Origin of the sequence: Candidatus Sulfotelmatobacter sp. (assembly GCA_035504415.1) — a bacterium.
Classification (GTDB): domain Bacteria; phylum Vulcanimicrobiota; class Vulcanimicrobiia; order Vulcanimicrobiales; family Vulcanimicrobiaceae; genus Vulcanimicrobium.
This window is the reverse complement of sequence record DATJRY010000011.1, coordinates 1-114,013: the sequence shown is the minus strand read 5'-3', so window position 1 is coordinate 114,013 and position 114,013 is coordinate 1. Positions and strand designations below refer to the sequence as shown.

Sequence of the window (114,013 nt, the reverse complement as noted above, 5' to 3'; positions counted from 1 at the left end):
GGGACGGCGGTGACCGTCTCGGTGCACTCGATGATCTGCGCGTCGATCGGCGCGCTCGGTACCGAGGAGCAGAAGCGGCGCTGGCTCGAACCGCTCGCCAGCGGCGATATGATCGCCGGCTTCGCGCTGACCGAGCCCGACGCCGGCTCCGACGCCGCCGGCATCCGCGGTACCGCTCGCCGCGAGGGCACCTCGTACGTCCTGCGCGGCCGCAAGCAGTGGTGCACCAACGGCGGTCATGCCGGCGTCGTGATGGCGATGTTCCGCGACGAGGCGGAGAGCCCGCGCGGGATCAGCGCGTTCTTGGTCGACATGGAGACGCCGGGTGTCGTCGTCGAGCGCACGACCGAGAAACTCGGCATCCACACCTCGAACACCGTCGACGTGCTGTTCGACGACGCGCGCGTGCCGGCGTCGTCGATGTTGGGCGCGCCCGGTTCGGGTCTGTCCTCGGCGCTGCGCACGCTGACCGGCGGCCGCATCGGGATCGCCGCGCAGGCGACCGGGATCCTGGCCGCGTGCCTGGAGGCGTCGACGAAGTTCGCGCGCGAGCGGGTCGCCTTCGGCCGCCCGATCGGCGCCTTCGAAGGAATCTCGTTCAAGCTCGCGCGCATGGCGACCGACCTCGACGCGGCGCGCATGCTGGTGTATCGCGCGGCCGCACTGGCCGACGCCGGTGCGCCGTTCGCCGTCGCCGCCTCGAAGGCGAAGCTGTTCGCGTCGACCAAGGCGCGCGAGCACGCCGCCGAAGCGATCCAAGTCCACGGCGGCTACGGCTATACGACCGAGTTCCCGGTCGAACGATACTACCGCGACGCCAAGATCACCGAGATCTACGAGGGGACCTCGGAGATCCAGCAGATCGTGATCGCGCGCGACCTGTTAGGCCGGCTGGAGTAGCGCGGCCGCTCGCGCCTCCGTCAGCCGCCGACGTCCAGGAAGCGCCGGCGGACTCCCGGCGGCGGCAGCAGGCAGCTCTCGGTGCGGCCGAACCAGGCGTAGCGGTTGCGCGCGACCCAGCGGTAGACGGCGTCGCGCAGCGCGCGCGGGAGCAGAACGGCGGCGAACCCGGCCGGCCAGGGCGGCCGCAGCTCGAGCAGCAGGTGCAGGATCGCATCGCTGCGCTCGTAGCGCCGACCGCCGGCGAGCAGGACGACCGTCGCCGAGTCGTCGACCGGCCCGCCGACCAGCGCGACGGCCTGCGGCGATTGGAGCGGAACGAAGCGCACGCGCCCGATCGGATCGTTGGCGACGACGAAGCGCACCAGGCCGTTGCACAGCGTGCAGACGCCGTCGAAGGCGAGAATCGCGCCGTCAGCGGTTTGCAAACGTGTCGCTCACCAGCGTCGCGGTGAGATGCGCTTTGGTCATGACGTATTGCGATTGCGTCGCGACCACGTGATGCGAGGTCGTAGTCAGGTCGACCGCGACCGGACAGAGCTTGGTCGTGTCGTAGCGCGTCGTCTCGCTGTCGGTCTCGTCGAAGCCGCGCGGTCCGGCCACGCTGCGCGTGGCGTCGACTTCGAGGGTGGCGACGTCGCCGTCGATCCCGGTCACCTTGTAGTTCCAGTCGCCCTTGACGCCGGGCTGCGCGGGCTCGGTCCAGGTCACGCCGGTGTCGAGGTTGCGGCCGGCGACCAACCCGCGCGCCAGCAGCGGGGCGAGGTAGAGCGTGGCGACCGACGGCAGCGCCGCCGGGTCCATCCCCAACCGGCCGTCGGAGAAGATCGCGACGCGCAGCTTGGGCTGCATCGAGTTCTGTCCGCTGTAGGTCGTGTCGACGACCAGTCCCCCGTCCTGCGTCGCGGCGATGACGTCGATCGTCAGCGTGCCGTGATCGTCGATGTCCGAGGTGCGCTCGACGTCGCCGCCGCCGGTCCCCGCTCCCCCGCCGCCGCCGGTGAAGCCGGACGTCTGCTCGTTGCTGCGGTTGAAGGCGGTGTAGTGCAGGTCGTAGACGAGGGTACGCAGCGGTTTGGTCGCGCCCGCCGCTGCACAGGGGGCGGCGGTGAGCACGCACGCCAGCGCGGCGGCGGGGGCGGCGAGCGAGCGTAGATTCATCACGACCTCCTTGCGTCTGGGGTTCGGATTCGCCGCCGGCGGCGAGCGCCGCCTCTCTGCGACTTGTGTCGTCCAGGGCTCCCGTGACGAGGCGCGGAACGCCACGCCCGCCATGAAACTGATGGAATATCAGGGGAAGGACCTGTTCCGGCGCGTCGGCATCCCGACGCCCAGCGGCGTCTTCGCGACCGAGCCCGGCGAGGTCAAGACCTTCATCGAAGGTCACCCCGGCTCGTGGGTCCTCAAGAGTCAGGTGCTGATGGGCGGCCGCGGCAAGGCGGGCGGCATCAAGTTCGCCGACGACGCGGCGCAAGGCGAGACCTTGGCGCGCGAATTGATCGGCAAGGTGCTCAAGTCGATCCAGAATCCCGAGGGCGAGGAAGTCAAGTCGCTGCTCGTCGAGGAGAAGGTCGACATCGCCAGCGAGGCCTACGTCTCGATCGCGATCGATCGCACCGCCAAGAAGCCGGTCGTGCTCGTCACCGCGCAAGGCGGGATGGACGTCGAGGAAGTGGCCGAGAAGGATCCCGAGGCGATCCAGAAGTTCTGGATCGATCCGGCCGCCGGCTACTCGCCCTACATCGGCCGTCAGCTGGCGTTCCGTTCGAAGCTGCCCGAAGGTTTCCGCAAGGCGTTTCCGTCTATCCTCGCCGGGCTCTACACGCTGTTTATGGACTACGGCGCGAATCTGGTCGAGATCAACCCGTTGGTGTTGACCAAGGACGGCCGCGTGATCGCCAGCGACGCCAAGGTCGACCTCGACGACAACGGGCTCTACAAGCACCCGGACATCGCGCAGTGGAACAAGGCGCAGCCGACCGATGAGGATCAGGCCGCGGCGGTCGCGATCGGGCTGGGCATGTCGAACTACGCGAAGTTCGCCGACGAGCCCGGCCAACCGGCGAAGACGATCGGCACGATCGCCAACGGCGCCGGTCTGGGCATGGGCACGATGGACGCGGTGCGCATCGCCGGCGGCGGTGCGGCGAACTTCCTGGACATCGGCGGCGGCGCGCAAGCGGAGCTGGTGAAGAACAGCTACAAGCTGGTCACCTCCGACCCGCGCGTCAAGGCGATGTTCATCAACATCTTCGGCGGGATCACGCGCGGCGATCAAGTCGCGCTGGGCATCGTCGAGGCGCTCAAAGGCAACGACGTGCGCAAGGTCCCGCTGGTGATCCGGCTGACCGGCACCAACGCGGAAGAGGGCCGCAAGATCCTCGCCGACGCGGGGTTCTTCCCGGTCGAGACGATGGACGAAGGCGCGGCCAAAGCCGTCGCGCTCGCGAACGGGAGCAACTAGACCGTGTCTATATTCCTGGATAAGAACTCGAAGGTCATCGTTCAGGGGATCACCGGCCGCGAGGGCGCGTTCCACACCGGGCGCATGAGAACGTACGGGACGAACATCGTCGGCGGCGTCACGCCCGGCAAGGGCGGACAGACGGTCGAAGGCGGCATTCCGGTGTTCGACACCGTCAAGGAAGCCGTCGCGCAGACCGGCGCGACCCACTCGATCATCTTCGTGCCGCCGTTCGCCGGCGCCGACGCGCTGTGGGAAGCGCACGAAGCCGGGATCCAGCTCGCGGTCTGCATCACCGAAGGGATCCCGGCCACCGACATGCTGCGCGTCGTCAACACGACGCCCGGCATGCGCATCATCGGCGGCAACTGCCCCGGCCTCATCTCGCCCGGCAAGTCGCTGGTCGGCATCATGCCCGCGCAGGTCTTCAAAGAAGGCAACGTCGGGATGATCTCGCGCTCGGGAACGCTGACCTACGAGATCGTCGACGGGCTGACGCGGGCCGGCTTCGGCCAGTCGACGTGCGTGGGCATCGGCGGCGATCCGATCATCGGCACCACGTTCGTCGACTGCTTGCGCGAGTTCGCCCGCGATCCGCAGACGCACGCCGTCGTCGTCTCCGGCGAGATCGGCGGCTCGGACGAAGAGGACGCCGCCGCGTTCATCGCCGAGCATCTGCCCGACAAGCCCGTCGTCGCGTTCATCGGCGGCCGCTCGGCCCCCAAGGGAAAGCGCCTGGGTCATGCCGGCGCGATCATCTCCGGCAACACCGGCACTCCCGAGTCGAAGGTCAAGGCGTTCGCCGCGGCCGGCGTCCCGGTCGCCGACCGCCCGTCGGACATCCCGCGCCTGCTGGGAGAGCGGCTCGCGACGGCTGCGCGCTAGAGCGCATGCGCGTCGGCCTGCGCTGCGAGGAATGTGAGATAGCCGTGTGGCTCGCCACGACGCGGGCCGAGCTGCACTGGCTGTTGTCGCGCGTCCACGTCGTGCGCGAAGTCCGCGGTCATCTGAGCGCCGGGCTCGACACCTGGATGGATGAGGGCCTGACCTTCATCGACGCGCACGACGGGCACAGCGTCATCGTCGTCACCGGCGGCCGCTAGGCAGGCTGCTACTCCGGTATCATTAGGAGGATCGCTTGGTCTTCCTAAGGAATTAGGAGCGCACGCTTAGCCGAGCACGCGAGCGTGCCTCCGGCAGCGTTGAAACCATGACCTCGAACCTCGAAAGGATGGGTGGATGTGAGCATCCGGAACCCGTTGTTGCGAGGCATTCTGGCGGTCATCGTGGGCCTCGGGCTCGTGCTCCAGGGAACGATCGGCGTTCTGGCAGGCACGACCGGGGCCATCACCGGGACCGTCGTCGACGTCTCGAACAACAGTCACCCCATCGCGGGTGCCCGCGTCACGGCTGCGAGTCCCTCGCAGACCGTGAGCACGACGACCGATGCGGGCGGTCACTACACCTTCGCCTCGCTCGCGCCCGACACGTACACGCTGACGGTCGCGGCCACGAGCCAGTACGACACCTTCAGCCTGAGCGGCGTGACCGTCCAGGCGGACCAGAGCCTCACCGTGGCGCTCCAACAGTCGGAGCACCTCAAACAGATCGGCGCGGTCACCTCGCGCAGCGCCGCGTCGCTGGTGAAACCGGGGACCACGGCCGACGTCTATGCGATCAACTCGACGCAGCAGAGCAAAGCCGCGGTCCTCGGCGGCGGTGGTACGCTCAACAGCGCCTGGTCCGCGATCTCGTCCGTTCCCGGCGTGTACGTCGCGCCGGGACAAGCCGGCTACATCGGTGCCGGCGACGGCGTCTCGATTCGCGGCGGCGACTACGACCAGATCGGCTACGAGCTCGACGGCGTGCCGGTCAACCGTTCCTTCGACAACTATCCGTCGAGCCAGCTGTCCTCGCTCGGACAACAGGAAGTCCAGGTCTACACCGGCGCGGAGCCGGCCAGTGGCGAGTCGGAGGGACTCTCCGGCTACATCAATCAGGTCATCCGCACCGGGACGCTGCCGGCGAGCAAGGATCTCGACCTCTCGATCGGCTCGCCGTCGGGCTACGGGCGGCTGGCCTTCGAGGCGGGCGGCGCCAACCCGTCGCGCACGTTCAGCTACTACCTCGGCTTGGGCGCGTACAACCAAGACTATCGCTACGCCGACCAGTTCAACGGCGCCAGCCTCTCGTATTTCTACGGGACGCCGCTCGCGCCGTGTCCGATTCCGGTACCGGCGGGCGTTCCCAGCTGCTCTTCGCCGCAAGGGCTGCCGTACTCGAACGGCACGAACGCCGTCACCGGAGGGCCGAACACGCCCTCGTTCGCGCTCGGACCGTACAACTACGGCGATCTGAACCAGGTGCAGGACCGCGACACGATCGTCAACCTGCACTTCGGCATTCCGCGCGCGGACGGCAACAAAGATGACGTGCAGGTGCTCTACGACAACTCGCACCTGAACAACATCTACTACAACTCGGAGAACGACGCGGGCGGCGCGGCGCTGCTGAGCTCGCTGGGGCTCGCGACGACGTACGACGACTCGTACATGTTCACCGGGTATCCGCTCGGAACGGTGCTGCCGCAGACGTACACCGGCGGCGGAACGACGCCGTATCTGGCGCCGGGGACGCCGTCGGGACGCGCGTTCAACGCCGAGATTCCGCCGAACGTCGACGACGCGTTCGTCAACGATCAGAGCATCTTCAAGCTGCAGTACCAGCACAACTTCGGCACCAGCGCTTTCCTGCGCATCTACGGATACACGGACTACAGCGACTGGCTTAACCAAGGGCCGCTGGACGACAACACCGACTATATCGGCCCGGTCTCGCCCGACTACGAGCTCAACTCGCACGGGCGCGGCGTCAGCTTGATGTTCTCCGATCAGCTCAGCTCGCAGCACTTGCTGACGTTCGACACCAACTACACGACGGCGTCCTCGCTGCGCAACAACAACTTCTACTACATCAACGGCGTGAACGCGCTGGGCACGCTTCCCGACGACGTCGTTGCCGGGCTGCCGCCGAACCTTTCACAGCTGCCGGTGGTGGGAGTCTTGGTCAACGGCAGCGCGCCGTACAGCGGCGTCTGCTACTCGCCCAAAGGCGTGGCGACGCCGTGCTACGTGCCCAACCCGAGCGGGGCGTACGGGGTCGGGCTCAACCTCTACAGCACGACCAATCCGACCGGCGTCGGGTTCTTCACGCTTAACGACGCCGAGAGCGGGACGGTCATGCCGGCCGCCGGCACGTGCGGTACGGGGCCGTGCGAGTACCTCGTCGCGCAGAACGGCGCCTTCAACGAGTACAACACGGTGAAGCCGAACTTCATGGCGGCGTCGCTGACCGACAACTGGCAACCGAACACGAAGGTGACCGTCAACTTCGGCGTGCGCTTCGACTCGTTCCAGTTCGTCGGCGGCAACACGTACAACTCGATCGCGCGCACCTTCTGGTACAACGCGTACAACGCGCAGTTCCCGGACGCGCCGCTCGACAACGTCGTCCAGCAGACGGAGACGTACACCGAGATCCAGCCGCGGCTCGGCGTGACCTACACGCTCGATCCGAACTCGGTGCTGCGCGCCAGCTACGGGCGCTATGCCGAAGCGCCGATCACGGCCTACGAGCAATACGACTTCACCGAGCCCGACGCGCCGATCGGCTTCCCGGCGGGATTGGGCCAGTTCGCCGCCTACGGCGTCGGAAACACGCCCATGCACGACGTGCGCCCGCAGGTCTCGAACAACTACGACCTCTCGTTCGAGCACGAGTTCGGACGCGATCTGGCGATCAAGATCTCGCCGTTCTTGCGGCAGACCGAAGACCAGATCCAGGAGTTCTTCCTGAACCAGCAGACCAGCTTCGTCTCCGGCTTGAACGTGGGGCGGCAGCGCTCGCAAGGCGTCGAGCTCGAGGTCGACAAGGGCGACTTCGCGCGCAACGGCTTCGCCGGCAAGCTGGCGTTCACGTACACGGCCAGCTACATCAACTACGAAGAACAGGAAGGCTCGAGCGGCCCGTTCTCGGTTCTCACCGGGATCAACGCCGCGATCTCGCAGTACAACGGCTTCACCAAGGCCGGTGGTGGTGCGCCCTGCTACAGCGTCGCCACGGCGACGGCGGCGGGCGTTGCGACGCCGTGCGGAGCGGGCACGGTCGCGAACCCGTACTACAACGCGCCCGAGCAGCCGCTGCTCTCGCTGAACACGAACTTCCCGACGTTCAGCCTGTTCCCGGCCGGCGTCGGTTCGTTCACCACCCCGACCTATGGGGCGCCCTTCGTCACCACCCTGCTCGTGCAGTACAAGCACGACAAGCTGGCGGTGGTGCCGGCGCTCCAGTTCTCCGGCGGCCAGCGGTACGGCGGACCGATCGCCGCGGACGGCATCGATCCGACCAGCTGCTTGGCGACCACCGGGCTGGGGCCGGTGACGCGCAGCGGCATTCCGCAAGCGCCGCTCTACCCGTACGGTGCCGCGGGCGGCGACGCGTACGACGCCGCGACCTGCGCGCAAGACGTCGCGATCCCGAATCCGCAAACCGGGATCTTCGACGGGATCGGCGCCTTCGTCAACCCGTCGGCGATGCAGCTGCACATGCAGATCAGCTACGACGTCACGCCCCGGCTGACGTTCGTGGCCAGCCTGGTGAACATCTACTCGACCTGCTTCGGCGGGACGAAGGAGCCCTGGAACGTCGCGGGCGCGTGCGGCTATACCGAACCGATCGTCGGCCTGGCCTCACCGATCGGGAACGCGTACAACGCGGGCGAGGTCGTTCAGCCGACCCTCCAAACCGAGTACATCCCAACGTTCGGGAACTCGGCCAACACGATGTTCCCGTTCCAGATGTACTTCGAGGCCCGTCTCAAGGTCTGAACCCGGCCCCAGGACGCAGGGGGAGGGTCGGCGTTCCGGCGCCGGCCCTTCCTGTCTTGCGACTTTTGTCGGGGAAGCGGCAAGCGGGGGCCGGCCAACGGTAGCGGCCGACCTTTTAACTAAATGCACAGGGGGACACCAGGGGGGACCCTGAGAAATGGCTGGCAAGCCGCGGGCAAAGGCCTGACGGCTCCACTCGCCCTTTCGAAAGGAATGGGTGCCTATGGCTTATCCCAATCGGGTGAAGCGGGCGCTCCTCGCCCTCCTCGTGGGTGTCTCGTTCGTCCTCCAGGGAACAGCAAGCGTTCTGGCAGGTACGACAGGGACGATCTCGGGGACCGTGCAGGACCCGGTCACCAAAAGCGCCATCGCCGGCGCACGCGTCACCGCGGTGAGCCCGTCGCAGAGCTCGACCACGACGACCGACGCGGGGGGACGCTTCGTGTTCCTCTCGCTCGCACCGGACACGTACGCGGTCAGCGTCGAGGCGACGTCCTCGCGCGACCAGGTGGTCCAAAGTGGGATCACGGTCCAAGCGGACCAGACCATCTCGCTCACGCTCGGTCAGCCACTTAAGCTGAAGACGATCGGTTCCGTCACCTCTCGCTCCTCGACCGCGCTGGTCAAGCCCGGTACGACGGCAGACGTGTACTCGATCAACTCGACGCTGCAAGACAAGGCGTCGGGCGTCAACGGCGGCGGCACGCTGAACAGCGCTTGGTCGGCCATCTCGACCGTTCCGGGCGTGTTCGTCGCGCCCAACCAGAACGGTTACATCGGTGCCGGAGCGTCGCTCAGCATCCGCGGCGGCGACTACGACCAGATCGGCTACGAGTTCGACGGCGTTCCGATCAACCGCTCGTTCGACAACTATCCGTCGACCTCGCTGTCCTCGCTCGGCCAGCAAGAAGTCCAGGTCTATACGGGCGCGCCGCCGGCCAACTCGGAAGGCGACTCGCTCTCGGGCTACATCAACCAAGTCATCCGCACCGGTACGGCGCCGCCGTACAAGTCGCTCGACCTGGCGATCGGCACGCCGACCCTGTACAACCGCCTCGCCTTCGAGACGGGCGGCGTCAACCCGTCGCGTACGTTCTCGTACTACGGCGGCATCGGCGGCTACGACCAGACCTTCCGCTACGTCGACCCGTTCAACGGCGCGGGACTCAGCCAAAACTACGGCCCCGAGCTCGCCCCGTGCCAGGCGCCCGGGTCGGCCGGCTACTTCTACGCGGCGACGTGCAACGGGCCCGGGGGCGCCGACTACACGAACGGCGGCACGACCCCGGCGTACGTCCTCGGGCCATTCAACGGCTACGCGCAGAAGGAACAGCTGCAGCGTGACGCGGTCCTGAACTTCCACTTCGGGATCCCGCAGAAGGACGGCAACAAGGACGACGTCCAGGTGCTGTACGACAACAGCCACCTGCTGAGCACGTTCTACGACGCCCCCGACGATCTGGGCGGTACGAACTACCTCACCGACATCGGCATCCCGCCGGTGTTCATCGACGCGCAGCAGATGCTGATCCCGTACGGGACGGTCCTCCCGCAGACGTACACCGGCGGCGGCGCGTCTCAGTACCTCTTCCCGTCCTCGCCGCAGGGTCGCGACGAGTTCTCGAACATTCCGCCGAACGAGTCCGACACGCTGGACAACGATCAGTCGATCGTCAAAGTCCAGTACCAGCACAACTTCGGCACCAGCGCGTTCTTGCGCGTGTACGGCTACACGTACTACTCGCACTGGTTCGAGAACGGGCCGGACACGACGTACGACGACTACCTCGGGGTCGCGTCGCCGGACTACGAGCTGAGCAGCCACACCCGTGGTCTGAGCCTCGAGTTCTCCGATCAGCTCAACTCGCAGCACCTGTTGACGGTACAGGGCAACTACACGACCGCGACGTCGGTCCGCGACAACAACTCGTTCTACGCCAATCAACCCGGCACGTATGCCGGCTATATGGTCAACGGCAGCAACCCGTATAACGGGACCTGCTACGGCGCCGGCGGTGTTGCCTACGTGGGCTGCAACTTCGGTGCCGGCAACGTCGTCGGCGGCGTGCCCGCGTTCAACGCGTTCACCATCGGTGACGCCGAAGGCGGGACCGTGACGCCGGCGACCGGGACGTGCGGCACGGGTCCGTGCCAATACGTCGTCGTGGCCGGTGGGCCGACGGCAACCTACAACACCGTCGTGCCGAAGTTCAGCGCGTTCTCGATCACGGACACCTGGACGCCGACCTCGCGGCTGAACATCAACCTCGGCTTGCGCTACGACGACTTCACGTTCGATCTCCCGTCGACGCTCGGGTCCGGCGCGCGCACGTTGTTCTACAACGCGTTCAACGAGTCGTATTGCGTGACGACGCCGGGTAACCAGCTCGTTCAGCGGGCGGTCGCCGGTGGGGCGTGTCCGGCCGGAAGTGTACCCGCCAACTTCACCGCCTCGGCGGCGTCGACGGCCTCGTACAACGAGCTCCAGCCACGCATCGGGGCGACGTACACGCTCGATCCCCTCACGGTTCTGCGTGTCAGCTATGGGCGGTACGCTCAGGCGCCGAACACGGCGTTCGAGCAGTACAACTTCCTGCAGCCGGACGCGCCGAACTCGCTGTACAACGTCTACGGCTTCAACACGCTCGGTTTCGACACGCCGGATCACCCGGTGCAGCCGGAAGTCTCGAACAACATCGACGGTTCGATCGAGCACCAGTTCGGCAGCACCGGCTGGTCGTTGAAGTTCTCACCGTTCTACCGCAGCACCCAGAACCAGATTCAGGATTTCTTCCTGAACCAGAAGCAGGGCTTCGTCTCCGGTCTGAACGTCGGTCATCAGACGTCGGACGGGATCGAGCTCGAAATCGACAAGGGCGATTTCGCGCGGAACGGTTGGGCCGGGCGGCTGAGCTTCACCTACACCAACAGCTACATCCAGTACGGTGAGCTGCCGAACGGTGCGGGCACGATCCTCTCGCAGCTCAACGCCAACATCAAGAACTACAACATCTACACTTCGTTCTGCCAGGCCAATCCGACGTCGCCGAAGTGCGCCGGCGGTCTGACCGATGGCGGCGCCGGTACCTCCGTGGCGTACCCGTGCTACCTTGCTGGAGTCGGCGTGGCGGCCGGAGCGGGCGGCGCATGTCCAACGGGTTCGGTCGCGAACCCGTACTGGAACAGCCCGGTGCAGTCGCTGATCAACGACAACGCGGACTTCCCGACCTTCGACATCTTCCCGGGTGGTATCGGGTCGTCGTACGACGCGTACGGGGCTCCATACGTGGCGACGTTGATGGTGCAGTACAAGCACAATCGGCTCGCGTTGACCCCGGCGATGCAGTTCGTCGGTGGCGAGCGGTACGGAGCGCCGCTGACGGAGTCAGGCGTCGCGCCTGACACGTGCACGGGCGCGCTCCCCGGAACGACCCGCTACGACGTCACGACGTGTGGCAGCACGTTCACGGTGCCGATCCCGGATACGTACACCGGCGTGTTCGACGGGATCGGGTCGTACGTCAACCCCAACTACGTCAGCCTCAACCTGCAGGCCAGCTACGACGTCTCGCCGCGCGTGACGCTCGTGGGGACGTTCGCGAACATCTACACCCACTGCTTCGGTGGGTCGTCGGTGCCGTGGGCGGTCGCCGGTGCCTGTGGCTATGGCGTCGTCGGTGGCGGCGCGATCCAGCCGATCGGGAACAACTACAACCCCGGCGACGTGATTCAGCCGCTGTTGAAGTACCCGTACGCCCCGTCGTTCGGCGGGTTCCCGTTGACGGGCTTCCCGTTCACCATGTACTTCGAGGCGCGGGTCAAGGTCTGACCCGAGTCGCGTAGCACGACGCGAGAGGCGTCCGGCTTCGGCCGGGCGCCTCTTTTGTTGCCCGCGACACGCGGGGCGCATGTGGACATGAAAAAGCCCCGCGATATCGCGGGGCTCGTCCGGCTTGGCGCCGGGCCAGAGTCTACTGCGGGACCCGCAGGTGCTGGCCGACGCTCAGGTTCGCGGCGCCGAGGTGGTTCGCAGTCAGGATCGCGTCGACGGTGCTCTGCACGTCGCCGCCTGCAGCCGTGCGGCGCTCGGCGAGCGACCAGACCGTGTCGCCGGGGCGGACCGTCACGTTCGTGTACGCGACGGGCGAAGCGGCGTGGACGGAGGTCGAGAGGACCGGGAGCGTCACCGAGAGGCCGAGTGCGGCCAGCGCGACCAGCGGCATCAGGGTCGGCTTCCGTCGAGTGGTCACGCGCATCGTCAGCTTCGCTCCAATCCCTAGATATAGCGGCGAACGTTCGTTCGTCCCCCATATGGTACCAAGACGAGGGACCTTCCGTCAAGAGTATTTCGAACGTATGTTTGCTTCCATGGCCGTACCTATGGTAGGATCGCGGCAATGGCGACGGTCACGGGTGTGGCCGCCGATGGCAGCGTCGCAGAGCGCTATGCCTACTGGGTGGCATTCTGCATGAGGAGGTCGGGATGGCCGAGCGGGCCACGACGGAGAAACAGCAGCGCATCCTCGAGGTGATCCGTTCCTTCACGGCCGAGCGGGGCTACCCACCGTCGGTGCGCGAGATCGGAGAGCGGGTCGGGCTCTCCTCGTCCTCGACGGTGCAATCGCACCTCAAGACGCTCGAGCGGCGCGGGCTGCTCAAGCGCGATCCCACCAAGCCGCGCGCGCTCGTGGCGCCGCGCACGGGCGACGAGCCGCCCATGGTGCCGTCGGTGACGCTGCCGATCGTCGGCCGCGTGGCCGCCGGCGTACCGATCACGGCCGCCGAGAACCTCGAGGACAACTTCGTGCTGCCGGCCGATTGGGCGCCGCGTAAGGGCGGCTTCATGCTGCGGGTCAAGGGCGACTCGATGATCGAGGCCGCGATCCTGGACGGCGACCTGATCGTGGTCGAGCCGCAGCCGACGGCGCACAACGGCGAGATCGTCGTCGCGATGATCGACGGCGAGGCGACCGTCAAGCGCTTCTACCGCGAGGACGGCCGGTTCCGGCTCCAGCCGGAGAACGCGGCGATGGCGCCAATCTACGCCGACGATGTCACCATCGTCGGTCGCGTCGAGGCGGTCATCCGAAGACTCTGACCCGCCGGAACGCAGCCTCGCGTTCCCGGCCGGCGACGGCGTCGTCGCGCGCCTGGAGCGCGCGGTCGCGCCCTACGCCCAGCGCTTCGCGCAAGCGCCGGCCGTGCTGGCGCTGCGCGAGACCCTGCCGGTGGCCTTCGCCGTCGCGGTCGTCGCGTTGCTCGCCCAGCTGGCCCTGGCGCCGCCGCAGGCCTGGAACCTCGTTCCGCGCCGGCTGCTGAGCGGCATCGCACCCGCGTTCGCCATCGCCTCGGTCGCGACGGTGCTGGTGCTCTCGGTGCGGCTCGCGCGGCGGACCGGGTTGCCGCTGATCCCGCTGGTCGCGACGACGCTGATCGCCTTCGCGCTCTCGTTGCCGCGCGCCGCGCTCGGCTCCTTCGACGACTTCGCGCGCACGCTCGGCGCCAGCGGATTGTTCACGGCCATCGTCGTCTGTCTGGCGACGGCCACGGCGCTGCACTACGGGCGTGAGCGCTTCGGTCCGCCGGTCGGCACGTTGGTCGGCGCGCTCGGTGCGCTGACGGGGTTCGGCGTGCTGTTCGCGCTACACGTCTCCGTCGCGGGCGCGCTCGCGCGAGCGTTGGCGCCGCTGGCGACGCTGGGCGACGGCTTTGTCGCGCTGGCCGCGCTCGCGGCGATCGAGTCGGTCTTGTGGCTGGTCGGCATCCACGGCCCGGCGCTGATGGCGGCGCTGGTGCTGCCGGCGTACACCAGTCTGCAGTTCGCGAACACGGCCGCCTACGCGCACCACGAGCCGCTCCCGCACATCGTCGTGGTCTCGACGTTCCTATTCATCTTCCCCGGCGGGGTCGGCGCGACGCTGCCGCTGGTGCTGCTGCTGTTGCGCTCGCGGGTCCCGCGGCTGCGCAAGTTCGCCTACGCGACCGTCGTGCCGTCGCTGCTCAACGTCAACGAACCGGTCATCTTCGGGTTGCCGCTGATCTACAATCCGGTCCTGGCGGTGCCGTTCGTGCTCGCGCCGGTCGTGCTGGCGGCGATCACGTACACGGCCGTTGCGCTGGGCTGGGTCGGGCGGCCGATCTTCTACATCCCATCGACGGTGCCGGTGCTGTTCAACGTCGGGCTGGCGACGCTCGACGGCCGCGCCGTGGCGCTCGCGGTGGCGAACCTGGTGATCGCCGGCGCGATCTGGCAACCGTTCGTGCGCGTCTACGAGCGCGCGCAGGCGGAGCTCGCATGATCGACGCGCTGCTGGACGGCCTGACCGTCGATCCGCGCGTGCGCACCGCCGCGGAGGCCGCCGCACCGTGGCTCGAACGCCGCGAACCGCGCGCGGCGCGCGTGCGCACGCGCGTGATGCGCGCGTTCCTCGACGAGGGGATCGCCGAGAGCGACCTCGCCGGCACGACCGGCTACGGCTACGACGACGCCGCGCGCCAACGGTACGAGTCTCTCCTAGCCCGGTTGTTCGGCGCGGAGCGCGTGTTGGCGCGACTCTCGATCGTGAGCGGAACGCACGCGATCGTGGCCGGCCTCGACGCCCTGGTGCCGTCAGGCGAAACGCTGCTGGCGGCCAACGGCGCGCCGTACGATACGCTGCGCTACGCGATCGCGGACGCACCGTACTCGCTCGCATCGCGCGGTGTGCGCTATGCCGAGGTCGCGCGCACGCCCGAAGGCGACACCGATCTCACGGCCCTCGCCGAGGCCGCGCGCACGCAGCGGCCGGCGGTTGTCTTCGTGCAGCGTTCGCGGGGCTACGCCGCACGTCGTTCGCTGACGATCGACGCGATCGCGCGAATCGTCGAGGTCGTGCGCGCCGCGCATGCACCGGCGATGGTGTTCGTCGACAACTGCTACGGGGAGCTGGTCGAAGAGCGCGAGCCGCTCGAGGTCGGCGCCGACGTCATCGCCGGCTCGCTGATCAAGAACCTCGGTGGCGGCCTCGCACCCGCCGGCGGCTATCTCGCGGGCCGCGCCGACGCGATCGAAAAGATCGCGACGCGCGTCTTCGCCCCCGGCATCGGCGCCGGCCTTGGGCCGACGCTGGGCTTCGGCCGCGCGCTCGTGCAAGGATTGTTCTACGCGCCGCTGGTCGTCGCGGAGACGCTGCGCGGGCTGGACTTCGCCGCCGCCCTGTTCGCGGAGCTAGGAGTCGATGTCGACCCGCTTCCTGGCGAGGCCCGCACCGATATCGTCCAAGCCATCCGCCTCGGCACGCCCGAGCGCCTGATCGCGTTCGCGCGCGGCCTGCAAAAAGCGATGCCGATCAACGCGCGCTTCGCACCCGAACCCGGCCCCGTGCCCGGCTACGTCGACCCCGTCATCATGTCGAGCGGTTCGTTCGTCAGCGGCGCAACGATCGAGCTCTCGTGCGACGCCCCGCTCCGTCCACCATATGAGGTCTACCTCCAAGGCGGCCTGGCCGCCGAGCACACCGCCCTCGGCGCACTCATGGCCGCCCAGGCGGTCTGCCGCTTCGAATGATCGTACGCGTGAACCGTAAGTCCGTTTCCATCGTCTTCATCGTCTTCATCGTCGCGGCTTTCACGGCGATCGCAAGCGAGGCCGAGGCTGTGTTGGAGAGGGGGGATTTCGGTCTATTGTGGTTCGTGGAACAGCTCGGGCCGTCTCTGATTGCGATCGTCCTCGCCTACATCGCCAGCGTCGGCGTCGTCCGCGGCATCATCGCGTACGCTGCGTGCTCGCTCGCGAGTACGGCCGTTATCCTCGGCGTCACCGGCGAAAGCTACGGCGTCCTCGCGATGCTCGAGTGGTCGCTCATCCGCGGGCTCGGCGCTCTTGTCGTTCTGGCGCTGCCGCTCGCCATCGCATACTTCCTGATCCATCCGTTTAAGAAATGAACCCCCCCCGTCTCGCTGCGCCCGACAGTTGCTCGTCGAGAAAGGGCCAAAGATCGTCTCCGATCGAAAAAACAGGCTGTTCGACATTTCCGAGACACAATTGCCGATGTACGTTGCCCAAAAGGGCTCTCAGTGCGATGTCAGCCAACGCTGAATTCATCGTTTTGACAAGGGAGATGTCCGCCGCTCAGATCTCGGAGCTGTTGGGTTTTCCCGCCGACCGGTCGTATAGCGAAGGCGACCCGGGCATGAGTATGACGACCGGGCTCGAGGTTGGCAGGAAGCGGAAGACGCGATGGGCGCTATCCTCAGAGGCACGAGTGACGTCGAGCGAGCTCGAAGATCATCTTCGCGTCTTGCTCGAGATCACGCTGCCTCGAGCGGATATCATTCGTAATCTTGCCAAGACCTCGAACGTATTCTTTTGGGTATTTTGGGACTCTGATTCTCTGGACCGCGGCGATGGCCCCATCCTGTCCAGCGAGATATGCAGCGGTATCGGTGCCTTGGTGCTAACTTGCAATTTGATGTCTATTGCACGCTTGACCACGAAGACGGCGAGTTCGATCGGTGAAAAAATCGTCGAAATAGCTTGCTGCGCTTAGAAAGGATCTATGCCCAAATTGACCTTCGTTGCGAGCCGATTTATTCGAAGCGTTTACTTCGGTGTCTACGCGGCGTTGGGCGGCGCGGTCGGGACGCTCGTCCTGATCGCGCTCGTCAGGTTGCCGTGGCCGTGGCTTCCTCAGGCCGGCGATTCACGTAATGCTGTCGTAGTCGCCGCGGTTTCATTTTTCGTTATTGGAGCCGCGCTGAATTTCTTTTCCCGCCGATAGAACAGCGAACGAGAACGAAGGGACAGACGTCAAGGAAGTAAGCGCGATCCCTAGGGGCACTATTACTGCGGTTAGGTCGGACCAACGCGTACAGGGAGTGATGGGAACGAGTACCCTGTAGCGCGTGAGTGGGCGAAGGGGACACCGGGCCTACGAACGATGTTCACTGGTCCGATCATGGTAGGGGTGATCAGATCAACCCGCACTATCATCCGCGCTCCGGACCGCGTCAATCATCCGCGTGGCCGCGCCATCCCAGAGGTACCTAATCCGTGAGAGCACTGCGAATTTATGACGAGAAGTCCGAAGGCGTGCTCATAGGGTTCGCCGGAATCGCAGAGATCTTGAACGATATTGTTGATCTAGGACGGTGTTGGGCGGTCTTGGCCCTAGAGGGACAGGTTCTACCTGAGTTTGTCGGGCGGGCTGACGAAATATACAAGCAGCAGAGTGAGTCGACGGATTCGCCGATGACGTGGGAAGAACTTGAGAAGCTGATGGCGCAGTTCTTCCAAGTCTATGACTGCGACATCACCGGAAGAGCCATAGTCGGCATTGGACCTCCGCATCCTTTGAGACTGATTTGCTTTGACTCATCGTATTGGGAAATCGCGTCCCATATCGATGTCCTCAGTTGCGTAGTAGAGCGCGCTCACTGTGTGCAAATGACCTAGACTCCTCTTTGAAATGATGTCGCGATTATGTGCAAATTTGCGGCGTGATGACGACCCCTGAAACGAACGTCGTCGTATCACAGCAGCGCGGGATCTTATTACTCAGGCCGCGGTGATGCGAGCCTAAAACGCGCTAGGAAGGCGCATGCCGCAGCGGCGCTTGTAAAGCGTTTGGGGGCTATCCACTCGCCTGCACCGCATGGGACGCAACGCGGCGGTAGCTGAAGGCGAGTTCGTCCCGGCGGCTGATTGATGTTTCCGCGCGGCTCGGAAGCAAGATCGTTGTCGATCTTTGCCTTTAGGACCCGCGCAGGCAACCTGAGGCGAGAAGCCTCGACTTCGGTCAGCTTAGGCTATTACTGCCCTGGCGCTTGCTCGCCCATGAAGCCGTAGAAATAGTAGACGGCTCCGTCGTCGGTCTCGATCTCGATGCGGGTCTCGCCTAGGCGGGCGGCGACGATGCGGCGGCCCTCCATGCCGTGAAGGATGTCCCGGGCCTGCATGAACTCGGCGGCGCGCAAGGCGTCGGGTTCGATGTCGAGGAGGTCCTGTTCGTCCGAATTTACCACCGGTTCGTTCATCCTTCGCAGAGGAGCGGCCGTCCGACCCGCGCGAAGGCGGACCGGCGATGTACGTCCTCGAGGTGATGAGTGGCCCGCTCGACGGGAAGACCTGGACCTTCGAGCGGGAGATCACCATCGGCCGTGATGATGCGGTAGCAACCGCATGCATCACCATCGATCGGTATATTTCCCGGAAACATGCGAGACTCTACGAGGAACCTGACGGAAGGTTACGATTGGCCGATCTCGCCAGCCGGAATGGGACCAGAGTAGGGGGGCGTTCTCTTGGCGACCCCGAGCCAATCGACCTGGGCCAGGCCTTCGTCGTGGGCCGCACCACCCTACGGGTCGTCCAGGCCTAGCGGACCATGTTCGTCCTTCGTACCCCGGCCGAGGTCCGGAAAACCTTGGCCGACTTGCCGCGGCCGGTCGGTCTGGTCGCCACCCTGGGGGCCCTCCACGCCGGGCATCTCGCCCTGGTCGAGCGGGCTCGCGCCGAGTGTGCGACCGTGGTCGCCACGATCTTCGTCAACCCGCTCCAGTTCGGCCCCAACGAAGACTTCGACCGCTACCCCCGGACCTTCGAGAGCGACGCGGCGGCCTTCGAGGCGGCCGGCGTCGACCTGCTCTACGCGCCGGCGGTCGAGACGATGTACCCGCCGGACTTCGGCACCTCGATCGACGCCGGGCCGGTGGCCGCGGGCTACGAGGGCGCGCTGCGGCCCGGGCACTTCCGCGGCGTCGCGACGGTCTGCGTGAAGCTGTTCTCGACCGTCGGCGCCGAGCGCGCCTACTTCGGCCAGAAGGACGCTCAGCAGGTGGCCGTCCTGCGCCGGGTCGTCGCCGACCTGAACCTGCCGGTCGAGTTGGTCGTGCTGCCGACGGTCCGCGAGGCGGACGGCCTGGCGCTCTCGAGCCGCAACGTCTACCTCGACCCCGAGCAGCGGGCGGTGGCGCCCACCCTCCACCGCGCGCTGAGCACGATCGCGGACGCGGTGCGGGCGGGCGAGAGCCGCGAGCAAGCGGTGGCGCTGGGACGGACCCTGCTCGTCCCGCCGGCGCGGGAAGCGTACCTCGACGTGGTCGACCGCGACCGCTTCGTCCCGGCCGAGTCGGCGCGCCACACGCTGGCGGTCGGCAGCGTGTGGCTGGGGACAACCCGCCTGATCGACAACGAGCCGATCGAGGGCGGCGCGTGAACGGCCGCTTGATCCTGCTCGGCGTGACCGGCGGCATCGCGGCCTATAAGGCGGCCGCGCTGGCCAGCCGGCTCGTGCAGCGCGGCGCGCAGCTCGACGTCGTCATGACCGAGGACGCGCTGCGCTTCGTCGGCGCCGCGACCTTCGCCGCGCTCGCGCGCCGGCCGGTCCACACCTCGCTCTGGGAGCGGGTCGACGAGATCCCGCACATTCGCCTCGCGCGCGAGTGCGAGGTGCTCGCGATCGTGCCGGCGACCGCGAACACGATCGCCAAGCTCGCGCTCGGGCTCGCCGACGACCTGCTGACCAACGTCGCGCTCGCGACGCAAGCGCCGCTCGTGATCGCGCCGGCGATGAACAGCTCGATGCTCGCGCACCCGGCGACGCTCGCGCATCTGCAGACGCTGCGCGCGCGCGGCGCGACGATCGTCGAGCCCGGCGTCGGTTTTCTCGCCGAGCGCGAGCACGGCCCCGGCCGGCTCGCGGACGAGGACGCGCTGCTGGCCGCGATCGAGGCCGCGCTCTCGCGCGGCGGCGACTTGCGCGGCGAACGCGTGCTGATCACCGCCGGCCCGACGCGCGAGCCGATCGATCCGGTGCGCTTCCTCTCCAACGCCTCGAGCGGCTCGACCGGCATCGAGCTGGCGCGCGAAGCGCTGGCGCGCGGTGCGCAGGTCGACCTCGTGCTCGGTCCGACCTGGCTCGAGCCGCCGGCCGGCGCGAACACCGTGCGCGTCACGACCGCGCAGCAGATGGACGCCGCGGTGCGCGCGCACGCGGCCGAGGCGACGATCGCGATCGCGACCGCCGCGGTCGCCGACTGGCGGCCCGCCGTCGCGCACGAGCACAAGGTGAAGAAGACCGACGAACCGCAAGCGCTCGCGCTCGAGCGCACCCCCGACGTCTTGGCCGGGCTGGGCGCGAGCAAACCACCGGGGATGTTCCTGGTCGGCTTCGCCGCCGAGACCGAAGACTGGGAGCGCAATGCGCGCGAGAAGTTGGTGCGCAAGCACCTCGACGCGATCGCGGTCAACGACGTGCGCGGCCAGAAGGGCTTCGGTCCGGTCGAGAACGCGCTCACGCTGTTGTGGGGCACCAACGGTCGCCGCGAGTTGGGCCAGGGCTCCAAGCGCGAGCTCGCGGCGCACCTGCTCGACGCGATCGTCGAGCTGCGCAGCGCGAACGGGCGCACCTAGTCGTGCTGCTCTGCATCGACGTCGGCAACACCGAGACCAAGCTGGGCGCGTTCGACGCGAGCGGCGTGCTGGTCGGCACGTGGCGCATCACGACCGCGCACCGGCGCACCGCCGACGAGTTCGGGGTGCTCTTCTCGGCGTTCTTCTCGACGGCGCGCTTCGCGATCGACGACGTCGAGGCGATCGTCGTCTCGTCGGTCGTTCCGGTCGTCGACCGGCCGCTCGGCGAGGGCTGCGAGAAGTACTTCGGCGTGAAGCCCGAGTTCTTCACCGCCGCCAACCAGAAGGCGATCGTGGTGAAAACCGATCGGCCGCGCGAGGCGGGTAGCGATCTGATCGCGGCCGCGATCGGCGCGGTGCAATTCGTCGGCGCGCCCGCGATCGCGATCAACTTCGGCACCGCCACGACCTTCGGCGCGATCGACCGCGAGGGCGCCTATGTCGGCGCCGCGATCGCGACCGGGCTGCAGGTCTCGCTCGACGCGCTGGTCGGGCGCACCGCCAAGCTGCCGCAGGTTCCGCTGGTCGCTCCGGCCTCGCCGATCGGCCGCGAGACGGTCGGCTCGATCCAGGCCGGACTCGTCTTCGGGGCCGTCGGCCAGGCCGAGGAGCTGATCGCCCGCTTCCGGACCGTCCTGGGGCCGCAGGCGCGGGTCATCGCCTCGGGCGGCCTGGCCGCCGTGGTGGCCACCGAGTCGCGCTCGATCGAGATGGTCGAGCCGCACCTGGTGCTGCACGGCCTCCGGCTCGCCTACCTCAAGAACGGGCTGTCGGGGAACGGCGCCTAGTTGGGGTGCCGGATTCGAGTGGGCGTAAAAGCGACTGGTCGGTGATTGCGGAGGCGATCGCAGGGCACGCCTAGGGCTTGAAGATGAAACCCGCATGCTGCCGATGACGCTCTTAAGGATCTTCGCCCAGTCGCGCATTCGCGGGCCGGCGGAGGCCTCTGAATCCCGCCAGGAGAATCCTTCTAACCCGATGGCGCGCCGCCCACGATTTAACGAGCGAAAGGCTACGCAGGTAGCCGCTCGCATCCTCGCCTCTGTCGGCGGTCGTATGCCTTACCTCAGCCTCATGAAGCTGATGTATTTTATTGACCGCGCGGCACTGCTGCGCTGGGGAACGCCTCTTACAAACGACGCGTACTTTTCAATGGACAATGGACCGGTATTGAGCCGCGTCAAAGACCTGATGACCGAAGAGGATCCGGCACCGGGTTTTTGGTCGCATCATATATCGAGCCCGACAAACTACCGAGTCGAACTGATCGATGAGGCAGGGAACGACCAGCTTTCGCCAGCTGAAGAGCGACTGATCGACGAAATCGTTTCAGAAAATCGCGGCCTCGATCGTTGGAAACTCGTCGAAAAGAGCCACAAGTTGCCGGAGTGGAAGCATCCAAACGGAAGTAGTACGTCCATCGAGATAGACGACATTCTAGAAGCCGGAGGCATTGGCGCAAAGCAGCGCGAGGAGATGGTCCGCGAGCTTGAGAGTGTGAGAAGGGTTCAAGCCCTCCTCGTTGACTAAGCCGCGTCTTGTTAGAGCCAGGAGACACATTTCGCGTCGACCCTTCGGTAGATGGCAAGGGCCATTTATGGGTCGTGCTAACAAACCCTGACGAGGCCGAGAAGGTCGTCTGTGTTTGCTTCGTTACGGCGCAAGATTGGACGGATCCGACGACGATTTGCAATCCCGGGGAGCATCCGTTTATCAAAACTCGGAGCGCTGTCGCTTACCAGCACGCTGAGCTTATGTCGTCGAAGCGTATAGCGCGCAATCTCGCCGGTGGATCGTTCGTGAAGCAAGCGCGGTGTAGCGAGAACCTCCTCAAGAAAGTCTACGACGGGGTGCTCGTCTCTGACTTCACCCGCCATGAAATTCGGCGATCGTTGCTCCGGAAGGGCTGAGCAGCCAGAATCGTTGGGTGCCGTTTCTGACGCGGAGAACGCTCGCGAAGGAGCTCGGTTGCTTCGTGGTGCGTCGATCTCAATCGGGCTGGCTTCGGGTTGGATTCTTTCGCGAGAAACGACCCTGTCAGAGGTCAGGTTTTTGGACGACCAATGCGGGCGGTTTCTCTCGGGCCCTCCGGATGTGGTAGACTCTGGGGTCGTGACCCGTCCCGTCCCGCCGCTTCGGATCGGCCCGCACCAGATCTGGCCTCCCATCGTCCTCGCGCCGATGTCGGGGGTGACCAACCGCACCCTGCGGGCCCTCTACAAGCCGTTCGGGTTCGGGCTGACCGTCACCGAGTTCGTCTCCTCGAACGCGCTGCAGTACGGCGCCAAGCGCACGATGGAGATGATCGACCAGCACGGGGTCGAGAAGCCGGTCTCGACGCAGCTGTGGGGCAACGATCCGCAGGTGATGGCGCTGGCGGCCAAGGTCGTGCGCGAGTGCGGTGCCGACATCGTCGACATCAACTTCGGCTGCCCCGCGCCCAAGGTCACCAAGACCGAAGGCGGCAGCGCGTGCCTGCGCGACGTCGACCGCTGCGAGGCGATCATGAAAGCGGTCGTCGAGGCCGTCGACTGTCCGGTCACCATGAAGATGCGGCTGGGGTGGACCGAGCAGGATCTGGTCTTCGTCGAGGTCGCCAAGCGCGCGCAGGCGGTCGGCGTGCAGGCGGTGACGCTGCACGCGCGCACCGCGCGGCAGTTCTACAAGGGCAGCGCCGACTGGTCGCGCATCGCCGAGCTCAAGCGCGCCGTCGACATCCCGGTCATCGGCAACGGCGATCTGGCCGACCCGTACGTCGCCATGGAGCGCATGCGCGAGAGCGGCGTCGACGCGGTGATGCTGGGCCGCGCCACGCTGGGCAACCCGTGGCTGGTCTCGCGGCTGCGCGCGCTGATGGCGGGCGAGGAGCCCGCCGCGACGCCGGAGGCGCCGGACCGCTTGCGCTTCGCGGTGCATCATTACGAGACGATGGTCGCGGAGTGGGGCGAGCCGCGCGCGGTGCCGCAGATGCGCAAGCACCTGGGCTACTATCTCAAAGGCTTCGCCGGCGCGAGCGCGCTGCGCGAGCGGCTGATGCGCACCGAGACCGCGGCCGAAACGCTGGCCATCCTGCACGACACGATCGCGCGGCTCGAGAGCGCGGCCGCCGAGCTGGCCGTCGCGTGACGACCGACACCGATCTCGCGCAGGAAGCCTTCGAGAACTACCGCGCGTATCTGAACCCGCCGCTGGCGCGCGTCATGAAGCTCTCGGGCTCGCCGGTCGAGGTGGCCGCCGACGGCGTCACGATCGTCGACCAGCACGGCAAAGCGTACCTCGACTTCGCCGGCGGCTACGGCGTGTTCACGCTCGGCCACCGCCATCCGCGCGTCGTCGCGGCCGTCAAAGACCAGCTCGACCGCATGGCGCTCTCGGGCCGCACGATGTTCAACCCGCTGCAAGGGCGGCTCGCGAAGCGGCTGGCCGAGCTGACGCCGGGCGATCTGACGATCAGCTTCTTCGCCAACAGCGGGACCGAGGCGGTCGAAGGCGCGCTCAAGCTGGCGCGCGCGGCGACGCGCCGCCCGACCATCGTCGCGACCGACGCCGCCTTCCACGGCAAGACGTTCGGCGCGCTCTCCGTCAGCGGGCGCGAGACGTTTCGCGCGCCGTTCGCGCCGCTGCTGGCCGACGTGCGCCGGATACCGTTCGGCGACGCCTCCGCGCTGCGCGGCGCGCTCGACGACACCGTCGCGGCGGTGATCGTCGAGCCGGTGCAAGGCGAGGGCGGGGTCAACGTCCCGTCGACGGGTTACCTGAGCGCGGTGCGCGCGCTGTGCGACGAGCACGGCGCGCTGATGATCGCCGACGAGGTCCAGACGGGGCTCGGCCGTTGCGGCATGCTGTTCGCCTGCGACCGTGAGGACGTCGTTCCGGACGTCATGACGCTGGCCAAGGGGCTCTCGGGCGGCGTCATCCCGATCGGCGCGTACGTCGCGCGCCCGTCGGTGTGGAACAAGGCCTACGGCAAGGCGCCGCTGCTGCACACCTCGACCTTCGGCGGCAACGAGCTGGCCTGCGCGGCGGCGCTGGCGGCGCTCGAGGTGCTGATCGAGGAGAACCTGGCCGCCAACGCGCGTGCGCGGGGCGAGCAGCTGATGGCGGGCGCGCGCGAGACGCAGCGCCGCTTCCCGCAGGTCGTCGCCGACGTGCGCGGCATCGGACTTTTGGTCGGCGTCGAACTGCGGCGCGAGGGGTACGGAGGAACGATCATCCCGGAGTTGCTCAAGCGCGGCGTGACCGCCGCCTGGACCCTCAACGAGCAGCGTGTGATCCGCCTGGAGCCGCCGCTGATCGTCACCGCCGAGCAGGTCGCGACGGCCCTGCGCGCGTTCGACGAAGCCGTCGGCGCCGCGTTCGAACAGCTGGGAACGCTCGACTGATGCCGTCCGTCGAGTGCACGATCGCGATCGCCGCTCCGGCGGCGGTCGTGTACGAGCTCGCCAAAGAGCAAGAGCGCTTCCCCGACTTCATGCCCGACGTCGAGACCGTCGTCGTGCTCGAGCGCCGTCCTGACGCCGTCGTGACCCGCTGGAAGACGCTGGTCGAGGACGCGCCGATCGAGTGGACCGAGGAGGACCGCTTCGACGACGCCGCGCTGCGGATCGACTACGCGCTGATCGAGGGCGACCTCGACACCTTCCAGGGGAGCTGGACGTTCACCCAAGACGGCGACGTCACGACCGTCGTGCTTGGCGTCGAGTACGACTTCGGCGTACCGACGCTGGCCGAGCTGATCGGCCCGACGCTCGAGAAGAAGGTGCGCGAGAACTCGCAGATGATGCTGGCGGCGCTCAAAACCGAGGCGGAATCACGGACGGTCCCGCAGTCGGCGCACGGTACGCGCTGAAGCTGGACGCGGACGCGCTGCCGCGCTTGGGAATCGCGGCGTCGAGCAGCTCGACGGTGCGCAACAGCTCCTCGGCGTAGGCCGCTTCCTCGAGCCGCGCCGGGTCGAGCGCGAGCGTGCGCACGCGGAACTCGGCGCGTTCGATCGCATCGAGCGACCGGACCGCTTTGGCGGCGCGGTCGGTCAGCGCGCGGATGCGCGAGAGCGCGTCCTCGAGGCGGACGATCTCGGCGTGATAGTCGGTGTAGCGCTTGAGATCGGCGGCCGCCCGGTCGCGCAGCGCCGGCCAATCGGTCTCGCGAAAGCGCGCGATCTCCGCGTTCGCGCGCTCGGCGAAGCGCTTCTGGCGGATCGCGTTGATGCGGCGCTCCTCTTCGGCGGCGACGCGGCCGCCGCGCGCGCGGGCGCGTTGCAGCGCCGTGTGCTCCTGCGGCGTCAGCTCGGTCTCCATCTGCGCGCGCTCGCCGATGCCGGCGATCTGGTCGCGCCAGACGGCGTCGATGCTCGGCGGCTCCTGGAGCGCGCCCAGCTCGGCGCGACGCGCCGCCAACCGGTCGCGCCGGGCCTCGAAGATCGCGCGCAAGCCGCCGACCGCCTCGCGCAAGGGGGCGACCCAGGCGGTGTCCGGCGTGCTGCCGCGATCGTCGAACTCCAGCACCATGCCCAGCCCGAGCGGGTGCACGTCGCTCAGCCGCCACAGCTCGCGCGCGGCGGGCAACACGCGCACGCGGCTGCCGAGCGCCGGGACGCTCCCGCTGATGCGAAAGACGATCAGCGACTCCGTCGTGTCGACGCCGACCAGGCTCTGCTCGTCGTCGAGCGCGCGCGCGAACACCAGCACGCCGCCGTATCCCGAATCGGGCAGCCAGACCGGCTCGTCGACGTCGTCGTGGCGACGGTTCCAAAGCACCGCCCACAACGCGTCGTGGATCGAGGCGGACAGGACGTGATTCGTCACCGCCGCCTCGAGCACGGACCGTACGCTGGACCGGCGATAGCGCGGCGTCGTCATCCCCGTGCGCCTTTCAGCGGAGGGGCGACGACGCGCGCGTCAATCCGGGCGCGCGAACGCGACGATGGTGTTTTCGGAACGAGCGTTCGTCCAGAACTTCGTCCCGTCGAAGCCCAAGCTACGTGCGGCGAACGGAATCGCGGCGAGCTCCACGACTTCAGGCCGTTCGCGCCGCGCGTCCAAGCAGAGCAAACGGTAGTCGTCGATGTCGCGGCTTTCCGTCGTGACCAGATAGAACTTGCCGGCGACGACGACCATCCCCGTGACCTGGCGCGGGACCGGAATCGTGCGCAGCACGCTCCCGTTCTCGTCGAGCTCGAGGATGAGCTTGTTGTCGCGCTGGCTGAGATATAGCCGATCGCCGTCGTAGGCCAGGAACGAACCGGTGTGCTCGGGCGTGGGGATGCGTTCGGACTTGAAGTCCTTGCCCATGATGTACCGCCGGATGTACCGGTCGTCATCGTCTCCCTCGCCCGTCACGACGCGCAACGCGTCGCCCGTCACCGTGATCCCGAATGGCCTACCAGGTGCGATCGCCTCTTCGAAAACCGTTCCTCGTTGGGCCCGGAGGCCGTAAATGCGGTTGGTCTCATTGGAGGCGATCCAGAGGTCCGTCCCGTCGCACGCGAGCCCCAACGGGGCCGGGCACGGGGCGGGGATCCGGAGGCACTCCTCGATCTCGGAGAGGGTGGAGTTCATGCCCGGGAGTGTTTCCCGCCCGGGGCCGCGGGCTCCCGGCTCCGGACCGGCGAAACGGCCCCCGGAATGTCCAAATTCTGTTTCGTCATCCACCCGCTCTCATTCGAGGACGTGGTGCGGTACGAGCCCGGTGCAAAAGGCAAAGGAAAGCCGATCATCGCGAAAATCCTCGAGTGGATGCCCGCGTACGCGGCGGCACATGTGACGGGGATCAAAACGCCCGACGGCCGCGAGACGGAAGGTTGGTTCGTCGCCGCCCCGTTGTTGCCGGAGCAGATGTTGGAGCTGCCGCGCGAGCAGGTATACGAGCGCATCGTCAAGGCGATCGAGGTCGGCGCGTCGCTCGGCGCGCAGGTCGCCGGACTCGGCGCGTTCACCGGGGTGGTGGGCGACGGCGGTGTCACCGTCGCGGAACGCTCGCCGATCCCGGTGACGACCGGCAACTCGCTCACGATCGCCGCCGGCGTGCGCAGCCTGTTCCGCGGCGCGCAAGAGATGGGCATCGAGGCCGCGCGGGCGACGGCCGTCGTCGTCGGGGCGACCGGCTCGATCGGCTCGGCCTGCGTCGCGCTGATCGCACCGCACGTCGCGCACGTCGTGCTGGTCGCGCGCAACGAGACGCGGCTGCGCAAGTTTCACGCCGAGATCGCGCCGACGCTGCCGTGCAGCTCGTCGGCGAGCACCGACTTGGCCGCGGCGGTACGGTCGGCGGACCTGGTCCTCACGGCCACCTCCTCGACCCAGGACGTCATCGAGCCGGAGGACTTGCGGCCGGGCGCCGTCGTCTGCGAGCTCTCGCTGCCGCACGACGTCAGCCGACGGGTCGCGAGCGAGCGTCCCGACGTGCTCGTCCTCGAAGGCGGCAACATGCGCGTCCCCGGTTCGATGTTCGTCGAACGCGTGCGCGAGCCGGGCACCGAGTTCGACCTCAACCTCCCGCGAGGCACCGCGCTGGCGTGCATGTCGGAGACGATGGTCCTCGCGCTCGAGAATCGCAACGAGTCGTACACGCTGGGCCGCGGCATCGACCTGGCCAAAGTCCGCGAGATCGACGCACTGGCCGAGCGCGCCGGCTTCACGCTGGCCGACATGCGCGCTTTCGACGCCGCCATCACCCGCGAGCAGATCGCCCGCATCCGCGCCGCCGCCGCCGACCGCCGCGCGGTGAGCGCGTGATGCGCGGAAATGCGGCGGGCACCGTGTCCAGTGGACACGATGCCCGTAGCGGTTCAACAGAAGAGCCCCGACCCGACTATCCTACAAAACCTACTCCGATACCGCAACACCGGGCTGGAAAGGCCAGCGTGTGAAACGGGTCGTTTCGGTTTCGCTCGGATCGTCGTCGCGCGATCATCGGGCGCAGGTCGAGCTGCTCGGTGAGCAGTTCGACATTGCGCGGGTCGGGACGGACGGCAGTCTCGACAAGGCGATCGCGCGGCTGCACGAGCTGGACGGAACCGTCGACGCGCTGGGACTTGGCGGGATTGACGTCTATCTGTACGCGGGCAAGGATCGCTACGCGCTGCGCGACGGTCTCAAGCTGCTCGACGCGGTGAAAAAGACGCCGGTCGTCGACGGCAGCGGCTTGAAGAACACGCTCGAGCGCAACGCCGTGGCGTATCTGACCGAGAGGCTCGGCGTGCAGCTCGACGGGAAGCGCGTGCTGATGGTCAGCGCGCTCGACCGGTTCGGCATGGCCCAAGCGCTGGTCCAGGCGGGCAGCGACGTGGTGTTCGGCGACTTCATCTTCGCGCTGGACCTCGACCGGCCGGTGCGCGGGCTCGACGAGTTCGAGGAGATGGCGCGCAAGTATCTCCCCGACGCGTGTAAGCTTCCGTTCCAGTTCTTCTATCCAACCGGTAAGAAGCAAGACCGCGCGCCGCAGCCGAAGTACCCCGAGTACTACGACGATGCGGAGATCATCGCGGGCGACTATCACTTCATGCGGCAGTTCATGCCCGACCGGCTCGACGGCAAGACCATCTTGACCAACACCGTCACCGCCGGCGACGTCGACTTCTTGCGCGAGCGCGGGATCGCGCGGCTGATCACGACGACGCCCGACTTCGGCGGACGTTCCTTCGGGACGAACGTGATCGAGGCGGCGCTGGTCGCGCTGCTCGGCAAACGCTGGGCCGACGTGACCGAGGGTGACTACCAAGACCTGCTGCACCGGCTCGACCTGCGCCCGCGGGTCATCGAGTTCCAGGCCGCGTAACGCTTGTCGCTCCTGGGCCGACTCTTCGCGCGGCAGCCGCACGACCGCGAACGCCTGCCCGACGGGGTCCCGCTGCGCCGCGCGCTGGGCGTGCGCGCGCTGATCGCGGTCGGCCTGGGCACGATGCTGGGCGGCATCTTCACCACCGTCGGCAGCGGCGCGCACGCGGCCGGTCCCGGCGTCGTCGCCGCCTTCGCGCTCTCGGGCGTCACCTGTCTGTTCGTCGCGCTCTGCTATGCCGAGCTGGCGTCGATGGTGCCGGTCGCGGGCAGCGCGTACACGTACGCCTACGCCGCGCTCGGCGAGATCGTGGCCTGGGTGATCGGCTGGGACTTGATCCTCGAGTACGGCATCAGCGTCGCGCCGCTGGCGGCGACGCTGTCGGGTTCGCTGCAGCAGCTGCTCGGCGGCATCGGCATCACGTTGCCGGGCTGGGCGCAGACGGCGAACGTCGTCATGGCGCATGGCCGGATCGACCTCGCGCACACGCAGGTCGACGTGCTGGCGTGCTTGTCGGTGCTGGCGATCGCGATCGTGCTGGCCATCGGCATCCGCGAGTCGTCCGGCACGAACACGGTGCTGGTCGTCGTGCAGCTGGTCGCGCTGGTGGCGTTCATCCTCGGTCTGGCGGCGGTCGTCCATCCGGCGAACTTCCATCCGTTCGCGCCGCACGGCGTGCACGGCATCGTCACCGGTGCCGCGGTCGTGTTCTTCGCGTACATCGGGTTCGATACGGTCACCGTCGCGAGTGAAGAAGCGCACGATCCGATCCGCGACGTGCCGCGCGCGATCGTCGGCTCGCTGATCATCGGTGCGATCCTGTTCTCGGCGGTCGCCGCGGTCGCGGTCGGCGTCGTGGCCTGGAACACGATCGACGTCAACTCCGGCATGCTCGACGCGGTCGTGCACGCCGGCAACAACAAGCTCTTGTTCGGGCTGGTGCTGATCGGCACGGTGACGGGGACGACGGCCTCGATGCTGACCTCGCTGCTCGGTCAGGTGCGCATCTTCTACGTCATGTCGCGCGACCGGCTCTTGCCGCGCGCGTTCGGGGCGGTCAGCGCGCGCACGCACACGCCGGTCGTCATGACGCTTGCGACCGGCGCCGTCATCGCCGTGCTGGCGCTCGGGGTTCCGTTGACCGTGCTGCTCGAGTTCGTCAACATCGGCACGCTCTCGGCGTTCGTCATCGTGTGCGCCGGCGTGATGGCGCTGCGCTTCTCGCAGCCCGACGCCGTCCGTCCGTTCCGCGTGCCGTTCGGACCGATCGTCGTACCGGCGGCCGGCATCGTTCTGTGCACCTGGCTGACGGTCGAAGGGCTCGCGCCGCTGACCTGGCTGCGGTTCCTGGTCTGGTTCTTGGTGGGCCTGGGCATCTACGCGGCCTACGGCTATCACCGCTCGCAACTGCGCGCACGGCCGTGACCGGGGCTCCGCGGCTGCGGCGCGTCCTTGCGCTGCGCGATCTGATCGTCGTCGCGGCGGCCGCGATCGGACCGGCCTTCTCGCTGGCGACGACGATGGCGGCGATGATCGCCGCCGCCGGTCGCGGGACGGAACTGGCGCTGGCGCTGGTCGCGCTGGTGATGGCGATGGTCGCCATCGGGTACCGCAAGCTGGGCGAGCGCATGCCGGACGCCGGTTCGTCGTATGCCTGGATCCGCACCGCGCTCGGCGGCACGACGGGTGCGTACGGCGCCTGGGTGCTGTTGGTCGCGAACCTGTTCGCGGTCCAGGCGACGGCGCTGCCGGCGGGCGCGTACACCCTCGATCTGCTGGCGCCGGCGCTGGCCGGGAACGCGCTCGCCGTCGCCCTGGTCGCCTGCGGCTGGACCGCCGCCAGCGCGCTCTTGCTGTGGTACGGGCTGCGCCCGACGGCGCTCTTGGCCGGACTGTTGCTGGTCGCCGAGCTGCTCGTGCTGACGGTCGCGGCGATCGTCGCCGCCGCGCACCCGCATCCGGACGCCGTCGCGTTCGCCGGCCCCCCGCTCTCCTGGACCGGGTTGATCGGCGCGATGGTGGTGGGCATCTGGATGCTCGACGGGTGGGAAGTCTCGGCCTCGACCGCCGAGGAGACCGAGGGGGACGCCTCGCGGCCCGGCTCCGGCGGCCTGGTCGGCCTGCTGCTGACGGCGGCGGTCATGCTGGCCGCGATCGCGGCGTTTCTGCGGGTCGGAACGGCGGCCGGCTACGACGCCCATCAGGCCGACGCGCTCTCGTACGTCGGCGACCTGCTCGGGCGCGGCTGGCGGCCGGTGCTCGCGGTAACGGTGCTGATCTCGCTGGCCGCCTCGCTCCAAACGACGCTCGTCTACCTCAGCCGCAGCCTGTACGCGATGGGCCGCGACGGACTCTTGCCGCACCCGCTCGGCGCGCTCGATCACCGCGACGAGCCCGCCCTCTCGATCGCGCTGGTGACCGGCATCTCGCTGGCGTTCTGCCTGGTCGACGCCCTCTCGCCGACCGCCAACGGAGCCTTCGCGCTGGCGCTGCAGGGGACGTCGTGGTTCTTGGGGCTGCTCTTCGCGCTCAGCGCGTTCGCGGCGGTGCGCACGTTCGTCGCCGACCCGGCCGCCCGTTGGTCGGGCGTGATCCTGCCCGGGCTGGCGGCCCTCGCGTTGGCCGGCATTCTGGCGATCGCGCTGGTCCGCGACGACGGTGCGACCAGGGGATTCATCGCGGGCGCCGCAATCCTGGGGCTTCCCCTCGCGCTCTGGCGCGGCAGGGTCCTCCGCCGCGCAGGGGGAACCGGGGGGGTCGGTCATTCCACCGGGAGTCGCTTTTGAACGACAAAGAAATCGTTTTGACCCGAGACGGCCTCAAGAAGCTCGAAGACGAACTCGACGAGCTCAAGACCGTGCATCGTCGCGAGGTCAACGAACGCATCCGTCAGGCCAAAGAGTTCGGCGACATCTCCGAAAACGCGGAGTACGAAGACGCCAAGCAAGAGCAGGCGTTCGTCGAGGGCCGCATCCTCAAACTCGAAGGGATGATCCGCAACGCGCGCGTCATCGACGCGAGCGATTACGTCGCCGACGAAGTCCATCTGGGCGCGACGGTCAAGGTCAAGGAGACGGGCTCGGGCACCTCGCACGAGTTCACCATCGTCGGTTCGGCCGAGGCCGATCCGAAGAACGCGCGGCTCTCGAACGAGTCGCCGTTGGGCCGTGCGCTCATGGGCCGCAAGAAGGGCGAGACGATCGACGTCACCACGCCGCGCGGCCAGATGAAGTACAAGATCGAAGCGATCAACAAGGACCCGAAGAAAACCAAGAAAGCCTCGTAACGCCATGAGCGATCTCGTCGCAGCCCGGCGGGCTCGACTCGCCGCGTTGCGCGAGCGTGGCGTCGATCCGTTCGCCGCGACGCGGTACGACGTCACGGCGCACGCCGCGGAGCTGGCCACCCGTTACGCGTCGCTGGGCGAACAGGGCCGCGACGACGAACAGCGGTGGTCGCTGGCGGGCCGGCTGATGAGCGTGCGCGCCCAGGGCGGCGTGATCTTCGCCGACCTGCACGACCGCACCGGGCGCTTCCAGCTCTTCGTGCGCCGCAACGACGTCGGGGAGGAGCAGTTCGCGCTGTTCAAGGAGCTCGAGCGGGGCGATTTGGTCGGTGCGAGCGGCACGGTCTTTCGCACCAAGATGGGCGAGCTCTCCCTGCACGTGCGGACGTTCGCCGTGATCGGTAAGTCGTTGCGGCCGCTGCCCGACAAGTGGCACGGGCTCGTCGACGTCGAGAAGCGCTACCGCCGCCGCTACGTCGACCTCATCGTCAATCCGAACGTCCGCGACGTCATGCTGGCGCGCTCGCGCATCGTCGCCGAGATGCGGCGCTTCATCGACGGCGAGGGTTTCTTCGAGGTCGAGACGCCGACGCTGCTCAACATCGCCGGCGGCGCGACCGCGCGCCCGTTCTACACCCACTCCAACGCGCTGGACATCCCGCTGGTGCTGCGCATCGCGACCGAGCTGAACCTCAAGCGGCTGATCGTCGGCGGGATGGAGCGCGTCTACGAGATCGGGCGCATCTGGCGTAACGAAGGGATCGACGCGACCCACAACCCCGAGTTCACCATGCTCGAGCTGTACGCGGCCTACTGGGACGTGCGCGACATGATGGACTTCAACGAGCGGCTGATGGCGCATCTGGCGCGCAGCGTGCACGGCGGCGAGTCGTTCGTGTTCAAGGACGAGACGATCTCGTTCGCGACGCCGTTCCGCCGGATCGACTATCTGGGCGCGTTCGAGCAGTACGCCGGCGTCACGCGCGACCAGCTGCTCGATCCCGGCGCGTGTTTCGCGCTCTTGCGCGCGTACGGCGTCCCCGACTCGCCCACGCACGCGCACGCGCTCGACAAGCTGTTCGAGCGCATCGTCGAGCCGCATCTGGTCCAGCCGACGTTCGTGTACGGCTATCCGGTCGTGCTCTCGCCGCTGGCCAAGCGCATGGCGCACGATCCCGAGCTGACCGAGCGCTACGAGCTGTTCGCGGCACACATGGAGATCTCGAACGCCTTCACCGAGCTGAACGATCCCGACGACCAGCGGCGCCGCTTCGAGCTGCAGGTCGCCGAGAAGGAAGCCGGCGACGAAGAGGTCCCGCCGCCCGACTGGGACTTCGTCGCCGCGCTCGAGTACGGAATGCCGCCCACGGCCGGGATCGGCATCGGGGTCGATCGCCTGGTCATGATGCTGACCGGCAACGCCTCGATCCGCGACGTGCTGCTCTTTCCGCTGCAGCGGCCGCTGCCGCCCGACGTGGCCGACGAGGACGACGACGAGGAGCTCGAACCGGCCCCCTGAGCGACTCTCATCGAACGCTCATTTTTGGTAGTGGGGAACCCGAGGAGCCGGCGATACCCGGTTGGAACGCTTCGCGCATGAGCGTTCCCTCCGGGCTGCGTCCGTGGCTCTTGGCTCTCGCCGTCGCGGTCGTGGCGGTCGGTTGCCACAAGAAGGACTCGGTCGTCCCGCCGGTCAGCCCGACCGCGACGCCCAGCCCGGTCGGAAGCCCGACCGCGACGCCGACCGCCAGCCCGACGCCCACCCCGGCGCCGACGCTCCCGCCGACCAGCGCGCAGGCCGGCATCACGGTGACCGACGCGGGCGGCAGCCAGGGAATCTCCGGCGGACCGGGTTCGCTCGGCGGCATCCTGGCCGAGCCCACCAGCTCGTCGAGCGGGACCGTGACCGGGACGCTGCTGGTGACGACCAACGTGCCGACGCTGCCCAGCCCCGCGCCGACCGGCACGGCGCTCGCAGCGTTCGAGCTCCAACTGAATTCCGGCTGGGTCTTCGGGAGCACGCCGTACGTCTCGGAGATGATGCTGCCCAACGGCTTCAGCACCACCGGCCTGGTGTTCTACGAGTCGATCTACGACATCTCGTCCGGTGTGTCGTACGGACAGCTCGCGACGTCGGCCGTGACCAACGACGATCTCACCTTCGCGGCACCCGCGGCGACGGGGACGTTCACGGTCAACGCGCTCGACACGTACGCCTTCGTGCTCTCCAGTGCCCCAACCGCGACGACCCCGACCGGAAGTCCCGTCAAGTACTGAGCTGCGCACGCCGTTTCTCGAAACGGCGCGGCTGCGGCTGCTGGACCGAACGCCCGACGATCTCGAGTTCCTGATCTCGCTGTACGCCGACCCGCAGGTGATGCGTTGGATCGGCGACGGTTCGATCTACGGGCGGCGGGAGGTCGAGGCACGCTACGAACGCATCGACGCGATGCAGCGCGACCCGGCGCACCCGCGCTGGGACGGGTTCAAGATCGTCACCCGCAGAGCTGACGGCGAGCGTATCGGACAGGCCGGCTTGCTGCGCTGCGAGGTCGACGACTTGCCGCAGGTCGAGATCGGCTGGTGGCTCGCACCGAGCGCCTGGGGACGCGGCTACGCGACCGAGGCGGCGCTTGCCCTGCGCGATTACGCCTTCGCGACCTTGCAGCTGCGGCGGCTCACGGTGATTCTGCACGCCGAGAACCGCGCCTCGATCGCCGTCGCGCGCCGGATCGGCGCCGTGCCGGCCGGCACCGCCTCCTACCGCGGGCAACGCGTCACCCGCTACTTCGTCCACGCCGAGCCGGGCGCAACCGCGCGCGACCGCGCGGCGTCCTAACCGTTGCCATGCTGAAGAAAGATCTGACCACGTCCTACCCGCGCTCCGCGCGCGAAACGCTCGACGGCGTCGTGCAGCTGCCGCGCGCGATCGACAAGGGCATCGCGACCGCCAACGGTACGCAGGGCGAGTACAGCTTCGACTGCCCGATGGACAAAGGCGTCTTCGGATTCCTCGGCGTCGACGGCAACGCGGTGCTGGACGTCATCAAGTCCGCGCAGAGCGAAGCCGACGTCGAGAACTACCTCAAGCCCTTCATCGCCAAGAAGTCGGCCGCCGAGATCGCGCAGTTCAACGCGACGTTCCTGGCCGGCAAGCCCGCCCCGGGCAGCGACGGCGAGAAGTACTTCCTCGAGCTGCGCAACCAGGTGGCGCCCGACCGCACCGACGTCACCGAGTGGGTCGACCTGCTCGACCTCGACGAGAAGCGCCCCGTTCCCCAGCGCGTGCCCGCCTAAGCGTTCCGGCTGACGCCCGAGCCGCCGAACGAGACCGTCCCGAGAGGGGCGGTCTCGTCGTTGTCGGGAACGGGTGGGCGTGCCGACGTATCGGCTCGTCGTCGAGTACGACGGCTCGCGCTTTCACGGCTTGCAGTATCAGCCCACGCTGCGAACGGTCGCGGGCGCGCTCGAAGCCGCGCTCACGCGGATCTTCGACGAGCCGGTGAAGATCACGGCGGCCGGCCGTACCGATGCGGGCGTCCACGCCACCGGCCAGGTCGTCTCGTTCACCGCCGCACGCGAATTCGCTCCCGGGCGGCTGACGCCGGCCATCAACGGCAACACGCCGGCCGATCTGGTCGTGCACGACGCCGCCGTCGTCGCCGACGAGTTCTCCGCTCGTTTCGACGCGCTCGAGCGCGTCTACGATTATCTGATCCTCAACCGGCGCACGCCGACGGCGGTCTGGTCGCATCGGGCGTGGCACGTGCCGCGCCCGATCGACGACGCGCTGTTCGCGCGCGCGGCCGCGCCGTTGCTGGGCGAGCACGACTTCGCGGCGTTCTGCGGCGAGCCGCCCGAGCGCGGCACCACCGTGCGCGAGCTGCGCGCGCTCGACCTCACCCGTCGCGGCGAGCTGGTGCGCGTGACCGTGCGCGGCAACGCGTTCCTGCACCACATGGTGCGCGTCCTCGTCGGTACGCTGGTCGGTTCGGCGACCGGCTATCGCGAGCCCGACCACGCTGAACGCGCGCTGCACGCGCGCGACCGGACCGTCGCCGGCGTCACCGCGCCGGCGCACGGCCTCTATCTCGCCGGCGTGCGCTACGCCGGCTTCGACTCCTACCGCCCGGTCGAGCTGGCGCCGTAGCTGCCGGTCAACCGGCGCTGCTCGCGATCGCCCGTGAGCTGGTTCTCGAAGCCGTTCCGCGCCGGCGTGCCGATCGCGAGCACGCGCTCGCGCAGCGCGTCGGCGACGCCGTCCAGACCGGTCACCGCGTCGCGCGCGGCGCGACTGGTCTTGGCCAGCTGTTTGGAGCTCTCGTAGAGCGTCGTGCAGGCCGTGCGCTGCGCGGAGATCGCGTCCTCGACGCCCGACGCGTTGCGCTGAATCGCCGTGATGATGGTGACGATCTGCTGATTCGAGAGGTTCTGCTCCTCGAGCGAGCGCGCGGCTTGGCGCATCAGCCCGTTCATCTGCTCGACCGAGTTGACGATGGCGGACGCGCCGGTGGCCTGTTCGCGCGCCGCCATCGAGATCTGCTCGATCAAACGGTTCGCCTCGGCGACCGCGGTCGAGATGTCGCCGATCGCGCGCCCGGCCAGGTCGGCCATCTGCAAGCCGCTGGCGGCCTTCTCGCCCGACGTCGTGGTCGAGCGCACGACCTCGCTGGTCTTCGCCTGAATGTCCTTCACCAGCATCCCGATCTCGCGGGTCGACTGCGCCGAGCTCTCCGCCAGCTTGCGCACTTCGTCCGCGACGACCGCGAAGCCGCGGCCGTGCTCGCCGGCGCGCGCCGCTTCGATCGCCGCGTTGAGCGCGAGCAGGTTCGTCTGGTCGGCGATGGCGTCGATGACCTCGACGATCGCGCCGATGCGATCCGATGCGGTGCCGAGCTCCTGCATCTTGCCGACGATCCCTTGGATGTCGTCCGCGATCTCGCGCGTCGAGCGGACCAGCCGTTCGACCGCGACGCCGCCGTCCTTCGCCTTGCGATCCGCTTCGAGCGAGAGCGTCGAGGCGTCGCGCGCGCTGCCGGCGACTTGGTTGACCGAAACCGCCAGCTGGCCGACGGCCGAGCTGACGCTGGTGACGTTGTCGGCGATGCCGGTGATGTTGTCGGAGACGGTGCTGATCGAGCTGACGGTCTCCTCGACCGCCGCGCCGGCTTCAACCACGCCGCGGGTCAGCTCGCCGATCTGCTCGCCGGCGGTGTCCTGCGCCCGCAGCGCCGTCTCGAGGTTGTCCTGGGCGGCCGCTCCGACCGAGTCGCGCGCCACGATCGCCGTGATGGCGCGCTGGTGCCGCTCGGCAATCTCGTCGACGGCCGGCGCCAGCGCCGCGACCGCCTCGGTCCGTCGGCGCGCCTCGCCCAGGGCCAGGACGGCCTCAGCGAGCGAGTCGACCCCGGCCTCGTCGTAGGCCGAGCGGAGCGCCTTCGTTTGCGCCGCCCAGCCGGCTCGCGCGCGCCCGTACGCGATGCCGAACGCCAGGGCGACCACGACGGCGAGGACGGTGACTGCGATCAGTCCGACGGTAGCCGAATCCATGGGCGTCTCCTCGTAGCGAAAATTGTCTTCGTCGGATTGCCCCTGGCCCTCCTAGGAGAGCAACCGGCAGGGCCCGGGGCCGTCGCCGCGGTTGACTTCCGACCCTCGGGGCCGGTATACTCCTCAGGTTGCCGCGGCGCTCGCCGTGGCGTTCTGTACGTTCCGACGGACTCCATGCGCACATATCAGCAGAAGACGGCCGAGACCAAGCACGATTGGTACATCGTCGACGCGACCGGGCAACGGCTCGGCACGCTCGCGGTGCGGATCGCGCGCGCCCTCTCGGGCCGCCACAAGCCGACCTGGACCCCGCACATCGACGACGGTGACCACGTCATCGTCCTCAACGCCGACAAGGTCGAGCTCGCACCGCGGAAGTGGACCCAGAAGGTCTACCACCGCCACTCGGGTTTCCCCGGCGGCCTGCGAACCGAGACGGCCGGTCAAGTGCGCGACAAGTACCCGGAGCGCCTGATCGAGCGCGCCGTGCGCGGCATGCTGGCGACGAACCGCATGCGCGACGTGCTGCTCAATCGCCTCAACGTCTACGCCGGCGCGGAGCACCCGCACACGGCGCAGAAGCCGGAGCCCCTCTTTTAAATGCAGACGTCCGACAACTTCCACGGTACCGGCCGCCGCAAGCGCGGTATCGCCCGCGTCCGGCTCTCGCTCGGTCAGGGCGTTATCACCGTCAACTCGAAGCCGATCGACGACTACTTCCCGCGTCCCTCGCTGCAGCAGATCGTGCGCCAGCCGCTGGACGTGACCCAGTCGCTCACGCGTTTCAACGTCGACGTCAAGTGCACCGGGGGCGGCGTCGCCGGGCAGGCCGGCGCAGTCCGTCACGGCATCGCGCGCGCGCTGCTCGAGATGGACGAGTCGCTGCGTGAGCCGCTGCGTCGCAATGGGTTGCTGACGCGCGATCCGCGTGAGAAAGAGTCGAAGAAGTACGGGCGCAAGCGCGCGCGTAAGCGGTTCCAGTTCTCGAAGCGCTAATCCGATCTGATTTTGTGGCGGTGTCGCGTCGAGCGGCACCACCCTGGCGGACACGCGGCCCCCGGCTTCCTGCCGGGGGCCGCTCTGTCTTCACATCGCTCTCGCGCATCCTGCGCTTCGCTCGTTCAGACGGTCCGCCAGGGTGGTGCCGCTCGACGCGACACGGCGGGATGCGGAGGGGACGCGCCTAAAGGGTGCGCGTGAGTCCGGTTTCGGTTGGGACCGTGGTTTGGATGGTTGGCGTCCTCGTCGTGGCGGCGATCAATGCGCGGCAGGTCGTGTTGCGGTTGCCGTGGGTGTATGCGGTCGGGGCGGTGATGTTTGCCGTCGGCGGGTCGTTGGCGGCGGCGTATCATCGCGGGGCCGTGGCGGACCGGTGGGCGATCGTTGGGTTCGTTGGGTTCGCGCTTACCGCGTTGGGGGTTGTGGGGTTGCCGCCGCGGGCACCGGAGAGGCGGTTGCGGCGATAGCGGTGCGGTTGCGGCCTTCCGCTTTTGCTCGGTAGAGGGCTTCGTCGGCTGCCGCGATGAGGGCGTCCGGAGTGCCGGTGGTGGTGACGGCGACGCCGATGCTGATCGAGACGACGTGGGTGGCGCGGTTCGTCTTGTGGTCGCGGCGAGCGGCGACGACGGCGGTGCGGATGCGCTCGGCGACGGTGAAAGCGCCGGAGGCGCTCGTGCGGGGGAGGAGGACCGCGAACTCTTCGCCGCCGTAGCGGGCGATGGTGTCGCTCGGGCGCGCGAGCGTCGAGCGGATGATCGCGGCCACGCTTTGGAGCGTTTCGTCGCCGGCGAGGTGGCCGTAGGTGTCGTTGTAGCGCTTGAAGTCGTCGACGTCGATGAGCAGCAGTGCCAACGGCTCCTCGTGACGCGTCGCGTTGCGCAACTCGGCTTCGAGGTGCTCGTCGAACGCGCGCCGGTTGTCGACGGCGGTCAGGCCGTCGATCGTCGCCAGGCGCGCGAAGCGGCGGTACATGCGGTTGAACTCGGCGAGCAGCGCGGCCAGGACGAAGCCGGAGCCGAGTGCGGAGTAGACGCGTGAGAGGTACCAGCCGACGTGGAAGCGGCCGCCGAGAGCAGCGTGAGGGTCGCGTCGCCGACGACGGCGACCAGGGAGACGGAGAGCCACAGGCTCAGCGTGCTGCTCGTGCGACCGATGGCGACCACGGTGACGAGGGCGAAAACGTCGATCGCGAGGACCGCTTCCCACGTGCCGTTGGCGAAGCCGGCGGTGAAGTTGCCGTTGACGACGAGCGTCGGGAGCGTCGTGTCGAAGGCCAGCACTCCGCACAGCGCGACCAGACCGTAGCCGACCGCCATCACGGCGATCGCGGCGGGCGCGACCCGGCGGCGCGGAAGCGGCGGGAGATCGCGTGCCAGGAGCGCGAGCGCGACCAAGAGCGGAAAGGCGGCGTGCCAGGCGACCCAGAGCCAGATCGAGGTTTGGCTGTTGCCGGGTGCGCCACCGTGAAAGAGCGCGTCGGGAAACGAGAGTGCGTGCGGGATGACGATCGCCGCGCCGAACGCGTAGGCGAGTGCCAGCGCGGCCAGCATGGGGCGTCGGAACCCGGCCGTCGCTAGGTCACGTCGTGAATCGTTACCGGATCGGCCTTGCCGCGGATCTTCGCCACCAGCGTCTCCGCTTTCGGCTTGTCGCGCAGGCGCTGGTAGGTGCGGTCGTCGAGGTAGGTGTGGTTCGGCGGCGCGGCGCCTTGCAGACGGCTGGCCAGGTTCGCCGCGTTGCCGATGACGGTGTAGTCCATCCGCTTGGGACTTCCGATGTGGCCGGCGACGACCTCGCCGGTCGCGATGCCGATCGCGAGCTGCAGCGGATGACCGTCCGCGTTGATCGTCGCGGCGGCCTTGTGCAGCGCGCCGGCGACGGCCAGCGCACGCGCGGCATCGTCCTCGCGCACGCGCGGCGGTCCGAAGACGACCATCAAGCCGTCGCCGTAGAACTTGTCGAGCAGGCCGTCGTTGTCGAAGACGATCTGGACGGCCGCCGAGAAGAAGCTGTTGAGGATCTCGACGACGCGCTCGGCGTCGAGCCGGCCCGCGAGCTCGGTGAAGCCATCGATGTCCGCGAACAGGATCGTCGCCGCGGCCCGCTCGCCGCCCAGCGCGACGCCGCCCGGCGCGCTCATCAGCTGCTCGACGACGTGCGGCGCGAGATAGCGCGCGAAGGCCTCGCGGATCGCGCGGCGCTGCTCGACGTCGGCAGCGTGCATCCGTTCGAGGTTCCGGCGCTCGGTGAGATCGGTGACCGCGATCGCCCAGCCGTGGCGCGCGTTGTCTTCTTCGGGCAGCTCGATCGGTGCGATGCGCACTTGCAGCGCCAGCGCGCCGCGGGTGGGATGGCGCGCTTCCATCTCTTCGCCCTTGGCGGGGAGGCCGCCGGTGGCGAGTAGACCGGTGATGCCCGGGATCAGCGCGTCGAGGGCGCGCGCCGGGCGGCCGAGCATCATCGCACTCTCGATCCCGAACGTCTGCGCCGCGGCGTCGTTGAAGCTGGCGACGTTGCCGGCGCCGTCGACGGTGATGACGCCGCTGGTGATCGAAGCCAGCACGCGCGCCTGCAGCTGCTCGAGCCGGCTGATCTCGACGACTTGCGCGCGCATCGCGTCGAAGAGTCGTGCGTTCTCGATGGCCAGGGCGGCTTGGTTCGCGAACGCGGTCAGCAGATCGGGGTCGGCCGGCGAGAACAAACCCGGCGCGACGCGCGAGTCGAGGTAGACGACGCCGATGATGCGCGACTTGATCGCCAGCGGCACGCACACGATCGAGCGCAGCCGCAGCGCGCGCACCGAGAGGTTGATGTTGAAGCGCGGGTCTTGCTGCGCGTCGGTGGTGACGATCGGCTCGCCGGTCTCGAACACCCGCCGCACCGTCGTCTGCGAGGGGCGCATGTCGTCGCCTTCGACCGTCGCGCGATCGATGCCGTAGGTCGTCGTGAGCTCGAGCTCGTCGTTGCCGTCGGCGATCATGACGAAGCCGCGCTCGGCCTTCATCACCTCGACCGCGGTGTCGAGCACGCGCCGCAAGACGACGTCCAACTCGAGCGAGGAGTTCACCGTCTCGGCGACGCGCCCGAGCGTGTGCAGCTTGGCCAACTCGCGCTCGGCGTTGGTCGCGGTCGCGGCGAGCTTGGACTGCAGCGAGGCGCGCTCGAGCTTGAGGGTCTCGACGGCCCGGTCCGCGTCGGCGAGCGCGGCCTGCAAGGCCGGGTCTCCCAAGGCGGAGATCCGGGCCCTCAGCAGGTTGAGCGCGTCGACACCCGTTTCGGGAACGTTCACGACGCCACGATTGCCGGAGTGAGGGCGGCACCCCGGGGGGAGGGCAACCGACGTCGCACCGTTCGGCGGAACAGCACATCCGGTTCTTCCCTACGGGCCGATGCCGTCCCGCTCACCGGGCGGCCATCCGGCGTTAACCTGCCGGACATACGATTCGTGCAGACTCGGGACATGCGTACTGACGGTTTCTTCTCGACGGCCGACGCCGCGTCGGCCGCGCGCTCACAGGTCGCACGCCTCGCCCCGGCCGCCGCGCACGATCAGCGTGCCGCGGCTCAGCTCGCGCGCGCGGCGCTGTTCGACGAAGCGTTGCTGGCGGCGCTCAAGGCGCGCCTGACCGAGCTGCGCGGCGTCGCGCGCTGAGCGGGCATCAGCACGTGTCCGGTTCGAGCGAATTCGACCTCCTCTCGGTCGCGGCCGACGGCATGGACGTGCAGCGCGCACTGCTCGACGTGGCGGCGCGCAACGTCGCCGCCGCGCAAGCCTCGACGCCCGCGCATCCGTATCAACGGCTGGTGGCGCAGGTCGTCCCGGCGCAGTCCGACGGCGAGGATCCGACGGTGACGTTGCGTGAGGACGACGGCGACGACGACGGCCCGAGCGCGCCGGGGCCGCTGGTGCGGACGCTCGCCGGCGGCGCCGGCCCCGACGCGCTGACCGAGATGATCGCGGTGCTCGACGCGCAACGCGCGTACGAGGCCGACGCGTCGGTGTTCGACGTCGGCAAACGCCTCGCGGAGCGCACGATCGACCTGGGGCGGCTCTGATGCGCGTCGAGGTGCTCGTCCCCGACCTCGCGCCGGACACGACCACGCCGCGCGCGCAGGCGGACGCCGGTGCGTTCGGCCGCCTCGTCGACGCGGCCGGCACGCTGCTCGAGGGCGCGCAGCGCGCCGAAGACGCGTTCGTCGCGCACCGCGGCGGCCTGCAAGAGATGATCGTCGAACGCGCGCGCGCCGACGTCGCGCTGCAGATCGCGACCGCCGGCGCGCAGCGCGCCGCGCAGGCGCTCGCCGCCGTGCTCGGCATGCAGGTATGAACGTCGCGCCGCCGGTTCGCCGCGACGCGGCCCGGCTTGCGCTCGAGCGCGTGCGCTCGCTCTCGCCGCGCGTGCGGTTGCTGGCGGTCGCGGCCCTGGCCGCGTCGTTGGTCCTCGGCGTGCTCGCCGCGGTGGCGACGCGCGATACGCGGGTCGTCCTGTTCGCGACGCCGCTCCGTCCCGAACAGCTGGCGGAGGTCGAGCAGCGGCTCGCGGCCTGGAGCGTGCCGTACGTTTCGCTCGCCGACAACGTGCGCGTCGAGCGCGCGCGGCGTGGCGATCTGTTGCTGCGCTTGGCGCTGGCCGGCGTGCCGCACCCGCACTTGGCCGGCAGCGACGAAGCGCTGGCGCACGTCGGCGCGCTGACGCCGCCGGCCGTCCTCGAAGCGCAGACCCGCGACGCATTGGCGGCCGACCTCGCGCTGGCGCTGCGCGGCGTCGACGGGATCGACGACGCGCGAGTCGTCATCGCGCCGGCCAGCGGCGGCATGTATGCCGACGAGCCGCGGCGCGACGCCAGCGCCAGCGTGCGCGTGACGCTCGCGCCCGGCGCGCGCCTGGGCGCGCGCACGGTGGCCGGGATCCAGGCGTTCGTGGCCGGCGGCGTGCCCGGGCTGGACGCGCAACGCGTGGTCGTGCTCGACGATCACGGCTTCGCCCTCGCTGCCGACGCCGGCGACGACGCGACCGACGTGCAGGCGGCCCTGCAGAGCGCGCTCGACGCGGCCTTCGGGGCCGGCGCGACGATCGTGCGCGTGCACCGCGAGGCGCAAGGCGAACGGCGTGAGCTCGACGACGTGCGCCGTTCGGCGCTGGGCGGAACGATCGCGCGCACCAGCGACGACGAGCGCTACGCGTCGGCGCAGAAGCGCTACTCACGCAGCGGCGGCAGCGAGGATCGCGGCAGCGAGACGCGCGAAGAGCGGCGCAGCAGCGCGCCGGACGCGACCGCCCGGCTGAGCGTCGCGATCTTCGTCGACGCGGCGCGCGGTCTGGACGTCGGGGCGATCCGCGCGCTGGCCGCCGCCACGGTGGGCCTGCGGCCGGCGCGCGGCGACGCGCTGCAGGTCGAAGCGGTCGCGTTCGGCAGCCCGCCACGCCTGCCGCGGGCGCCGGCCCCGGGCTGGCTGCTCGCGTTCGCGGGCCTGGCGCCGCAACTGCTGACGGCCGTCGCGGTGGTGGCGGTCGTCGCGTTCGCGGCACGGCCGGCGGCGGCGGTCGTCGTGCGTGCGGTCGAGGCGGCGTCGGCGCGGCACGCCGCGCGCGAGGCGATCGGCGTTCCGCCCGCGCGCGTGCGCGGGGCACTCGCCGGCGAGCCGCCGCACGTCGCCGCCGCGATCATCTCCGCGCTGCCGGCGGCGACGGCGGCTGCGGTGCTCGAGCTGTATCCGCCCGAGGAGCGCGCGGCGATCGTGCGGCGTCTCGCGCGCGGCCACGCCGACTTGGTCCCACCCGTCGACGAGCTCATCCGTGCCTGAGTTCGTTTCGATGGCCGATGCGCTGCGCGCATCGGCGGGCGCTCCGGCCTCCCCTGCGCGCCCCCCGCGCGACGCGCAGGCCCCCCGGTCCGACCTCGCAACGGGGTGTGAGACGGGGCTCGATGTTGCCGCGCTCGGTCCGTCACCGTGTTCGGCTTCGTTCGACGAACATCTGCGCGATGTGCGGTTGTTTCGCGCGCGGCTCGCGGACGCGTTCGACGCGGCCGCCACGCGGATGCTGCGCGAGCTGGCGACCGACGTGTTGGCGCGCGAGCTGCGGTTGGCGCCGTGCGATCTGGCCGCGATCGTGGCGCGGCACCGTTCGAGCGCGCCGGTCGTGCGCGTGCGGGTCGCTCCCGACGACGCGCGCATCGACCTCGGGTTGCCGGTCACCGTCGATCCCGCGTTGCGCGCCGGCGATGCGATCGTCGAGCTGGCCGGCGGCACGATCGACGCGCGGCTCGGGGTGCGCCTCGCCGCACTGCTCGCGGCGCGCACGTGACGCGCGCGGTGCTCGGCACGGCGCTGCTCGGGCGCGCGGTCGACGCGTTCGGCGCACCGCTGGACGACGGCCCGGCGCCGCGCGGCGCGGTGCGCGCGTTTCCGCGGCCGTTGCCGGCGCCGTTGGAGCGCCGGCCGTGCACGCAGGTGTGCTGGACGGGCGTGCGCGCGATCGACGGGCCGTTGCCGTTCGGCCGCGGCGCGCGGATCGGCGTCCTCGGCCCGGCCGGCGCCGGCAAGTCGACGCTGGTGGAAGCGATCGAACGCGGCGTCGACGCCGACGCGATCGTGGTCGCGCTGATCGGCGAGCGCGGCCGCGAAGCGGAGCGGCGCGTGCGCGCGGTCGGTGCGCGCACGACGATCGTCTGCGCGACCGCCGACCGCGATCCGTCCGAACGTCTGGCCGCGGCCGAGCTGGCCTTCGCGCAAGCGGAGGCGTTGTGCGAGCGCGAGCTCGACGTCGTGCTGGTGCTCGACTCGCTGGCGCGGGTCTGCCACGCCGCGCGCGATCGCGCGGTCGCCGCCGGCGAGCCGGTCGGACGCGCCGGCTATCCCGCCTCGGCGTTCGCGCACCTGACGGGTTTGGTCGAGCGTGCCGGCGCGCTCGGCCGCGGCAGCATCACGCTGCTCGCGACGGTGCTGGGCGAGGGGCCGGACGAGCACGACCCGGTTGCCGAAGCGGCGCGCGCGGCGCTCGACGGCCATCTCGTCCTCTCCGAGCGGCTGGCGCGCGCCGGCCACTTTCCCGCCCTCGACCTGGCGCGCAGCATCAGCCGCACCGCGGCCGATGCCGCGAGCGCCAAGCACCGCGAGGCAGGGCGGCTGGTGCGCGCCGCGGTCGCCGCGCTGGCCGAATCGCGCGAGGCCCGCGCGCTGGGCTTGGACGTCGCCGGCGGCGACCCGTTCCTTGCCCGCTCGTTGCGCGCCGAGGCGGAACTCGACCGCTTCCTGCGCCAAGACGACGCCCCCGCGCCGCCGGCCGAGACGCTCAGGCGGCTCGAGCTCCTGGCCGATACCCTCAGATGATGGACGTCCTCGCTGACATGTCCGCGGTCCAGAGCCGGATCGCGGAGATCTCCGGTGCCCCGCCGCCCGGCGCGGTTCCGGCCCCGGTCACGACCGCGTCCGTCGGCGCGCCGCGCTTCGCGAACGCCCTGGCCAGCGCGCTGGGCGGCAGCGACGCGCAAACGGTCGACCCGTCCGTCCTGGCCGCGGCGCCGGCACCGGTGCCCCCCGAGCAGATCGACGCGCTGGTCGAGCAGAACGCCTCGACCTGGCAGGTCGACCCGTCCCTGATCAAGGCCGTGATCGCCAACGAGTCCGGCTTCAACGCCGCCGCCACCTCGAAGGTCGGGGCGCAGGGGCTCATGCAGTTGATGCCCGAGACGGCCGCCTCGCTGGGCGTCCGCAACCCGTACGACCCGGTGCAGAACGTGGCCGGCGGGACCCGCTACCTGCGCAGCCTGCTCGACCGCTTCGGCGGCGACTCGCGGCTCGCGGTGGCCGCCTACAATGCGGGACCCGAGGCCGTGGAGAAGTACGGCGGGGTTCCTCCCTATGCCGAGACGCAAAACTACGTCCAGAACGTCTTGGCCTCGGCCGACCGCTACCGTACGCCGTAGCCTCGCCCTGGTCGCATTCCTCGCCGTGTTCGCGCTGCCCGCGAACGCATCGACTCCGCGCGACCCCGACGTGCCGGTGGCGACGATCCTGGCGGCCTACGACAACGCGACGCGCTCCGACGACGTCAAGACGTTCGTCGCCGACGGGACGCTCGCGGGCGAGGGACTGCAGGGCTCGTTCCACGTCGAGCGCGATCAGACCGACGAACGCGAGGACGACGTGCTCGGCCCGCGCCACGAGACGACGCTGCGGCTGGGGGACCGGCTGTTCGTGCGCAACGCGAACGGCAACGTGCGCGAGCTGCGCGGCTATCTGCACCGCCGCGCGCTGACCGAAGAGTTGCTCGACTCGGGCGACTTCGTCAAGCACCCCGAGCTGGCGCGCTTCGTCGGCTGGAGCACGTTCAACGGCAAGCGCGTGTGGCGGTTGGAGGTCGACGCGGTCGGCGGCGAGCCCGAGACGCTGTGGATCGATCCCGACAGCGGGTTGCCGGTGCGGCTCGAGTATCTCGACGGCGACGGTCCCTCGTACGTCGACTACGGCGATTGGCGCATGGTCGGCGCCAGCCGGATCCCGTTCCGGGCGGTGATGACCGACGGCGACCACCGTTTCGACACCGTGCAGCAGACGACGTCGGTGCAGATCGATCAGCCGGTGGATCGCAGCGCGTTCGTGCCGCTCGTCCCGCGCTTGCTCGAGAGCGACGGCGTGCACACCGTCCCGTTGATCCGGAGCAGCGACGGCCACTACGGGGTCACGGTCCGGATCGCGAACCGCGACTGGTTCTTCTTGCTGGACACCGGCGCGCAGTCGATCCTGGTCGACACGGCGGTGCTCAAGGCGGCCGGCGTCACCGGCGAGGGCGCGATGGAAGTGCGCGGCGCCGCGCGCAGCGGCGGTCTGCGCACCGCGACGCTGCCGTCGATCTCGATCGACGGCGCGACCATGAGCGACGTCATCGTCTCCTCGCTCGACATCGGCGCGAACTTGGGCGGGATGAAGATCGACGGCATCCTCGGCTATCCGTTCTTCGCGTCGGCAATCGTCGAGATGGACTTCGCGCACGGGCAGCTGCGCTTCGGCGCGCCGGGTTCGTTCGTGCCGACCGGCGCGCGCGTCGACCTCGACGTCGACCGCGAGCTGGCCGAGGCGAACTTCGTCGTCAACGGCCGGCTCGACGCGCCGTTCATCGTCGACACCGGCAACAGCGAGGACATGCTGCTCTACCGCCCGTTCCTCGACAAACACCCCGGCGTCGTGCCGACGACCGGCGCGGGCTCCTGGAACTACGGCATCGGCGGCTCGAACGCGATCTATCGCACCTCGCTCGACGAGCTGCAGATGGCGAGCTATCAGCTCTACCACCGGCCGGTCGACGTCGTGCTGGCGCAGACCGGCGCCTTCGCCGATCGCGTCGACGCCGGCAACGTCGGCTTGGGCGTGTTGCGCAACTTCGTGGCGACCTTCGACCTGGCCAACGCGTCGATGTACCTGACGCCCGGCGCGAGCTTCGACAGCGGCGTCGCCGGTCCGAGTGGCGCGACCTCGCGCTAGCGCGAATCGCTCACACACCGGCAACATCGTCGACACCGCCCGGCGTCATGCTCGCGGCGGAGGTTCGACCGTATGCCGCAGACCGTTCCGCTCTCGCTCGTCGCGACGCAGCTCGCGCTGACCGATCGCCGCGCGCTCTCCGAAGCCTGGTACAGCGCGTTGCGGCTGGCCGGCGGGGACGGGCGCGCGCCGCAGGCGTCCGTCCGCCGGGGCCGCCCCGACGCGCCGCCGCTGCCGCCGAGTCGGCTCGCCGGTGAGCCGGCGGCCCACGCCGCCGCCGCGCGCGCCGGGATCGTGCCGCCGCGGGCTCGCGTCCCGCAGCCGGAGCGGACCGCGCACCTCGCCGAGCGACGCGTGCCGCAGAGCGAGCTCGCGCGGCGGCTCCAGCGCGCGATCGCGCGGCGCGTGCGCCGCGGCTTGCCGGCCAGCTTCGCGGTGCGCACCGGCGAGGGTCGCGTCCACGTGCTGCTGCGTAGCGACGGAACGTGCACGCGCGTGGTGGCCGTGTGCGCGCCGCCGCTGCGAGCGCGGGTCGAGCGCGCGCTCGCGCAAGCGCGCTTCGCGTTGGCGGCGCGGGGCGTGCGGTGCGAGGTCGAGCCGTGATCGATCCGGCACCGTCCGAAGCGCTGGCGCGCATCGCCGCGCGCGTCCACGACTTGCGCGAGGCGTTCCGCCCCGGCGCGCAGCCGCTCGACGACGTGCGCGGTCCCGAGCGCACGTTGCCGGCCGCCGATCCGCTCAGCGTCGCGCTGCCCGAGCAGGCATGGCTGGTCGTCACCGATGCCGACGGAACGCGCGCCTACAGCCGCGCGGGGGCGTTGCACGTCGAGGACGGCGTGTTGCGCACCGCCGACGGCGCGGCGGTGCTCGGGTATCCGGGCGGCAGCGCCCGTGCCGCCGTTCCCGTTCCGTTGCGTCTGCCCGACACCGATCGTATCCTCGGCCGTACGACCGATGCGCAGGTCGGGCCGGACGGGACCTTCGCCTATACGCGCCTGGCGGTCGATCCGCGCACCGGCGTGCGCCGGCGCGAACGCGTCGTCCTCGGCCGCGTCGCGCTGGCGCGCTTCCCGGCCGGAACGCAGCCGCTGCGCCGCGAGGGCGCGCGCAGCGCCGCGCCGCCGGGCGTCGTCCCGCACCTGGGCACGCCCGGCGACGGCGGCTTCGCGGCGTTGGCACCGTATCGCCGCGGCGCCGGCAGCGTCGACCTGCTCGAAGGGGTCGCGAAGCTCGACGAGGCGTATCGCGCGTTCGAAGCGCTGGGTGCGGTCGTGCGCACGCGCGCCGGGCTGCAGAAGACCACGCTGGATCTGGTCAAGTGATCGCCGAGCTGGCGTTCACCGCGCCGACGCGCGGGGTGCGCCGCGCGCGCTTCGTCCGCCGCTGCTCGATCCCGCTCGAAGCCGCGTGCCTGGTCGCCAACGGCGTGCGCGAGACGTTGCGCGAGCTGTTCGGTGAGCGCTGCGAGCTCGAGCTCGGCGAGCCGGCCGCGCTCGACGCCGCGACCTGGACACAGCTGGCGCGCGAGGCGTGTCTATTTCTCATGCGCGGTCGCCAAACCGACGTCGTGCTGGTGTTGCCGCAGCGTGACGCGCGTCGGCTGGTTCGCCGCGCCTTCGGAGAGATCGAGGCGGCCCCGGACGAGGCCTGTTCGGCGCTCGAGCTGCACGCGCTCGAACGGATCGCCGGGCGCTGCGCGCCGGCCTGCGAGCCGCTCTGTGCGGAGCGGGTCGGCCCCCCGCGCGCGATCGCCGCGCACGAGGTCCCGGCCTGCGTCGCGTACGTCGACGTCCGGGTCGCGGCACCGGTCCCGTTGCTCCTCGGGGTCGGGATCGTCCGCGAGTTGCCCGACCCCGGGCCGAGCGGCGCGTTGACCGCCGACGCGCTCGCCTCGGTGACCGTGGAAGCGCGGATCGAGTTCGCGCGCGGGTCGTTGGACGCGGCGGACTTCGTGAAGATTCGGCCGGGTTCGATCGTGAAGCTGGACACCAAGGTCGGTGCTCCGGCATGCTTGAACATCGAAGGGCGACGTTGCGCCTTCGGGGAGCCAGGTAACCTCGGGGTGCGTGCGGCTTTCCTCGTCAACAGCGTCGTTTCGGGAGTCCCCTCGTGATCATGTCCGAGTCCGCCAAGAATCTCGATCTCCTCATGAACGTGCCGCTGAAGGTGACGGCGGAGCTTGGCACGTGCAAGATGCTGGTCCGGGACATCCTCAAGCTGGGGACGGGCTCGATCGTCGAGCTCGACCGCTTGGCCGGCGGACCCGTCGACCTGCTGGTCAACGACCGGCTCGTCGCCCGCGGCGAGGTCGTGGCGATCGACGACAACTTCGGCGTCCGCGTCACCGAGCTGATCGAAAAACCGTAAGCCCCGAGCCCCTCGGGTACGATGCCCGGCATGCGAGTGAAGCTGGGGCAGGTCGGCCACTTCGGGTTGGCCGTGCGCGATCCGGACGCCAGCGCGGCGTGGTGGACGGAGCATTTCGACCTCGAGGAGATCTTCCGGTTCGACCAGGGCGTGGCGATCAGTAACGACGCCGTCACGATCGCGCTGCACCGCGGCGTCCCCCATCCCGGAACGTTCGGTCACATGTCGTTCCATCTGCCGACCATGACGGCGCTGCACACGGCGCTCGACGCGCTTCGGGCAGGGGGCGTGAAGCTCGAGGATCCCGGCGACGAGATCGGCCCCGAAGGCCCCGGCTCGCCGCACCTGGGTTTGTGGTTCCACGATCCCGACGGGTACCGCTGGGAGCTCTCCGTTCAGAACGGCGCCAAGGAGAAGCATCGGTAACCGCGTCGTAACGCGGCGGACACGTCGCGTTCGCGTCGGCGGCGCACGATCGGCACATGGACGCCGTCTTGCAGATCGCGCACCACGCGCACAGCACGTTGCCGCTCGACGTGCTCGCGGCGCTGACGCTGCTCTCGGTCGCGCCGTTCGTGCTGGTGCTCTCGACCTCGTTCGTGCGAATCGTCGTCGTGCTTGGCATCGTGCGTTCGGCGCTCGGCGCGGCGACGCTGCCGCCCAACACCGTGCTGACCGGCCTGGCGCTGGTGCTGACCTGCGTCATCATGACGCCGACCTTCAGCGCGATCGAACGCGACGCGATCCGCCCGTACGCGGCCGGTCGTCTCACGCAATCGGCGTTCCTCGGGCGTGCCTCCTCGCCGCTGCGCGCGTTCATGCTGCGGCAAACGAAATCGCGCGATCTGGCGGTGTTCGCCGAGCTGGCGCGTCAACCGCACGCGACCCCGGCCGCGAACGTGCCGCTGACGGTGCTCATCCCGGCGTTCGTCGTGGGCGAGCTGCGCTCGGCGTTCGCCATCGGCGTCGCGCTCTATCTGCCGTTCGTCGCGATCGACCTGGCCGTCGCGGCGATTCTCATGGGCCTGGGCATGGTGATGCTCAGCCCGCCGGTGATCGCGCTGCCCTGCAAGCTGCTCCTGTTCGTGATGGTCGACGGCTGGGCGCTGGTCTGCACCGGCGTCGTCCAGAGCTTTCGCTGACAGAGGCGGACTGAGGACGGCGAACTGCGCTTCGTTGAATGTCCACGAAGGGTCGAATGCGACTCGTTGGACTCGGGTGTGCCGGAATCTTGGGCGGAACGGACAACGCCCGCTGGCGTGCGCATAGCCGAGAAGCTGGGGACCCGGCGGCCGTTTTTCTCGTTCGAGTTCTTTCCGCCGCGGGACGACGCGGCCGAAGACGCCCTGGCGGCGACGATCGCGGCCCTGCGGCCGCTCGACCCCGGCTTCGTCTCCATCACGTACGGGGCGGGCGGGTCGACCCGGGCGCGGACCGTCGACCTGGCCAAACGGCTGCGCGCCGAGAGCGGACTGGACGTCTTGGCGCACCTGACCTGCGTCGGGGCCTCGGTCGACGAGCTGCGGGGCGTGCTGGGCGATCTGCGTCGCGGGGGGATCGAGAACGTGCTCGCGCTGCGCGGCGATCCGCCGCGCGGCAGCACGACCTTCGTGCCGGCCGAGAACGGCCTGCGGACCAGCGCGGACCTGGTGACGCTGGTGAAGTCCGAGTTCGCGCTGTGCGTCGGGGGCGCGTGCTATCCGGAGAAGCACCCCGAGGCCGCCAGCCTGGACGCCGATCTGGCGGCGCTCTCGGCCAAGGTGCGCGCCGGGGCCGAGTTCCTGGTCACCCAGCTGTTCTTCGACAACGCGCGCTTTTTCGAGTTCGTCGAGCGCGCGCGGCAGTGGGGCATTCGCGTCCCAATCCTACCGGGAATCATGCCGATCACCAACTACGATCAGATCGACCGCTTCACGCGGCAGTGCGGCGCGACGATCCCGCCCAGCCTGCGCGCCGAGCTGGAAGCGCGCCGCGACGATCCGCAGGCCGTCATCGACCTCGGCGTCGCGTACGCGACGCTGCAAGTCGCCGATCTGCTGGCGCGCGGCGCCCCCGGCGCGCACTTCTACACGCTCAACCGCTCGCCCGCGACGCGCGCCGTCGTCTCGGCGGTCCTCGCCGCTCGGCGCGCCTGGTGACCGTAGCGCCGTAGCACCGCGGACACGCGGCGGTAACATCGCGCGTGTAGTCTGCGTCGCGTGGAGACGTTCGATGCGCTCTTGCGGGACGCGCTGGTGGTGACGGCGCTGCTGGTCTTGCCGGTGCTCGTCACCGCGACCGCCGTCGGCGCGACGGTCGCGGTGCTGCAGGCGGCGACGCAGGTTCAGGAACAGACGCTGACGCTGCTGCCGAAGGTCGTCGCGGTCGGCGTCGTGCTGGCGCTGTTCGGACGCTTCGGGCTCGGGCTGTGCGCGCAGCTGTTCAACGAGGTCGTGGCGCGCATGCCGCTGCTCGCCCGCGGATGACGCAGACCGGGCTGTTGGTGTTCGCACGCGCGGCCGGGATGGTGGCGCGCGCGCCGGCGTTCTCGCATCCGTCGGTGCCGCCGATGGTGCGGGCCGGGATGGCGTTCGCGCTGGCGCTGGTGGTCGCGCCGCACGTCGTGCCGGTCGGCCGGCTCGACTTGGCGGCGTTCACGCTGGCGATCGTCGGTGACTTCGCCCTCGGCGCGGCGATCGGGTTCGGCGCCTCGCTCCTGTACGACGCGGCCTACTTCGCGGGACGGACGATCGACGACTATCTCGGCGTGCACGGCAGCGTCCCCAACGCGAGCGTGACCAGCTCGCAAGCCTTCGGGCGCCTGTGGTCGTACGGCTTCCTGGCCGCGTTCGTCCTGCTCGACGGCTGGGTGCCGGTCGTCGACGCGTTCGCCGGATCGTTCGCGCACGTGCGCGCCGGAGCGATCGTCGCGCCGGATGCGTGGCTGCGCTTCGCGCTCGCGTTACCGGCGACGACGCTGCGTGCCGCCTTTGCCATCGCGGCGCCGGCGATCGCGATCGCCGCGGCGCTGCAGCTGGCGCTGGCGGCGGTGACGCGGGTTGTGCCGCGCCTGGCCAGCTTCACGCTGGCGTTTCCGGTCGTCTTCGGCGCCGCGTTGCTGGTCGCGGTCGTGTTGGTGCCGTTGCTCGCACCGCTCGGCGCGCGGCCGTGGCTCGTCGTCCCCTGGAGCGCGCCGTGAGCGATCGACAGCACGCGGCCACGCCCTCGCGCATCGCGCGCGCCAAGCGCGAGGGCAACGTCGCGCGCTCGTACGAGGTGAGCACGGTCGCCGCCTTCGCCGGCGCGACGCTGGCCGCCGCCGGCGCGGTTCCGCTCGCGGCGTCCGCGGTCGTCGCGGCGTTCGCGCACGCGGCTCGCGCGCCGCTCGGCGGTCCGCCACGGGCCCTGCTGGTCCTCGCGTGCGCCGCGATGACGCCGGCGCTGGCGGCTGCCGTTGCGGGCACCGGCGCCGGCGTTCTGCAGGGCGGCGGGCTGCACGTCACCGCGCCGCACCTCGACGTCAAACGGCTCTCGCCCGCGGCGGGGCTCAAACGGATGCTCGGCGCCGAGGCGGCGGTGGCCGGCGCCCGCGCGCTGGCCGCGCTCGCGCTGGCTTTGATCGCACTGGTGCCGCTGGTGCGCGAGGTGCTGGCGGCCGGAACGACGCTCGGCTCGCCCGCCGCGGGGGCCGCGCTGGTCGCCGGCGCGGCGTTGCGCGCGTGCGGAGCGGCGCTCTGCGTGGGCGCGGCGTTCGCGCTGGCCGACTATGCGCTAGTGCGGCGGCGCTGGCGCGCCGGCTTGCGCATGTCGGCCGACGAAGCGCGGCGCGACGCCAAGGAGAACGAAGGCGATCCGCACGCGCGGGCGCGCCGGAAGAGCGCGCACCGGGCCCTGGTGCGCGGCTCGATCTCGCGGGTCGCCGAGGCGTCGTTCGTGGTCGCCAATCCGACTCACGTGGCGGTCGCGCTGCGCTACGCGCCGCCGGCCGTCCCGGTGCCCGAGATCCTCGTGCGCGCGCTCGACGAGGTCGCGCTGCGCGTGCGTGCGCTCGCGCGGCAGCACGATATCCCGGTGATCGAAGACGTCGCCTTGGCGCGCCTCTTGTACCGTGCGGGCGAGAACGGCCGCCCGATTCCGCCGGACACGTACGTCGCGGTCGCGCAGATCGTCGCCGCACTCGCCCGCGCAGGGCTGCTGGCGTGAGCGCGCGGTTGACGACCGCCTTCGCGCTGGCGGTGCTGTGCGTCGTCGCGATCCTGGTCGTGCCGCTTCCGCCGCCGCTGCTCGACGTGCTGTTGGCGCTCAACGTGTTCGGCTCGGCGCTGGTGCTGCTGCTCGGCCTGCGGGTCGAGGAGCCGCTCGAGTTCTCGGCCTTCGCGCCCTCGCTGTTGCTGGCCACGCTCTTCCGGCTGGCGCTCGACGTCAGCGCGACCCGGCTGATCCTCACCCACGGGCACGAGCCCAACGGCGTCGGCGCGCTGATCCCCGCGTTCGGCGCGTTCGTGGTGAGCGGCAACGTCGTCGTCGGGCTGATCGTGTTCGCGATCCTGGTCACCATCCAGTTCGTCGTCATCGCGAGCGGCGCGCAGCGCGTCGCCGAAGTCTGCGCGCGCTTCACGCTCGACGCGATGCCGGGCAAGCAGATGGCGATCGACGCCGACCTGCACGCGGGCGTGCTCGACGCCGAGGGCGCGCGCCGCAAACGCGCCCGCGTCCAGCGCGAGGCCGATTTCTACGCGGCGATGGACGGCGCGGGGAAGTTCGTCAAGGGCGATGCGATCGCGGCGCTGGTCATCGTCGTGCTCAACCTGCTCGGCGGCGTGCTGGTCGGGGCCGTCTACCACGGGATGGCGCCGCTCGACGCGATCCAGACCTTCGCGATCCTCTCGATCGGCAACGCGCTGCTCACCACCTTGCCGGCCTTCTTGATCTCGACCGCGATGGGGCTGCTGGTGACGCGCGTCGCGGGCGAAGGCGCGCTCGGCGTCGATCTCGCCGCGCAGCTGCTCGCGCGCCCCGACGTGCTGCGCGTCGCGGCGCTGCTCGTGCTGGCGCTGGCCTTCGTGCCGGCCTTTCCGGCCGCGCTGTTCGCGACGCTGGGGCTGGTCGCGCTGGGCGGCGCGTCGCTGGCCGAGCGGGCGAAACGGCGCGCCGCCGGCGAGGAGGCCGCGGCGCGCGAGCGCGCGCGCCGCGAAGCGGTCCGGCGGCCGGAGACGGCTTTCGGGCTGGTCGGCGTCGACGCGCTGGCGATCGAAGTCGGCGCCGAGCTCTACCCGCTGCTCGCCGCTCCCAACGCCGAGGCGCTGCTCGACCGGGTCGGCGACGTGCGCCGCGCGCTGGCGGCGGAGATCGGCATCGTCATCCCCGGCGTGCGGCTGCGCGACGATCCGCTGCGCGATCCGCACACCTATGCGATTCGCGTGCGCGACCGGGTCGCGGGCGAAGGGACGGTTCGCCTCGATCGGCTCATCGCGGTCGGCGCGCCCGAAGCGCTGGCCCGGATCGCCGGTGAGCCGACCACCGAGCCGGTGTACGGATTGTCGGCTCGGTGGATCGCGCCGCCCGCGCGCGCGCAGGCGGAAGCGGCGGGTGCGCTCGCGTTCGACGCGATCTCGATCATCGGCTCGCACCTGGCGGAGCTGGCGCGCGCCTACGCCGCCGAGCTCGTCGGCCGCCAAGAGTTCCAGACGCTGCTCGAGTACCTGCGCGCTGCGGTGCCGACGCTGGTGAAGGACGTCGGCACCGACCTGCTCCCGGTCGGCCTCGCGCACCGCGCCTTTTGCCACCTGCTGCGCGAGCGCGCGTGGCCCCGCGATCCGATCGGCGTGTTCGAAGCGTTCGTCGACGCCGCGCCGGCCGCGCGCGATCCGCGCGAGCTGGCCGAGGCCGCGCGCCGGGTCGTGATCCCGCAGCAGTTGCGCCGCGACGGCGTGCGTGCCATCCGGCCGTTGATCCTGGCCCCCGCCTTCGAGGCGGAGCTGGCCAAGATGTGGTCGCCCGACGGTGGGCTCGCGCCCGATCCCGCGACCGCCCTGCACGTGCGCGAGCGCGTCGCCGCCTACCTGGCCGATCCGGCCGCCGCGCCGCACGCGATCGTCGTCACCGCGCCGCTACGTCCGCTGTTGGCCGAGTTTCTCGCGCGAACCGCGCCAGGCGTCGCCGTCTACGCGTTCGCCGAGTTGCCGACCGACGTGCGCTTGACGCCGGCCGGCGTGCTCGACGCGTCCGCCGTACCCACGACCGGGCCGCGCGCGCTCGCGCCGGTATGACGTGGATCGCACCCGCTGCCGCCGTAAGCGCTTCGTTAGTCCCAGCGGTTACGATCGTGCGGCCGGGTGCGTTGTAGAGAAAGAGCGATGACGCGAGAACTGCCGCAAGAATTGCCCCGCATCTGGCTGTCCGTCGACAGTCCGGACGCCGCCACCGATCTCGAAGCCGCCGTCGGCGCGTTCTTGGCGCGCCGCGATCGCAGCAAAGAGCTGGTGATCGATTTGCACGGCGAGCATCTGCCGACGGCAATCGTCTCCGCGCTGATCGCCAGTCTGCGCCGGCTGCGCGAGGTCGGCGGCGCGATCGCGATCAACGCGACGACGCAGGCCTTGCGCGACGCGCTGGCCCTGTACGGCCTGGACCGCGTCTTCGCTCGCTGATCGCTCTCGCCCAGGCACGCGCGTAAGCGCCGCGTAGGCGGCGTCCCGTACGCTCGAAGGACCGGGGCGATGAAACCACGGCCGCGACGCTAGGACTGCGGCGCCGCGACCGTCGTTTCGTCGAGCCTGGAACGCCGCCGCGGACCGCAAGGCCGCGGCGGCGGCGCCTCAGCTTTGGAGGACGGCACGCAGCGCGGCTGCCGCGCGGCGCGCCGCGTCGAGGTCGTCCTCGTGCTGCCGCGCGGCCGCGGCGACGTCGCCGGCGCAGAACGGACAGGTCGTCGTGCCGGCGAAGACGTGGCGGCGGCACCCGTAGCAGACGATCAGCGTGTCCCGCTCGGCGGCCGGATCGCGCGGCGTGCGGTCGACGGCGTCGGCGTCACACGGTTGCCCCGCGCTGGTCTCGAGCACGAGCGCGAACGCGCCGTGGTCGAACGAGGTGCCGGGTGCGGACCGCGTCTGCTCGATGCGCTCGCGCAACCCTTGCCGGTCGAGCTCGAGCGCACGATGGTGACAGAACGGGTTGTCACCGGGCTGCTCGAACAGGCTGTGCGCCATCCACGTGCAGCCGCCGCGGCAGACGTCGGTGTAGTAGCAGCTGCGGCAGAAGCCCCGCTGCTCGACCCGCCGTTCGCGCGCGAACGAGAGCTCCGGGGTCTCCCACCAGATCGCCGTGAGGTCCAGCTCGCGCACGTTGCCGCCGACGTACGACGCCGTCGGCAGCGAAGGACAGCCCTTGATCGCGCCGTCGGCCTCGATCCCCATCGTGTTGTCGCCGGCCAGGCACCCGCCGTAGTGCTCGGTCTCGACGCCGTAGCCGCGCAGCATCCCTTCGTGCGGACCGAAGTAGCCGATGTTGTTGCCGATCTGCACCAGCACGCCGCGCTCGCGTGCGCGCCGGAACAGCGCGGCGATCTGCGGCATGACCGCCAGCATCTGATAGGGCTGCAGGATCAGCTGCGGGTGGTCGCTGGCGCGCCCCATCGGGACGGTGAGCTGCAGTTGCCAGTGCGTCGCGCCGCTCGCGACGATCACCTCGAGCAGCGCCTCGAGCTGGTCGAGCACCGGCGCGGAGATCTGCGTGTTGACGCTGGTGCGCACGCCGCTCGCGCTCAGCCGCCGTAACGCCCCGACCGCGGCGTCGAACGAGCCGGGGACACCGCGCAGCTGGTCGTGCAGCGGTCGCAGCCCGTCGAGCGAGATGCCGGCCGAGGTCAATCCGGCCGCGACCGCATCGGCGATGCGCTCGTCGGTCAGGTTACGCCCGCCGCTCTGCAGCGTGCACTGCATCCCGGCCGCGGTGACGGCGGCGATGATCGCGGCGAAGTCGCGCCGCAGGTACGCCTCGCCGCCGATCAGCGTCACCTCGCGCGTCCCCAGCGCCGCCAGCGCGTCGACGACCTCGAGGCACTCCTGGGTGGAGAGCTCGTCGGGGCGGCGCGCGCCGGCGCGGGAGCCGCAGTGGCCGCACTTGAGGTCGCAGGCCAGCGTGATCTCCCAGACGACGTGGACGGGATGGTGCGCGGTACGGTCGAGCTCGGTCAGGAACCGGTTCGGCCGCAGCGCGCCCGCGCTCACGAGCTCTGCTGCGCGGCTTCGGCCTTGGCGATCGCGTCTTCGAGCGTCTTGAGGGCGGCCGCGACGTCGGCGACCTGATCGGGGGTGCATGCAACGAACTCGACGCTGCCCGTACCCTGAGCGCCGCCGAAGTTCAGCGTTTCACCGCCGCACCGGGCGATGGCGATGCGCGCCGCGTTGGCGGTCGCCTGCATTTGAGCGAGGTCACCGCTCTGGGCGGCTTGGGTGATGGCGGGGCCGTACGGCGGAATGGGACCCATGCTGCGTCAACTCCCTCGGAACGCGTGCTGGCGAGCGCGCCGAGACAGTCGGCCGCCCGCGCGATGGAATGGTAGCAGGCCGGGACGGCCCGAGCAAGCGGCTTCGGCTGCAACATCGGGAAGGGCCGCTGGTAATGCGCGACGTGGACGGCTTGCCGGCGGAGGCCGAGACCTTGGTGGCGCGGATCGAGGGTCTGCTGGCCCAGGCCGAGCCGCTGCTGGCGCAGGGCGGCGCCGACGAGGCGGCCTACGCGCTGCGCGAGACCGAGCGCCGCTATCTCCCCGACACCCTGCGGGCATACACGGACATCCCGCCGGCGCGGCGCGACGCGACCGCGCAGGCGATGCTGGTCGACCAGCTGCGGCTGCTCGAGCGAGCGACGGCGCAGCGGCTGGCGACGCTCAGCGAGAGCGCGGAAACACAGCTCTCGGCCAACGGCGCGTTCCTCACCGAGCGCTTCGGCGCGCTCGAGACGTTGCCGGACGCGTCGGCCGTCGAGGCGGTCGCCGCCGGCACCGCGCCGCCGGCGATCCTGGTCCGGCGGATGTTCGACCGCTTGCAGGCCGACGCCGGCTCGAGTCCGGTCGCGCTCATCGAGAACGTCGCCGGCGAGGTCGCGCGGCGCTTCCCGGCGATCGTCTCCGTCCACCGGAGCGGCTTCCTCGGGCGCGGTCCGGTCGACGCGGTCGCGCTCGACGTCCCGCGTCGCGACGACATGCTGCGCTACGCGCTCGCCCGGACCGCCTACGGCGGCGTCGAGGCGACCGTCACCCGATTCTTGCGCGGCATCAAGAACAAGACCGTCACCGCCGAGGTCGGCGAGTGGATCGCGGGCCTGATGCAAGATCTCAGCGACTACGCCGAGCGCGATCGCAGCGCGCGCGAAACGCTCACCCGCTTCTTTTAGGGAGACACGATGGGTTTCTTCGGACGCAACCAGCAGCAGCAGTCGACCGTGCGCACCACGCAGGGCGGCGTCCCGCTCGACGCGATCTCGCGCCTGCGGCGCATGCGCGGCGAGGGCGGTCAGCCGCTGTTCACCAGCGACCTGTCCGTCTCGGAGTTCGTGCTGCTCGAGCAGATGGGGTGGAGCGCGCTGGGTCTGGTGCTGGGCAGCTCGATCTATCACGTCGGCATCCAGTACGCGAACTTCTACCAGAACCAGGAGCTCGAGTACCTGACCGCCGCGCTGTACGAGGCGCGCGAGTTGGCGATGACGCGCATGGAAGAAGAGGCGGACGTGCTCGGCGCCGACGGCGTCGTCGGCGTGCGGCTCGAGGTCGGCGGCTATGCCTGGGCCGAGAACGCGCTCGAGTTCACCGCCATCGGCACCGCCGTCAAAGGACCGGCGTCCGAGAAGCCGTGGCGCACGCGCGACAACAAGCCCTTCACCTCGGACTTCAGCGTGCAGGACTTCTACAAGCTGGTCACCTCGACGGGCTATGTCCCGCGCGAGCTGGTGCTGGGCAACTGCGTCTACCACATCGCGCACCAGGGCTTCGCCCAAGCGATGCGCACGCTGGGCAACAACATCGAGCTGCAGAACTACACCGAGGCGATCTACGACGCGCGCGAGCTGGCGATGGGGCGGATGCAGGGCGAGGCGGAGTCGCACGGTGCCGACGGCATCATCGGCATGCAAATCGTCGAGAAGACGCACATCTGGAGCCCGCACGTCATCGAGTTCATGGCCATCGGCACCTCGGTCGAGAAGCGCGGCGAGCCCAAGACCGTCCCGCTGACCTTCCAAGTCGGGTTGAACGACTAGCGCCATGTCGTGGCTGGGGGACTTGTTCGGCGGGCTGATCGGCGACGCGCTGGCGGAGCGCGGAGCCGAGGGCGCGGTCGAGGGGGTCCTCGGGATGTTCGGCATGGGCGGCGAGGGCGAGGGACGCGGCAGCGAAGGATACGACATGACCAGCACGTACGACCGCGTCTTGGGCGGGCAGCGCAAGATCCTGAACGTCAACGACCAGTAGAGGAGCGGTTCTTGTCCGACGACGCGTTGCAGCCCCCGATGCTCACGGCGCCCGAGCCCGTCGCGGCGGTCGCGCCGGCCGACGCCATCGGCAAGGTGCCGGTGCCGACCGACGAGCGCGCCACGCTCGACGCGCAGGCGCAGGAGATCGCGCGCGAGGTCGCGCGGCTCGATCCGCGCAGCGCCGCGTATCGCGCGCAGCTGCAATCGCTCGAGTCGCTGGCGAACGCCGACATCGCGCGCTCCGCCAACGTCTCGAACCGGCTGATCGATCGGCCGACCCGCGCGATGGCGACGCTGGCGGAAGGCTCGCCGGTCGCCAAGACGCTGCTCGACTTGCGCGGCACCGTCGAGAAGCTCGACCCCTCGGCCCGCGGCGACCTGTTCGGCGCCAAGAAGCTGCTCGGCGTCATCCCGTTCGGCAACAAGCTGCGCGACTATTTCCGCGGCTACGAGTCCTCGCAGACGCACCTCAACGCGATCATCGAGAGCCTGCGCCACGGCAAGGACGAGCTGCTGCGCGACAACGCCTCGATCGAGACCGAGAAGGCGACGATGTGGTCGCTGATGGGCGAGCTGGAGAAGGCGGGCTACCTGGCGCGCGCGATCGGCGACGCGGTCGACCAGGAAGTCGCGGCGCTGCAGGCGAGCGATCCCGAACGCGCCCGCGCGCTGCAAGAAGAGATCCTGTTCACCGCGCGCCAGAAGCAGCAGGACATCGCGACGCAGCTGGCCGTCAACGTCCAGGGCTACATGGCGCTCGACCTGATCAAGCGCAACAACGCCGAGCTGGTCAAAGGCGTCGACCGCGCGACGACGACGACCGTCGCGGCGCTGCGCACCGCGGTCATCACCGCCCAAGCCGTCGCCAACCAGAAGCTCGTGCTCGACCAGATCAGCGCCCTCCAGTCGACGACCTCGAACCTGATCGTCTCGACCTCGCAGATGCTCAAGACCAATGCCGGGCGCATTCAAGAGGGCGCGACCAACGCGACCATCGACGTCGAGAAGCTCAAAGAGGCGTTCGCCAACGTGCGGGCGACGATCGACTCGATGAGCGACTACCGCATTCGCGCGCTCTCCTCGATGGAAAAGACGGTCGACGCCTTGGGCGACGAGGTCGGCAAGGCCAAGGAGTACCTGGCGACGCGGCGCGAGCTGACCGAGCTGCCTGCCGCGGAGAGCGGGCCGGGAGCGTTGCCGTCCTAGCCCGCGTGCCGGCGCTCAGGCCATGTCGTTGACGTCGCGCAGCACGTCGTGCCGGACGTCGAACGAGATCCAAGCGCCGCGCATCGAGCGCAGGCGCTCGTACTGACCGTGCGAGATCTCGAAGATGCGCGAACGGCCGTCGGCGAAACGAACGCGCGCCGCGACGGGGGAGACGTTGACGAGCTTGCCGGACGCGTTCGTCAGGTTCACGTGCCAGGCGGGATCGGCGTGCACGGGCGCGTAACCGTAGGCGCCCATGCTCATGCTCTGCGCGAGTGCCGGCGCGGCCAGCAACGGAACGAGCGCGGCGACGGCGGCGGAGCGAAACAGCGTGGTGGGTGTCATGGAACGAGAATACCTCCGTTGCGCGAGTACCCGACGGAGGCGCGCGACGCACGCAGCGGTCGGTGAGCGAACTCGGCAACGTCGCCGTCCCGACACCACCGTCGGGCGACGAGGCGGCCACCCCGCTGGCACTCGTCCCTGCTACGCTCGCCGCGTGGCCCGCCCGGAACACGCCCGTGCTGCTGGCTGATCAGCGGCTCCTCTACGCGGCGACCGACCTCAACGACTTTCTCGCCTGCGAGCATCGCGTGGCCTTGAACCGTCGCGCCCGCGCCGCCGGCGCCGCCCCGCCGGCCGACGACCCGACGCTCGAGATCATCGCGCGCAAAGGGGAGCAGCACGAGCATGCGGTGCTGCGGCGGCTCGAGAACGCCGGGGTCGAGGTCGCGCGCATCGCCGAGGGAGACGGCAGCGGTGACGCGTTGCGGCTGGCGGCCGAAGGGACGCGCGCCGCGATGCGCGCGGGCGCGCCGGTCATTTATCAGGCGACGCTGACCGACGGCCGCTGGCTCGGACGCGCGGATTTCCTGTACCGCACGGACGTTCCGAGCGACCTGGGTTCGTGGTCGTACGACGTCGGCGACGCCAAGCTCGCCGTCCGCGAGAAGGCGGCCTTCGTCGTGCAGCTGTGCGTGTACGCCGACTTGGTGGCGAGCATCCAAGGCACGCTGCCGCGCACGATTCGCGCCTTGTTCGGCGACGGACACGACACGGCGTATCCGACGGCCCGCTTCGTCGCCTACGTGCGCGCGGCCCGGGCGCGCTTCGAAGCGGCGGTCGCGGGTCTCGATCCCGACGTGGTTCCCGATCGTCTCACGGCGTGCGCCACGTGCGCGTGGTCGGCCGTGTGCGATGGCGCACGACGCGCCGAGGACCACCTCTCGCTGGTCGCGCGCATCCGCCGCGCGCAGGTCGAGCGACTGCGCGAGGCCGCGATCCCCACGCTGACGGCGCTGGCGAGCGCGGGCGTCGCGGAGCGCCCGGCGCGGATGGCCGCCGCGACGTTCCTCAAGCTCCAGCGCCAGGCGACGCTGCAGCGCGCGCAGCGGGTCACGGGCCGGCCTTCGTACGAGCTGCTGACACCAACGGAGGGCGGCGGCTTCGCCCTCTTGCCGCCGCCGACCGACGCAGACGTGTACTTCGACATGGAGGGCGACCCGCTCTACGAGCCGGGCGTCGGCCTGGAGTACTTGTTCGGCGCGTACGTCGACGGTCCCGACGGCGGCTACCGCCACTTCTGGGGACATACGCGCGACGACGAGCGGCGGGCGTTCGAGGCGTTCGTCGACTGGCTGACCGCGTATCGCCTCGCTCATCCGGGTGCCCACGTCTACCATTACGCGTCGTACGAGAAGTCGGCGCTGCGCAACCTCGCGATGCGGCACGGTACGCGCGAAGACGAGGTCGACGAGCTGCTCCGCGCGCAAGCGCTGGTCGATCTGTTCGCCGTCGTCGGCGGCGCACTCGCGCAGTCGGGCGAGAGCTACTCGATCAAGACGCTCGAGCCGCTCTACGGGTTCGTGCGCCGTGCCGACGTCCGCAAGGGGGACGACTCGATCGTCGCCTTCGAGCGGTATCTGACCGAGCGCGACGACGCCACGCGCGACGACATCATCGCCTACAATCGTGAAGACTGCGTCTCGACGCACGCGCTTCACCGCTGGCTGCTGCGTCTGCGCCAGGAAGCCGAGGCGCGATTCGGCGTCCCGATCGCCTACCGAGCCGTCGTCGACCCGAGGCAGCCGACCGACGAGGAGCGCCGTGCCGCGGCGGAGCGGACCGCGCTGCAGGCGGCGCTCGAAGCGAACGCACCGGCCGACGATCCGCGCCGCACGCTGGCCCATCTGCTCGGCTACCATCGCCGCGAGGCCAAGCCGGTCCAGTGGGCCGTCTACGAGCGCTCGGAGCGCGACGACGCGTTCGACTTCGTGGCCGACGACACGGAGGCGCTCGGCGGCCTCGAGCTCTGCGCGAAGGTTCCGCCCCGGCGCGATCCCGACAAGCCGAAGGCGAAGAACCTCATCTACACCTACCGCTTTCCGCCGCAGCAGCACAAGCTCGGCCGCAAGCCGGTCGACGTGCGCACGCGCAAGTCGCCCGGCGAGATCGTGCGCATCGACGACGAAGACGGGCTGCTGGAGCTCAAGCGCGCCGAGCAGTCGCCCCACCCGCGCGCGCTCGGACCAGGATGGCCGCTCGAGACCGACGAGCAGCAGGGGGCGCTGCGCCGCTTCGCCGCGGCCGTACTCGACGGGAGTGCCGCGCGCGTCTACGGTGCCGCGTACGATCTGCTGCGTGGCGCGGCGCCGCGCTTGCGCGGGCGGCTTTTCGCCGGCGACGTCCAGCCCGCGGTGCGGCCCGGCGCGCAGGCCATCGACCCGGCCGACGTGACCGCGCTGGTGCGCGAGCTCGACGACTCGGTTCTGGCGGTCCAAGGGCCGCCCGGCAGCGGCAAGACCTATACCGGCGCGCACGTCATCGCCGATCTCCTCGCCGAGGGGAAGCGCGTCGGCGTCACCTCGACCGGACATCACGCGATCCACAACCTCTTGCACGAGGTCGAACGCGTCGTCGCCGCTCGCGACGCCTCGTTCCGCGGCGTGAAGAAGAGCGCCGCCGACAATCCGTTCGTCTCGCGGCTGGTCACGCCGTTCATCGCCTCCAGCACCGACAACGGCGCGTTCGGCGAGTACGACCTGGTTGCGGGAACGGCGTGGCTCTTCTCGCGCGCGGAGCTGGAGCGCGTCGACGTGCTGGTGATCGACGAGGCGGGGCAGGTGTCGCTCGCCGACGCGCTGGCGATGGCGACCGCCGCGCGATCGGTGGTGCTGCTCGGCGATCCGATGCAGCTGGCGCACGTCTCGGTCGCGACCCACCCGGATCGGACCGGAGTCTCGGTGCTCGCGCATCTGCTCGGTGAGGAGGCGACGGTCCCGCCCGATCGCGGGGTGTTCCTCGATCGCAGCTTCCGCATGGCGCCGCCGTTGTGCGGGTTCGTGTCCGACCTCTCGTACGACGGCCGGCTGACGCCGGCTCCAACCTGTGCGGCGCAGCGGATCGACACGCCGCGTTGGCGCGGCGCCGGTCTGCGCTACGTGCCCGTCGCGCACGCCGGGAACAGTCAGGCGTCGACCGAAGAGGCCGACGCGGTCGTCGCGCTGATGGACGAACTGGTGGGAAGCACCTTCACCGATTGCGCCGGACGAGACCGTCCGTTGACGGCCGCCGACGTCCTGGTGGTCTCGCCGTACAACCAGCAGGTCACCCTGCTGCGGCGCACGCTGACCGAGCGGTTCGGCGACGACGTTCGGGTCGGGACCGTCGACAAGTTCCAGGGTCAGGAAGCGCCGGTGGTCGTCTACTCGCTGGCCGCATCGAGTGCCGAGGACGCGCCGCGCGGCGCCGACTTCTTGCTCGAAGAGAATCGTTTCAACGTCGCGGTCTCGCGCGGCCGCGCGCTGGCCGTGCTGGTCTGCTCGCCGCGCATTCTGGCGACGCCGTGCACGTCGGTCGAGCAGCTGCGCGCGGCGGCGGCGTTCTGCACCTTCGTCGAGCGCGCGGGGTGACGCGCGCGGCGCCGCGCTGGTACTACGGCTGGACGATCGTCGCCGCGCTCGGCGTGACGACGATCGTCGCGTACGGGACGACCCAGTACCTCATCGGTTTGCTCGTCGACCCGCTCGTGCGCGAGCTGGGCTGGAGCCGCGCCGCGATCGGGGGTGCCTACTCCGGCACGATCCTGGTGGCCGGGCTGGTCGGAATCGGCATCGGTCGCGTGCTCGACCGGGTCGGTGCCCGGCTCGTGCTGTGCGCGGGCTCGCTGGTGACCGGTGCTTCGCTGCTGGCGCTGGCACAGGTGCGCACGCTGGCGCAATTCCAGCTCGTGTGGGCGCTCGGGCTCGGGGTGGGAACGGCGCTCACCTACTATCCGGTCTCGTTCACCGTCCTGGCCAACTGGTTCGCGGCGCGCCGCGTGCACGCGCTGGCGGTGCTGACGTTCTTCGGCGCGTTCTCCTCGACGATCTTCTATCCGCTCTCCGGTCTGCTGATCGCGGCCTACGGCTGGCGCATCGCGGTGACCGTCCTCGCGGCGATCCATCTGTGCATCGCGTTGCCGTTGCACGCGACGCTCGTACGCCGGCATCCGGAAGACCTCGGCCTCGTCCCCGACGGCCGCGCGCACGCCCGCGATGCCGGCCCGCAGAGCGGGATGGCGCTGCGCGCGGCGCTCACCACGCCGGCGTTCTGGTCCGTGACGGTCGCGCTGACGCTGGCGCTGGGCGCCAGCTCAGCGGTCCTGGTGCAGCATGTCGCGTACCTCATCGACCGCGGGTACGCGCCGGCCGGCGCGGCGTCGCTGGTCGGGTTGTTCGGCGTCGCGTATCTGCCCGGGCGTTCGCTGGTCGCGTACGCGGCCGGCAGGGTGCCGCGCTTGCAGCAGATGGCGATCGCGTTCCTGTTGCAGGCGGCCGGCCTGGCGGTGCTGATCGCGAGCAGCGCGACGATCGCGGTGCTCGCGTACGTGCTGGCGTTCGGTGCCGCGTACGGGGCGCTCTCGCCGCTGCGCGGTGAGGTGATCGCCGACCTGTTCGGGCGACGCGCGTACGGCGCGATCATCGCCGTGCACGGCGTGCCGATCGCGCTGCTCGGCGCGCTCGGGCCGCTGCTCGTCGGTCGCGCCGTCGACCGCTTCGGCTACCCCGTCGCGTTCGGCTGCTGCATCGCGGCCTTCGTGTGCGCGGCCGCGATCGTCGTGCTTCCCGCTCACGGATATCTGAGGAATCGGAAGTAGAACGCCGCGAACACCAAGACGATGCCGATGTTCACGATCAGGCGTTCGGTGAAGCGGTCGCGGAAGAACGCGAAATCGACACCGATGATGATCGCTGCCATCGCGACCACGTAGACGACGACGAGTACCTGTTTGTTCATTGCGCCCCTCGCACGAAGCGTGCCGGTAGCCCAGGATATGCTCGCTAGCAGGCGGATTTCGTCAGCGTGACCGGCGGCGTCGAGGTGAGCCCGAAATACAGCGGGAACGACGAGGTGCCGTCGGTCATGTAGTCGCCGCCGACCGTTTCGTCGGCGCCGGGCGCGAGCGCGAAGCCGCGCACGAGGTACCGCGTATCCGGGTGGCCGATGCACGGCACCTGGATCGGCGCGGGGTCGCCGGTGAACCACATCGTGGTGGTCGTACCGCCGGTGGTATGACCGAGTTGCTCGTAGAGATAGACGTTCTGCGTTTGCTGCGTCGGGTTGACCAGGTGCAGCGCGACGCGGCGGATGATGCCGTAATCGCCGCCCAGCGCGCGACCCCCGGGCACCAGGTTCGGGAGCGTGGGGCGGCCGATGACGAACGGCGCCGGCTCCGCGGCACCGACCGTGTAGCTGAGCGCGAGCGGCGGGACGTCGACCAGCGAGAACTCGCCGCGCCGGCCGTGGCCGTCGCCGGCCAGGGTCGGCTGCCGCAGGTAGTTGGCCGGATCGACGTTGGGATCGACCGCGACGATCATCGCGTCGAGCGTGTTGCCGTCGAGCACCCGCAGGTCGTCGACCGCGGCGACGAGCTGACCCGGCGTGAGGATGCCCAGGTCGAGGAAGAACGGTGCGTCGGGCGTCACCGGCAGCACGACGCTCTGCTGTGCCGCGCGCGCCAGCAGATAGCGCACGGTCGAGAGATGGCCGACGTACGCGAACTCTTGCGAGGGGCCCGCGGCCGCGCCGACCAGTTGCACGTCCGACTCCATGCCGCCGGTGGCGTTCAGCACGAGCACCAGCCGGCGCGGCCGGTCGGCCAGATGGTAGGCGTACAGCCGCACCGGATGCGTCGGATCGATGGTGCCGCGAAACAGCACGCCTTGCATGGCCGCCGTGATGCGCTCGGGATCGTCGCTGTAGAAGAGCGTCGTCGGCACCAGCGGCGAGAGCCGGTCGACCCGCAGGTGAACGGTCGTGGTGCCGCTGACGTCGACCCAGCGGCCGTTGCCGGCGATGGTGACCGGGGCGGGCAGGTCGAGCACGGTCCCGGGCGGCAGCTGCGCGGGCAGGTTCAGCCCCCCGACCGCGAGGGTCGCCCCCGGCCGTAGCTGCGCGACCGCCCCGATCAGCGTCTGCGTCTGTACCTGGGCGAAGTCGGCACCGACCGTCCCGCCGAGCCGCACGTCGGTATCGGCCGGGACGACGCCGGCCGCCGGTGCGACCAGCACCGCCAAGCTCGTGCTGGCGCCGCTCGCGTCGGTCGCGGTGACCGTCCCGGCGCCGGGCGCTCGTCCGCTCAAGACGACCGCGTTCTGCGCCGGATCGTAGGCCGCGCCCACCGCGAACGAGGCCGTGAGGGTGTACGGCGGCGTCCCGCCGGTGAGCCCGACCGCGAGGGTGCCCCCGGGCACGACGCCCACCCGCGGCTGCGCGAACGCGAGCGGGGCCGGACTCGCGCTCGGCCCCGGTGCGGGGTTGGTCACCTGCGAGCCGGCCGCGAGCGGAGCGAGCGTCAGGGCGGCAGCGAGGACGAGGGCGGTGCGGATCGGCCACCGGCCGAACGCGAAGGGTTCGCCCGAAGGCGAACCCACCTAGGAGGGCCCCGCTCCGTTGCGCGCCAGGCCGGCGCAACGGGCACAGCGCCCCGTCACCACCAGCGCGGCGTCGACCCCGGAGTAGCGGTGATCCTGGGCCACCGCCATCGCGATCGCGCCGATCTGCGGCGCCGGGACGTTGACGATCTCGCTGCACGTGGTGCACACGAGGTGATGGTGCTTGTCGAGCGCCGCCTCGTAGCGCGCGGCGCCGCCGTGCGAGAACACCTGCACCAGGCCGATCGCCCGCAGGATGTCGAGCGTGCGGTAGATCGTCCCCAGGCTGACCGCGGGCAGCGCGGCACGGACCCGTTCGTGGATCGCCTCGGCGGTGAGATGCGCACCGTCCTCGAGCGCGCGTAACACGGCGGCACGCTGCTTGGTAAGACGATATCGCGTTTGAAGGAGTCCTGCATCGACGCCCTTGGTGTCGATCATCGATGACCTCCGCCTGCCCCGGGCCTACCCCCACGCGATCCCGGACGACCGCAACGTCGTTTGACGCTGTTCGCCCCCCATGCTACGATCCGGGGGTTCTCCCCTTCCCCGGAATCCGGTATGTGGAATAAGCTCAAGCGGCCGTTACAAGCGGTGCTCCTGCTCGCACTGGTCGGGCTCTGCGTATGGGCCATCACGCCCATCCAGAAAAAAATTCGCCTCGGCCTCGATCTGCAAGGCGGCGCCCGCGTGTTGCTCCAGATGGAGACGACCAAGGACGTGCCGCAGATCACGGACGACGTCCAAAATCAGGTGCAGCTGGTCATCCAGAACCGCATCAACAATGCCGGCGTGTCCGAACCGATCATTTCGAAGGAAGGGTCGAACCGGCTCCTCGTCGAGCTGCCGGCCGTCGCCAACGCCGACGAGCTCGAGAAGCTGCTCAAACAAGCGGCCGTGCTCGACTTCAAGATCTGCCCGCCGCAAATCGTCACGAAGGCCGAATCGAACCCGAAATACGCGCAAGACCCCAACGGCGCGTACAAGGATTGCGGCCCGGTCGTCTATAGCGGCGCGGAGCTGAAGAGCGCGACGCCGGCCTTCAGCCAACAGGGCAACGAGCCGCAGGTCGACTTCCAGACGAAGAACCCGACCAAGTTCGCCAAGCTCACGCGCGACCACATGGGTCAGCAGCTGACGATCTTCCTGGACCGCCAGTTCATGAGCTCGGCCACGATCGAAGGGATCATCTCGACCGACGGTATGATCCACGGTCAGTTCACGGAAGACCAGGTCTCGACGCTGGCCAACGAGCTCAACGCCGGCGCGCTGCCCGTTCCGCTGACGATCATCGAGAAGGAAGACGTCGGCCCGACGCTCGGCAAGGAAGACTTGGTCAAGTCGCTGTGGGCCGGCGGCGCGGGCCTGGTGATCGTGCTGCTGTTCATGGCGTTCGTGTACCGGCTGCCCGGCGTGCTGGCCGACGTCGCGCTGATGGTCTACGTGCTGGCGCTGCTGGCGCTGCTCTCGGTCGCGCACGCGGTGCTGACGCTGCCGGGGATCGCGGGCTTCGTGCTCTCGATCGGTATGGCCGTCGACGCCAACGTCCTGATCTTCGAGCGCCTCAAAGAGGAGCTGTGGGCCGGCAAGAGCTTGCGCGCCGCGGTGCGCATCGGCTTCCAGCGCGCGTTCAGCTCGGTCTTCGACTCACACTTCACCACCATCGTCGGCGCCGGCGTGCTCTACATGCTCGGTACCGGGACGGTCAAGGGCTTCGCGTACACGCTCTTCTGGGGCACCGCGTTCTCGCTCTTCACCGCGGTCGTCGTGACCCGGTTCTTCATGGACGTGGTCGTCGAGAACGACTTGGTGACCAACAAGGCCGCGTACGGCGCCGGTGGCGGCACCGTGCTGCCGCCCGTGAAGACGGCGGAGGCCCACTAGCATGTTCTTCCGTCGTCTCAACTGGAACGTCGTCGGCTGGTTCCGCACCGTCTCGGCGATCTCGTACGTCATCATCGGCCTGGGCATCGCGATGATGGTGTGGAACTGGGTCCACACCGGCGCGCCGCTGCGGCTGGGCCTCTCGTTCACCGGCGGCACCGACGTCACGGTGACCTTCAAGAAGCCGGCGACGCAGGAAGCGATCCAAGCCGCGCTGGCCAAGATCGACGTCGCCGACGCGCAGGTCAACACGCTGACCAAGGCCGGTCAGACGCAAGGGCTCGGCTGGACCGTCGAAACGCAGCACGACTTCGGGAACGACTCGGACCCGCTGTGGGCCGCGCTCAACTCCGTGGCGCCCGTCGACCGCAACGCGTCGTCGATCTCGGCGGTCGGGCCGTCGCTCTCACACGAGTATCTGCTCAACGCGGTCAAGGCGCTGGTCATCGCGATCGCGATCCAGTTCCTCTACATCGCGTTCCGCTTCGGTTGGAACCTGATCTTCGGCTGGGTCTGCGTGGTCGCGTTGGTGCGCGACTCGCTGATGATGATCGGCATCTACGCCATCGCCGGGCGCCGCGTCGACGATGCGTTCTTGGCCGCCGTCCTGACGGTCATCGGCTACTCGGTCATGGACACGATCGTCATCCTCGACCGGATCCGCGAGAACGTCAAGCTGATGGACGGGCAGCCGTTCGACACGATCGTCAACACGTCGATCCTGCAGACGATGAGCCGCTCGGTCAACACCTTGGCGACGGTCGTCATCACGCTGGTCGCACTGCTGGCGTTCGGCGGCGCGTCGCTGCAGAACTTCGCCTTCGCGCTGCTGGTCGGCATCTGCTCGGGCGGTTACCACTCGATCTTCTTCTCGGCCCCGCTGGTCGCGGTGCTGCACAAGCGCTCGCGCCGCGGCGGCTCGAGCCTGGGCGGCTTGTTCCACCGTTCGGGGCTGGATTCGCAGCCGCGCACGGTCGCGGCCGCGCGGGCACAGAAGGCCACCGCCGCGCAGGCGCTGCGCGACCGCGAAGAGGTGCTGGCGCAGCGCCGCGAGCGCCGCGAGCTGCGCAACCGCGAGACGGCCTCGCGCCGCACGACGCAGCCCGCGCGCTACAAACGCAAGTCTCAGGATCAGGATCTGAGCCAGTACGAGCAGCGCAACTTCGGCGTCCCGGAGCGCACGCCGTCCGAGATCGCCGACGAAGAGCTCGCGCGCAACCACATCGAGCACGTCGTCGACCCGCTCGATGCGCAGACGATGGGCCTGCACGACGAGGCGGCGGAGCTCGGCCACGAGGAGATCCGGCTCAACCTCGGTGACGATGGCGAACCCGCGCCCGAGCACGAGTCGCACATTTAGAGGGTTCGGCACGCCGAACCCGTCGCGGTCCTCGCTGCGCTCCGGTCCGCCCAAAGGAAAGTTGCCGCCGCCGACGGCGTCGGAGGCCGCCTTCGAGCGGCTGCTGCGCGAGTTCGGTACCCCACGCGCGTCCGCGGAGATTCCGCCGGACGCGCGCGCGTTTCTCGACGGGCTGTACGCGCGGGCGGGCGAGTTCCTCGACCGCGACCCCTACGCGACGATCGGCGAGGCCACCGGCTTCAACACCAAGGTCGTCGGCGTCACCTTCGAGGGGCGCCAAGACGTCGTCGGCGCGCTGCGGGCCGGCGAGGCGCTCGAGCTGCGCCGGCACGCCGACAACGCCTTCGATCCCAACGCGATCGGAGTGTGGTACGGCAGCCTGCAGCTGGGCTTCGTCAAGCGCGAGATCGCGGCGCGCATCGCGCCGAACCTCGACGCCGGCGAACGCTACACCGCCGAGGTGACGGCCGTGACCGGCGGCGGCGCGCGCTCGTTCGGCATCAACATCTACGTCAGCCGCGCGCGCGCCGCGGCCGTCGCGCCCGCCCGCGACGCCGTTGCCGCCGGTGCACAGGACGTGCTGCGGGCGCTGATCGGCGAGCGGCCGCTGCGCCCGGCGCAACAGGCCGTGCTCGAGCGCCTGGCCGACGGGCGCAACACGCTGGCCGTGCTCGGCACCGGGCGCGGAAAGTCGTTGTGCTTCCAGTATCCGGCGGCGGTGCGGGCGCTCGAGGGCGGTGAGAAGACGCTGGTGCTGTATCCGCTGCGCGCGCTCGCCAACGATCAGTACGAGGCGCTGCAGCGGCGCCTGGGGCCGCTGGGCCTGCGCATTCACCGCGCCAACGGCGCGATCGACGCCGGCGAGCGGGCGGCCCTGCTCGCCGCGCTCGAGACCGGGGAGTGGGACGTCATCTGCGCGACGCCCGAGTTCGTCCAGTACCACCTCGAGCGGTTCCGCGAGCGCTCGCGGCCCGCGCTGGTGGTCGTCGACGAAGCGCATCACCTGTTCGATTCGACCCACCGCCCCGCGTACGCGCGGATCGACGCGTGGCTGGGCGGCTTGGGCGCGCCGCAAGTCTTGGCGTTGACCGCGACCGCCGGCGATGAAGCCTTCGAGCGCATTCGCGAGGCGTTGGGGATCGACTCCTGGGTCATCGACCCGACCGTGCGCGAGAACTTGCACGTCGTCGACGCGCGCGGGACGACCAACAAGCTGGCCTATCTGGAACAGGTGTGCGCCGACGGCGCGAAGGCGATCGTGTATTGCAACTCGCGCGCCGAGGCGACCAAGGTGGCCGAGAAGCTGCGCGCGCGGCTGGGCGACGGGGTCGCCTTCTACCACGCGGGCGTGGCCAGCGCCGAGCGGCTGCAGGTCGAGCGCTGGTTCCGCGAGGGGGCGATTCGCATCGTCGTCGCGACCTCGGCGTTCGGCGAGGGGATCGACCTGCCCGACGTGCGGCACGTCGTGCTCTACCACCTCAACTTCGACTTCACCGAGTTCAACCAGCAGGCCGGGCGCGCCGGCCGCGACGGCGCCGACGCCTCGATCCACCTGCTCTTCGGCGAGCGCGACCGCGCGATCAACGACTACATCATCGCGCGCGACGCGCCGCCGCTGCCGACGTTGCGCGCGCTGTACGCGGCGACCAAACGCCTCGCGGCCGACGGCGTGCTGCGCATGACCGCCGCGGACATCGCGGCCAGCGTCGACCTCGAGCGGGTCGAAGGCTCGACCGTCAACGCCGCCTTTCGCATCTTCGCCGACGCGGGTTTGGTCGCGGTCGACGAAGACGACGACGGTCGGTTCGTGCGCTTCCTCGCGGTTGACGGAAAAGTCGACATCACCGCCACCGAGCGCTTCGCGGAGGGTGAAGCGATCCGGGCCGCGTTCGCCGCGTTTTGCGACGTCGTGCTCACCGCGAAGCCGGACGTGCTCGAATCGTTGATCGATCGGCCAATCTACCCAAGCGGCGTCGCGTTGCAGTGTTGATAACCGCGCAAAATAAGACGCTCCGTACCTAAACTAAGCAAAACACAAACCGATATTTAACCTGGCCGGTACGGAGAGGGACGTAGCACTGTGCCGTCAAGCGGCACAGTGTCCGGCCGACTTTATCGGAGGGTGTAATAGAGATGGCCGTGTGCAACGGCAAGTATTTCGCTTTGCTTGCCGCGCTCTCGGCGTGCGCGCTGACCGCCTGTTCGGGCGCGACGCCGACGACGATCCCGTCGCTCCGCACGCCGAGCGCCGATGGTGCGAGTGTCGATCGCACACTGGGTGGAACCCGTGGCGGCCCCCAGCCGACCGCGACGCCGTCACCGACGCCGGTGCCCACGCCGACGGCATCGCCGACGCCGTCGCCGGACACGCGCGGATTGGATGAGTATCTGAGCGTCGCCGTGCAAACGCCGACGCTGATCGCGCAGCAGGGAACGAACACCTTCGCCTGCGCGCTGCAGATCACGACGGCCGATCCGAGCGCGCTCGCGTACGCGGACCTGGCGGGGTTCGCCGCCAACACGACGGACACGTTCCCGGCCTATCGTGCGCCCGCGAAGAGCGCCGTGTCGTGGTCCGTGCCGGATCTTTCGGGCGCCAAGACGACGCTCTACAACGGCGGCGAGCGGGGCCAGACCGTCTGGACCTCGCCGGTGGCGCACGAAGTGCAAACGCACTGCGTCGACCTGATCGTCGACGTGCCGCCGGCGGTGCGCGCGGGCAGCTATCCGCTCGAATTGACCTATCAGGTCGGAATCGGCGCGCGGACGGGCGTGCGCGGGCGCGCGGCTTCGCAGACCGTCAGCTTGAACGTCGTCGTCGAGGGCGCTCCGTAGGCGTCGCTCAGGGCAGCGGGTGCGCGTAGAAGAAGTCGACGATCGCGCCGTCGGCATCGAGCTGCGTGCTGGCGATGCCGACGACGGCCTTGGGCAGGTACTGCGGCCCCTGCGGCCACGCGTGCCCGCCGCCGGTGATCGTGTAGAGCTGCACGGCCGCGTCGTCCGTGCAGCCGGCGAAGGCCGTGCGCGTCACCCGCGTCCCGTCGCCGGGCGGAATCGGCGGCAGCGCGGTCTCTCGCGGTCCGATGGTGCAATGGGCGTTGGTCTTCCAGAAGTCGATGGTCTGCCGGATCGAAAGCACCGCACCGCGCGCGAACCCCAAGATGTGCACTTGACCGCCACCGTACGGCACCAGCGGATCGGCGGTGCCTTCGATCGCCAGCACCGAGATCGGACGCTGCGGATGGCAGCTGGAGAGCATGTCGGCTGCGAGCGGTCCGGACACCGGCGCGATCGCCGCGATCGTGTCGGCTTGCGTGCAGCCGACGATCTCCGAGAAGGTCGCGCCGTTCGAGAAGCCGGTGACGTAGATGCGCTTGCGGTCGATCGGGTAGCGCTGCGCGAACGTCGCGATCAGCGCGTGCAGGAACCCGAGATCGTCGACGCCCTTGTTGCGCCGGCCGTCGTTCCAGCCACGGCGAATGCCGTTCGGGTAGACGACGATGAAGCCGCGCCGGTCGGCGAGCGGATCGAGGTGCGTCATCTTCGACTGCTGCTCGCCGGTCATGTAGTGACCGTGGAAGACCAGGATCAGCGGTACGCGTTTCCCGAGCGTGGGCGGGACGTGGTAGACGTACGTGCGCGTGACGCCGCCGACGACCACGCTGCCCGCGCGGTCACCGCTCGTGGGCGCCTGCGCGCCGAGTGCCGTCGTCGCGGCGGCGACGAAGCTCAGCAGGGGAACGATCGCGCGTGTCGGCTGCATGGCGGCGCGCTTCGACGAGCCGCTTGCCCTTCCTCGACGGCTCGACAGGGCGACCGCCCGCGGCCCGCCAAGGGGGCCGCGATGCGGGTTCGACTCGTGCTGCTCGCGGTCTCACTCGCCGCGGCGGTGTGCGCCGGCGGCTGTTCGGGCTCGTCGTCGTCCACCTCGGCCGCGTCGCCGGCACCGGCCCCGAGCGATCCCGACTTCAGCGCGATGATGGAGAACTTCTATCAGCAGATCGAGGGCAAGCACTGGTCGTTCGCCTACGGGATGCTCTCGGCGCGTTACCGCAAACGGTTCAGCGAGGACGACTTCATCGATCGCTACAGCACGATCGACTCGCCCGACGTGCTGGTGCGCCAGCTCGGCGACCGCAGCGTCGACGTCCGCCTGACCGGGACCGACGCGCACGATCCCGCGCAGCACCTCGCTGAGTACGAGCAGGTCTCACTGGCGTGGGACGGCGCGGAGTGGGTGATCGACGACATCAAGCGCGCGCCGAACTAGCGAGCCGGTAGGCGGCGGCGACGCGGGCGGCATAGTCCTCCCACCGCGTCGCACGCAACCGCTGCTCGAGTGCGTCGCCGGGTTCGCGCGGGCCACGCTCGAGTGCGCGCATGACGGCCGCCCGGATCCCCGCGGGATCGAGCGCATCGGCGTACTCCGCCTCGTTGTCCACGTACTCGCGCTCGCTGCCGCGATTGCCGACGACGATGCGCGCGCCGGCCGCGGCCGCTTCGAGCGACGCCATCCCCGGCAAGTCCGCCCACGACGGCAAGACGTGCACGGCGCTTCGCGCGAGCAAGTCGCGCAGCTCGTCGATGGGCAGGCGGTCGACGAAGTGCGTGCGGGCCGTTGCCCAACGGCGGGTCACGGCGAGATACTCGTCCTCGTAGGAGCGCCCGACCAGCGTGACGTCGACGTCGAGGTCACGCAGCGCGAAGAGCAGCATCGCCTGGTTCTTGAGGCGCTCGATACGGCCGACGCACACGACGCCGGCGCGCCGCGTCGCCCATGGCACGAAGGCGTCGCGCTCGAGGCCGTACTTCGCGACGACGTACGGCGGCTCGACGACGCGCAAGCCGCGCGCGCACACGAAGCTCTCCAGCTCGCTGGCGGTGACGACGACGTCGGCGGCCGCGAGCATCGCGGCCTGGCGTGCCAGCCGGCGTTCCGCGCCTTTCCCGACGCGTGCGGTCAGCTTGCGCTCGTCGTCCTGGAACCGTTTGATCCGCCGCTCGATCCGCCGCGGATCACGGTCGTTCAAGACGCGAATGAGGCGCGGTCCGAGGGCGAACAGTCCGCTGCGGTCCCACCAGATCGGCGAGATGACGAGCGGCACGCCGTGACGGCGCAGCGCGTCGATCTGGGGCTGTTGCGTCTCGGGTTCGAAGATGCCGAACAGGTGCGCGACGTCGTAGCCGCGCGGATCGGGTTCCCGGTCGGCCGATATCGTGACCTCCAGGCCCGCGGCGCGCAGCGCGACGGCGGCGCCGTCGGCGACGGTGGTGTCTCCGCCGCGGCGCTCCGGGGTATTGGGGCGGACGACGAACAGAACCCGCATCAGCGCTCGCGCCGGCGATACCAGCGATTGAGGCCGTCGAAGTCGAGAAAGTCGTAGTCCTGCGCGCGCACGAACGCATCCCAGGACGCCCAGTTCGGACGGTCGCTCAGCGGTTCGACGGCTTCGATGCACAACACGGTCGGCCGATACGCCGACCAGTCGCCGCCGCGCAGCGCGCGTTCTTCCCATCCCTCGACGTCGACTTTGAGGAAGTCGATCTGCGTCCCGGCGGGAACGTGCTCGCGGCAGATCGCGGACAGCGTCGTGACGGTGACCCGAACCGCGTGCGCGCCGTCGACGCCGCGGTTCTCGACCGCCCACGCGGTGCTCGAGCCGGCGAACTCCGGCGCGAACGTCGAAAGTCCCGTCGTTCCGATGACGTGCAGCTCGAGCTCGCCCGGCGCGTCGGAGAGCGCGACCTCGAGGTTGACGTCGCGCGGTCGCGCCGCGCACAGCCGCGCGTACAACGCGGGATTCGGCTCGACGTTGATACCGTGCCAACCGCGGTCGTAGAAGTACTTGGTGACGGAGTCTTGGACCGGGTCCCACGCGCCGACGTCGATGTAAAAGCCGCGGCGTCGCCGCCCAAGGAGCATAGCAAGCGTTCGATCCTCACCGTGCTGCGCATACCACGCGGGAGGTTGCCACGGCCATCGCATTCCGTACGAAGGTAGAACGCTCGGTCCGATGAACCTCCTCCGCCGTCCATGCCCGCCGCGCTCACCGAGCCGCTTGCCATCCTCTACGACCACGTCGCCGACGTGGGGGGCGCGGAGCGGTACTGGGAAACGGTCGTCCCGGCGCTGACGGACGCGGGCGTCGACGTGCGGCTGTTCGGGCGCATCGTCGACGAGAAGCACCGTTTCGGCGTGCCGGCGACCGAGATCCGCTGGTCCGACGAGGATCACGATCCCTCGCCCGAGGCCGCGCGAGCGGTGGCCGACGCGGTCCGCGCGACCGGCGCGTCGACGGTCGCGAGCGCCAGCATCTTCGACGCCGAGGTGCTGCGCGCGATTCGCGCCGTCGCGAAGCGCTGGGTGGCGCGCCTGCACGACCATCGCGCGTTCTGCCCGACCGGCGACCGCATCTTTCCGCAGTTCCCGGCGATCTGCACGCACCCGATGGGGAACGCGTGCCGCGTGAACGCCGTCCTGCGGGGTTGCGTGCACGGACCGCGCCCCTCGAGCGAGCACGCGCTGGCGCGCCGCAAGGCCGTGCGCGACGCGCTGGCCACCGCGGACGTCATCACGGTGGCGAGCGAGATGATGCGCCGCAGCGCGATCATGAACGGCATCGATCCGGCCCGCATCGTCGTCATCTCGCCGGCGCTCCGGCGCGAAGCCTATCGCGCGGTCCCCGCGCCGCGGCCGGCGCGCGACGCGCTGCTGTTCGCCGGACGGCTCGTTCCCAACAAGGGGCTGCGTCCGCTGATCGCGGCGCTCGCGCGCATCCCGGCGGCGCGGCGTCCGCTGCTGGTCGTCGCGGGCCGCGGCGAGCAGGAAGAGCGCGACGCGCGCACCGATGCGCAGCGGCTCGACGTCGCCGTCGACTGGCGCGGCTGGCTGAACGTCGCGCAGCTGCGCGAGGCGATCGACGAGACGACGGCGGTGACGATGCCGTCGACGTGGCCGGAGCCGTTCGGGCTGACCGGCGTCGAAGGTCAGGCGCGCGGGCGTCCGGCGGTCGCCTTCGACGTCGGCGGAATCAGCGACTGGCTCGGCGACGCCGGCGTGCTGGTGCCGCGCAACGACACGGCCGCGCTCGCGCGCGCCATCGAGCAGGTCTTCGATCCGGCCAACTGGGCGCAGTACGCGGAGGCCGCCCACCAGCGCTCGGAGCTGTGGCGCCTGGAGACGCACGTCAGCCGGATGTTGGATATCTTTCGGGGCTGAGCGCGGCGTCGCGCAGCGCCGTCAGCGTCAGCGTCGCGCAGCGCTCCCACGTGTACCCAGCGGCCAGCGCGGGCCCGCGCTCGGCGCGCGCGCGCGTCACCGCCGCGTCGTACAGCGCGGTGCAAAGCGCGCTCGCCCAGACCGCCACGTCGAGCGGCTCGTCGATCCACGCGACGGCGTCGCGCCCGACTTCGGGCAGCGCGGCGACCCGCGAGGCGAGGACCGGCGCGCCGCACGCCATCGCCTCGAGCACCGGCAGGCCGAAGCCCTCGTGCAGCGAGGGCACCGCGACGAGCGCCGCGCCGCGGTACAGCGCCGCCAGCGCGGCGTCGTCGGCCGGCGCGACGGTGACGCTCCCCGCGATGCGATCGCGCGGCGCGCGGGTGAAGGCCAGCGCGACCGACGCGTCGGGAAACGCGCGGCGCCAGGCCGCGACCAGGGTCGGTAGGTTCTTGCGCGGATCGTGTGCGCCGACGTGCAGCACGTACGGGCGCCCGTCCGCCAGGCGATGGCGCGGGCCGCCGGCTGCGAACGCCGGCTCGATGCCCAGCGGCGTGACCGTGATGCGCTCGGGCGCGACGCCGAGGTACGTCGTCAGCTCGGCTGCCGTGAACGCCGAGTTGACGAGGATCCGCTGCGCGCGCCGCGCCGTGCGGCGCAACGGATCCTGTTCGCGTGCGCGCACGCGCGCGTCGGCGGCGGGGAACGCGAAGGGCACGAGGTCGTGCACCATCGTCACCTGCGGCGCGGCGGCGGCGAGGTCGGTGGCGTTCGAGGGGTTCCAGACGACCGCGGCGTCGCGCGGGACGCGGCCGACGACCTGCGCGCGCGGGACGCTCAGAGCCGCGGCGATGCGCGCGCGCGGTGCGAACGGACCCGGGGCGACGAACGTCCACGCGAGCGCCGGATCGTCGCGCAGCCGCGCCGCGACCGCGCGCGTGTAGCGCCCGATGCCGCGATCGTCGAGCACGGCGAAGCGCGCGTCGACCGCGATGTGCAGCGGCGTCGTCATCGCGCGGCCCGCCGCAACACGGCCAGCGTCTCCTCGGCGCAGCGCTCCCACGAGAAGGTCGCCGCGCGCGCCAGGCCGGCGTCGCGCAAGCGCGCGCGCGCGGCGGCATCGGCGGCCAGCGCGCGCAGCGCGTCGCACCACGCCGCGACGTCGAGCGGGTCGTCGATCCAGCACGGGGCCTGGCCGCCGACCTCGGGCAGCGAGGTCGCGCGCGACGCCACCGCCGGCGCACCGCACGCCATCGCCTCGAGCAGCGGGAACCCGAAGCCTTCGTACCACGAGGGCACCGCGACGAGCAGCGCGCCGCGGTACCAGCGGGCGAGCGCGGCCGGGTCCAGCGCGCCCAGCGCCGTCGCGCGCACGCCGGGGGGCGGCGCGCCGCCGGCGACGACCAGCGCGACCTCGGCGTTCGGAAACGCGCGCTCGTGCGCGTCGGCCAGCGTGCGCAGGTTCTTGCGCGGCTCGTCGGCGCCGACGAACAGCACGTAGGGGCGCCCGTCGGGCAGACGCGCGGCCTCGCCCGCGGGCGCGAACACGTCGCGCTCGACCGCGAGCAACGTCACCGTCTGGCGCTCCGGCGCGACGCCGAGATACGTGCTGACCTCGCCGGCGGTGAAGTGCGAGTTGGCCAGGAACGAGCGCGCCTGCGCGGCCGAACGCAGCCACGGCGTTTGATCGTTGGCGCGCCGGCGCGGATCGGCGGGTGGAAACCGAAACGGCACCGCGTCGTGGAAGGTCACGACCGACGGCGCGCGCGCGGTGAAGAACGTCCCGTTCCACGGATGCCAGACGACGTCGGCGTCGCGCGGCGCGCGCTGCCCGAACGGACCGCGCCGCACCAGGGTGACGCGTACGTCGTCGCGCGCGGCGAAGCGCGTCAGCACGGCGCGCACGTAGCGCGCGATGCCGCGCCAGTCGCGGTCGAGGTCGCGCGCGTCGACGGCGACGTGGATCACGAGCGGACGCCGCGCGGGCACGGCGGCAGATCGGTCGTGCCGTTCGCTTGCGTGTGCTTGATGATGTATTGGATCAACGGCGAGTAGCTGGCGACGTCGGCTCCCGGCGGCGGCGTTTGCAGCACGATCTCGTACTGCGGCTTGCGCAAGTTCGTCGACGACCACGGATCGGTCTCCTCGCCGTTCTGGTAGACCCAGCGGTAGGGGAACACGGCCTGCTCGTGGTGGCCGTCGGGGAACGTCACGGTCGCGACGACCTGCTCGCTGATCGTCGTGCCGTTCCAGTGCGGCTCGTCCTGCGCCTCGAGGTCGACCGTGCCGCACGGCGTCTGCGCGTTGACCGCGCCGTTGCCGTTCCCGGCCATCCCGGTCCCGTTGCCGCCGGCACCGCCGCCGGTCCCGGCGACGGTCCCGCTGCCCGTTCCGCTGGCGCTGCCGGTGCCCGCGCCGCCTTCCGCGGCGGCCGGCGCGGCCGGGACCGGCGTGACCAGGACGATCCGCCGCGGCGCGCCGCCGCCGTGACGGGGCTGCGGCGTGCCGTGGGCGCGGGCCGCGATCCGCGGGACGGGCGCGAGGGTCGCGTGCGGCGGAATCGTTACGCGCGGCGGCGGGGTCGGCACCGGCGTCGGCCGCGGCGTCGGCGTCGGGCGTGGGGTGGCGCGCGGCGTCGGGCGCGGGGTCGGCCGCGGCGTGCGCACGTCCAGCAGCGTGACCTCGATGTTGCGCTCGTCGGCACGCGGCGCCGCCGGCGCCGGCACGAAGCCGGCCACGATCTCGTGGAGCGCGATCGCGCACGCGAACGCCACGATCAGGCGCGTCCGGTAGCGCTGGAGGTTCACCTGGTGGGAACGTGCCGCCCGTTCCGCACGGTTCCTCTGCCGCAGGCGCTCGGCCGGCAAGCGCGAACCGGGCGAGCCGTGACCGACCAGATCCAAAGCCTGATCCGAGCCATCCCCGATTTTCCGATCCCCGGGATCCTCTTCCGCGACATCACCCCACTGCTCGGCGACCGAGCGGGGTTCAAGGCCCTGATCGACCTGTTCGTCGAGCCGTATCGCGACGCCAAGGTCGATTACGTGGTCGGGATCGAGGCGCGCGGCTACATGATCGGCGCGCCGGTCGCCTACCAGCTGGGGGCGGGCTTCGTCCCCGTCCGCAAGCCCGGCAAGCTGCCCGGCAAGACCTACACCGAAGAGTACGCCCTCGAATACGGGACCAACGCCCTGCAGATCCACGCCGACGCCGTCGGCCACGGGCACCGGGTGCTGGTCGTCGACGATCTGCTGGCGACCGGGGGGACGATCGCGGCCACCCTGCGGCTGCTCGAGAAGCTGGGGGCGAACGTGGTCGGGACCGCGGTCCTGGTCGAGCTGGAGGCCCTCAACGGCCGGGCCGCGCTGCCGGGCGTCGAGGTTCGCAGTTTCATCCGCTACTAGCGACCGGGCGGACCAAACTCTTTGCGCGCGGGGCCTGTTATGTATACGATAGGCCCTACATCCGCATGACGATCACCGACCTCGTCACCAAAGTCCAGCAATACGACCCGGGCCTGGACGGGGCGTGGCTGGAGCGCGTCTACGACGTGGCGGACCATGCCCACGAGGGGCAGCGCCGGGCGTCGGGCGAGTCCTACATCGCCCACCCGCTGGCGGTGGCCGACATCCTGGCCGACCTGGAGATGGACCGCGCGACGATCGCGGCGGCCATCCTCCACGACGTGGTCGAAGACACCGTCATCACCAACGAGGAAGTCGCCGAGCAGTTCGGCGTCGAGATCGCGACCCTCGTCGACGGCGTCACCAAGCTGACCCGCATCCCCTATCAATCGAAGGAAGATGCGCAGGTCGAGAACCTGCGCAAGATGTTCATGGCGATGGCCAAGGACATCCGGGTCATCATCATCAAGCTGGCCGACCGCCTGCACAACATGCGCACGCTCTCGAGCCTGCCGCCGGCCAAGCAGCAGTCGATCGCGCGCGAGACGATCGAGATCTACGCGCCGATCGCGCACCGGCTGGGCATCTGGCGCGTCAAGTGGGATCTCGAAGATCTCTCGCTGCGCTATCTCGACGCCGACGCCTACCGCGACATCGCCGAGCGCGTAGCGACCAAGCGCACCGCGCGCGAAGAAGCGGTCTCGAAGGTCATCACCGAGCTGCGCGCCGAGTTCGAGAAAGTCGGCCTGCAGGCGGACGTCACCGGCCGGCCCAAGCACTTCTATTCGATTCACAAGAAGATGCAGAAGGGCCGCGACTTCTCGACCATCTACGATTTGACCGCGGTCCGCGTCATCACCGACAACGTCAAGGACTGCTACGGCGCGCTGGGCGTCGTGCACGCGATGTGGAAGCCGCTCCCCGGGCGGTTCAAGGACTACATCGCGATGCCCAAGCCCAACATGTACCAGTCGCTGCACACTACGGTCGTCGGGCCGGGCGGCGATCCGCTCGAGGTCCAGATCCGCACCTGGGAGATGCACCGCACCAGCGAGTACGGCATCGCCGCGCACTGGCGCTACAAAGAGGGCGGCAAGAAGGACGACTTCGAGCAGAAGCTGACCTGGCTGCGCTCGCTGCTCGAGTGGCAGAACGACATGCGCGACTCGCGCACGTTCATGGAGAACCTCAAGCTCGACCTGTTCGACTCGCAGGTGTTCGTGTTCTCGCCCAAAGGCGACGTCTTCTCGATGCCCGGCACCGCGACGCCGCTCGACTTCGCCTATCAGGTGCACACCGACGTCGGCCACCACTGCGTGGGCGCGAAGGTCAACGGCAAGATCGTCCCGCTCGACTATCAGCTCAAGAACGGCGACATCGCCGAGATCCTGACCAACAAGTCCGCGCACCCCTCGCTGGACTGGCTCTCGGTCGTCAAGACCAGCGGCGCGAAGCACAAGATCAAGCAGTGGTTCCGCAAGGAGCGCAAGGAAGAGAACACGCTGGCCGGCCAGGAGGCCGTCGAGGCCGAGCTGGCGCGCGCCGGATTGCGCGTCGACCTCGCCCGCGGCGACGCCATCGAGCGGGTCGCCGGCAAGATGAACTACCAGAGCGCGACCGACCTGTTCGCCGCGATCGGGTTCGGCGACGCGACCGCCGCGACGGTCGCCGCCAAGCTGCGCGACGAGACCAAGGTCGACAACGTGGTCGACATCGCGGCGCTCACGCGTCCGACGTCGACGCGCCGCATCGCGCGCAACTCCAGCGGCATCCGCATCGCCGGCGTCGACGACGTGCTGGTGCGCCTCTCGAAGTGTTGCAGCCCCGTGCCGGGCGATCCCATCATGGGCTTCGTCACCATCGGCCGCGGCGTCTCCGTGCACCGCGCCGACTGTCCGAACACCGCCTACATGAACGCCGCGCCCGAGCGCATCCTCGAGGCGGAATGGCTCGACCGCTCGCAGCTCACCCACGCGGTCGACATCGAGATCGAAGCCGCCGACCGCCCCGGCCTGCTGCAGGACGTGATGGGCGTCGCCGCCGAGCTCAAGACGCAAGTCAGCTCGGTCAACGCGCGCGTCAAGCGCGACAAGGGCGCGCTCATCTCGATCACCGCCCAGATCACGGACCTCGACCACCTGCACACGCTGCTGCGCAAGCTCGGCGGCGTCAAGGAGGTCCGCAACGTCTGGCGCGTGACCAAACGCGAAGCCCGCGTCAGCGGCTAGCTAGACGCCGAAGCCGGTCTGGAGCTCGAGCGTCGTCGCGATCGGGTGACAGGCGAAGGTGGCGGGGGTGAAGTGCGTCGCGCGTGCGGCGGCGATCGCGGCGCGGTCGAGGGGCGCGAAGCCGCTCGAGCGGGTGATCAGCGCGTTGACGACGCTCCCCGTGTCGTCGACGTCCAGGTGCATCTCGACGACGCCGGTCGCGTTGACCGCGCGCGCTTCGGGCGGGAAGGGCGGACGAATCGGCTGCGCCGGGACGGCGGGCGTGAACGGCTGCGCGCACGCCGGCGGCGTGTTGGGCCCGAACGAGATCGGCGCGACGAGCACCGTGTGCGTGCCGTACCCGTCGAGAGCCGCCTGGCGGTCGCGATCGGCCTGTTCGCGAGCGGACGGGCTGCTGGGCGGCGGCAAGTCCGGGCTCCACGGCGAGGTCAGCGGGCAGTCGAGCCGCTCGTTCGCGGCCAGGCCGGTCGCCTGCACCCACGCGCCGATCAGGTGCTCGTCGGGCGGCAGCGTGAAGTAACGCGTCACCCGCACGCCGCTGAACGTCATCAGCGGGACGTCGTTGACGTCCAGCGCGTAGCGATTGCGGTCGCTGTCGAGGCGGACGCGCACCGAGCGCGTGTCGCCGCGGTCGACGTTGAGCAGGATGCCGTACGTCCCGGCGCGTCCCACGGCGCCCAGGTCGACGACCGAGCCGACCGTGGCCGGACAGAAGACGTTGGCGGCGGCCGGGCGCGGGCCGACGGCGAACGGGAGCGCCGCGGCGAGCGCGGCCGTCAACAGAAGCGAACGCGTCATCGCTGCGCGCCTTCGCGGCGGGGGTCGCGGCTCCCGCGCGGGAAAGCGACCGGGGTGTCGCAGCAACAGCTCTTCGCGGTGGTCGGCGTGGTCATCGGTATCGGAGGAACGATGATGGTCGCCCAATCGTTCATCGCCGAGCACGGCCCGCGCAAGGTGCTGCCGATCGCGATCCCGGTCGCACTGTTCGCCGGCGCGGTGATCGCCTGGGCGCTGGTGGCCTGGATCGACTACGTCAACGCCAGCGCGACGATGGGGATGTAGCCGCCGCTACTGGACGCCCTGCGCGGAGGCGTGCGACGCGTAGCGGTCGAGGTCGTCGGCGCGCTGGATGGTCGTGTCGAGCACGCACTCGGCGGAGAGAATCTCGTTGATGGTCCCTTCGAACTGACCGTACATCGAGCAGCGCGTCGTGAGGTAGCGCTTCCACGCCGCGTCGCTCGACTGCACGTATTTCGTGATCGCGGCGACGCGCAGCTTCTCGAGCGCGGCGGTGCGTTGGGTGACGATGTCGCGCCAATACACCGCGGCCGCTTCCGCGCATTGGCTGATCGACAACGTCGAGTCGCCGTTGGCGTGCGAGCACGCGTCGACGAACTTCGTCGAACACGGCGTCGCTTTCGAGGGCGGATCGTCGCCGACGGGCTTCGCGCACGGCCCGATGATCGAGGCGACCTTCGCGGGCGCGGTCCAGGCGTCGAGCGTGCCGGCGGTGGTGGCCGCCTGCGCCGGGGGTCCGGCGAACACGACGAGGACGGCGGTGGCCAGCGCGACGTGGTGCGGTCTCACGGCGTCGCGACCGCCGCGAACTCGGCTACGCTCGCGGCGCCGCGCACGCGACGACGCTGCAGGACGTAGGGGTCGTCGAGGTTCGTCACCACGCCGGGGCGTTCGGTGAGCGCGACCCAAAATCCATGCTCGCGCAAGACCGCGATCGTCTCGGCCTTCCATTTGCCCGCCGCGTAGGCGTAGGTCACCGGCGGGGCCAGGTAGTGGGCCAACGCGATCGCGCAGTGGCCGGCCTCAGCCTCGGTCCCGGCGCGGTCGAGCGTCGAGAGGTCGAGGTGGTGGGTGCCGTGGCAGCCGATCTCCATCCCGGCGGCGCGCATCGCGCGCAGCTGCTTCCAGTCGGCGTGTCGCCCGTCGCCGATGAAGCCGGCCGAGACGTAGAAGCTGGCGACGTCGCCGTACTTGCGCAGCAGCGGCGTCGCGACGGTCGCCGCGTCGCTGTAGCCGTCATCGAAGGTCAGCACGACCGCATGCTGCGGGTGCTGCCCGTGTCGCAGCGCGTCGACCAGCTGCCGCGTCGTCAGCGTGTGGATGCCGTGGTCGCGCAGCCAGCGCAGCTGCGCTTCGAAGGCAGTCGGCGTCACGGTCAGGTCGGCACCGACCGGGTCGCGCGGCACGCTGGCGTTGACGTGATGATACATCAGCACCGGCACGCCGGCCCACGTGTCCGCGGCCCTGCCGGGCGAAGCGGTTGCGAGACAGGTGGCGGCGAGCGTGACGAGGGCGGCGGCGAGGAACGGGCGCATCAAGGACTCCCGGGCAGCGTGACGGTGAGAGTGCGGAAGGCGAGCGTGCCGGTGCTGTGCACGGGCGGGCCGCCGAGCGAGGGTACGACGTAGAGTGAGGTCAGGCGAACCGGCGGGTTGAGATCGGGCGGGAGCACGAGCGTCACGCGTCGCCAGCCGGTCCAATCGACGTGCGCGGCCAGCGTCAGCGCGCGCAGCTCGCCGAAACGGTTGACGAACGTCGCGCGCAGTGGCACGCCGTCGCCGTTGCCGCGCACCTCGAGGCTGACCGCGATCGGCTCGCCCGGCAGCGTGACGGCGACCGCGTCGCGCGCGACGCGGGCGTTGCCGGTGAAGTCGTATGTCAGCGGCTCAGCCGCGAACTCCGGCAGTGCTGCCTCGTGGCGGCCGACGTGCACCAGCACGCTCGTCTCGACGCCGCCCGCGGCGACCGTGACGTGCGCGTCGCGCGTGCCCGCACGGTAGACGGCGTCGGCGCCGTCCGGCGCCAGCGTGCCGCCGTCGGCGCGCCAGCGAACGTCGGGGCCGAGGACGACGGGATCGCCGTTCGCGTCGAGCGCGCGCACGCTGAGCGCGACGGTGGCGTGCGGATCCGGATCGGGCCGTTCGGGCGTGACCGCGAGCGTGGCGGCCCGCGCCAGCGTCGTGTACGGCACCTCGGCGCGCAAGCCGTCGCGGTCGGCGACGACGGCGACGTGCGCACCGGGCGCGGCGTCGACGTGCAGCGGCGCGAGCGTCGCGCCGTGCAAGCGGTGGTCGCTCGCGTCGACGACGGCGCCGCGCAGCGCGACGACGGCGCCCGGCAGCGCGGCGAAGCCGGTCGGCCGCACGATCAGGTGCGACGCGCCGCCGCCGGGCGCATCGCTGTAGACGAACAGGCCGTCGGCGACGAGCCGCTCTTCGCCGTCGCTGGGGGTGTTGAGGACGCTGGACTGCGCGTCGCCGAGCACGCGCGCGACGAGCGTGGCCGAGCCGCCGGAGTCGAACGCCATCCCGTCGAGTGCGCCGAAGCCGAGCATCAGCGCCGCGAACTGCGGCCGGGTCAGCCCGATCGAGAGCGCGGGGATGCGGCCGTCGACCGCCAGCAGCAGCAGCGTGTCGCCGGCGGTCACGGCTGCGCCCGAGACCGGAAAGCGCACGTTGCGTTCCTCCGGTGCCGGCGCGTTGGGATCGTCGACCGGCGCGCCGCCGGCGACGAGCAGCGGACCGCCGCCGACCGCCGCGCTCACGGTCGCGAGCGGCGGCGTCGTGTCGTACGCGATCGCGACCGTGTCGCCGACCGCCGGCGGCGCGCCGCTGCGCAGCGCGGCAGGCCCGAGCGCGAGCAGCGTGCCGTTCGCGGGTCCGGCGGCGGCCGGTCCGACGGCGGTGACGCGATACGTTCCGGGTGCGCCGGCGACGCCGTCGAGCGGCGTGAGGGCGGCGACCGTCACGCCGGGCGCGGCGGTCAGCGGCCCGAACGCGGCGTCGATCAGCGCGGCGCCGCCTTCGGGCGGCCAGACGTTGACGCCGGTCAACGGCACCCGCGTCGCGCCGTACGACGCCGTGCCGGCGAAGCCGAGCGTGCCGAACGAAACGCTGCCGTCGCGCGCGACGCTGAGCACCGCGCGCGCGGATGGCGTGCGCACCAGCGCGCCGTCCTGCACCACCGCGTTGAGCGGCTGGTTCGTTTGCCCGATGTCGAAGTAGTCGGCGTTGACGCCGGCGACGGCGCCGGTACGCACGGCCATCGACGAGACCGTCTCGCCGCTCGACACGAGCCGGTCGTGCGCCACGACGACGCGCAGACGCACGCTGGGCTCGCGCAGGTCGACGGCGACGGCGTGCACGATCAGCGGCCCGTCACTCGTCGTCAGCCGGTAGTCGGCGCGGACGATGCCCGGCGCGACGGCTTCGCTGTGCGCGTGCTGCGCGACGATGGGCGGGAACGGCGCGGGCGGTGCCAGCGTAGCCGGCAGCGCGATCACTTCGTGCCCGGCGGCAGGACGCGCGCTTGCGGCAGCGGCGGCGGCCGGGTCGTCACCAGCGTGCCGCGCGGCGCGCTGCTGTAGATCAGCAGCGCATCGGAGATGACGCGCTCCCAGCTGTCGTCGGACGGCACGTTGCGCAGGGTCGCTTCCGTGTCGCCCGGCGCTCGCGAGACCATCGTCACCGAGCCGCCGGAGTCCAGCGCCATCGCGTCGACCACGCCGTAGCTGCGCAGCAAGTCGCCGAACTCGGGTCGCGTCATCCCCATCGAGCGCTCGGGATGTCGCGCGTCGACGGTGACCAGCAAGAGATTCCCGTCGGCGAGCGTGCCCAGCGCGACGACGGCCCAGCGCACGTCGCGCTCGGCGGGTGCCGGTGCCTTGGGGTCCTCGTACCACTCGCCGTTGCGCAGCAGCTGCGGACCGCCGCCGATCCCCGCCACCGCGTCCGGCACGTGCGGCTCGATGTCGTAGTGGATGGTCACCACGTCGCCGGGCTTGGGCAGCGGCAGCGCCGCCTTCGGCCCGAACGCGACGCCGAGCTGGACCGGAATCGGCTGCGTCGCCGGCATCGAGCCGGTGATGCGATAGCGGTGATCGCCCAGGTCTTCCAGCGGCTCGAAGGTGACGCCGTCGGCCGGCTTGAGCGGCGCGCCGTAGTCCGGCGTGATGATCGTCGTGTCTTCGAGCGGCCACGAGTTGACCTGCGTGATCCGGTAGCGGTGCTTCCCGTCGACGACGCTGCCGTCCATGTGAAAGTCGGCGAACGTGACGTGGTTGTTCTTGTCGATGATGAGCGCGGCGCGATCGGTCGGCCCGCGCAGCAGCCGGCCGTGGCTGATGAGCATCCCCTGCGGCTCGTAGGTCCGGCCGATGTCGAAGTAGTCGCCGTTGACGCCGGCGACCGCGCCGGTGCGGTCGGCGAGCTGCGAGGTGCGCTCGCCGTGCGAGATGATGTGGTCCTCGGCGATGGCGGTGTCGAAGCGCACCGTCGGCTCGTCGGGATTCACTCGCAGCAGCGAGACCGCGCGCGGAATGTCGTCCAGCGTCATGCCGTACTGGCCGTAGGTGATGCCGGGCGCCGTCGTCTCGAAGGTCATCCACGAGACGGCCGGCTTGGTGGCGACCTGCGCGAACATCCAGGCCAGCGAGCGCAGGTCGGGCGTGCCGTTCGTCACCACATCGGCCCACGAGCGCACGTCGTGCACCTCGCCGGAAAAGTTCGCCGGCACGGCGCCGACCGCGCCGCTCAACAGCGCCGCGCCGATGCCGTCGGGCGCCAGCGAGACCTCGCCGCTCACGCCCTGCAGCTCGGCGCCGGCGATGCGCGCGGCCGCGTCGTTCAGCACGAACGTGCCGTGCGGCGCTCCGTTCTCGAACTCGAGGTCGACCGTGCGCGCGACGCCGCGCAGCGGCGCGAAGCGGTCGGGAACGAACACGGCCGCCAGCGGCGCCAACGGCAGTGCGTTCGCGGTCAGCTCCTCGGCGGCGGTGCCGTCGGGTGTCGTCGTCGGCCGCAGCGTGATCGGGTAGCTGGCGGTGCCGTCACGCAGTGCGAGCGTGGCGTCGCCGTCGAGGGTGCCGCTCGCGTCGAGCTGCACGCTGCCGCCGATCGCCGCGAACGTCAGCGGCGCTGCCGCGCCGGCGCTGCGAGCGATCGTCAGCGTGCCGTTCTGGACGTCGAGCGCGAGCGCGTGCGCGCCCAAGCGGCCGGCGAAGTCGCGCGCGCGCCGGGCTTCGTCGCCGCGCGCGAGGTCGATTGCGATGGCGACCTGCGGCGTGCTCGCGCGCAGGTGCAGCACGCCGCCGGTGACCGTGAACGTGATCTGCGCCGCGTCCAGGGTGACGGCGCCGCCCTCGCTCGCGAGGTGGACGTTGTCGAGCACGGTCGCGCCGTCGGCGTGGTGCAGGTCCCCGATGCTGGCGTCGCCGCCGACGGTCTGCCCGAGCTGCCACTGGAGGTAGCTGCGTTCGATCGCATCGCGCGCCACCAGCGCTGCGAGGACGAGCACGACGAGCACGATCAGCGCGATGGTCAGGGTCCGCTTCGGGAAACGACGGGGGAACGACGCCCGCCTGGGCGCAACACCGCTCTCGATGATCACTCGGATCCTCGCCTCGATCGCTCTCGTCCTAGGGTCGCTGGTCGCGCTGCCCGCCATCGCCGACGACGGGCTGCCGCAGGTCGCGCCCGGCGGCCGCTCACCCTACGTCGCCGTCATCGTCTGGCACGACGTCGTCGCAGGGCCGAAGGAAGTTTGGTTCGACACCCCGCTCGATACCTTCAAGGGTCAGTTGGCCGCGATCAAGAGCGGCGGCTATCACGTCGTCACGCTGCAGGCGTTGCGCGAGCACCTCGAACACGGCGCGCCCTTGCCGACGAAGCCCTTGGTTCTCACCTTCGACGACGACGGTCACGGCATCTACGAGAACGCCTTCCCGCTGCTGCGGCAGTACGGCTTTCCGGCCACCATGTTCGTGCACTCGAACTTCGTCGGACTGACCACGCACGGCAAGCGTCACAACACCTGGCCGCAACTGCTGGAGATGGCGCACAGCGGGATCATGACGATCCAGAGCCAGACCGCGAACCATCCGCCCGACCTGCGCGTGCTCTCCGACAAGGACGTCGTGCACGAGTACGTGCTCTCGCGGTTCTCACTCGAGCACCGGCTGGGCGTGAAGATCTGGGCCCTCGTCTATCCCGAGGATCATTACGACGTGCGCGTCGCGCGGTTGGCGGCGCAGAACGGGTACGAGCTGGCCTTCACCGAGGACTGGGGCAACGCCGGCGACTCCGACAACTTGCTGATGATCCATCGCTACTCGGCGCTCACGCGGTTCCCGCAGGCGCTCAGCGACGTCAGCGCACACGCCAACAGTCGGTGATCGGCGCGACGCGCGCCGCGCGGCCGGGCGGCGTGAGCCCGTACATGTCGGCGAGCGTGCGCAGCACGTTGTAGTGATCGATGCGCTGCGCGTAGCGTCCCGGCCGCACCATCGGCCCGGCGAAGATGATCGGGATCGAGTTGGTGCTGTCGTACCCCTCGTCCATCGTGAGGATGACCAGCGTGTCGTGCGCGTCGGCCCAACGCACCAGCGGGCCGAGATTCCGGCGCGCCCACGCGTCGGCTTGCGCGACGGTGCCGTCGTGCATGTCGTCGTCGACGTTCGGGACGACGAACGCGACGGTCGGCAGCCGGTCGAGGTTCGACGGAAAGGCCGTGAACGGTTCGCTGGCGCTGCGCGGTAAGTTCGCGAACTGCGCCCACGGGACGTGCTTGCGCGCGTACGGGCCGGCCCAGCAGCCGTGCCAATCTTCTTCGGGCATCGACTCGGCGTAGCCGACGAACGAAAGGTGCGCGGCCTCCAGCTCGCTGCCGAGATTCGGCGCGTCGGCGGGGACCGCGTGCGCGGGACAGCCGTCGCCGTTGGTGTTCGTCAGCCCGGCGAACAGCGCGAAATAGTTCGGTAAGCTGGGATGGGTGACGCCGTGCGCGTTGGTGAACGCCGCGCCGTGCGCCGCGAGCGCGGTGAGGAACGGCGCGTGCGGGTTGCCGACGATCTGCGCGAAGGTGTGGTTCTCTTCGATCACGACCACGACGTGCGCGGGCCGCGGGAGCGGCGCGCTCGCGCCGAGCGCCGGCGGCGTAGCGAGCGAGAGCACGGCCAGCGAGGCGACGAGGGCGGACCAAGAACGCATCGGTCCGGCTTCGGGCGGAGCGGCGCGGCGGGCCTGCCCGCCTTGACGCTGCGACCCGCCGGAGTGATAGCATGGCGTGAGGAGACGCCCATGTTCGATCGGGTCGACATTCCGGCGACGAAGCCCGCGCTCGAGCTCGTCGACGGCCAGCTCGTCCAGAAGACGAGCCCCAAGCGCCGCCATCAAGAGCTCGAGGTGCGCTGGATGCTCGCTTTGCGCACCTGGGGCGACGGCGAGGCCTATCACGAGTGGCGCCACGAGTTCCACGCCCCCGGCTACCGGTTTGCCTCGCTCGTCCCCGACGTCGCGTATCTCTCGCGCGCGGCGATCGACGAGTTGGGTGAGGCGGCGGCGGAGTCGCCGCCGCGTGCACCGGAGGTGGCCGTCGAGATCCTCTCGGCCGGCGAGAACGAACGGCGACTGGCCTGGAAGATCGCCGCCTATCTCGCGGCCGGGGCGCTGGTGGTGTTCGTCGTCGATCCGCCGCGGCGTACGGTCATCGCCCACGCGCGCGACGGCACGACGCGCTTCGGTCCGGGCGAGGTCGTGACGCATGCGCTGATGCCCGGCTTCGCGTACGAGGTCGACGCGATGTTCGCGGGGCTCTACCTGGGCGAATAGGGTCCCGTCTGGGCTGCTACCTCTGCCGGGAGAACCCACGTTTCCGGCACCGTGCTTGGCGAAACTGATAGGCGGAGAGGGATCGCCGCCAACCTCTGTCAAGAGCGCGACGACCCGGCGGCGCCTCTGACGACGGGGCCTATCTCGCTATGTTCGCACGACTCGGGTGCGAACGGCGAACACGGAAGGGACAGCGATGACATACGGAAAGGCACTGCTCGCGGCCGGCGTCTTGGTGCTGGCGAGCTTCTCCACATCCGCGATATCGGCGCAGGCCGCAAGCCCGGCGGCGAAGCTCGCGTTCGTCCCGTACGAAGAGCCCGGTGGCACGGATCCCTTCGCGCAGGGGGTGTCGCGCGACCTGACCGACGACTTCGCCGCCGCCGGCGTCGCGATCGTCCCGCTCCCGCCGGTCAACCATCTGGAGGCCGTCGCGACGGCCGCGAAGATCTGCGCCGATACCGGCACGACGGGACTCCTGATTCCCGAGGGCCGCTACGAGCAGACCGGCAAGCACAATCCGTTCATCAACATCATCACCTATCCGACGCACGTCGAGCTGCGTCTGGACGAGGTCGGTTGCGACGGCACCGTGCGCTGGACCACGACGGCGACCGGCGACCAAAGCGTGTCGGGCTTCATCTCGGTCGGAAACCTCGGCGCCACCGTCGACGCGGCGTACCGAATCGCCGCCCAAGGTGCCGTCAAAGCATTCGCCGGCGCGACCGTCGTATCGGCGCCACCCGCCGCGCCGCGGCAACCCGGCGCTCCGATTCCGCCTGGCGCGAAGTATCTCGTGCTGCCGTTCGCGCAGCCGACGATCGCCGATCCGCACGTCAACGACGTCACCCATTCGTTCATCCTGCAGCTGCAGAAGCGAAACCTGAACGTCGTGCTGGGGGCGCCCATCGATCACCTGACCGCGATCGCGACCGCTCCGCAACTGTGCGCCGCGGCCGGTGCGCAGGGGATCATCGTCCCGAACGTGCGCATCGAGCAGTCCGACAAGACGGGACGCTCCCATGCCTCGATGCACCTCGGGCTGCTCGATTGCGGCGGCGCGCTCGTCGCGACCGGTGCGGACGACGCCGACATGGGCGGCATCGGCGGCTCGGCAGTCACCGGGATCGCCGAGCGCGCCATGGTCCCTTCACTCGACCAGCTGTTCCCGAGCACGAAGGCGTCCTAGCCCGTCCCCGGACGGGCACTACTGCTGCTGTTGCTGCTGCTCTTGGTAGTGCTCGTCCTCGATCTGGGCGTAGATCTCGTTCTGCGTGTGGGCGAGGGCCTCGACGGCGACGTCGACCGACATCGTGGAGGCCGACGCGCCGCGGTAGACGCCGCGCACCGGGCTGACGTCGCGATAGTCGCGCCCGGTCGCCACGCGCACGAACGCGTCGCCGATCCAGGTGTCGTTGGTCGGGTCGACGCCGATCCAGCCGCGCGAGCCCAGATACGCCTCGGCCCAGGCGTGCGAGGCCTCCGCGCCGAGCATGTCGCCGCTGCCGGAATGGACGTAGCCGCTCACGTAGCGCGCCGGGATGCCCGCGCGGCGGCACAGCGCCACCAGCACGTGCGCGAAGTCCTGGCAGACGCCGCGGCGCAGCGCGATCGACTCGGCGACGGTCGCGTGGACCGACGTCAAGCCGGTCGCGTAGGTGAACGTCTGGTGGACGTGGTGCGAGGCGTGTCCGAACCAGGCCGCGACGTCGTCGTCCGGCCCCGGCTCGCCGATCTCGACGGCCAGCGCGTCGAGTTCCGGACAGAAGCGCACGTACCGGCTCTCGTGCAGAAAGTCCCACAGCTCGTCGCGCGTCGGGTCTTCGTCGATCAGCCGCCGCGGCAACGGTTCGGGCGCGACCGGATCGCCGCGCACCGTCACCACCTGCGAGCGGGCGACGACGTCGAGCAGCTTGTGCTCGGGCAAGACGCCGAAGTGCTGGACGTCGTTGCCGTAGCGGTCGGTGTACGAGAACACGCGCGAGCGCGGCACGACGATCAGCTCGTAGCGCGTGCAGTACTGCGAGAGGTCGCTGCGCGGCTGCAAGTGGACGATCGTGTGGCTCTCGTGGACCGGGACCGGATAGCGGTAGCGGGTGCGGTGGACGATCGTGTAGCGCATCAGCCGACCGGCACCGCGGGGAAGTAGGTCGAGACGATGGCGCTGCCCAGCTCGTCGAGCTGAGCGGCGAGCCGCACCGCAAACGGACGCGCTCCTTCGCGCACCAGGTCGAACGGCCCGGCGAAGTCGAGCGAGGCCGCGATGCGGCCCGAGTGCCGCTCGGCGTTGTCGGCGAAGGTGCCGGCCGGGGCGCCCGAGAGCATGTGGAGCGCGGCGTCGATCTCGCGCACGCAGAAGCGCAGCGAGCGCGGGAAGACCGGCGAGAGCGCCAGGAACGCCAGCGCTTCGACCGGGTCGGCCGACTGCCGGCGCGCGCGCGCGAACGGCGAGCTGGCGCAGCACGCTTCGAGGGTGAGCTGCCAGACGTGCGGCGCGACGTCGTCGTCCTCGACCGCGCGCAGGATGCGCGAGGTCATGCGCGCGCGTTCGAGAAAGCGGCCGATGCGCAAGAACTCCCAGGCGTCGTCGTGAGCCAGCGTCGCATCGCAGATGCCGCCGAACGCTTGCGCGGTGTCGCGCACGCTGCGCAGGAAGGTCGAGGTGCCGTCCGGTCCGACCGCGCGCGCCGACTGCGCCTCGACGAACAGGTACAGCCCGTTGATGCACTCCCAGACCTCGGTCGTCAGCTCGGCGCGCACGCCGACCGCGTTCTGGCGCGCGATGCGGACCGAGGCCGCGATCGAGAAGCGCGAGGTCGTGTCGAACACGACGTCGTCGACCGTTTGCAGGCGGTCGGCGGCGTTCTCCGGAGGCGTGATGCCGGCGACGGTGTAGATGGCCTGCCAGCGCGGCAACGCGTCTTCGAGCCGGTCGAACGAGCGGGTCGCGGTGACGTCGAGCAGGCGGGCGAGGTCCTCGGCGCGCTCGACGTTGCGCGCCATCCAGTACAGCGACTCGGCGACGCGGCTGAGCATCAGTCGGCCAGCACCCAGGTGTCTTTGGAGCCGCCGCCTTGCGAGGAGTTGACGACCAGCGATCCGGCCGTCAGCGCGACGCGCGTGAGCGCGGCCGGCGGGACGTCGACCGTGTCGCCGTGCAAGAGCGCGAAGGGGCGCAGGTCGATGTGGCGCGGCGCCAGCCCTTCGTCGACGACGGTCGGATGCGCGGACAGCGTGACGACCGGCTGCGCGATGAAGTCGCGTGGGTTGGCGCGGATCGCGTCGGCGAAGTCGGCGCGTTCGGTGGCCGTGCTCATCGGTCCCATCAGCATGCCGTATCCGCCCGATGCGGCAGTCCGTTTGACGACGAGCTGGTCGAGCCGGCCCAGCACGTGCTGGCGCTGCGCGGCGTCCGAACAGTCGAAGGTCGGCACGTTCTGCAAGATCGGCTCTTCGCCCAGGTAGTAGCGGATGAAGGTCGGGACGTACGGATAGATCGCCTTGTCGTCGGCGACGCCGGTGCCGACCGCGTTGGCCAGCGTGACGTTGCCGGCGCGATAGGCGTCGAAGATCCCCGCCACCCCGAGCGCCGAGTCGCCGCGGAAGTAGAGCGGGTCGAGGTAGTCGTCGTCGACGCGGCGGTAGATGACGTCGACCCGCGCCGGCCCGCGCGTCGTCTTCATGTAGACCACGTTGTCGCGCACGAACAAATCGCTGCCCTCGACCAGCTCGACGCCCATCCGCCGCGCCAGCAGCGTGTGCTCGAAGTACGCGCTGTTGTAGATGCCCGGCGTGAGGATCGCGATGGTCGGTTCGAGCGCGTTACGCGGCGCGCTGGCCAACAGCGCCGAGCGCAGCCGGCGCGGATAGTCGTCGACCGGCAGCGGATCGTAACCGGCGAACAGGCGCGGAAACGCGCGCTTGAGGACGTCGCGGTTCTCGAGCACGTACGAGATGCCCGAGGGCGTGCGGCAGTTGTCCTCGAGCACGAGGTAGGTGCCGTCGGCGTCGCGCACCAGATCGATCCCCGAGACGTGCACGTAGGTGTCGTGCGGCGGCCGCACGCCGACCGCCTCGCGCTCGAAGTGTTGCGAGGAGAACACGAGCTCGCGCGGGATGATGCCTTCGCGCAACGCCCGTTGGTCGCCGTAGACGTCGACCAGGAACGCGTTGAGGGCGCGCACGCGCTGCGCGACGCCGCGCGAGATGACGTCCCACTCGGCGCCCGAGATGATGCGCGGGATCAGGTCGAAGGGAAGGATGCGTTCGGTCCCGCGCGCGTCGGCGTAGACCGTGAAGGTGACGCCGCGCTGCAAGAGCACCGAGTTCACGGTCGTCACGCGGTGGCGGAAGTCGGCCGACGAGATGCCCGCCAGCGTCGCGGCCAACGGGGCGTAGTGATCCCGGGGCTGTCCGTCGGCGGCTGCAAACTCGTCGAACGCCGGCGCCGGAGCGTACCGGTCGAGGATCGAGCGCATTCGATTGCCTTCCTACCCGCCAGGCGGCCTCCGCTCTCCAGATGGCCAAGCCGCCCGCCGACGAGGGGCGGGCCCGATCCGCCAAGCCTTGTCGCCGGACGGGAGCGCGTGATAGAATCCGGGGGTTCTCCCGGTGCCTCCGGCGCCGGGTATCTCCCCACTGCCCGGCCGCGTGCCGGGCCGCCGGCCCCGCCGGCGTCCAGAGAGGGCATCATGGCTACCGCGACCACCAACGACTACGAGATCACCTATATCCTGCGCCCGAGCCTCGAGGAGACCGAGGTCGCCGAGCGCTCCAACGCGATCGCCGAGGGCGTGAAGACCCGCGGCGGCGAGGTCGTCGGTGAGCTCGAGCAGCATGGCAAGCGTCGTCTGGCGTACGAGATCGACGACGTGCGCGAAGGCTACTACGTCACCATGCACTTCAAGGCCGACGCCGCTCAGGCCAAGGAGCTGGACCGCCTGCTCCGCCTGAACGAAGACGTGCTGCGCCAGATCCTCATCCGCAAGGATACCTGATCTCCACCGTGCCACGATGCTGGCACGACGCGGTGCAATCGTAACGCTGTGCGGGGCGTTCGCCCCGCCATATCACGCCAGCTGCGCAAAGCGAGCAGAGCAGAGAGCAGCAGAAGGATAGACAACGATGGCTGGCAGCTTCAATCGCATCACCCTGGTCGGCAACCTCACCCGCGATCCCGAGATCCGCTACGTCGGCTCGGGTGCGGCCGTCACGAAGTTCACCCTGGCGGTGAACCGGCGCGCCAAGCAGCAGGAAGAGACCGACTACATCGACTGCGTGGCTTGGGACAAGCTCGCGGAGACCTGCAACACGTACCTCAAGAAGGGGATGTCGTGTCTGGTCGACGGCCGTCTCTCGATTCGTTCGTACGAGACGAAGGAAGGCGAGAAGCGCAAAGCCGCCGAGGTCGTCGTCAACACGATGCAGATGCTCGATCGCCCCAACCGCGAAGGCGGCGGCTCGTACGAGCGTCCCGCACGCCCGGCCGCCGACGCCGGCGCATCCAACGTCGGCGGTGGATCGAGCTATGAGGAACCGCTGGAAGAGGAAGAGATTCCGTTCTAGTGTTGACCGCAGCATTCATGAGGAAATGTCCGCGAGGACTCGGCTGAACGAAAAAGCCCGCTACGGCGGGCTTTTTTTTGTGGGCGACATCCCTTACAAAAACCGGCCACCGGATGCCTCCGAGAGTTTCACCATGAACGCCGCTAGTCGCGCCATCTCGGTCGAAGCCAGTCGGCTACTGCACGTGCCTTGCCGAGCACGAAGGCGTAACACCACACGTAGCTGCGGTCATTTATGCCGATTGCGCCGAGGACTTCACGGAAGAGCCCTTTGGTCTTGCTCTTCTCGATCAAAGCCTCGTTCAGAAACAGCGCAAGCGCACGCCGGCCGCGCTCGACCACATGATCCCGAAGACCCGGGCGTACTTCGAGCGGCGCGGGATGATCTGACCTTCGTGACGGAGGGCTACTCGGCAGGTTTCTGAGATGCCCGCAACCGCCGAACCTCAGAGACGAGCCACAGCGCATCCGCCTTCAAACGACCGAGGTTCTCGGCGGTACTCGACTTGATCAGATCCTCGAACGCGTCGAGGTCGTTCGCGTAGTCAGGTTCTTCACCGTTCCCCATGCCCGAAGGTACGATGGAACCGGTGTGATTCCCGTATCAGGAGAACCCTCCGTGGCCGTCGACGAACTTGCCGACAATGAAGCTGGCTTTCTCGGCGCATCCAGACCAAGGCATCCACGGTGAGGAGCATCTCCGCAGCAACGAGGTTGACTGGCCAGCCAGCTTACCAATCCCGCTGATCGGAGACCGGCTATACCTCTACGGATCGGAGGTAGAAATTGTCGGCCGGCTTTTCACCTTCGACCCCTCTCGACACGTCGGAGGCGACGACGTCCAGGTCGAGTTGACCTGGGTCGATGTTCGCTACGGCCTGGATGGTACAGGTCGCTTTCCGGCAACGTAGATCGCAGTGATTTTCCCTTGCGGCTGACCCGGCCGCCGCCTTCGGCGTCGGCGACCGCGTCAGCCGACGAGGTCCCCGGCCGATGGAGTCCACCTGGTGAAGTGCCACCGCTTTAGCCCGAAGCGTCACCAATCGCATCCGCCATAGCGGAGGACATAATGTATCCTGGACGTGGAGCACCCTACAATTCCGAGTTCCCCGAAGCCCGAGCCGGGCTCAGCCGCATCCGGAATCTCTACGAGAAGAGCGTGGTCAGGAAACATCCCGACGGGGGGCGCCTTCATCGAAGGATGGGCGGAAGGCGTCTGGCCCGGGATGGGACAGATCGCCCAAGGTCTCTGGCTGCACGTTCAGATGACCCAGGACGAGGGCGTTATCAGTGCCCTGAACCGACTCACGTGGGCGATCTGCGGCTTCGAAGTGAGAGTCACTAAAGACGAAAAGATCCAGTTCGTGCAAGGCAAAGAGTTGGCAGACGCTCTCGACAACGACGAGATCGAGACGGAGGCCCAGCGCGAGTGGGCGGCGTTCGTCGACGCGAACCCGGGCGCGGGCCCGGACCAGTGCCCGTCGGGCCAGGGTCCGCCGCAGTGCGTCACCGCCCCCGCGTACGAGACCGCGCATGGCGAGCCCGCCGCGGCCGAGTCCGTCGGCGGTGCCTACTCGGTGGCGGAAGACGGCGGGTCGCTGGCGGCCGACTGGGGCGGCGTCGTGCAGGGGTGGCAGTCGATCGCGGCCGGGTGCCCGCAGCCGCCGACCTACGCGACGTGTCCGGACTGGCCGGTGGGGAACGCCTCCTCGACGTGGATCGGGCTGGGCCTGGTGGCGGACACGCAGGCCGGCGCGCCGGCGAACTCCGAGTGGTTCGACGCCGAGTTCGGCACGTTGCCGTAGCACATGGGCAAGATCGACGTCACGATGCTCATCCCGAGCGAGATCGCGAAGCTGTCGCCGGCCGAGCGCGCGCGTCGTCAGGCGGTCGCCGACGAGATCCGACGGACTCAAGCCGCAGAATGCGGTCTTCGGAGGCGGCTGGCTGACGATCCGCCGGTTCCTCCAGCGTCGCGGTGCTCGCGATCGCGCACGACCGCGAGGGTGAGCAGCCTGTGAGATCGACCTGACGGGAGGTCTTGAACGCCAGGCTGATCTGGGGTACTATTTGCGTGTCGGCCGCTCCGGATAGAGCGCGATCCGACGCCCACAGAAAAACGCCGAGCCCGGATAGGCTGGCAGAATAGGTACCACGATGAACAACTACGATGAGTTCGAAGCGCCGTCTTATACGCAGCGCTTTCTTGACGTTCCGGTGGCCCGGTATCGCAAGATGCCCGACCCGTACACGAAGACCCATCCGACCGAGGCCGAAGGACGCTACATCCTGTTCGCGGCCGTCGACGTCCGCGAGTGGCGCGAGGTCGTGAACTGGCCGAACGCCCGCGACCCGCAAGCGAAGAAGAACGCGGCGGTCTACCGCGACGTCCGCGTCTCGCTCCTCGACGGCCGGTCCCCCACGACGGAGTCGGTCGAGGAAGACGTTACGCCCGGAATCTTCATGTACAAGAACAGCGGCGAGTACATCTTCGCGCAGCGCACCGAGTTCTACAAGACGGACGATTACCTGAAGCTGCGCGACGCGCAACTGAACGTAACCGACGACGGCGTGAAGGACGGCGTGGTGCGCCTGTTCTTCCGGCCCCCGTCTCTGCCGGAGTTCCCGGGAGACGGGCTCGTGAACGGCGGTCACACGCAGGACGCGATCTTGGAGATCCAGCGCAAGTTCCTCGGCAAGACCGATTCGAGCGGGATGCCGGAAAATTACGTGCTGATGCAGGTCTACGTGGGGCTTCCCCCCGAGGCGGTCAGCGAGGTGTCGCGCGCGCTCAACAGTTCGGTCCAAGTCCCGGAGGCGGCGATCGTCAACCTTGAGGGCAAGTTCGCTCCGCTGAAGTACGTCCTCAAGGGGACGCGCCTCGACGGGAAGATCGACTGGGGCCCGGGCATCGCCTACATTGACGAAGAAAGCGGCCCGCAACGAGGCGACCTCGATTCGGCCTACGTGCTTGCGGTGCTCCGCTGCGTCATGCCCGACCCGCGGCCCCCGATCAACTCCTACGCCTACCGCAAGCAGTACATCCTGGAGTACGGCGACGACGCCACCGCCTATCTCAAAGCCGCCGGGCTGTTGCAAGACGCCTTCACCCTGTCAGAGACCATCCGCGCGACGGCGGGGGCCCACTACTCCGGCAAGTACGGAGCGTTGAAGATCGTCGAAGGCACGACCATCGTCGACCGCAAGGGCAAGACGCGTAAGCGTGAACCGCATGTCCTGCCGTTCACCGGCAAGGTCGTCGACCAGATCCTACTGCCCCAGGCGGCGTGGGCGATGTTCGGCGCCTTCCGCCAGTTCGTCATCGAGCGCGACGGACCGCCGACGCTGGACGGCAAGGTGATCCCGGGCACCGAGAAGCTCGAAACGCACTACGAATGGGAAGTACCGTTCGCCCAGATTCTTGAGGTCTGGCACTCCATCTCGGCCAAGCTCGTCGAGACCGCGCAAACGCAGTTGCACGGCCTCGGCTACGTCCTCAACGCGCTCGGCAAGTCGCGGACTTACTGGCCCATGGTCGACGAGATGGTCGCGGGAGCACGCAAGGACCGCATCAACGCGCTCCAAGCGGCTGAACTCGAAGCGTTGCGAGCCAGCCTCGCAGCAACGAAGACGACTGCGAACGCCTAAGACCGTTCGTTAGCGTCCGATGACGGGAGCCCGGTCTACGCCGGGCTCCCGTCCCTCGATGAGGGCCGAAGCCATGCTGCAATCACCTTCACCTCACGTCGTCGTGGACTCGCTGCCGACCGATCCGTGGTCCGTGGTCGCGGCCATCGCCGCGATCGTCGCCGCGATCGTCGGCGTCATCGCCATGCGCGTCGCTCTGGACGCGTTCAACCAGGCGCGTAGTCAGACGAAGTTGGCCGAGGACACTCTCCAGGCGGCGAAGGACGAACTGAAGCTCGCCAGTGACCAGCTTTCCGAGACGCGCGCTGCGACGAAGCAGACCGAAGAGACGCTCCGGCTTGGTCAGGGTCAGTTGCGCTATCTTCAAAAAGCCGACGTCGACCGCGACAGGTCTCTCGCGCCTCGCATCACCGCGAGCATGAAACTGAACGCGAACGGAGACCGCTTCATCATGCAGTTGTCAAACTCCGGAGCATTGGCGTCGTATGTCCAGGTCACCGGGAGAGACTCAGCCAGTCAGTTCCACAGCGTATTCGTTCAGAAAATCGATCCATCCGAAGGGGTTCAGGTACCTGAGTTTTTCGTACTGCCTTCGAGCGCGAGTTGGTGCCAGATGATTCGGATCCGCGCGTACGACATCCGCGGCAACAAGTACATCACTGAGTACCGCTCGCTGGGCGAGACCCTCGCGTACCCGGTCTTTCGCATCCCGTGGCTCGGCCGAGAGATCGAGCCTCGTCCGGAACGCTGTTCCGACGAGGTGTCCTGGGAGGTTGAGCACTTCGAACGCCTTCCCGGCCGGTCGGATGAGCCGAAGGAGTTGGACTTCGATATCGAAGCCCCCGCGTAGTCCCTGAGCATCACGTCTCCGTTGCCCAATGAAGGTCCGGATCCGTTGGCAATCCGAAAGCGCGGCTCGCGGCCCGAACGATACCCGAGCAAAGGAACGCTGGGCGCCGTCACCCATGTCCACGTCCATGCGTGCCAAGCCGCAACTCTTCGGCACGCTCCAACGCAGGCTCGAAGAGATGCACCTGCGCGGGTTCTCGGTGCTCGACGTACCGAGCGTGCGGGATCGCATCTTCAGCTACGGACTGGTCGCCCGCCACCCGCGATCGCCCCTTCACGTCACGCTCAACCGGCACCATCCGGCGTATCGGGAGCTACGCGGACCCTGGCCGCGCTGACGGGAACGCCGGGTGTCGAGCCCGAGCCCGCGGACGGTCCGCCGCCGCAGATCGACCGGATGCGGCCGCTCGGCCAGCGCTCGGAATTCGACTTCACGTTTCGTAAGCATGATCGCGAGAGCGGGCGGTCCCGTCTCGCGCGCAGACCTGTTCCAGGCCGTCTTGATGGGGCGCGACAGCGCGGGCAAGGCGATCCGCAGGCTGGTCGAGGTCGGCGTGCTCGCGGAAGACGCGCTCGGGCGCTACCGCTTCGCTCCGGGCGTTCCGGACGCGTACGTCGCGCTCGTCCGGCGCGTCGCCGACGTCCTGGAGAGCGCGCCGCCGTCGACGGGAGCGGCACCGGCGCCCGCCGCCTTCATGCGCGCCGGCGACGGCGCGCCGCGGCTGTTCGGCACGGACATCCGGCTGCGCGTGTTCATGGCGCTCTCCAAGCACGGCATCCTCTCGTACGACGACCTCGCGCGCATCACGGGCAGCGACCACATCGTCGACGAGAACGCGAGCAACGCGCCGTTCGGGCGGGGCTCGCAGGTCCGCACGTGGCGCGTCGGCGAGGCGACCTACGCGACGCTCGATCCGGACTACCCGGTGCACGAGCCGCTGCGCAGGTTGTTGCTCAAGCTGGAGCAGACCTACCCGCTCCGGCCGTTCGCGCCCGGCGCGCCTCCCGAGCCGCCGACGCGCCGGCCGTGGAGCGGCGACCATCACGTGATCTTCGGCAACGAGGTCCCGATGGCGCTGCTGATGACGATCGCCGCGCGCGGCTGGACGTACGAAGCGCTGTGCGTCGAGGTCGCCGCCGGCTACGATCGCGTCGTGGTGAAGACGGCGCTGCGCCGGCTGGAAGAAGAGAGGCTGATCACCGGAAGCCGTCCGCGCGGGCCCGGATTCGGTCCTCACGTGCTGCGGCTCTCCGACGACTTCCCGGCGAGGGTGGAACTGGAAGCTCTCCTGCGCGCGTGCGCCGACGCGTGGCCGACGTACCGCGAGCGCACGCAGGCCGCGCTCGACCACATGATCCCGAAGACTCGGGCGTACTTCAAGAACCGCGGGATCCTGTAGGCGTCAGAGCCAGCCCGCGCCGAAATACGTGAGCGCGACGACCGCCTAACGGCCGGGCGTTTCACCGTCGCATCGGAGCGGGCATGCTCGACAAACGAATCGTGTGCCCGATCGCGATGGTCGCGGTCGGATTGATCCCCTTGACCGGTTGCGGCTCGTCGGAGCCGACCGACCATACGTGGCTTTACGCCGCAGACAGCCGTGATCTCGGTCAGGACCCACCGAACTGGCTCGTCCTCGCACCGGGCGGATGGGCCTACCCGAATCCCCTCCACGATGTGATCGCGTGCGACAGCGAAGCCGCCTTTCAGCAGTACAACGAGTCCGACGACGATGCCACCGCCGGTTGCCGCAAGACGAAGCCCGGCTCGCTCCTCGAGATACAGCGCGTCGACGCGCAGGGGAAGCAGAAGTACATCCTCGCCGTGTCGACCGGCGGGAAGAACTCCGCACTTCAGTACGTCGGCGCCCAGGACTTGTCGCCGTATATCCCGGCGGATACCGAACTCGTCGTCATGGACATCTCGCACGGTTCCGATGATCAGCGGGATACGACGCCCGAACTTGTCGACCAGAGAGAAAACACCATCGGCACGATGCAGGACCATACCCGGGTCCGCGTGCGGCAGGTATTCCCCGATTCGCCCACGACCTACGTCGCCGTCACGGTGCTGAGCGGCCCGCTCAAAGGACGGGACGGATACGCCAATCTTCTCGACCTGAACGCGACGACCGGAGATGACGACCTCACGCAATTCGTGGGCTCCAGCACCGACACAGCGACCGTGACGCCAACGACGAGCCCCACGCCGACGCTGATGCCCACGCGCACCGAAATCGCCCAGGCCGTCCAGCGGGTGATCGAGAGAGGACAGCCCGGCACGAACAAGCAGGGGCCGCCGATCTTCTCCTCCGCGTTCGCGCACAACGACAAGATGGGTCTGCGAATCCTGGAGCTATTCGGCGCGAAGTCCATGCAGGGCCGCGTCGACGACGTCCGCGGTCCCGTCGCCGACGTGACGACCACGTACCAATTGGTCTCGGGCAGCGGCGCCAGGTTCCACTTCACCCGGCACGACACGTGGACGTTCGCTCACGGCTCGGGCCTTTGGCTGCTGGACGCGATCTCGGTCAAGGGCAAGACGATCGACTCTATCGACCTGCCCGGCTTCCCGCACATGAGCACAACGGGCAGCCAGTACGACGCGAACAGCGGGAAGGTCACCTTCACGGTTCAGGGCACGAAGTACGCATGGATCCCGACGAAAGATCTCGGGTGGTCCATTGCGACGATTTCGGTTCCGACAGCTCCGCCCAGATTCGTGCCGGATCGGCCGAGCGCTAGCGCCGGCGATTCGGGGACCGCGGCTGCCAGTCACTCGAACCCGGTGCACGACACGACGGGGGCCGGCGAGACCGTGGCGGCGGCCGACCCTTACTCCGACTGCACGTCGGAGAGCATTGAGTCAGTGAGCGATGACGGCGCCGTGGTGAAACTGCTCGACGGCCGCAAGTTTCTGATCCAAGACGCGGACCGGTACATGACAACCCTCTGGCTAGCCACAGACGACGTCACGGTGTGCGATCCCGGCCCGGGCGTCAGCGCGAAGCTCATTCACGAAGACGATGTGGTGTATGGGGGGCATCTTCAGTGACAGATCCGGATGGCGTTAGCGACCGAATCCTCGGCGTTCAATTCTCTCATCTTCGCCAGTTGCCCGGGCTCGTCGGCTTGAGCATTGCCGTTCTCTTAGCGGCATGCTCCGGCAAGCCACATCTGTCCTCAGCGGTCTGCAACGGGCTTATCGATGACTGGAACAAGAATTCGAGCCTCTACGCCGCGTACAGCGAGAAGACGACGGCCTTTCGCAATCAGGTCGCAGAGTCCAAACCGACCAAGGACGCAAATCAGATCATGATCGCGAAGGTCAGCCCGGACATCATCGATGCAATTTTGGCCCAGCCGAGCATCAACGCGACCGCGTTCGAAGCCGTCCCTTCTGTCGAACTGCACATGAACGACCTCTGGACCGACATCGCGATATTCATTAGGAAAGTCGGGGATACCAAACTGGAAAGCCCAGATGGCTCGTGGGGAACGGCACCTGTTCCTGGCGCCGAAGGGCTGGTGAATCGGCTCATCGCCTTTGAAACGAAGCCCGGTGTTAGCGGAACGGCCACGTTCGATGCGATGTTCGGAGCGTCGCTAAACCGGATGAGTACGGACTACTCCGCCGCCTTCACCTCGATGCGGCAAGAATACCAGGTCCAGTGCAAGGGGGACCCATCAGAAGTTCGCCCGCTAAGCGATTTCTGAGCACTATTACGGCAGAGCTTCGGGTCCGCTCGCGCCGCTGCCGCGCCCGCCGCCTCCGGCGTCGGCGGGCGCGTCACCGGACGATATCCCGACGGCAAAAAGAAGAGAACGACCCGGGAGATTCACACCCCTAGAACTAGGCGGATGAGCTTTCTCGTAGCCCGTCCTCTTACCGGTTCACCAGAACCATCGGGCAGACCCACGTTGGCCGTGATCGAGATGGCCAGCGAGAGGAGAGCTTCGAGGATGTAGACCTCGACGCTCTTTTTCATCCGGCACCGTTCCTTTCTGACCGTACAGCCTGTCCGGCCCGCGTATGACCGGATGACGTGTACGAAAGGACGTCGCCGCCGAATCGCACGACCGTCGCAACGGTCGCCCCACCCGGCGCGTCCGCCTACGACGGGCGCGCCGGGTTTTGCTCACGCCCGAGCGAGGAGAACCCCCAATGCCTCGCGTCCAGATTCCCGCCTGGGAGTGCACGCGCTGCGGCCACGTCTGGCCGGCGCGCGGAGAGAGGAAGCCCCGCATGTGCGCCCGCTGCCACTCCAGCGCGTGGGACAAACCGCGGGCGCCTGAGAAACCGAAGGCCGCGCCGAAGCCGAAGCCCTGGGAGGACGATATCTCCGACGAGCCGATCGTGGCCGAGGACGATTTTCCCGCCGTCGTCGACGTCGCCGACATGAAGTCCGGCCGTATCCGCGGAATCATGCTGAAATGATCATGGCGACGGCGATTCATGGTGAAAGTCCCAAATTGGGAGTCAACGCCGTTCTAGTGCTGTGTCCCCATGAATCGGCATTTTCGCCGATTCATGGTGAAACGCGGCGTTCATGATGAAATGTCCGCGAGGACTCGGCTGAACGAAAAAGCCCGCCGTAGCGGGCTTTTTCGTTGGCGGACTCCGCACGAAAACGGGCGTGCTCGACGTCTCCGAGAGTTTCACCATGAATCACAAATTCAGCCCGCGCCAGGGACGCGCGCACGACTTTCACCATAAATCGGAAAACGAAAAGGGCGCCGAATTTCTCCGACGCCCTTTTGGGAAGAGCCGACTACGCCGCGGCGATCAGCGGGTCCGCCGCCTCCGGGAAGCAGCGATCCGGATGGAGGTAGTCGACTGCTCACCGGAAGCCGTCTGCGCGGGCCCGGGTTCGGTCCTCGCGTGCTGCGGCTCTCCGACGAATTCCCCGCGAAGGCGGAACTGGAAGCGCTGCTGCAAGCCTGCGCCGACGCGTGGCCGACGTACCGGAAGCGCACGCAGGCCGCGCTCACCAGTAAATGTCGCGGTGCGCTTTCGCGCAGCTCAATGCGCATCTCAGGCTTCGGACCGCAGCCCAACGACTGATGGCTCGTTCGGCAGCTTAGACTTCAAGCGGCTTTCTCTTTCACCGCACCACTGCGAGTCCCCGACTCCCCGGTGATGGGCCGAGACGCACCGAGTGCTTGCTTGTTGCGCTCGGGCCTCGTCCTAGAGCATAGTCCGGTCAACCGACCACCGTTCGGGCATGCGCTTACCGGGGGAGCTGCAATGACCGTCAATCGCGTGACGTATTTCGTTTTTGCCGCCGTCGTGCTGCTCGGCGCCGCCGCTACCGTCCAAGCACCGCGCGCAGCACCGACCTCACCGGCAGCGGCCGACGTGTACGGCAACACCGATCCGAGCCGGTTCGGAAGGTGGGACACCGTCATCCCGCGCGCCGATGGAGCCGCCGTCGGCAAGATACTTGGGATGCAGACGGTGCATGCCGTGCTGCTGCCGTCCGGGAAAGTGCTCTTCGCGAGCGGGAGCAGCTGGCGCAATCGCGCACCCGTGCAGGCGTACCCGCGCGATCGCAATCCGCAGGCGGGCACCGGACTCTTCGACCGCGCGCAGGACCCGTTCCAAAACGCGAAGCTCGCGAGCTACTACCGGATGGTGAACAACGTCGCGATCTACGATCCGGAAGCGAACACGTTCTACCGCATCCCGCATCCGGTCCCGGTCCCGGATCCGCACCATCCCGGCCACTTCGCGCCCGACGATCTGTTCTGCACCGGCCACCAGCAGTTGCGGGACGGGAACGTGCTGTTCATCGGCGGCACGCAGTACTACGCGCCGTATCGAACCGGCAACAACTCGACGTTCATCTTCGACTGGAAGAAAGAGCTCACCATCAATTGGCCGTCGGTCGACTGGCGAACGATTCCGGCACCGGCAAACGATCCGTGGACGTTCGCCGGGTTCATGCAGCGCGGACGGTGGTACGCGAGCGCCGTCCCGCTGCTCGACGGGCGTCTGGCAATCTTCGGCGGTTTCGTCGGCTTCGACGAAGGCTACCCGCCGATGTACACGTTCGAGATGAACTCGACAGTCGACTTCTTCGATCCGGCGCGCTTCGATCCGCTGCACCCGCAGGCGGCGTGGCGTAACGTCGACGTCAAATCGCTGCCGCACAGCCCGTACGCGACGCTGATCAATCCGGGTTTCCGGCCGACACCCGGCGTCGCGTGCGATGCGCGGTGCGTGCGCGACAATCGGTACGACGAGTTCAAGCTCTATCCCGAGAACTATCTGCTGCCGGACGGCCGCATCTTTCTCACGCGCGAAGGCGACTGGGTGAGTGCGCGCACGTGCGACGCGGCGTTCATGCGGCGCACGCGGCGCACGTATTGGGCGCGGATCGGCGGAACCCGCGATCAGCCGACGGTGCAGTTCGCGCCCGGTCCCGATCGTCCCGACGAGGTCTCGTCGTACGGAACCTCGCTCTTCGATCCAAACAGCGGCATGATCTCCATCATTGGCGGGCAGCCGACCTCGGCCGGCACGTTCTTGCCGCCGAACTCCGTCTCGTCGGCGGAACTCGCACGCAACTGCGTCAGCCCGCCGTCGCTGCCGCCGGTCACGCACTTCGCCGGTGGCCGGGGCAGCCGCAAAATCGAAACGCTGCATCTCAACACGGCGCAGCCGGGCGGCGGCTCCTGGACGCTCGATCCGAACTTTCTGGGCACCAGCGAGAACGACGATCGCACCATGCATTACGCGATCGTCCTGCCGACGCGCCAGATCCTCATCATCAACGGCGGCAACTACGATTTCTACGGGCCGGTGCACGCCCCGCTTCTGCTCACACCGATCTTTCAGGGCACGGTCTTCACCGGATACCGAAAAGAGCGCATGAGCGACGGCGTCGAGCCGCGGCTCTATCACAACAACGCGGTCCTTTTGCCGGATGGTCGCATTTTGGTGTCCGGCGGCAACACGACCCGCGCGTTGCTTCGCGACGACGTGCCGCCACCGACGCCCGATCCGACACGCACCGGGCAGCCGCTGCCGAACCTCGGCGAGGTCGACCTCGACCGATACTTCTTCGCCGACGGGCCGCAAGGGAAAGGTCAGCCGGGAGAACTGACGACGCCGTCCGAGGACTGGGTCGCCGAGACGTTCAGTCCGCCCTATCTCTTCATCGATCCCGGACGCCGCGCGGTCATCGACGCGCTCGCACCCGTCGACGCGTCGTATCCGTATCGCAGCGTGATCGGCGGTAAGACGTTCTATCTCATGCGCAGCGGCGTGACGTACGACGTCAGCCTCACCGGATTGCCGACGGCGTGTTCGTCCGCGGGTGCGTCGCTGGTGCTGATCAAGCTCCCGTCGGCGACACACGGTTGGCAGCCCGGCCAGCAGTTCGTCTCGTTGCCGTTCCACGTGACCGCTGCCAACCGAATCCGGTTCACGGCACCGATCGCCCAACGCGCGAACATCCCGCCGGCGTTTTACATGATGTTCTACGTCGATTGCCGGGGGAAACCATCGGTCGCGCAGATGGTGCGTTTCGACGACACCGCGCCGCACGTCTAACCCCAATAGCGGTACCGACCAGTCTGGACCGTAGGAGCTCCACCAGGTGATGCCGGCATATCCGCCGCGTTCGAAAATCGTGCGCGCCGGGCTTTTTTTGTTGGCAGCATCCTTTACAAAAAACCGGCCACCGGACGCCCCCGAGAGTTTCACCGTGAGTCGCCCCTAGTCGCCACCTCGACCGAAGCCAATCGGCCACCTCACACGCTTTTTGAAACGGATCGTGTTCGGTTGTAGCGGAGCACTTCTGATTGTCGGCGCGCGTGCGCCGACGCGTTGCCGACATACCACGAGCGTACGCACGCCGCGCTCGACCACATGATCCCGAAGATCCGAGCGTCCTTCAGGAACCGCGGAATCCTGTAACAACGCTCCGCGCAAGGATCGGCCGGACCACTGCCTCGACCACATGATCGGACTGCCCCCGGACCTACTCAAGAGGCGCGGAACCTCGTAACGGTCAAGCCGCCTTCTTCCGTGGACGGCCGCCAAGTTTGCCGTTCTCGCGCGACGCATGCGACCGGGCAGGAGTTCTCGTGCTGGCGGCCTTCCGCGCGGCCGTGGACCTGACGACGGCGCTCAGTCCGAGGTACTCCGGCAGCATTTCCGCAACCGAGAAGCTCACGTCGAGGTCCGGCCATTCGATCGTGCTCCCCCCGTCTGCGGCGACGACGTTCACCAGGGCCGCCGTGCGGCCGGCGAGCGCGCGCCGCGGCGCGACACGCCGGCGGAAGCTGTCGATCCGGGAGACCGGGAAGGAGACCTCGACGCTGCGGTCCTCCAAACGTACTACGAGACGCGGCTGATCGCTCAAGGTGACGGCGACGCTGGAAGCTCGCCCGCGCGTCTGACGCGCGAGATCGACGGGCGCGCGCCTGCGCTGCCAGCAGCAGCAATGATGCCGGCGACGGCGGACGCGAAATCAAACGGCTCATTGCGGCGTTGGCCGTGCCCGGGTAGGTCATCGGCGATCACCTCGACGGAGGCCGGTACGATCCGCTCGAGCGGTATCCACGTTGCGCCGTTGACGGCAGCGCCGTGGACCACGATTACTCGCAACTCAAGAGCTGGGCGGTAGGAGCATCACGTCTGCCGCTGCCTCAGCGTCCTTGAGGAGCGTCTCACGCGCCATGCCCATCTGCGCACGCATCGTCAGACCGCGGGCAAGGTCGACGATCTGGATCGCGCGTTCGGTGACCGGAAAGTCCGATGGGATTTCCCCGGCGCGGATCCCGTCGTTGAAACGACCTTCGACGAGGGCCACCGCGCCGACGGCAGCTTCCTGGATGAATTGCCGGACCTCAGCGTCATCCACGAGCGGCGCGACGCACATGAGCAGACAGCCCGAGGCGCTGCCTTCCTCGGTCGCCGTTGTGACGGCGTACCTCAAGAAGCTCGCGATCGAGTCGCGCAGGGGCTGGGGCGCGAGGAGTGCCTCTGCGGTCCCCGCGCCCTTCCCATCCGCGTACGCCCGCAGGGCGCGCAAAAAGATCGTGCGCTTGTCCCCAAAAATGGCGTACAGGCTCGGGCGCCCGACCCCCATGCCGGCGACCAGATCGTCAATCGTCACGCCGTCATAGCCCTTGAGCCAGAACACCTGGATCGCTTTTGCCAGCGCGGCGTTCTCGTCGAAGCTGCGCGGCCGTCCACGTGGCCGCGCCGCTTTTTGAATCATTTCGTTTGAAAATCCTTGTCCTGGCCCGTCTAATCCATTATTGTACTGAAAGGTTCGAAATGGCAAGGGGACCCAAGCGTTGCTGGGACTTCCGGTTCGATCCCCTCATCTCAGCATGAATCAGACGCTGGAGCGAGCCGCCAGCCGTTCGTCCGCCTCCCGGCAGCAGCTGACTGTCGGGCTGCTCCACTCCGCGCGCAATGAACGACCGAATTAAGGACAAAACATGATCGAAAGTATCTTGATCACCGGAGCAAATGCGGGGCTTGGGAAAGAGACTGCCCGCCAGTTCGCATTGAAAAACGAAACGAAAAAGGTCATTCTGT

Annotated in this window: 117 protein-coding genes (1 of these 117 cut by a window edge); 83 read left to right on the top strand and 34 right to left on the bottom strand. The window is 69.4% G+C overall.

Going from position 1 to position 114,013, the window contains the following annotated elements:
- On the top strand, nt 1–900 hold the 3' portion of the coding sequence (locus VMD91_06960; protein ID HTW83787.1) for an acyl-CoA dehydrogenase family protein. The gene continues 261 nt to the left of window position 1, outside the view; only the last 900 of its 1,161 coding nucleotides appear in the window; the start codon falls outside the window, past its left edge; the stop codon is at nt 898–900.
- Between the two features lie 20 nt (nt 901–920).
- On the opposite strand, the gene VMD91_06955 is transcribed toward VMD91_06960, so the two are convergent.
- Together VMD91_06955 and VMD91_06950 are read right to left on the bottom strand one after the other, a co-directional pair.
- On the bottom strand, nt 921–1,328 hold the full coding sequence (locus tag VMD91_06955) for a DCC1-like thiol-disulfide oxidoreductase family protein (protein ID HTW83786.1): 408 nt from the start codon (nt 1,326–1,328) through the stop codon (nt 921–923).
- Nucleotides 1,315–2,061, bottom strand: coding sequence for a hypothetical protein (locus VMD91_06950; GenBank protein HTW83785.1), 747 nt, complete (start codon nt 2,059–2,061; stop codon nt 1,315–1,317). Before VMD91_06950 ends, VMD91_06955 begins: the two co-directional genes overlap by 14 nt.
- A 112-nt stretch (nt 2,062–2,173) precedes the next feature.
- On the opposite strand from VMD91_06950, the gene sucC reads away from it, so the two are divergent.
- The 5 genes from sucC (at nt 2,174) to VMD91_06925 (ending at nt 12,079) form a co-directional block, all read left to right on the top strand.
- Nucleotides 2,174–3,364 (top strand): ADP-forming succinate--CoA ligase subunit beta, encoded by a 1,191-nt coding sequence (gene sucC, locus VMD91_06945; GenBank protein HTW83784.1) that lies wholly within the window; start codon nt 2,174–2,176, stop codon nt 3,362–3,364.
- A 3-nt stretch (nt 3,365–3,367) separates the two neighbouring features.
- A complete protein-coding gene (gene sucD, locus VMD91_06940; GenBank protein HTW83783.1) occupies nt 3,368–4,249 on the top strand; it encodes a succinate--CoA ligase subunit alpha in 882 nt (293 codons plus the stop codon).
- A 44-nt stretch (nt 4,250–4,293) separates the two neighbouring features.
- Nucleotides 4,294–4,467, top strand: a complete 174-nt coding sequence (locus VMD91_06935) for a hypothetical protein (protein ID HTW83782.1) — start codon at nt 4,294–4,296, stop codon at nt 4,465–4,467.
- Between the two features lie 138 nt (nt 4,468–4,605).
- Entirely contained in the window at nt 4,606–8,250 is a 3,645-nt protein-coding gene (locus tag VMD91_06930; GenBank protein ID HTW83781.1) for a TonB-dependent receptor, read from the top strand.
- 223 nt (nt 8,251–8,473) lie between these two features.
- On the top strand, nt 8,474–12,079 hold the full coding sequence (locus VMD91_06925) for a TonB-dependent receptor (GenBank protein ID HTW83780.1): 3,606 nt from the start codon (nt 8,474–8,476) through the stop codon (nt 12,077–12,079).
- Between the two features lie 142 nt (nt 12,080–12,221).
- On the opposite strand, the gene VMD91_06920 is transcribed toward VMD91_06925, so the two are convergent.
- Nucleotides 12,222–12,500: a LysM peptidoglycan-binding domain-containing protein gene (locus tag VMD91_06920; protein ID HTW83779.1), complete on the bottom strand. Its 279-nt coding sequence runs from the start codon at nt 12,498–12,500 to the stop codon at nt 12,222–12,224.
- A 233-nt stretch (nt 12,501–12,733) separates the two neighbouring features.
- Here VMD91_06920 and lexA point away from each other — a divergent pair, with 233 nt between their 5' ends.
- The 5 genes from lexA (at nt 12,734) to VMD91_06895 (ending at nt 16,778) form a co-directional block, all read left to right on the top strand.
- Entirely contained in the window at nt 12,734–13,348 is a 615-nt protein-coding gene (lexA, locus tag VMD91_06915; protein HTW83778.1) for a transcriptional repressor LexA, read from the top strand.
- Nucleotides 13,302–14,549, top strand: coding sequence for a PTS transporter subunit EIIC (locus tag VMD91_06910; protein ID HTW83777.1), 1,248 nt, complete (start codon nt 13,302–13,304; stop codon nt 14,547–14,549). The genes lexA and VMD91_06910 overlap by 47 nt, the downstream gene beginning before the upstream one ends.
- Entirely contained in the window at nt 14,546–15,796 is a 1,251-nt protein-coding gene (locus tag VMD91_06905) for a methionine gamma-lyase family protein (protein HTW83776.1), read from the top strand. The genes VMD91_06910 and VMD91_06905 overlap by 4 nt, the downstream gene beginning before the upstream one ends.
- Nucleotides 15,793–16,173, top strand: a complete 381-nt coding sequence (locus VMD91_06900) for a hypothetical protein (GenBank protein ID HTW83775.1) — start codon at nt 15,793–15,795, stop codon at nt 16,171–16,173. Before VMD91_06905 ends, VMD91_06900 begins: the two co-directional genes overlap by 4 nt.
- A gap of 137 nt (nt 16,174–16,310) precedes the next feature.
- Nucleotides 16,311–16,778, top strand: coding sequence for a DUF4279 domain-containing protein (locus tag VMD91_06895; GenBank protein HTW83774.1), 468 nt, complete (start codon nt 16,311–16,313; stop codon nt 16,776–16,778).
- Nucleotides 16,779–18,039: 1,261 nt separating this feature from the next.
- Here VMD91_06895 and VMD91_06890 read toward each other — a convergent pair.
- The gene (locus VMD91_06890) at nt 18,040–18,264 is read right to left on the bottom strand and encodes a hypothetical protein (protein ID HTW83773.1); all 225 of its coding nucleotides are present in this window, start codon (nt 18,262–18,264) and stop codon (nt 18,040–18,042) included.
- Nucleotides 18,265–18,311: 47 nt separating this feature from the next.
- On the opposite strand from VMD91_06890, the gene VMD91_06885 reads away from it, so the two are divergent.
- From VMD91_06885 to VMD91_06850, 8 genes are all read left to right on the top strand, one after another.
- The gene (locus VMD91_06885) at nt 18,312–18,608 is read left to right on the top strand and encodes an FHA domain-containing protein (GenBank protein ID HTW83772.1); all 297 of its coding nucleotides are present in this window, start codon (nt 18,312–18,314) and stop codon (nt 18,606–18,608) included.
- Nucleotides 18,609–18,614: 6 nt separating this feature from the next.
- Entirely contained in the window at nt 18,615–19,445 is an 831-nt protein-coding gene (panC, locus tag VMD91_06880) for a pantoate--beta-alanine ligase (GenBank protein HTW83771.1), read from the top strand.
- Nucleotides 19,442–20,641, top strand: coding sequence for a bifunctional phosphopantothenoylcysteine decarboxylase/phosphopantothenate--cysteine ligase CoaBC (gene coaBC, locus VMD91_06875; protein HTW83770.1), 1,200 nt, complete (start codon nt 19,442–19,444; stop codon nt 20,639–20,641). The genes panC and coaBC overlap by 4 nt, the downstream gene beginning before the upstream one ends.
- Before the next feature lie 2 nt (nt 20,642–20,643).
- On the top strand, nt 20,644–21,429 hold the full coding sequence (locus VMD91_06870) for a type III pantothenate kinase (protein HTW83769.1): 786 nt from the start codon (nt 20,644–20,646) through the stop codon (nt 21,427–21,429).
- 94 nt (nt 21,430–21,523) lie between these two features.
- Complete coding sequence (locus VMD91_06865; protein ID HTW83768.1) at nt 21,524–22,171, top strand: Panacea domain-containing protein; 648 nt, start codon at nt 21,524–21,526, stop codon at nt 22,169–22,171.
- A gap of 582 nt (nt 22,172–22,753) precedes the next feature.
- Complete coding sequence (dusB, locus tag VMD91_06860; protein ID HTW83767.1) at nt 22,754–23,767, top strand: tRNA dihydrouridine synthase DusB; 1,014 nt, start codon at nt 22,754–22,756, stop codon at nt 23,765–23,767.
- Nucleotides 23,764–25,023 (top strand): aspartate aminotransferase family protein, encoded by a 1,260-nt coding sequence (locus tag VMD91_06855; GenBank protein HTW83766.1) that lies wholly within the window; start codon nt 23,764–23,766, stop codon nt 25,021–25,023. The genes dusB and VMD91_06855 overlap by 4 nt, the downstream gene beginning before the upstream one ends.
- The gene (locus VMD91_06850) at nt 25,023–25,490 is read left to right on the top strand and encodes an SRPBCC family protein (GenBank protein ID HTW83765.1); all 468 of its coding nucleotides are present in this window, start codon (nt 25,023–25,025) and stop codon (nt 25,488–25,490) included. Before VMD91_06855 ends, VMD91_06850 begins: the two co-directional genes overlap by 1 nt.
- On the opposite strand, the gene VMD91_06845 is transcribed toward VMD91_06850, so the two are convergent.
- Both VMD91_06845 and VMD91_06840 read right to left on the bottom strand, forming a co-directional pair.
- Entirely contained in the window at nt 25,435–26,502 is a 1,068-nt protein-coding gene (locus VMD91_06845; protein HTW83764.1) for a hypothetical protein, read from the bottom strand. The two genes, VMD91_06850 and VMD91_06845, sit on opposite strands and share 56 nt — an antisense overlap.
- Nucleotides 26,503–26,541: 39 nt before the next feature.
- The gene (locus VMD91_06840; protein HTW83763.1) at nt 26,542–27,006 is read right to left on the bottom strand and encodes a hypothetical protein; all 465 of its coding nucleotides are present in this window, start codon (nt 27,004–27,006) and stop codon (nt 26,542–26,544) included.
- Between the two features lie 261 nt (nt 27,007–27,267).
- On the opposite strand from VMD91_06840, the gene VMD91_06835 reads away from it, so the two are divergent.
- The 10 genes from VMD91_06835 to truA all read left to right on the top strand — a co-directional run bounded on the left by VMD91_06835 (nt 27,268) and on the right by truA (nt 36,855).
- The gene (locus VMD91_06835; GenBank protein ID HTW83762.1) at nt 27,268–28,377 is read left to right on the top strand and encodes an NAD(P)H-binding protein; all 1,110 of its coding nucleotides are present in this window, start codon (nt 27,268–27,270) and stop codon (nt 28,375–28,377) included.
- A 130-nt stretch (nt 28,378–28,507) separates the two neighbouring features.
- On the top strand, nt 28,508–29,419 hold the full coding sequence (locus tag VMD91_06830; GenBank protein HTW83761.1) for a hypothetical protein: 912 nt from the start codon (nt 28,508–28,510) through the stop codon (nt 29,417–29,419).
- A gap of 3 nt (nt 29,420–29,422) precedes the next feature.
- Entirely contained in the window at nt 29,423–30,844 is a 1,422-nt protein-coding gene (locus tag VMD91_06825; protein ID HTW83760.1) for an amino acid permease, read from the top strand.
- Nucleotides 30,841–32,205, top strand: coding sequence for an APC family permease (locus tag VMD91_06820; GenBank protein HTW83759.1), 1,365 nt, complete (start codon nt 30,841–30,843; stop codon nt 32,203–32,205). Before VMD91_06825 ends, VMD91_06820 begins: the two co-directional genes overlap by 4 nt.
- The gene (gene greA / locus VMD91_06815) at nt 32,202–32,705 is read left to right on the top strand and encodes a transcription elongation factor GreA (protein ID HTW83758.1); all 504 of its coding nucleotides are present in this window, start codon (nt 32,202–32,204) and stop codon (nt 32,703–32,705) included. The genes VMD91_06820 and greA overlap by 4 nt, the downstream gene beginning before the upstream one ends.
- 4 nt (nt 32,706–32,709) lie before the next feature.
- Complete coding sequence (lysS, locus tag VMD91_06810; GenBank protein ID HTW83757.1) at nt 32,710–34,224, top strand: lysine--tRNA ligase; 1,515 nt, start codon at nt 32,710–32,712, stop codon at nt 34,222–34,224.
- Nucleotides 34,225–34,301: 77 nt separating this feature from the next.
- Entirely contained in the window at nt 34,302–34,982 is a 681-nt protein-coding gene (locus VMD91_06805) for a hypothetical protein (protein HTW83756.1), read from the top strand.
- On the top strand, nt 34,936–35,544 hold the full coding sequence (locus VMD91_06800) for a GNAT family N-acetyltransferase (protein ID HTW83755.1): 609 nt from the start codon (nt 34,936–34,938) through the stop codon (nt 35,542–35,544). The genes VMD91_06805 and VMD91_06800 overlap by 47 nt, the downstream gene beginning before the upstream one ends.
- Nucleotides 35,545–35,552: 8 nt before the next feature.
- Complete coding sequence (locus VMD91_06795; protein ID HTW83754.1) at nt 35,553–36,002, top strand: DUF5069 domain-containing protein; 450 nt, start codon at nt 35,553–35,555, stop codon at nt 36,000–36,002.
- A 79-nt stretch (nt 36,003–36,081) separates the two neighbouring features.
- Complete coding sequence (gene truA, locus VMD91_06790) at nt 36,082–36,855, top strand: tRNA pseudouridine(38-40) synthase TruA (protein ID HTW83753.1); 774 nt, start codon at nt 36,082–36,084, stop codon at nt 36,853–36,855.
- On the opposite strand, the gene VMD91_06785 is transcribed toward truA, so the two are convergent.
- Nucleotides 36,828–38,255, bottom strand: coding sequence for a methyl-accepting chemotaxis protein (locus VMD91_06785; GenBank protein HTW83752.1), 1,428 nt, complete (start codon nt 38,253–38,255; stop codon nt 36,828–36,830). The genes truA and VMD91_06785 overlap by 28 nt on opposite strands.
- A 174-nt stretch (nt 38,256–38,429) precedes the next feature.
- Between VMD91_06785 and rplM the strand changes: the two genes are divergently transcribed.
- Complete coding sequence (gene rplM / locus VMD91_06780; protein ID HTW83751.1) at nt 38,430–38,855, top strand: 50S ribosomal protein L13; 426 nt, start codon at nt 38,430–38,432, stop codon at nt 38,853–38,855.
- Entirely contained in the window at nt 38,856–39,251 is a 396-nt protein-coding gene (gene rpsI / locus VMD91_06775; GenBank protein ID HTW83750.1) for a 30S ribosomal protein S9, read from the top strand.
- Nucleotides 39,252–39,659: 408 nt separating this feature from the next.
- Here the strand turns inward: rpsI and VMD91_06770 are convergent, their stop codons facing one another.
- The 3 genes from VMD91_06770 to VMD91_06760 are packed head-to-tail and all read right to left on the bottom strand — an operon-like array spanning nt 39,660 to nt 42,543.
- Nucleotides 39,660–40,226 carry a diguanylate cyclase gene (locus VMD91_06770; GenBank protein ID HTW83749.1) on the bottom strand — a complete coding sequence of 189 codons (567 nt, stop codon included), beginning with the start codon at nt 40,224–40,226 and terminating at the stop codon, nt 39,660–39,662.
- Nucleotides 40,184–40,804 carry an MASE4 domain-containing protein gene (locus VMD91_06765; protein ID HTW83748.1) on the bottom strand — a complete coding sequence of 207 codons (621 nt, stop codon included), beginning with the start codon at nt 40,802–40,804 and terminating at the stop codon, nt 40,184–40,186. The genes VMD91_06770 and VMD91_06765 overlap by 43 nt, the downstream gene beginning before the upstream one ends.
- A gap of 23 nt (nt 40,805–40,827) precedes the next feature.
- Nucleotides 40,828–42,543 (bottom strand): adenylate/guanylate cyclase domain-containing protein, encoded by a 1,716-nt coding sequence (locus tag VMD91_06760; protein HTW83747.1) that lies wholly within the window; start codon nt 42,541–42,543, stop codon nt 40,828–40,830.
- Between the two features lie 171 nt (nt 42,544–42,714).
- Here VMD91_06760 and VMD91_06755 point away from each other — a divergent pair, with 171 nt between their 5' ends.
- The 20 genes from VMD91_06755 (at nt 42,715) to VMD91_06660 (ending at nt 57,734) form a co-directional block, all read left to right on the top strand.
- Nucleotides 42,715–42,906 (top strand): hypothetical protein, encoded by a 192-nt coding sequence (locus tag VMD91_06755; protein HTW83746.1) that lies wholly within the window; start codon nt 42,715–42,717, stop codon nt 42,904–42,906.
- Nucleotides 42,907–42,920: 14 nt separating this feature from the next.
- Nucleotides 42,921–43,310, top strand: a complete 390-nt coding sequence (locus tag VMD91_06750) for a hypothetical protein (GenBank protein HTW83745.1) — start codon at nt 42,921–42,923, stop codon at nt 43,308–43,310.
- Nucleotides 43,310–43,582, top strand: coding sequence for a hypothetical protein (locus tag VMD91_06745; GenBank protein HTW83744.1), 273 nt, complete (start codon nt 43,310–43,312; stop codon nt 43,580–43,582). Before VMD91_06750 ends, VMD91_06745 begins: the two co-directional genes overlap by 1 nt.
- Nucleotides 43,579–45,060, top strand: a complete 1,482-nt coding sequence (locus VMD91_06740) for a flagellar M-ring protein FliF C-terminal domain-containing protein (protein ID HTW83743.1) — start codon at nt 43,579–43,581, stop codon at nt 45,058–45,060. Before VMD91_06745 ends, VMD91_06740 begins: the two co-directional genes overlap by 4 nt.
- Before the next feature lie 181 nt (nt 45,061–45,241).
- Nucleotides 45,242–45,562: a hypothetical protein gene (locus VMD91_06735; GenBank protein ID HTW83742.1), complete on the top strand. Its 321-nt coding sequence runs from the start codon at nt 45,242–45,244 to the stop codon at nt 45,560–45,562.
- Nucleotides 45,559–46,587: a hypothetical protein gene (locus VMD91_06730; protein ID HTW83741.1), complete on the top strand. Its 1,029-nt coding sequence runs from the start codon at nt 45,559–45,561 to the stop codon at nt 46,585–46,587. The genes VMD91_06735 and VMD91_06730 overlap by 4 nt, the downstream gene beginning before the upstream one ends.
- Nucleotides 46,587–47,183, top strand: a complete 597-nt coding sequence (locus tag VMD91_06725; protein HTW83740.1) for a lytic transglycosylase domain-containing protein — start codon at nt 46,587–46,589, stop codon at nt 47,181–47,183. The genes VMD91_06730 and VMD91_06725 overlap by 1 nt, the downstream gene beginning before the upstream one ends.
- A 25-nt stretch (nt 47,184–47,208) precedes the next feature.
- Nucleotides 47,209–48,738 (top strand): aspartyl protease family protein, encoded by a 1,530-nt coding sequence (locus VMD91_06720; GenBank protein HTW83739.1) that lies wholly within the window; start codon nt 47,209–47,211, stop codon nt 48,736–48,738.
- Nucleotides 48,739–48,810: 72 nt separating this feature from the next.
- The gene (locus VMD91_06715) at nt 48,811–49,341 is read left to right on the top strand and encodes a hypothetical protein (protein HTW83738.1); all 531 of its coding nucleotides are present in this window, start codon (nt 48,811–48,813) and stop codon (nt 49,339–49,341) included.
- On the top strand, nt 49,338–50,060 hold the full coding sequence (locus VMD91_06710; protein HTW83737.1) for a hypothetical protein: 723 nt from the start codon (nt 49,338–49,340) through the stop codon (nt 50,058–50,060). The genes VMD91_06715 and VMD91_06710 overlap by 4 nt, the downstream gene beginning before the upstream one ends.
- A complete protein-coding gene (locus VMD91_06705) occupies nt 50,057–50,851 on the top strand; it encodes a FliM/FliN family flagellar motor C-terminal domain-containing protein (protein HTW83736.1) in 795 nt (264 codons plus the stop codon). The genes VMD91_06710 and VMD91_06705 overlap by 4 nt, the downstream gene beginning before the upstream one ends.
- Nucleotides 50,852–50,853: 2 nt before the next feature.
- Nucleotides 50,854–51,105, top strand: coding sequence for a flagellar motor switch protein FliN (fliN, locus tag VMD91_06700; protein ID HTW83735.1), 252 nt, complete (start codon nt 50,854–50,856; stop codon nt 51,103–51,105).
- A 30-nt stretch (nt 51,106–51,135) separates the two neighbouring features.
- Nucleotides 51,136–51,531, top strand: coding sequence for a VOC family protein (locus VMD91_06695; GenBank protein ID HTW83734.1), 396 nt, complete (start codon nt 51,136–51,138; stop codon nt 51,529–51,531).
- A gap of 56 nt (nt 51,532–51,587) precedes the next feature.
- Nucleotides 51,588–52,247: a flagellar type III secretion system pore protein FliP gene (fliP, locus tag VMD91_06690; protein HTW83733.1), complete on the top strand. Its 660-nt coding sequence runs from the start codon at nt 51,588–51,590 to the stop codon at nt 52,245–52,247.
- A 117-nt stretch (nt 52,248–52,364) separates the two neighbouring features.
- Nucleotides 52,365–53,243, top strand: a complete 879-nt coding sequence (gene metF, locus VMD91_06685; GenBank protein HTW83732.1) for a methylenetetrahydrofolate reductase [NAD(P)H] — start codon at nt 52,365–52,367, stop codon at nt 53,241–53,243.
- Nucleotides 53,244–53,303: 60 nt separating this feature from the next.
- A complete protein-coding gene (locus tag VMD91_06680) occupies nt 53,304–53,570 on the top strand; it encodes a flagellar biosynthetic protein FliQ (GenBank protein HTW83731.1) in 267 nt (88 codons plus the stop codon).
- Nucleotides 53,567–54,283, top strand: a complete 717-nt coding sequence (locus VMD91_06675) for a flagellar biosynthetic protein FliR (GenBank protein HTW83730.1) — start codon at nt 53,567–53,569, stop codon at nt 54,281–54,283. Before VMD91_06680 ends, VMD91_06675 begins: the two co-directional genes overlap by 4 nt.
- Nucleotides 54,280–55,287: an EscU/YscU/HrcU family type III secretion system export apparatus switch protein gene (locus VMD91_06670; protein HTW83729.1), complete on the top strand. Its 1,008-nt coding sequence runs from the start codon at nt 54,280–54,282 to the stop codon at nt 55,285–55,287. Before VMD91_06675 ends, VMD91_06670 begins: the two co-directional genes overlap by 4 nt.
- Nucleotides 55,284–57,353 (top strand): flagellar biosynthesis protein FlhA, encoded by a 2,070-nt coding sequence (locus VMD91_06665; GenBank protein HTW83728.1) that lies wholly within the window; start codon nt 55,284–55,286, stop codon nt 57,351–57,353. The genes VMD91_06670 and VMD91_06665 overlap by 4 nt, the downstream gene beginning before the upstream one ends.
- Nucleotides 57,354–57,440: 87 nt before the next feature.
- Nucleotides 57,441–57,734, top strand: a complete 294-nt coding sequence (locus VMD91_06660; protein ID HTW83727.1) for a hypothetical protein — start codon at nt 57,441–57,443, stop codon at nt 57,732–57,734.
- Nucleotides 57,735–57,902: 168 nt separating this feature from the next.
- Here the strand turns inward: VMD91_06660 and VMD91_06655 are convergent, their stop codons facing one another.
- Nucleotides 57,903–59,312: a radical SAM protein gene (locus tag VMD91_06655; protein ID HTW83726.1), complete on the bottom strand. Its 1,410-nt coding sequence runs from the start codon at nt 59,310–59,312 to the stop codon at nt 57,903–57,905.
- Complete coding sequence (locus VMD91_06650; protein ID HTW83725.1) at nt 59,309–59,572, bottom strand: DUF1843 domain-containing protein; 264 nt, start codon at nt 59,570–59,572, stop codon at nt 59,309–59,311. The genes VMD91_06655 and VMD91_06650 overlap by 4 nt, the downstream gene beginning before the upstream one ends.
- A gap of 134 nt (nt 59,573–59,706) precedes the next feature.
- Between VMD91_06650 and VMD91_06645 the strand changes: the two genes are divergently transcribed.
- Genes VMD91_06645 through VMD91_06630 form a run of 4 tightly spaced genes read left to right on the top strand, consistent with a single transcriptional unit; the run spans nt 59,707 to nt 62,760 of the window.
- On the top strand, nt 59,707–60,480 hold the full coding sequence (locus tag VMD91_06645; protein HTW83724.1) for a hypothetical protein: 774 nt from the start codon (nt 59,707–59,709) through the stop codon (nt 60,478–60,480).
- 9 nt (nt 60,481–60,489) lie between these two features.
- Entirely contained in the window at nt 60,490–61,341 is an 852-nt protein-coding gene (locus VMD91_06640; GenBank protein ID HTW83723.1) for a heavy metal-binding domain-containing protein, read from the top strand.
- A gap of 4 nt (nt 61,342–61,345) precedes the next feature.
- The gene (locus tag VMD91_06635; GenBank protein HTW83722.1) at nt 61,346–61,552 is read left to right on the top strand and encodes a hypothetical protein; all 207 of its coding nucleotides are present in this window, start codon (nt 61,346–61,348) and stop codon (nt 61,550–61,552) included.
- Between the two features lie 11 nt (nt 61,553–61,563).
- On the top strand, nt 61,564–62,760 hold the full coding sequence (locus VMD91_06630; GenBank protein ID HTW83721.1) for a toxic anion resistance protein: 1,197 nt from the start codon (nt 61,564–61,566) through the stop codon (nt 62,758–62,760).
- 15 nt (nt 62,761–62,775) lie between these two features.
- Here VMD91_06630 and VMD91_06625 read toward each other — a convergent pair whose 3' ends face one another.
- Nucleotides 62,776–63,105, bottom strand: coding sequence for a hypothetical protein (locus VMD91_06625; GenBank protein HTW83720.1), 330 nt, complete (start codon nt 63,103–63,105; stop codon nt 62,776–62,778).
- 62 nt (nt 63,106–63,167) lie between these two features.
- On the opposite strand from VMD91_06625, the gene VMD91_06620 reads away from it, so the two are divergent.
- Together VMD91_06620 and VMD91_06615 are read left to right on the top strand one after the other, a co-directional pair.
- Complete coding sequence (locus VMD91_06620) at nt 63,168–66,671, top strand: TM0106 family RecB-like putative nuclease (GenBank protein ID HTW83719.1); 3,504 nt, start codon at nt 63,168–63,170, stop codon at nt 66,669–66,671.
- On the top strand, nt 66,668–67,897 hold the full coding sequence (locus VMD91_06615; protein ID HTW83718.1) for an MFS transporter: 1,230 nt from the start codon (nt 66,668–66,670) through the stop codon (nt 67,895–67,897). The genes VMD91_06620 and VMD91_06615 overlap by 4 nt, the downstream gene beginning before the upstream one ends.
- On the opposite strand, the gene VMD91_06610 is transcribed toward VMD91_06615, so the two are convergent.
- From VMD91_06610 to VMD91_06600, 3 genes are read right to left on the bottom strand one after another with little or no spacing between them, the layout of a single operon-like run.
- Nucleotides 67,870–68,037 (bottom strand): hypothetical protein, encoded by a 168-nt coding sequence (locus tag VMD91_06610; GenBank protein ID HTW83717.1) that lies wholly within the window; start codon nt 68,035–68,037, stop codon nt 67,870–67,872. The two genes, VMD91_06615 and VMD91_06610, sit on opposite strands and share 28 nt — an antisense overlap.
- Before the next feature lie 44 nt (nt 68,038–68,081).
- A complete protein-coding gene (locus VMD91_06605) occupies nt 68,082–69,674 on the bottom strand; it encodes a hypothetical protein (protein HTW83716.1) in 1,593 nt (530 codons plus the stop codon).
- Nucleotides 69,675–70,115 carry a transcriptional repressor gene (locus VMD91_06600; GenBank protein ID HTW83715.1) on the bottom strand — a complete coding sequence of 147 codons (441 nt, stop codon included), beginning with the start codon at nt 70,113–70,115 and terminating at the stop codon, nt 69,675–69,677.
- A gap of 153 nt (nt 70,116–70,268) precedes the next feature.
- Between VMD91_06600 and secD the strand changes: the two genes are divergently transcribed.
- The 4 genes from secD (at nt 70,269) to VMD91_06580 (ending at nt 75,753) form a co-directional block, all read left to right on the top strand.
- The gene (secD, locus tag VMD91_06595; protein HTW83714.1) at nt 70,269–71,558 is read left to right on the top strand and encodes a protein translocase subunit SecD; all 1,290 of its coding nucleotides are present in this window, start codon (nt 70,269–70,271) and stop codon (nt 71,556–71,558) included.
- A gap of 1 nt (nt 71,559) precedes the next feature.
- Nucleotides 71,560–72,918, top strand: a complete 1,359-nt coding sequence (gene secF / locus VMD91_06590; GenBank protein ID HTW83713.1) for a protein translocase subunit SecF — start codon at nt 71,560–71,562, stop codon at nt 72,916–72,918.
- A 61-nt stretch (nt 72,919–72,979) separates the two neighbouring features.
- On the top strand, nt 72,980–74,908 hold the full coding sequence (locus tag VMD91_06585) for a DEAD/DEAH box helicase (protein HTW83712.1): 1,929 nt from the start codon (nt 72,980–72,982) through the stop codon (nt 74,906–74,908).
- 143 nt (nt 74,909–75,051) lie between these two features.
- The gene (locus tag VMD91_06580; protein ID HTW83711.1) at nt 75,052–75,753 is read left to right on the top strand and encodes a hypothetical protein; all 702 of its coding nucleotides are present in this window, start codon (nt 75,052–75,054) and stop codon (nt 75,751–75,753) included.
- Between the two features lie 7 nt (nt 75,754–75,760).
- Here VMD91_06580 and VMD91_06575 read toward each other — a convergent pair whose 3' ends face one another.
- Nucleotides 75,761–76,681, bottom strand: coding sequence for a PHB depolymerase family esterase (locus VMD91_06575; GenBank protein HTW83710.1), 921 nt, complete (start codon nt 76,679–76,681; stop codon nt 75,761–75,763).
- A gap of 81 nt (nt 76,682–76,762) precedes the next feature.
- Here VMD91_06575 and VMD91_06570 point away from each other — a divergent pair, with 81 nt between their 5' ends.
- Entirely contained in the window at nt 76,763–77,188 is a 426-nt protein-coding gene (locus tag VMD91_06570) for a hypothetical protein (GenBank protein HTW83709.1), read from the top strand.
- On the opposite strand, the gene VMD91_06565 is transcribed toward VMD91_06570, so the two are convergent.
- Together VMD91_06565 and VMD91_06560 are read right to left on the bottom strand one after the other, a co-directional pair.
- Nucleotides 77,169–78,245, bottom strand: a complete 1,077-nt coding sequence (locus tag VMD91_06565) for a glycosyltransferase (protein ID HTW83708.1) — start codon at nt 78,243–78,245, stop codon at nt 77,169–77,171. The genes VMD91_06570 and VMD91_06565 overlap by 20 nt on opposite strands.
- Nucleotides 78,245–78,841 (bottom strand): FkbM family methyltransferase, encoded by a 597-nt coding sequence (locus tag VMD91_06560; GenBank protein HTW83707.1) that lies wholly within the window; start codon nt 78,839–78,841, stop codon nt 78,245–78,247. Before VMD91_06560 ends, VMD91_06565 begins: the two co-directional genes overlap by 1 nt.
- A gap of 111 nt (nt 78,842–78,952) precedes the next feature.
- On the opposite strand from VMD91_06560, the gene VMD91_06555 reads away from it, so the two are divergent.
- On the top strand, nt 78,953–80,137 hold the full coding sequence (locus tag VMD91_06555) for a glycosyltransferase family 4 protein (GenBank protein HTW83706.1): 1,185 nt from the start codon (nt 78,953–78,955) through the stop codon (nt 80,135–80,137).
- Here the strand turns inward: VMD91_06555 and VMD91_06550 are convergent.
- The 3 genes from VMD91_06550 to VMD91_06540 are packed head-to-tail and all read right to left on the bottom strand — an operon-like array spanning nt 80,106 to nt 82,911.
- The gene (locus tag VMD91_06550) at nt 80,106–81,149 is read right to left on the bottom strand and encodes a glycosyltransferase family 1 protein (protein HTW83705.1); all 1,044 of its coding nucleotides are present in this window, start codon (nt 81,147–81,149) and stop codon (nt 80,106–80,108) included. The genes VMD91_06555 and VMD91_06550 overlap by 32 nt on opposite strands.
- Complete coding sequence (locus VMD91_06545; GenBank protein ID HTW83704.1) at nt 81,146–82,126, bottom strand: glycosyltransferase family 1 protein; 981 nt, start codon at nt 82,124–82,126, stop codon at nt 81,146–81,148. Before VMD91_06545 ends, VMD91_06550 begins: the two co-directional genes overlap by 4 nt.
- On the bottom strand, nt 82,102–82,911 hold the full coding sequence (locus tag VMD91_06540; GenBank protein HTW83703.1) for a hypothetical protein: 810 nt from the start codon (nt 82,909–82,911) through the stop codon (nt 82,102–82,104). The genes VMD91_06545 and VMD91_06540 overlap by 25 nt, the downstream gene beginning before the upstream one ends.
- Before the next feature lie 111 nt (nt 82,912–83,022).
- On the opposite strand from VMD91_06540, the gene VMD91_06535 reads away from it, so the two are divergent.
- The gene (locus VMD91_06535; protein ID HTW83702.1) at nt 83,023–83,541 is read left to right on the top strand and encodes an adenine phosphoribosyltransferase; all 519 of its coding nucleotides are present in this window, start codon (nt 83,023–83,025) and stop codon (nt 83,539–83,541) included.
- A 65-nt stretch (nt 83,542–83,606) separates the two neighbouring features.
- Nucleotides 83,607–85,769 (top strand): bifunctional (p)ppGpp synthetase/guanosine-3',5'-bis(diphosphate) 3'-pyrophosphohydrolase, encoded by a 2,163-nt coding sequence (locus VMD91_06530; GenBank protein HTW83701.1) that lies wholly within the window; start codon nt 83,607–83,609, stop codon nt 85,767–85,769.
- Here the strand turns inward: VMD91_06530 and VMD91_06525 are convergent, their stop codons facing one another.
- Nucleotides 85,770–86,567, bottom strand: coding sequence for a TonB family protein (locus tag VMD91_06525; GenBank protein ID HTW83700.1), 798 nt, complete (start codon nt 86,565–86,567; stop codon nt 85,770–85,772).
- Nucleotides 86,568–86,621: 54 nt separating this feature from the next.
- Between VMD91_06525 and VMD91_06520 the strand changes: the two genes are divergently transcribed.
- Nucleotides 86,622–86,831, top strand: a complete 210-nt coding sequence (locus tag VMD91_06520; protein HTW83699.1) for a hypothetical protein — start codon at nt 86,622–86,624, stop codon at nt 86,829–86,831.
- A 6-nt stretch (nt 86,832–86,837) separates the two neighbouring features.
- On the opposite strand, the gene VMD91_06515 is transcribed toward VMD91_06520, so the two are convergent.
- The 4 genes from VMD91_06515 to VMD91_06500 are packed head-to-tail and all read right to left on the bottom strand — an operon-like array spanning nt 86,838 to nt 92,090.
- Nucleotides 86,838–87,356 (bottom strand): lysozyme inhibitor LprI family protein, encoded by a 519-nt coding sequence (locus tag VMD91_06515; GenBank protein HTW83698.1) that lies wholly within the window; start codon nt 87,354–87,356, stop codon nt 86,838–86,840.
- Nucleotides 87,353–88,102, bottom strand: coding sequence for a polysaccharide deacetylase family protein (locus tag VMD91_06510; GenBank protein ID HTW83697.1), 750 nt, complete (start codon nt 88,100–88,102; stop codon nt 87,353–87,355). Before VMD91_06510 ends, VMD91_06515 begins: the two co-directional genes overlap by 4 nt.
- Nucleotides 88,102–90,069 carry a phosphodiester glycosidase family protein gene (locus tag VMD91_06505; protein ID HTW83696.1) on the bottom strand — a complete coding sequence of 656 codons (1,968 nt, stop codon included), beginning with the start codon at nt 90,067–90,069 and terminating at the stop codon, nt 88,102–88,104. The genes VMD91_06510 and VMD91_06505 overlap by 1 nt, the downstream gene beginning before the upstream one ends.
- Nucleotides 90,066–92,090 (bottom strand): phosphodiester glycosidase family protein, encoded by a 2,025-nt coding sequence (locus VMD91_06500; protein HTW83695.1) that lies wholly within the window; start codon nt 92,088–92,090, stop codon nt 90,066–90,068. The genes VMD91_06505 and VMD91_06500 overlap by 4 nt, the downstream gene beginning before the upstream one ends.
- A 76-nt stretch (nt 92,091–92,166) precedes the next feature.
- On the opposite strand from VMD91_06500, the gene VMD91_06495 reads away from it, so the two are divergent.
- Complete coding sequence (locus tag VMD91_06495; GenBank protein HTW83694.1) at nt 92,167–92,958, top strand: polysaccharide deacetylase family protein; 792 nt, start codon at nt 92,167–92,169, stop codon at nt 92,956–92,958.
- On the opposite strand, the gene VMD91_06490 is transcribed toward VMD91_06495, so the two are convergent.
- Nucleotides 92,933–93,772: an alkaline phosphatase family protein gene (locus VMD91_06490; protein HTW83693.1), complete on the bottom strand. Its 840-nt coding sequence runs from the start codon at nt 93,770–93,772 to the stop codon at nt 92,933–92,935. The genes VMD91_06495 and VMD91_06490 overlap by 26 nt on opposite strands.
- A 90-nt stretch (nt 93,773–93,862) precedes the next feature.
- On the opposite strand from VMD91_06490, the gene VMD91_06485 reads away from it, so the two are divergent.
- Together VMD91_06485 and VMD91_06480 are read left to right on the top strand one after the other, a co-directional pair.
- Nucleotides 93,863–94,393: a Uma2 family endonuclease gene (locus tag VMD91_06485; protein HTW83692.1), complete on the top strand. Its 531-nt coding sequence runs from the start codon at nt 93,863–93,865 to the stop codon at nt 94,391–94,393.
- 196 nt (nt 94,394–94,589) lie between these two features.
- Entirely contained in the window at nt 94,590–95,582 is a 993-nt protein-coding gene (locus tag VMD91_06480; GenBank protein ID HTW83691.1) for a hypothetical protein, read from the top strand.
- A gap of 18 nt (nt 95,583–95,600) precedes the next feature.
- On the opposite strand, the gene VMD91_06475 is transcribed toward VMD91_06480, so the two are convergent.
- Genes VMD91_06475 through VMD91_06465 form a run of 3 tightly spaced genes read right to left on the bottom strand, consistent with a single transcriptional unit; the run spans nt 95,601 to nt 98,871 of the window.
- Nucleotides 95,601–96,515, bottom strand: a complete 915-nt coding sequence (locus tag VMD91_06475) for a transglutaminase family protein (protein HTW83690.1) — start codon at nt 96,513–96,515, stop codon at nt 95,601–95,603.
- Entirely contained in the window at nt 96,515–97,429 is a 915-nt protein-coding gene (locus VMD91_06470; protein ID HTW83689.1) for an alpha-E domain-containing protein, read from the bottom strand. The genes VMD91_06475 and VMD91_06470 overlap by 1 nt, the downstream gene beginning before the upstream one ends.
- Complete coding sequence (locus VMD91_06465; GenBank protein HTW83688.1) at nt 97,429–98,871, bottom strand: circularly permuted type 2 ATP-grasp protein; 1,443 nt, start codon at nt 98,869–98,871, stop codon at nt 97,429–97,431. The genes VMD91_06470 and VMD91_06465 overlap by 1 nt, the downstream gene beginning before the upstream one ends.
- A gap of 213 nt (nt 98,872–99,084) precedes the next feature.
- Between VMD91_06465 and rpsF the strand changes: the two genes are divergently transcribed.
- Together rpsF and ssb are read left to right on the top strand one after the other, a co-directional pair.
- Complete coding sequence (rpsF, locus tag VMD91_06460; protein ID HTW83687.1) at nt 99,085–99,390, top strand: 30S ribosomal protein S6; 306 nt, start codon at nt 99,085–99,087, stop codon at nt 99,388–99,390.
- Nucleotides 99,391–99,517: 127 nt separating this feature from the next.
- Nucleotides 99,518–99,958: a single-stranded DNA-binding protein gene (ssb, locus tag VMD91_06455; protein ID HTW83686.1), complete on the top strand. Its 441-nt coding sequence runs from the start codon at nt 99,518–99,520 to the stop codon at nt 99,956–99,958.
- Between the two features lie 143 nt (nt 99,959–100,101).
- Here the strand turns inward: ssb and VMD91_06450 are convergent, their stop codons facing one another.
- Complete coding sequence (locus tag VMD91_06450; protein HTW83685.1) at nt 100,102–100,299, bottom strand: hypothetical protein; 198 nt, start codon at nt 100,297–100,299, stop codon at nt 100,102–100,104.
- A 302-nt stretch (nt 100,300–100,601) separates the two neighbouring features.
- Between VMD91_06450 and VMD91_06445 the strand changes: the two genes are divergently transcribed.
- The 12 genes from VMD91_06445 to VMD91_06390 all read left to right on the top strand — a co-directional run bounded on the left by VMD91_06445 (nt 100,602) and on the right by VMD91_06390 (nt 112,012).
- Nucleotides 100,602–100,868: a hypothetical protein gene (locus tag VMD91_06445; protein ID HTW83684.1), complete on the top strand. Its 267-nt coding sequence runs from the start codon at nt 100,602–100,604 to the stop codon at nt 100,866–100,868.
- Nucleotides 100,869–101,336: 468 nt separating this feature from the next.
- Nucleotides 101,337–101,762: a hypothetical protein gene (locus VMD91_06440; protein ID HTW83683.1), complete on the top strand. Its 426-nt coding sequence runs from the start codon at nt 101,337–101,339 to the stop codon at nt 101,760–101,762.
- A 3-nt stretch (nt 101,763–101,765) separates the two neighbouring features.
- A complete protein-coding gene (locus VMD91_06435) occupies nt 101,766–101,978 on the top strand; it encodes a hypothetical protein (protein HTW83682.1) in 213 nt (70 codons plus the stop codon).
- A gap of 136 nt (nt 101,979–102,114) precedes the next feature.
- Complete coding sequence (locus VMD91_06430; protein ID HTW83681.1) at nt 102,115–103,605, top strand: AIPR family protein; 1,491 nt, start codon at nt 102,115–102,117, stop codon at nt 103,603–103,605.
- 73 nt (nt 103,606–103,678) lie between these two features.
- Nucleotides 103,679–104,455: a hypothetical protein gene (locus tag VMD91_06425; GenBank protein ID HTW83680.1), complete on the top strand. Its 777-nt coding sequence runs from the start codon at nt 103,679–103,681 to the stop codon at nt 104,453–104,455.
- Between the two features lie 115 nt (nt 104,456–104,570).
- On the top strand, nt 104,571–104,792 hold the full coding sequence (locus VMD91_06420; protein ID HTW83679.1) for a hypothetical protein: 222 nt from the start codon (nt 104,571–104,573) through the stop codon (nt 104,790–104,792).
- A gap of 108 nt (nt 104,793–104,900) precedes the next feature.
- Nucleotides 104,901–105,854, top strand: coding sequence for a hypothetical protein (locus tag VMD91_06415; protein ID HTW83678.1), 954 nt, complete (start codon nt 104,901–104,903; stop codon nt 105,852–105,854).
- Between the two features lie 83 nt (nt 105,855–105,937).
- Nucleotides 105,938–107,509: a hypothetical protein gene (locus tag VMD91_06410; protein ID HTW83677.1), complete on the top strand. Its 1,572-nt coding sequence runs from the start codon at nt 105,938–105,940 to the stop codon at nt 107,507–107,509.
- 77 nt (nt 107,510–107,586) lie between these two features.
- Nucleotides 107,587–108,171 (top strand): hypothetical protein, encoded by a 585-nt coding sequence (locus VMD91_06405; protein HTW83676.1) that lies wholly within the window; start codon nt 107,587–107,589, stop codon nt 108,169–108,171.
- Nucleotides 108,172–108,619: 448 nt separating this feature from the next.
- Nucleotides 108,620–108,892: a hypothetical protein gene (locus VMD91_06400; GenBank protein ID HTW83675.1), complete on the top strand. Its 273-nt coding sequence runs from the start codon at nt 108,620–108,622 to the stop codon at nt 108,890–108,892.
- A 444-nt stretch (nt 108,893–109,336) separates the two neighbouring features.
- Nucleotides 109,337–109,519 (top strand): hypothetical protein, encoded by a 183-nt coding sequence (locus VMD91_06395; protein HTW83674.1) that lies wholly within the window; start codon nt 109,337–109,339, stop codon nt 109,517–109,519.
- A 183-nt stretch (nt 109,520–109,702) separates the two neighbouring features.
- Complete coding sequence (locus VMD91_06390) at nt 109,703–112,012, top strand: galactose oxidase-like domain-containing protein (GenBank protein HTW83673.1); 2,310 nt, start codon at nt 109,703–109,705, stop codon at nt 112,010–112,012.
- A gap of 460 nt (nt 112,013–112,472) precedes the next feature.
- On the opposite strand, the gene VMD91_06385 is transcribed toward VMD91_06390, so the two are convergent.
- Together VMD91_06385 and VMD91_06380 are read right to left on the bottom strand one after the other, a co-directional pair.
- Nucleotides 112,473–112,826 (bottom strand): hypothetical protein, encoded by a 354-nt coding sequence (locus tag VMD91_06385; protein ID HTW83672.1) that lies wholly within the window; start codon nt 112,824–112,826, stop codon nt 112,473–112,475.
- Nucleotides 112,827–113,072: 246 nt separating this feature from the next.
- A complete protein-coding gene (locus tag VMD91_06380; GenBank protein HTW83671.1) occupies nt 113,073–113,687 on the bottom strand; it encodes a TetR/AcrR family transcriptional regulator in 615 nt (204 codons plus the stop codon).
- Between the last annotated feature and the right edge of the window lie 326 nt (nt 113,688–114,013).

Coding starts and splice junctions, on each gene's coding strand:
- fliN (HTW83735.1), top strand. CDS start 50,854: ATGTCCGAGTCCGCCAAGAATCTCGATCTCCTCATGAACGTGCCGCTG.
- VMD91_06610 (HTW83717.1), bottom strand. CDS start 68,037: ATGAACAAACAGGTACTCGTCGTCGTCTACGTGGTCGCGATGGCAGCG.
- VMD91_06745 (HTW83744.1), top strand. CDS start 43,310: ATGCGCGTCGAGGTGCTCGTCCCCGACCTCGCGCCGGACACGACCACG.
- VMD91_06445 (HTW83684.1), top strand. CDS start 100,602: ATGAAGCTGGCTTTCTCGGCGCATCCAGACCAAGGCATCCACGGTGAG.
- lysS (HTW83757.1), top strand. CDS start 32,710: ATGAGCGATCTCGTCGCAGCCCGGCGGGCTCGACTCGCCGCGTTGCGC.
- VMD91_06575 (HTW83710.1), bottom strand. CDS start 76,681: ATGCAGCCGACACGCGCGATCGTTCCCCTGCTGAGCTTCGTCGCCGCC.
- VMD91_06570 (HTW83709.1), top strand. CDS start 76,763: ATGCGGGTTCGACTCGTGCTGCTCGCGGTCTCACTCGCCGCGGCGGTG.
- VMD91_06715 (HTW83738.1), top strand. CDS start 48,811: ATGCCGCAGACCGTTCCGCTCTCGCTCGTCGCGACGCAGCTCGCGCTG.
- rpsF (HTW83687.1), top strand. CDS start 99,085: ATGGCTACCGCGACCACCAACGACTACGAGATCACCTATATCCTGCGC.
- VMD91_06470 (HTW83689.1), bottom strand. CDS start 97,429: ATGCTCAGCCGCGTCGCCGAGTCGCTGTACTGGATGGCGCGCAACGTC.
- rplM (HTW83751.1), top strand. CDS start 38,430: ATGCGCACATATCAGCAGAAGACGGCCGAGACCAAGCACGATTGGTAC.
- VMD91_06480 (HTW83691.1), top strand. CDS start 94,590: ATGACATACGGAAAGGCACTGCTCGCGGCCGGCGTCTTGGTGCTGGCG.
- VMD91_06530 (HTW83701.1), top strand. CDS start 83,607: ATGACGATCACCGACCTCGTCACCAAAGTCCAGCAATACGACCCGGGC.
- VMD91_06560 (HTW83707.1), bottom strand. CDS start 78,841: ATGCTCCTTGGGCGGCGACGCCGCGGCTTTTACATCGACGTCGGCGCG.
- VMD91_06805 (HTW83756.1), top strand. CDS start 34,302: ATGAGCGTTCCCTCCGGGCTGCGTCCGTGGCTCTTGGCTCTCGCCGTC.
- rpsI (HTW83750.1), top strand. CDS start 38,856: ATGCAGACGTCCGACAACTTCCACGGTACCGGCCGCCGCAAGCGCGGT.
- VMD91_06475 (HTW83690.1), bottom strand. CDS start 96,515: ATGCGCTACACGATCGTCCACCGCACCCGCTACCGCTATCCGGTCCCG.
- VMD91_06865 (HTW83768.1), top strand. CDS start 21,524: ATGCTGCCGATGACGCTCTTAAGGATCTTCGCCCAGTCGCGCATTCGC.
- VMD91_06390 (HTW83673.1), top strand. CDS start 109,703: ATGACCGTCAATCGCGTGACGTATTTCGTTTTTGCCGCCGTCGTGCTG.
- VMD91_06430 (HTW83681.1), top strand. CDS start 102,115: ATGAACAACTACGATGAGTTCGAAGCGCCGTCTTATACGCAGCGCTTT.
- VMD91_06695 (HTW83734.1), top strand. CDS start 51,136: ATGCGAGTGAAGCTGGGGCAGGTCGGCCACTTCGGGTTGGCCGTGCGC.
- VMD91_06895 (HTW83774.1), top strand. CDS start 16,311: ATGTCAGCCAACGCTGAATTCATCGTTTTGACAAGGGAGATGTCCGCC.
- VMD91_06910 (HTW83777.1), top strand. CDS start 13,302: ATGTCACCATCGTCGGTCGCGTCGAGGCGGTCATCCGAAGACTCTGAC.
- VMD91_06725 (HTW83740.1), top strand. CDS start 46,587: ATGGACGTCCTCGCTGACATGTCCGCGGTCCAGAGCCGGATCGCGGAG.
- VMD91_06650 (HTW83725.1), bottom strand. CDS start 59,572: ATGGGTCCCATTCCGCCGTACGGCCCCGCCATCACCCAAGCCGCCCAG.
- fliP (HTW83733.1), top strand. CDS start 51,588: ATGGACGCCGTCTTGCAGATCGCGCACCACGCGCACAGCACGTTGCCG.
- VMD91_06905 (HTW83776.1), top strand. CDS start 14,546: ATGATCGACGCGCTGCTGGACGGCCTGACCGTCGATCCGCGCGTGCGC.
- VMD91_06400 (HTW83675.1), top strand. CDS start 108,620: ATGCCTCGCGTCCAGATTCCCGCCTGGGAGTGCACGCGCTGCGGCCAC.
- VMD91_06795 (HTW83754.1), top strand. CDS start 35,553: ATGCTGAAGAAAGATCTGACCACGTCCTACCCGCGCTCCGCGCGCGAA.
- VMD91_06565 (HTW83708.1), bottom strand. CDS start 78,245: ATGCGGGTTCTGTTCGTCGTCCGCCCCAATACCCCGGAGCGCCGCGGC.
- VMD91_06550 (HTW83705.1), bottom strand. CDS start 81,149: ATGACGACGCCGCTGCACATCGCGGTCGACGCGCGCTTCGCCGTGCTC.
- VMD91_06555 (HTW83706.1), top strand. CDS start 78,953: ATGCCCGCCGCGCTCACCGAGCCGCTTGCCATCCTCTACGACCACGTC.
- VMD91_06850 (HTW83765.1), top strand. CDS start 25,023: ATGCCGTCCGTCGAGTGCACGATCGCGATCGCCGCTCCGGCGGCGGTC.
- VMD91_06415 (HTW83678.1), top strand. CDS start 104,901: ATGATCGCGAGAGCGGGCGGTCCCGTCTCGCGCGCAGACCTGTTCCAG.
- VMD91_06645 (HTW83724.1), top strand. CDS start 59,707: ATGCGCGACGTGGACGGCTTGCCGGCGGAGGCCGAGACCTTGGTGGCG.
- VMD91_06625 (HTW83720.1), bottom strand. CDS start 63,105: ATGACACCCACCACGCTGTTTCGCTCCGCCGCCGTCGCCGCGCTCGTT.
- VMD91_06835 (HTW83762.1), top strand. CDS start 27,268: ATGTCCAAATTCTGTTTCGTCATCCACCCGCTCTCATTCGAGGACGTG.
- ssb (HTW83686.1), top strand. CDS start 99,518: ATGGCTGGCAGCTTCAATCGCATCACCCTGGTCGGCAACCTCACCCGC.
- VMD91_06740 (HTW83743.1), top strand. CDS start 43,579: ATGAACGTCGCGCCGCCGGTTCGCCGCGACGCGGCCCGGCTTGCGCTC.
- VMD91_06380 (HTW83671.1), bottom strand. CDS start 113,687: ATGATTCAAAAAGCGGCGCGGCCACGTGGACGGCCGCGCAGCTTCGAC.
- VMD91_06465 (HTW83688.1), bottom strand. CDS start 98,871: ATGCGCTCGATCCTCGACCGGTACGCTCCGGCGCCGGCGTTCGACGAG.
- VMD91_06845 (HTW83764.1), bottom strand. CDS start 26,502: ATGACGACGCCGCGCTATCGCCGGTCCAGCGTACGGTCCGTGCTCGAG.
- VMD91_06510 (HTW83697.1), bottom strand. CDS start 88,102: ATGCGCCCGTTCCTCGCCGCCGCCCTCGTCACGCTCGCCGCCACCTGT.
- VMD91_06495 (HTW83694.1), top strand. CDS start 92,167: ATGATCACTCGGATCCTCGCCTCGATCGCTCTCGTCCTAGGGTCGCTG.
- VMD91_06900 (HTW83775.1), top strand. CDS start 15,793: ATGATCGTACGCGTGAACCGTAAGTCCGTTTCCATCGTCTTCATCGTC.
- VMD91_06410 (HTW83677.1), top strand. CDS start 105,938: ATGCTCGACAAACGAATCGTGTGCCCGATCGCGATGGTCGCGGTCGGA.
- VMD91_06580 (HTW83711.1), top strand. CDS start 75,052: ATGGCCGTGTGCAACGGCAAGTATTTCGCTTTGCTTGCCGCGCTCTCG.
- VMD91_06755 (HTW83746.1), top strand. CDS start 42,715: ATGCGTACTGACGGTTTCTTCTCGACGGCCGACGCCGCGTCGGCCGCG.
- VMD91_06635 (HTW83722.1), top strand. CDS start 61,346: ATGTCGTGGCTGGGGGACTTGTTCGGCGGGCTGATCGGCGACGCGCTG.
- VMD91_06675 (HTW83730.1), top strand. CDS start 53,567: ATGACGCAGACCGGGCTGTTGGTGTTCGCACGCGCGGCCGGGATGGTG.
- VMD91_06420 (HTW83679.1), top strand. CDS start 104,571: ATGTCCACGTCCATGCGTGCCAAGCCGCAACTCTTCGGCACGCTCCAA.
- VMD91_06785 (HTW83752.1), bottom strand. CDS start 38,255: ATGGATTCGGCTACCGTCGGACTGATCGCAGTCACCGTCCTCGCCGTC.
- VMD91_06425 (HTW83680.1), top strand. CDS start 103,679: ATGCTGCAATCACCTTCACCTCACGTCGTCGTGGACTCGCTGCCGACC.
- VMD91_06950 (HTW83785.1), bottom strand. CDS start 2,061: ATGAATCTACGCTCGCTCGCCGCCCCCGCCGCCGCGCTGGCGTGCGTG.
- sucC (HTW83784.1), top strand. CDS start 2,174: ATGAAACTGATGGAATATCAGGGGAAGGACCTGTTCCGGCGCGTCGGC.
- VMD91_06770 (HTW83749.1), bottom strand. CDS start 40,226: ATGTACCGCCGCTTCGCGCGCCTGGCGACGATCGACGGCCTGACCGCC.
- lexA (HTW83778.1), top strand. CDS start 12,734: ATGGCCGAGCGGGCCACGACGGAGAAACAGCAGCGCATCCTCGAGGTG.
- VMD91_06485 (HTW83692.1), top strand. CDS start 93,863: ATGTTCGATCGGGTCGACATTCCGGCGACGAAGCCCGCGCTCGAGCTC.
- VMD91_06765 (HTW83748.1), bottom strand. CDS start 40,804: ATGCTGGCCGCGCTGGCACTCGCCTACGCGTTCGGCGCGGCGATCGTC.
- VMD91_06885 (HTW83772.1), top strand. CDS start 18,312: ATGTACGTCCTCGAGGTGATGAGTGGCCCGCTCGACGGGAAGACCTGG.
- panC (HTW83771.1), top strand. CDS start 18,615: ATGTTCGTCCTTCGTACCCCGGCCGAGGTCCGGAAAACCTTGGCCGAC.
- VMD91_06925 (HTW83780.1), top strand. CDS start 8,474: ATGGCTTATCCCAATCGGGTGAAGCGGGCGCTCCTCGCCCTCCTCGTG.
- VMD91_06600 (HTW83715.1), bottom strand. CDS start 70,115: ATGATCGACACCAAGGGCGTCGATGCAGGACTCCTTCAAACGCGATAT.
- VMD91_06525 (HTW83700.1), bottom strand. CDS start 86,567: ATGACGCGTTCGCTTCTGTTGACGGCCGCGCTCGCCGCGGCGCTCCCG.
- VMD91_06660 (HTW83727.1), top strand. CDS start 57,441: ATGACGCGAGAACTGCCGCAAGAATTGCCCCGCATCTGGCTGTCCGTC.
- VMD91_06890 (HTW83773.1), bottom strand. CDS start 18,264: ATGAACGAACCGGTGGTAAATTCGGACGAACAGGACCTCCTCGACATC.
- VMD91_06490 (HTW83693.1), bottom strand. CDS start 93,772: ATGCGTTCTTGGTCCGCCCTCGTCGCCTCGCTGGCCGTGCTCTCGCTC.
- VMD91_06640 (HTW83723.1), top strand. CDS start 60,490: ATGGGTTTCTTCGGACGCAACCAGCAGCAGCAGTCGACCGTGCGCACC.
- VMD91_06435 (HTW83682.1), top strand. CDS start 101,766: ATGGGCAAGATCGACGTCACGATGCTCATCCCGAGCGAGATCGCGAAG.
- secF (HTW83713.1), top strand. CDS start 71,560: ATGTTCTTCCGTCGTCTCAACTGGAACGTCGTCGGCTGGTTCCGCACC.